Here is a 115,343-nt window from a genome sequence, read left to right as displayed (position 1 = left end):
AAAACCTATGAAGGAGAAATTAGTCAGGGTATTTCAGGAGCACAAATTTTTAGCTTTTCCGTAGAGGATAAACACAAAGAAGTAATTCGCAAACTGGAACAACTTCAGGGGAGATATGTAAAATTAAAATACAAAGAACGGTTTAGCACTTTTTCCTGGCTTGGAGATACTAAATACTTTATTATTGAAGTATCAGAAGAAGAATCTCCACACTTCCGAAATAAATAAGAAACTTTTGTCTGTACCCTTAACAATCATTTTATATATTTTCTTCTGTATGGAGATTTTCAAATTACTACTTATGATGTAATCTTTGTTATTCTTTCTTTGATCAGTATATTATTAGGGGATTCCTCCAGTGCCCACTTATAAAACTGCAAGGCTTTCTTTTTATTTCCTTTAAAAGAAAAAAGATCCCCCAGGTTTACAATTTGTAGTATACTAGGATTAAAAGACATTCCTACTTTATCTGATAATACTTTATAGCGTTCCTGTAATTTTTCTCTTGTCAACTTATAATCAGTTGACTGAAAAGAAACGTCTTCAAAAATAAACGACAATCCATCTTGCAAAGCAATCATACTGACAGAATGGTGTTCTCTGTCTTCATAAAATTTATGCTTAAAATGCAGTCCGTTTTCTTTGGAATTATCCAATAATTTTGCAAAACTTTTAATCGTTTCCTGATGCAAATTACTGGCGGGCATTGATGGAGTTCCCTGTTGGTTAGCAATTGCCAGAAACAAGCTTTTATTTGTAAACTTCTTTGAGATTAACATCTCTTTAGCATCATAAAACAACCTTCTGTTATCCCACCACAAACTAGGATCTGAAGCTATAAATGCCTGAAAAAATCCTTCTTTTTCTAAAAGTGTATACAGTGTATTAAGTCCTCCAAAAGAATGGCCCGTCAATATATTAAACCCACTGGTTCTATACATTCTATTTACCTTCTCTCCTACTTCGTTTGCTATGAATTCATAAAAGGCAAAAGCATTTCCACTCTTTTCGTATCGCTTTGTTTTTTTACCATTCGGAAAAGTCGTCGCTTTTGTAGGTGTCAAATCAAACATCCTGTTTTTTTGATGAATTGCTACGATAATTAATTCGGGAATAGCTGGTTTTACACCATTTGCTAAAAAATCATATACTCCATTAGTTACCACCTTCTTCTTTCCCCCATCAAGAACATACAGAACCCCAAAATTACTTTTTACAGCCAACGGGTGATAATAATTCTTGGGTAAAAAAACAGTTACCAGCCTATCTTCTCCTAAAACTTCAGAGGAAATAACATGTTTATAAACGTAATTTTTCTCTTTCTGTCCATATAAACTACAAAAAAAGAACAGACAACATATAATAGTATACGAATAGGATATTTTCATGTTTTCTATCAATCAAAATACCTGATAAAAGTACTGTTTTGTAACCTCCTTGATATAACGTAAAACGTACTATAATTGCCGCAAAAAGTATTATTTACATTTCAAACAAAGGTTTCTATATTTCAGAGCCTGTTTCAACGTACTAATTCTCTTTTTCGGAAAAGTTAGTCTTCCTTATAAATCCAAAACATTATTTAGAATAATTATATTTTAGACATTTTAACGTTTATTTAAAATCATAAAAACACTTGATCTTACTACTTTTATATAAGATTATCCGGTGATTACTAACTAATCACACACAATACTAAAATGATCAATTCGTTTGAAAAGTGTCTGCCACGTATACATATAGTACTATATATGTATGTTTTACAAGATCGGACATCAGACATAAATAGTTAGTTTACTGATAATCTAAAAAGGGATTTCTTATGAAATGAGTATGATTTCCCTCTTGTATTTATCAGCTAAAATAATAGATATCTTAAAAATCATTGAATCAAGATACAGGCATTAAACTACCTCCGGGCAAATCCATGAGGTATTCGTTAGAAACAAATTTTCAATTTCAAGGCAGGTCTTGGGTTAGTATACCCTTTGGCGGTGCCAATAAAACCAAGGAGCAACATGAGAACTACTTATCAGCTATTGACACTTATCTTACTATCATACTTCTTTCTCAATTGTGGAGGTAGTGATGATGCTACTCCTGTAACTGATCCTATTGATCCTGTCGAAAAAAAAACGTATGAAGCAGATGTGAAGTCTATTGTAGACACACATTGTATCAGTTGCCACAAAACCCCTCTGGCTAATGGAGCTCCTATGCCACTAGAGACTTTCCAAGAAGTTAAAAATGCCATGCAGAATCGCGATATGATAGGCAGAATATCAACTACAAATACCTTAAATATTATGCCTCCTGCAGGAAAAATGTCCGATGCAGACATCAATACAATCGTACAATGGGAAAAAAGTGGACTTCCTGAAAAATAACCCATCTAAGAATACAGACATATGTTACTCTAATGACACAATACGCTTATAACGCTTATCTGTTAACTATCAAATAAAGGGTAGTAGAAAAGTGATATATGTATTCTACTACCCCTTACAGGTGATCATCACACACATCAACTGTTCTTTTTTATTTTTTTTCGGACTACTTTTTTAGGCTTGTTGCTTTTTGATACTTTCTTTTTCTTTGTTACTGTTACTACTTTTGTTTTCTTAACCACAACTGGCTTAGGACTTCTTTTTTTGGCCACTACCACCTGTTTCTTTACACGAAACGATTTAGAAGGATAGTGAGTTACTCCCCCTGTTTTTCGTATAGTAATATGCATACGAGGTGCTGCTACAGATCTTCTTATCGTCGTTCTCCGATACACATGTTTTCTATTAATAGATACATATACATTTTTTCTATAAGACTGTATTGATACCGGACGCCAGGGATAGAAATACTTAGGGTATCTTCCCCAATAAAAAACAGATCGATACGGACGGTATAAAGGTCTCCAGAAAACCGTAAAAATAGGTGGTCTATAAACATATACCGGTTCTATAATATATGCACTCCCATATAAATACACATCTCCTACTAGTTGTACTTGTTCTATATTGTTCTTGTCTTTAAAAACCTCTACTGTAGCTACATCCTGATATAAATCAGCCCCTATCACTGCTTGTATTGCAATAAGATGTGTGTTTTTCTCTACAGTTTCTACTACTCTCAGATAATCGACCTGTTGATCGTCATTTAGGTCTAAATTAGACAATCCAGATGCCGGATCATTTAATCGCTGTTCAAAATCTTCTAAGTCTCTCGCTTCTCCAAAAACAGATGCAACCGCTTCCAGATTCAAAAGCTCTCCAGTTTCCCCATTTGTTGCTCTTACAGTTGTTATATCCTGACCACATATAGAATGAGTAATCATCAATCCCAATACCATGAGACTAATAATACTTTTATTTCTTCTTGACTTTTTCATAATATAGCTTGTTATAAATTATTCATTAATCAAACATGCATGTTTTGTATACTATTATATGACTCACTATACCTCAAATGGTTTAATAAAAAAAAAGCTTCAGTAATTAACTGAAGCTTTTTTTTTATTGAAATAAGAATATTTATTTACTCAAATACATCTTTCTTCTAGAGTATAGATCATAAAATTCATCATCTTTCAGGTCATCTATAAACAAGATACTTTCTCCTGTACTCTTCATTTCTGGTCCTAATTTTTTATTTACGTTAGGAAACTTATTAAATGAGAATACAGGTTGCTTGATTGCATACCCTTCTAATCGTGGTTTGAAATCAAAATCCGTTACCTTTTTATCTCCAAGCATTACTTTTGTCGCATAATTCACATAAGGTTCTCCATATGCTTTTGCTATAAAAGGAACTGTTCTAGAAGCTCTTGGGTTTGCCTCTATTATATATACCATGTCATCTTTGATAGCAAACTGGATATTAATTAACCCTACTGTATTCAATGCCAAAGCAATCTTTTTGGTATGATCCTTAATTTGTTGCATCACAAACTCTCCTAAGTTAAACGGAGGCAAGGTCGCATTCGAATCTCCCGAGTGAATTCCACAAGGTTCGATATGCTCCATAATACCAATGATATAGACATTTTCTCCGTCACATATAGCATCTGCTTCTGCTTCAATAGCTCCATCCAGATAATGATCTAATAATAATTTGTTATTAGGAATTTTTCGAAGCAAGTCTACTACATGCTCTTCTAATTCTTGTTTATTAATCACAATCTTCATTCCCTGTCCTCCTAATACGTACGAAGGTCTTACCAGTATAGGAAAGTTTAATCGGTCTGCTACCGCTAATGCTTCATCAGCTGTTTCTGCAGTATCAAACTCTGGATATGGAATATTATTTTCTTTCAACAATGTAGAGAAACTTCCTCTATCTTCTGCCAGATCCAATGCCTGAAAGCTAGTTCCTAAAACTTTTATTCCGTATCTATCTAATTTCTCTGCTAATTTTAAAGCAGTTTGTCCTCCTAACTGAACGATAACTCCTTCTGGTTTTTCATGTCTGATAATGTCATAAATATGCTCCCAGAAAACCGGTTCGAAATACAGCTTATCTGCCGTATCAAAATCTGTAGACACCGTCTCAGGGTTACAGTTAATCATTACAGTTTCATACCCACATTCCGCAGCTGCTAATACTCCATGTACACAACAATAATCAAATTCTATCCCTTGTCCGATACGGTTAGGTCCTGATCCCAAAACAACAATTTTCTTTCTATCAGAAACTTTACTTTCATTAGAAATCAGTGTCTCTCCTTCTTTTGTTTTAATCTCTTCTTCAAAAGTAGAGTAATAATATGGTGTAGCTGCTTTAAATTCAGCAGCACATGTATCCACGAGCTTATACACTCGTTTTACTCCCAGTTCTTCTCTTTTCTTATATACTTCGCTTTCATAGCAATTAAGCATATGTGCGATCTGTCTATCGGCAAATCCTTTTTGTTTTGCCTCTAATAGTAAGCCTTTGCTCAATGACTGCACTGTAAAGGTAGAAATCTCTTTTTCTAGATTATACAGTTCTTCATATTGTTTTAAGAACCACATATCTATTTTGGTAATCTCATGAATACGACTTAATGGAATTCCCATTTGAATTGCATCATAAATTACAAAGACACGATCCCAGCTCGCATAGGTTAATTTCTCTATAATCTGATCATAGTTCTTATATCCTTTACCATCTGCTCCTAATCCATTTCTCTTAATTTCTAGAGATTGTGTCGCTTTATGCAATGCTTCCTGGAAGGATCTTCCTATCCCCATTACTTCTCCTACAGACTTCATCTGTAATCCTAATGTTCTGTCTGAACCTTCAAACTTATCAAAATTCCAACGAGGGATCTTTACGATTACGTAATCCAATGTAGGTTCGAATAAAGCTGAGGTAGATTGTGTAATCTGATTACTCACTTCATCCAGTGTATATCCTATAGCTAATTTACTAGCAATCTTAGCAATTGGATACCCGGTTGCTTTTGATGCCAAAGCAGAAGAACGAGATACACGAGGGTTAATTTCTATCGCAATAATATCTTCTTTCTCATCAGGGCTTACTGCGAACTGTACGTTACATCCTCCAGCAAAATCTCCAATACTACGCATCATATGGATTGCCATATCACGCATTCTCTGGAATGTCTTATCACTTAATGTCATTGCCGGAGCAACCGTAATAGAGTCTCCTGTATGGATTCCCATTGGATCCATATTTTCGATTGTACAGATAATAACTACATTATCATTCTTATCTCTAAGCAACTCTAATTCATATTCCTTCCATCCCAAAAGTGCTTTATCAATCATCACTTCGTGAATTGGCGATACTTCTAGTCCTCTGGTCAATAACTTATCAAAGTCTTCTTCTTTATGAACAAAAGAAGCTCCTGCTCCTCCAAGAGTATATGAAGCTCTAATTACTAAAGGAAAGCCAAATTCCTGTGCAATTTCTTTTCCTTTTAGGTAAGAATTTGCCGTAGCTTGTGGTGCCATCGGAATTCCAATCTTGAGCATCAATTCTCTAAACTGCTCTCTATCTTCTGTAATATTAATGGCGTCGATATCAACTCCAATAAGTTCTACATCAAAATCTTCCCAAATTCCTTTTTCATTTGCTTCAATACACAAGTTTAATGCAGTTTGCCCTCCCATCGTAGGTAAAACAGCATCAATTTGTGGATGTTCTTTTAAAATCTCTACAATTGATTTGGTATTCAATGGTTTCAGATACACGTGATCTGCCATTGAAGGGTCTGTCATAATCGTTGCAGGGTTTGAATTAATCAAAATTGTTTCAATTCCATCCTCTCTAAGAGATCTCAACGCTTGCGTTCCAGAATAATCAAATTCACAGGCCTGACCGATTACAATTGGTCCTGACCCAATAATTAAAATACTCTTAAGTTTTTCGTTTTTTGGCATGTAATATAAATATGATCGACTTAAATAATTCCTCTCTAATAAATATAAAAAAAGGCGTTACCCGTAAAAGTAACACCTTTATTATTTCAATCACTAATATCCATTAGTGCTTATGTCTTAATTCTGAAGAAACAGATAGCTTTTTTCTGCCTTTCTTTCTTCTTCTAGCTAATACCTTTCTACCATTAGCTGAAGCCATACGCTCTCTGAAACCGTGTTTGTTTTTTCTCTTTCTCTTAGATGGTTGAAACGTTCTTTTCATGTTGCTATCTATTCTTTATAAATCTTCTTGATTTTATATGTTTTTCACTTCTGTAGGATGTAACTCCAAAACTGCGGGCAAATATACAAAGAGTTTTTACTTTCACAAACCGATTTTGTAAATTATTTTTATTTGTTTTTATTACCTTTGCCGCAATTCAAAAAAATAGCAGCGTTCATGTACAACAAAAATATAAAATTAGTTATCGCAATCCTTATATTCGGAGTAGCAATTTGGCAATTCATTGAAGGGTATATTGGTAATGGTATTATGTTTATCCTATTATCGCTAATCTTTGTGTTTTTGTATTTTAAGAATGAACTTATTCTAATTGCATTTCTCAGATTGAGGAAGCAAGATTTTGAAGGTGCTAAAAAATGGCTGGATAAAATCAAAAACCCTGAAGCAGCTCTGACTACTAAACAACAAGGGTATTACAACTACTTATTAGGAATTATGCTTTCTCAAAAAAATATTACCCAAGCAGAGAAGCACCTAAAAAAAGCCATCAAATTAGGATTATCCATGAATCAGGATTTAGCGGTTGCGAAATTAAACCTTGCGGGTATCGCAATGACTAAGCGTAGAAAAAGAGAAGCTCAAATGCTACTTACTGAAGCTAAAAAACTAGACAAGCACAATATGCTTTCTAAAGAAATCAGTATGATGAAACAGCAAATGAAAAAAATATAGGCATACTAATTGCTGTATTTTTAACGTTTAATCTTAAAAGCTATTAATCTGAATTGATACACCTCAGATTAGTAAGGGAAAGTTTTTATCTCAAAATACATTTTTTTAAAGACTTTATATTACATTAGCTATTGTTAATCAATCTGTAATGAAGAAATTATTAATTCTAGGCTTTCTTTTTATATACTTTACTAATACCTATGCCCAAAAAGAAGTCAAAATTCCTTTTTCTGTTGCTATCTCTGCACATATAAAAAAGTACAACCTAAAAATTAATGAAGCATACAACAATAATGATTTGGAGCATGCTCAATTTCTTTTTGATTCTCTTATTAATAATCATCTCAAAGGAACTTATCTGGATAACTTTAGTGTCAATTCACTAAAAGGAGAATCTATCTTTTTTGAAGAATACGAGAAGCCAATTTTTTTAATCACTTATGCTTCTTGGTGTGTTCCTGGCATTGGAGAAATTCCAGCCTTTAATGATCTTGTTGATAAATTTCATGATCAAATTGATTTCATTGTACTGTTTTGGGATTCAAAAGAAAAATTAAAAGACAAAGAAAAAGATTATAGCTCGCATACACATCTGGCCTATGTAAACGAGATGACAAATCAAGATTCTCATATCATCAATAAACTAAAACACTCTCTTGGTTTTCCTATGATGTATTTTATGGATCCTGACAAAAAAATTCTCGACATCAGAAAAATCGTTACACATCATTCCAGTGAATCATTGAGCAATTCATATAATATACATTTCAATTCACTATCAAAAGGAGTATCACTACTAATTGCCGATCTGGATAGTCGCCCTCCTGAAGTTGAAAAAGAAGAAGAGAAAGTCGGAAAAGATGGAAGAACCGATGAAGAAAGGAGAATTGACGAAGAATATGAACGCTATCGAAGAGAACAAGATTCCATCAAAAAAGCGGAAGATAATTAATAAAAAAGCACACTATCTAGTGTGCTTTTTTATTTTTTACCAAAATCATTTTTATGGCGACAAGAATCAGTACGCCTCGATTTTTTTTTTAAAGAGCTTGATTGATCAAAATTGCCAGCTTATCACCAATACACAAAAGCAATACCAACGATAACTGTTATATCACCAATTGATACACCTCTCTTTATAGTAATTAAACGCCCTAAAACACAGAAGAACAGACAACACTGTCTAACTAGTTCCCTGTGCTTCATGCTGGACAAAATCCTACCCATAAAACAAGTAACAGAATCATACCTACACTTCCTCCAATTCCTAAAGCCCCACTAAGAAAACCCTCTAATAAGCCTGTAAGAATTAAATATATAACATAGGTACATTCATTGAACTATTTTTTTTATCATTAAAAAGCTAGTACAATGGTATTAACCAACCTATACAAAACAAAGAAAAGTATATCCTGATTATGAAAAATATTATTGCCCCGTAGTTGTCGAATAATACCCGTCTTTCGGAATCTGAATTAAATATTCTTTCCCGGAAGCATTATTCAAATGAGGCTCACGTAACCAGGGATTATGTAGCTTAAGAATTTTGTAATTAATATTTAATTCTTTAGCAAAAGTTGCAAAGTTTTCTACTCGCTCATCCACTACGATATTGTAGGTAGGAATATGCTGATATAAATCTTTTTCTTCAAAGTTAAATCCATATTTTTTAGGATTGCTCAAAATCTCCTTAACCGCTATAATTCTAAAAACATATCTTCCTGTTTCTTCTCCTAATAACAAATCATAATACGTATCGACTTTCTGACTAGCCAATCGCTTACTCACTCCATGGTTTCCGGCATTATACGCTGCCGCTGACAATGTCCAGGAACCGAAACGTTTTTTAGATTGATTAATATACTTACAAGCAGCTATTGTTGCTTTTTCTATATGGTATCGTTCATCGACATTCTGATTCACTTCCAAACCATACTCTCTTGCCGTATTTTTCAGCAATTGCCAAAACCCTGTAGCTCTGGCAGGAGAAACAGCTTGTGTCAAACCACTTTCTATCACTGCCAAATATTTAAAATCGTCAGGAATTCCATGCTCTTTTAATATAGGTTCTATAACAGGAAAGTATTTATGAGCTCTTTTAAAAAGAAGCAACCCATTAGATTGCCAATACGTATTCACCAACAATTCTCTATCCATTCGCTCTCTGATATCAGGATTGGAAACCGGCACAAGCTCTCCTGCAAAATTCAAATTTTCCGGCATTTCAATAGCGTACACATTGTAATCACTAACCAGTTTTTCTTCTAATGCTTTTTGCGCTTCCGGTTTTTCAACTTTAATCTCTGCTAAATCTTCCTGAGTGGCATTAACTAATACTCCAAAGGTGAATACAACACCTAAAAAAACTAAAATTCTTCTAATCATCTTCATACTTTAAGTAGGTTTTATTTGGGGAAATCTACAATTATTTTTATCTAAGGTAAAAAATAAATCCGAAACGATTTAATTATTTATTATTTCTGGCAAATGCTCGTTGAACCATTTTGCTCTATTGACAATCATCACATGTGTCCCATTTTCTACCGTAATGCAATCTTTTATATTAGAAATCGGAAATACAATATCATGATCTCCATGAATATGAACCAATTCCCTTGGCGGCTCCTCCTGCTCCCAGCATATCATTTTTTCCAAAGCCCAGTCCAGATACTGCTTATCTTTAATGGATAAATACTTTTGATACATCTTAGCCCTTTTTTTCGAAAAATCTCCAAAAGCATACTTTTCCCAGTTTTCTATTTTAGAAACAATAGCCGTCGGAAAAGCCCTGTACATTTTTATTTTTTTCACAAATTTCATTCTTTTCGGAAATTCGTGTTTACTTTTTACGCTGGAGATAATTATCAACTTTTTCAGCTTTAAAAACTTACTCATTTCCTGAGCTACCACCCCTCCAAAAGAGACGCCCACAAGCACACAATTATCATGCTTAACCTCTTCACTCATACGCTTCGCATAATGCCCCATAGATTCCTTTTTATATGGAATTTTCCATGGAATTACATGAATTTTAAACGAATCTTCTGGCAACTTTATAAATTCAAAAATAGAAACATCGGCTGCCATTCCAGGGACAAAATAAATGTTGGTAACTTGCTCCTTCATAGGTTTTAACACTAAAAATTAAATTTAAAGCTCTAATTTTCTTATCTTTGCACCTCAAAATCTCTTTTTCAATACACTGAAGTGATGATTTTGAAAAGATGTAAAAATGGTAAGGGAATAATAACAGAAGCTTTTCTTTAACAAATGATCAGTTCTGTAAATCCATTTTTAATAGGGAAAACTATAGTACAAACAACGATTAAAAAGAAAAATTATTTGACCTTTAATTTCTGTATCAAAAATACAGAAAAAAAGAGACACCAACCTATATGCCCCTTGTTATTTTTTAAGTATAAATTTTAAAGCAATTTTAAACATGGAGAATATGAGCGATGTTGATTTAGAGGTGATCGATAATGAATTTTTGAGGCAGTTCGAAACCACAATCGAAGATCAAAAAGTAACAATTGAATACGCACAACAAGAGCGTAAAATTTTCCTGACTAAACTTATTATTACCGAGGAACTTCAGGAAAAAGGATATGGCGAAGAGTTCATCGTTGCCGTTTTTAATATTATCAAAGAACGAAACATACGATTAGTTCCAACCTGTCCTATTATTGCTAAATTTATGAGAAGAAACAGAAGAAAATACAAAGACCTTCTTCCTGTAGGAATTAACATTTAGCATCAGTACAAAAAGACCTAAATAAAAAGCAGCAATAGTAATTGCTGCTTTTTACTTTATAATTTATTTTATTGCTATCCCTCTCAGATAAATTCAAAACGCACCATCCCATCTTCATCTATAGTATTCAGCTTTACCCGATGCAAGGTATTAGCATATTCAGGATTCCACGGCATTTTTACCTTTACATAATTCTCTGTAAATCCATGAATATACCCTTCTTTATTTTCCGACTCGAACAACACTGTTCTGGTAGTTCCTATTTGTCCTTCATAAAATGCTCTTCTTTTCTTCACAGAAAGTCCCCTAAGCATCTTACTCCTTTTCTTTCTCACATCATGCGGCACCACTCCATCCATCTTTGCTGCTAATGTATTTTCCCTCTCTGAGTAGGTAAATACATGCAGATATGATATATCTAACTCTGCTAGAAAATTATACGTATCCAAAAAGTAATCATCTGTTTCTCCCGGAAACCCCACAATCACATCAACCCCAATACAAGCATCCGGCATTACCTCTCGTATCCGACGTACCCGATCTACATATAGACGAGTCAAGTATCGTCTTTTCATCAATTTTAAGATCGTATCACTTCCTGATTGCAAAGGAACGTGAAAATGAGGTACAAAGGTCCTGGAAGAAGCAATATAATCAATTGTTTCATTTTTAAGTAAATTAGGCTCTATAGAAGAAATTCGCAACCGCTCTATTCCATCAACCTTATCCAGCGCTTGTACCAACTCAAAAAAAGTATGCTCATGACGCTTATTCCCAAACTCTCCTTTTCCGTAATCTCCTATATTTACTCCGGTAAGAACAATCTCTTTGATTCCTTTTTCTGAAATTTCTTTCGCATTTTTCAGAACATTCTCCAGCGTATCACTTCTGGAGATTCCTCGTGCCAAAGGAATCGTGCAATATGTACACTTATAATCACACCCATCCTGCACCTTGAGAAAAGCTCTTGTTCTATCCCCTATAGAATAACTACCCACATAAAAATCTGCCTCTTCAATCTCACAAGAATGCACTTCCCCGAAATCATTCTTAGACAGGTCATTAATATAGTCTGTAATTTTAAATTTTTCGGTAGCTCCTAATACCAAATCAACACCATCAACCGCTGCTAATTCCTGTGGTTTTAATTGCGCATAGCAACCTACCGCAGCAATAAATGCTTCAGGGTTTACTTTTTGAGCCTGTTTTACAATTGTCTTAAACCTTTTATCCGCATTTTCTGTTACCGAACATGTATTTATAACATAAATATCAGCATTGTCGGAAAAATCTACCCGATCAAAATTCTCATCTGCAAAACTTCTGGCAATGGTAGAAGTCTCAGAAAAATTAAGTTTACAACCTAGTGTATAAAAAGCTACTTTCTTTCTCATGTACAATAAAAAGATTGCTACGATTCTCGGATCACAAGAATCTTATTATCTTTACTCTTTGTTTCAAAAATCATCCCTGTAAATCAGAAACATATTTTTAAGGCGTCAAAGATACCAACAAAAATTCGTTTACTAAAATTGAAAAACCAGCTTTTGAAATACCTAAAAAACTACATAACAGTATTTTACATTTTATCAACTTGCATTGCCTGTAAAAATACTTCTCAAAACAACAAAGATCATCTGGTATTCAGATATAACGAATATTCGAACATCAAATCATTAGATCCTGCTTTTGCCAGAAATCCATCAATTATATGGCCTACGAATCAGCTTTTCAATAGTCTTGTTCAACTGGACGATGCCCTTAACATTGTTCCTGATATTGCCAAAAATTGGGAAATCTCTCCGGATGGATTACACTATACATTCACCCTTAGAGATGATGTCTATTTTCACAAACACCCCCTTTTTGGAACCCCAGACAGCACCCGAACGGTTACAGCTACCGATTTTGCATATAGCTTTAACCGCCTAAAAGATCCCAAGGTAGCATCACCAGGAAACTGGGTTTTGCAAAATGTAGCCCAATACAATGCTGTCAACGATTCGACCTTTACCATCCAATTAAAACAAACATTCCCCGCTTTTCTCGGTCTTCTTAGTATGCGATACTGCTCAGTAGTACCAAAGGAAATCGTAACCTTCTACGGTTCAGAGTTCAGATCTCATCCTATTGGAACAGGACCATTCAAATTCAAACTATGGGAAGAAAATATTAAATTAGTTTTACGAAAAAATGAATTGTACTTCGAAAAAGATGCTTCCGGAAAACAACTGCCTTATCTCGAAGCTGTTGCCATCACTTTTTTACCCGATAAACAAAGTGAATTTCTTCAATTTGCAAAAGGAAATATTGATTTCCTAAATAGCTTAGATGCTTCTTATAAAGATGAATTGTTAACTCCCACGGGAGCACTACGGGACAAATACAAGGATCAAATAACCATCACAAAAGGTCCCTATCTCAACTCTGAATACCTTGGGTTTTACCTAGAAAGCGACAAAGAAGAAATCAACTCCATCTTATTGCGAAAAGCTATTAATTATGGATTTGACAGAGAAAAAATGATCACCTACCTAAAAAATGGTATCGGCACTCCTGCTATTCACGGTTTTATTCCCAAAGGAATTCCCGGTTTTTCTAAACTTCCCGGATATCCATACGATCCGGAAAAAGCACGGAAACTGATCAATCAATACAAAAAAGAAACTGGCAACAACACTCCTTCTATTCAAATCACCACTGACAGCAATTATCTGAGCATCTGTGAATTTATCCAAAGCGAACTAAATAAATTAGGGCTTAACATACAAATCAACGTACTTCCTCCATCAACCATTAGAAAACAAAAATGGAGTGGAAAACTAGACGTTTTCAGAGCTAGCTGGATTGCCGATTACCCAGATGCAGAAAATTTTCTCTCTCCATACTACAGTAAGAATTTTACTCCTAACGGTCCTAATTATACTCATTTCAAAAACACGTTATTCGATCAGTTATATGAAGAAAGTTTTAAAATCACAGATATCAAGGAACGAGAAAAACAATACGCAAAAATGGACTCTATCATTATAGCAAATGCCCCTATTGTTCCATTGTATTATGACGAAGTAGTCAGGTTTACTCAAAAAAATGTGAAAGGACTTACTCCTAACCCTCAAAATTTCTTAATCTTAAAAAAAGTATGGAAAGAAAAAGAATAATCATAAAAAAAGGAGGACTATACCTCCTTCTTCTATGATTCATATGATTTTCTCCAATGTTGAGTTTCTTCAAAAATATGCTCTAAAATCTTCTTGTCTTCTTCATCAAAATTCACCTCTCTTCTTGCCATTACAATTTTTGCCACTTCCATCGCTTTTTTAGTAACATATGTCACAAAGCCGCTATGACCTCCCCAACTAAAGCTCGGGATAAAATTTCTAGGAAACCCACTTCCAAAAATATTCGCTGATACCCCTATAACTGTTCCTGTATTAAACATTGTATTAATACCACATTTAGAATGGTCCCCCATCATCAAACCACAAAACTGCAGACCTGTTTTTGCAAAACCTTCGGTTTCATAACTCCACAATCTTACTTCGGCATAATTATTTTTTAAATTAGACACATTTGTATCTGCCCCTATATTACACCACTCTCCTAAAACTGAATTTCCCAAATACCCTTCATGCCCTTTATTAGCATATCCGAATAAAACAGAATTATTAACTTCTCCAGCAATTTTGCAATAGGGACCTACTGTAGTCCCCGAGTATATTTTTGCACCCATTTTCACAACAGAATGCTCCCCTAGCGAGAAAGGTCCCCGGATCAAACTACCCTCCATCACCTGTGCATTCTTTCCTATATACACCGGTCCTTTACTTGCATTAAGTGTTGCATATTCCATCGTTACTCCTTCTTCTACAAACACATTCTCAGCAGCTATAACATTATTGGTTTCTGATATCTTCTGGCTCTTTCTTCCTTTTGTCAGTAATGCAAAATCATCTGTTATTGCCTGCCCATTTTTAGAAAAAATATCCCATGTATTTTTTACAATCATCCCATCGGCTGAGAATGTTATTTTTTCATACATATCAAAATCAACTTCTGCTCCTTCTTTCACAAAAAAAGCCACCGGTTCTTCTTTATCAAAAACAGCCTGATGTTCTTTTAATCCTTTTATAATCGTTACCAACTCTCTGGTCGGAAGATATGATGCATTAATCATAATATTATCTTCCAATTCGACCATAGGAAATTTACCACTCAAGTAAGATTCGGTTACTGTAGAAGTCGTAAACCCCAGCCATTTCTCCCACTTTTCTCGTATGGTTAATATTCCTATTCGAATTTCTGCTACTGGCCTTGTATATGTAAAAGGTAACAACCCATTACGAGAAGCGCCATCAAAAAGAATATAATTCATTTTTTATTATCTAATGATTGTGTGTTTGTTTTTTATTCGGCTCGAAGGTAAAAAAATAGCGCGATATACCTTGCTATTCCTTGTTTAATAATATTAATTTTACATCCCCGCTACTAAACCCAAAAACAAAAAACCCTTCTTAACTAAAAGAAGGGTTCAGAAAAAATTGTTGTACGCTGTTCTTATTTCTTGAATTTAGCGTATTTATTTTTGAATTTATCAATACGTCCTGCTGTATCGATAAGTTTAGATTTACCTGTATAGAATGGATGAGAAGTTCTTGAAATTTCTAATTTCACCAACGGATACTCAACACCATCAACCTCGATAGTTTCTTTAGTATTCGCAGTAGACTTAGTTATAAAAACTTCATCATTGGACATATCTTTGAAGGCTACTAATCTATAATTTTCAGGGTGAATACCTTTTCTCATCGTATTTAATCTTTTCTTTTTTCGAGCTGCAAATTTAATCATATTCTTTAAATCGACAATAGCTAATCTTATTTTTTTACAGTTTTTTATGCTAAAATCTATTTTTGCTATACAAGCTTGTAACGTTTTAGTATCTTTGTGTACTGATTATTGGTAAATAACCAAAAAGAATAACATATGGAAAATGCAACTACCAATACCAAAAAATTCATCCTTAATTACGGAGCCATACTTGGTGTACTATCTGTGTTACTTGGTGTTATATTATACGTAACCGATAGTCATAAAGAACAGAGCTGGATTCAATCTTTAATTGGCTTTCTGATTATATTAGGAGTTATTATTTTTGGAATTAAAGCCTTTAAAACTGCTAATAATGGTTTCTTGACATTGAGTCAAGCGCTAAAAATAGGTTTGGGAATCTCTCTTGTCGGAGCTCTTATCGGAATCATCTGGCTATTTTTATTAACAATGGTAATCGAACCTGACTTCACTGCACAGTTAGCAGATATGCAGCGAGAAAAACTAATTGAGCAATATCCTGATTTTACACAAGAACAGATAGATCAGAGTGTAGAAATGGCTCAAAAATTCTCTACGCCTTATATGATGGCAGCTTTTTCTCTAATAGGAAATTTATTTTTAGGATTTATAATTTCGCTATTCGGAGGACTGATTATGCAGAAAAAACAAGACTTATATTAATATATGAATATATCTGTAGTCATTCCCTTGCTCAATGAGCAGGAGTCACTAAATGAATTATACAATTGGATTGCAAAAGTCATGCAATCCAATTCTTTTTCTTATGAAATTATCTTCATTGACGATGGTAGTTCGGACGATTCTTGGGCGACAATTCAATCTCTTTCTAAGAGTGATCCAAATGTTAAGGGAATTCGGTTTCTAAGAAATTATGGAAAGTCACAGGCACTACATGCTGGTTTTGAAGCAGCCTCCGGGGATGTTATCATTACCATGGATGCCGATCTACAAGACAATCCAGAAGAAATTCCCGAGTTATATAAAATGATTACAGAAGAGCAATACGATCTTGTTTCTGGGTGGAAAAAGAAACGTTATGATTCTGTTATTGCCAAAAACCTCCCTTCCAAACTTTTTAATGCAGCTGCCAGAAGAACATCTGGCGTAAAACTACATGACTTTAATTGCGGTCTCAAAGCCTATAAAAATAAGGTCATAAAAAACATTGATGTACACGGAGAGATGCACCGATACATCCCTGTATTGGCAAAAAATGCAGGATTTGCTAAAATCGGAGAAAAAGTAGTACTGCATCAAGCCAGAAAATACGGGAAAACAAAATTCGGAATGAGCCGTTTTATAAATGGTTTTCTCGATTTGGTAACTATCTGGTTTATGTCCAGATTCGGAAAAAGACCCATGCATTTTTTTGGTCTTATAGGCACCCTTCTTTTCCTTGTTGGCTTTTGTTTCTCTCTTTATCTGGGAATCGACAAACTTTTTATAGAAACCAAAGGGCGCTTAATCTCACAACGACCAGAATTTTATATAGCACTAACCGCTATGATCCTAGGAACTCAGTTTTTCCTGGCAGGATTTATAGGAGAGATCATGCTAACAACCAAACGAGATAAAAGAAGGTATAATGTTTCTCAAAAAATAAGCTTATAACCCATACAGAACCTACTCTTTTGGTAAAGATAATTAGTATTTTTGCCTTTAAACAACAAAATATATGCACATTACAGATTCTGATATCAATGCTAAAATTGAAGAATGGTTAACTCCAGTTTTCGACCTCTCCACACAAGAAGAAATAAAAAAATTACAAAAAGAGAATAAAACCGAAGAATTAAAAGAAAGTTTTTACAAAAACTTAGAATTCGGTACCGGAGGAATGCGTGGTGTTATGGGAGTAGGCACAAACAGAATTAATAAGTACACTCTGGGAAAAAGCACACAGGGGCTTAGCAATTACCTGCTTGAACAATTTCCTAATGAAGCTGTAAAAGTAGTCATCGCCTATGATTGCCGTCATAATAGTGATACACTGGCGCAAATTGTTGCCGATGTTTTTTCATCAAACAACATTCATGTTTATTTATTTTCGGAATTAAGACCCACTCCAGAACTATCTTTTGCGGTAAAACAACTGGAATGTCACTGCGGTATTGTACTTACAGCAAGTCACAATCCCCCTGAATATAATGGTTACAAAGTATACTGGCAAGACGGTGGACAATTAGTACCCCCACAGGATAAAGAAATCATCGCAGAAATAAATGCCCTACAATACAGCGAAATAAAATTTGACGCCAATCCTGATTTAATCCAAAAGATAGATAAAGAAATTGATACCTTATTTATAGAACAAAGTGTAAAAAACGGAAGCTTTATCGCTTCAGAAAAAGCAAAAAAAGAAACTAAAATTGTCTTCACTTCTCTACACGGTACTTCTATCACCGCTGTACCGGAAACGCTTAAGAAAGCAGGTTATGAGCAAGTGTATATTGTAAAGGAGCAAGAAGCCCCTAATGGAAATTTCCCTACTGTAAAATCTCCTAATCCCGAAGAACCTGAAGCACTAGAAATGGCTATAGCACTAGCCAACGAAATTGGTGCGGATATTGTGATAGGGACTGATCCGGATTGTGACAGACTAGGTATTGCCGTTCGTAATAATCAAGGAGAACTACAATTATTAAACGGAAACCAAACCATGGTTGTTATGACCTGGTTCCTTCTTGATTTTTATAAAAATAATCTGGGTTTACAAGGAAACGAGTTTATTGCATCTACTATAGTTTCTACTCCTATGCTAAAAAACATAGCTGATGCCTATCATACTGAATACAAAGAAGTTCTTACAGGGTTTAAATGGATCGCCAAACTAATAAAGGATTTCCCTGATAAAAAATTTATAGGTGGCGGGGAAGAAAGTTTTGGTTTTATGGTCGGTGATTTTGTAAGAGATAAAGATGCTGTTACCTCTACACTACTCGCCTGTGAGATTGTAGCGCATACCAAAGAACAAGGAGCTTCGTTTTTCTCTACGCTCATTGACCTGTATACTACTTATGGATTCTACAAAGAAAACCTAATTTCATTAGTAAAAAAAGGAATCAAAGGTGCCGAAGAGATCAAACAAATTATGATTGATCTACGAAAAAATCCTCCCTTGACTATTGCAGGAGAACAAGTAGTACTTATGGAAGATTATCAAACCGGTATTTCCAAAAACATGATTGATAATTCTGAATCAAAACTAACAATTCCGACTTCTAATGTATTAATTTTTTATACTGAAAACGGAAGCAAAATTGCTGCCAGACCCAGTGGGACTGAACCTAAGATCAAATTTTATATCAGTGTGCAGAAAACATTACCTTCTGCTTCTTTATTTAAAGAGACAGAAATGCAATTAGACACTAAAATAGCTGCTATAAAAACAGATCTTAATTTAACATAAAAACGACGATACTTATTTAATGAATCATTTTAAACAAATTTTAAAGTACGCTACCCCTTATAAAAGGTTTGCCATATTAAATATCATATCAAACATTCTGTATGCACTTTTTGGAACTTTTTCTATGGTTTCTCTCTTTCCTATGTTAAACGTTTTATTTGGTCAAACAAAACCTCTTAAAACTGCTCCTCAATGGACAGGAATTACAGACATTAAGGAATATGGGGAAAACTATTTGAACTACTTCGTAACTCAAAAGGCTAGCGAAGGAAATGAAGATGTTTTGATTTTTATGGTTTGTATCGTAATCAGCATGTTTTTCTTAAAAAACCTCTTTCGCTATCTCGCTCTTTATTTCATTACTTTCCTTCGAAATGGAGTCCTAAAAGATATTAGAGATCATCTATATGATAAAATAACAACCTTACCCCTTTCTTTTTTTTCAGAAAAAAGAAAAGGAGATACCATATCTCGAATCTCTACTGATGTATTAGAAATCCAACATTCATTCCTTTCTATATTAGAACTTATTGTCAGGGAACCTTTAATGATCCTCTTTACAATATTCACTATGTTTGTGATTAGCCCCAAGCTAACTATTTTTGTATTTATCTTTATACCGATTTCTGGATTTTTAATATCTAAAATAGGAAAATCCCTAAAAAAACATTCTGACAATGTTCAAAAAGAACAAGGACTTTTCCTTTCTATCGTCGAAGAAACATTAGGAGGACTAAAAGTGATAAAAGGATTCAATGCTGAAGATTTTTTTGGAAAAAGATTTAAAAAATCAACAGCCAGATTTTATAATTTTTCCAATACCTTATTAAACAGGCAAAATTTAGCCTCTCCCACAAGTGAATTCTTAGGCATAACGGTTATTGCTGTTTTACTTTGGTACGGAGGGCAGATGGTTTTAGTAGAAAAATCACTTGAAGCCAGTGCCTTTATTGTTTATATGGGGCTAGCCTATAACATTCTCACTCCTGCCAAAGCAATCTCAAAGGCTAGTTATAATGTAAAAAAAGGAAATGCTGCTGCCGAAAGGGTACTGGAGATCCTAAATACCACTTCTCCCCTAGAAGATCATAAAGATGCTACTTCTAAAGGTTCTTTTGATGCTGAAATTCATATAGACAATATATCTTTTAAATACGAAGATGAATATGTTCTCAAAAATTTCAGCCTAAAAGTTCCGAAAGGAAGCTCTGTTGCTCTGGTAGGACAATCCGGTAGCGGAAAATCTACTATTGCTAACTTAGTTACTCGTTTTTATGATGTAAATAAAGGAGCTATTAAAATTGATGGCACCAACATCAAGAATCTAAAAAAATCCTCATTACGACAATTAATAGGACTGGTTACCCAAGACTCTATCCTATTTAATGATACCATCAAAAATAACCTCCTAGTAGGAAATGAACAAGCAACCGATGAACAGATCATTGACGCACTTAAAATAGCTAACGCCTGGGAGTTCATAAAAGATTTACCTAATGGTATTGATACAAATATAGGAGATAGTGGAAACAAACTCAGTGGAGGGCAAAAGCAACGAATATCAATCGCGAGAGCTGTATTAAAAAATCCTCCAATCATGTTATTAGATGAAGCTACTTCTGCCCTGGATACAGAAAGCGAAAAACTAGTACAAGCTGCATTAGAAAATATGATGAAGAATCGAACCAGTATCGTAATTGCTCACCGTTTATCAACCATTCAGAAATCGGATAGCATTATCGTTATGCAAAAAGGGCAAATTGTAGAGCAAGGTACCCACCTCGAATTAATCAACAAAAATGGAGTTTATCATAAACTGGTAAATATGCAGTCTTTTGACTAAATAAAAGACACATCCCTCCTCTCTCTATTCTTCTTACAATAGAGAGAGGAATATGTTAACTTTTTCTAATAGTAATAGGAAGTAGCACTTCTGGACGTCTCTCATTCATTTAATTCAAATTTTGTTTATTTAACTTCTTTATATCAATTACTGAAGCCTTAACTTAAAGAAAATTACCATTGTTTAAACACATAAATCGGTATATCAGGAAATGAATTTAATTTGAGATAAACTTCATGGTATCCACATCCCAATCATCCTGTAAAAAGAAAAGATATATAGAGAGCTGCTATAAAACACTCTCCTTAAAAAAGTTGATTTATAGTATATTTTCTATTCTCTATAAATGAAAAAAAGAGTGCTTTCGCACTCTTTCTCTTCACACAAATCATCTTAATTTATGAGGTATACTCAAAAACTAAAACTTACTTTTATAAAATTCCTTATTTATAAAAAGGAATCATTTTATACTGCAAAGATAACATAATTTATATACGGAAAAAGCTTTTTATCTAAAAAAAAATACTTTTAACGCAATAAATAGATTTTCAATAATTTAGATGTGATCATTTTCTTTCAAAAAAATAGTACAAAAAGAAAAAAGAGTGCGGTTGCACTCTTTCTCTTCACACAAATCATCTTAATTTAGGGGCTTAATCTAAAATTAAAACTCACTTTTATTAACACTTTCATTTCAAGACAATGAAATAACTAACTCATTTTCACAATGTAAAGATAAACCTTTTTTTGATACCAAAAAACATTTTATCCAAAAAAAATGCATTTTATCGTAAAAAATATCATTTTACATATTTTTGTAGTAAAAAACCTACAATTATAGAGAAAATAGTATAAAAAGAAAAAAGAGTGCGGTTGCACTCTTTTTCTTCACACAAATCATCTTAATTTAGGGGCTTAATCTAAAATTAAAACTCACTTTTATTAACACTTTCATTTCAAGACAATGAAATAACTAACTCATTTTCACAATGTAAAGATAAACCTTTTTTTAATACAAAAAAACATTTTACCTAAAAAAAATGCATTTTATCGTAAAAAATATCATTTTACATATTTTTGTAGTAAAAAACCTACAATTATAGAGAAAATAGTATAAAAAGAAAAAAGAGTGCGGTTGCACTCTTTCTCTTCACACAAATCATCTTAATTTAGGGGCTTAATCTAAAATTAAAACTCACTTTTATTAACACTTTCATTTCAAGACAATGAAATAACTAACTCATTTTCACAGGGTAAAGATAAAACTTTTTTTAATACAAAAAACATTTTACCTAAAAAAAATGCATTTTATCGTAAAAAACATACTCTAGTAGGAATAATACTACAATTAAGTATACAAAACAATCTATAATGCATTAAAAAGAAAAAAGAGTGCAATTGCACTCTTTCTCTTCACACAAATCATCTTAATTTAGGGGCTTAATCTAAAATTAAAACTCACTTTTTATAAAAATTTCATCTTGGGGGAAATGAAACATATAATTCTTAATTATGGTGTAAAGATAGTCTTTTTTTTTATTCCACCAAACAAAAAATGTATTTTATCTAAAAAAACTACAATTAAACGTCATTTTTTAGCAAAAAACTATATAAAGTAAGAAAAATACTACTTTTTTAAATATTGAATTATTCATACATATCTCCATAGTATTGTACCAAATTCATAAATAATTCTTTTAAAAATTGTGTTTAAAGAAAAAAAAGTACTTCAATTTAAACTATTCCCTATTAAAAAAGTCTAAACTAAAAATCGTACTTTAACTTATTAAACAAATTTACTTTTGGAGTATCGTAATGAAAAACAATTATTAGAAGCATTACAAACGGATCATTCAATGCACTCCGCTTTTTCCCATTTAGTTACTTTGTACAAACAAAGGTTATATTGGCATATTAGAAATATGGTGAAGAATCACGATGATACTGATGATGTTTTACAAAATGTATTCATTAAAGTATATCACAACATTAAAAAGTTCAAAGGAGATAGTAAATTATATTCATGGTTGTATAGAATTGCTACGAATGAATCCCTTACTTTTTTAAACAAAAAGGCGAAAAAACTTAATATTTCTAATGAAGAGTTACACCTTCAATTAGCACAGAACCTAGAATCAGATGTATATTATGACGGAGACGAAATACAATTAAAATTACAAAAAGCAATTGCAACACTCCCCCAAAAGCAGCAACAAGTATTCAATATGAAATACTTTCAGGAATTAAAGTATAAAGAAATTTCCGAAATTTTGGAAACCAGTGAAGGAGCTCTAAAAGCTTCTTATCATATCGCTTCAAAAAAAATAGAAACTTTCTTACGTAATCATTAAACCTTTCTTATAATATCTTGTCTAATTTATAGTGAAAAACAAAAAACAACATACCAATACAAGTCCTTTCAAAGTTCCTAAAAACTACTTTGAAGAGTTTGACACGAAGCTTTTTGATGCTATCGAGCATCAACAGTCGAATGAAATACCAATAGATCTTTCTACCGGTTTCAAAACTCCTGAAACATACTTTGACACTTTAGAAAATAAAATTTTAAATACAGTAACAGCTACTCCAAAAAAGACGAAGGTCATATCTTTGTTCTCAAAAAGAAAAATCTTCTTATTTAGTAGTATTGCCGCTATGATAGCATTACTAATAACTATTTATACAAATCATAATACCGAAGAAACTATAAATTCATTAGATATTGCAGATATTCAAAATTATTTATTAGAAGATGTCATAGATATAAGCTACACAGATATTGCAGAGATGATTGATGATACTGATGAAATTAGTTTTATTGAAGAACTGCAAATTAATGATGAATCATTAATTGAATACCTTTCTGAGGAAGAATTAGACGATGATAACATCTATCTGGATTAGCAGAAACTTATATATTAAATTGATTAACAAAAATCTATCTGACTCCTAAAACAACCCTATAAACACATGAAAAATAATATTATACTCCTTTGTTTTTCTTTCTTTTTGACCATAGGATCTTATGCTCAAAAAGGATATAAAGAAAAAATAAAATCGATGAAAATCGCGCACATTACGCAAGCTTTAGATCTTACCACGAATGAAGCGCAAAAGTTTTGGCCTGTTTACAATGAACACGAACAATCCATGGAAAAGCTAAGACGTGAAATAAATACTATCCACAGAAAAAATCAGCAACAATCAATAGAATCTCTGGATGAGGAAACGGCAAACAACATTGTAACTAAGTATATCAGCTTAGAAGAACAAAAATTTGCTGCCAGACAGAAAATGATGAAAGAATTACGCCCCATTCTGACCAGTAAAAAAATTGTCTTATTAATTAAAGCAGAAAGGGACTTCCACAGACGATTAATGCAAGAATTAAAGCATCGAAGACGAAAACCTAGATAACATCATCAAGCACATATTTAGTCCTCTATTGTAAAGACATATGAGGCAAGTCCAATATCATCCAATGAAATTACTATAAAATAGTTAGACATCAGTGCTAATGCATTTAAACCTCACTCAACAAACAAATATGTGCTTAACAACTTTTACAAATAATATTTCTTATTCAAAGGACAGCTTAGCAATTCTCCCCTTCCCTGCTGCATATGCAATAGTATCCGTTATAAATCGAAGCGTATAAAAGGAAGCATCGCTAATTGTTTTCCAACTTTTCCCTCCATCACCAGATACCGATATTCCCTTAAAGCCTACTGCTATAACCCCTTTTCCTTCAGAGTTAGGAATATAACGCACACAACTTCTATACCCGGGACCTTCTCCATCGGCCACCAATGTCCACGTATTTCCTCCATCTTTAGTCACTACTTTATTTTTTTGATTAGTATCAGGAGTTGTGTAATCTCCTCCATATATAATTCCTGTATTCCTATCATAAAAATCTAAAGAATAGCCTCCTTTAGTTGGTATTCCCTGAGTAATTGGCGTATCAAAAACGCTCCAGTGATCCCCTTTGTCAGAAGAATGATACACTCTGGAAGCTCCTCCTCCTGAGAGGATCCATACCTGATCATCTATAATGCTGATATTTCCATTACTAGCTGCAAATGCTGCTTCTCCTTCTACAGCTTTAGGAAATACCTCGCAAGAAACTTTTCTCCAGCTTTGTCCTCCATCTCTGGTAATAATAACTGATAAACACTTATCTGTAGGGTCTCCAATAGCGATCCCCTCTTTGTCATTCCAAAAAGCCATTGCATCATAAAATGCCTTTGGATGTTCTTCCTTATAGACCAATGATGCTTCTCCTGTTTTCTTAGACAGCTTATACAATAAGGCAGGTGATTCAATACTCAAAATAAAAAAATCTTCTTTTGTTGCCGCAATGGCTCTAAAATGTAGCTTTTTCCCCTTCCAGGAAATGGATTTATGATAACTTTTTACTCTTTCTTCCTTATCAAAAGAAATAAAACCGTACTTCCCTTCTGTTCCTGCATAGATAAGCCCTCTGGAATCTGTTGTTATCGCACGAATACTAATGGAATCTTCCAATACTGTTTCTATAGAAACGGAAGAAAAAGTATGTTCCGTTTTTTTACTTTGTGCTGTTATTCCTTCAATACTAACACTACACATAATTAAAAACACTATATAATATCTCATCTCCTACGATTTTAAAAAACAACTATAATTTCAGTTATAAAGAGCGCCTTTGAATCTTTTTTTCTTTCTTTTAAACGATTCTCTATAATTTTTTCTAAATATAATATTATTTAAAACACAAAAAACTACCTTTGTCGCCCTTTAAGAAAATAACAATGAGACTACATAGAAATCTTGTTTTTGCCGTTATCGACGGATTACATGAAATATTTAATGAAGAAGAATATGCTGATAAAATAGTTCAAAAATTGCTAAAACGCGATAAGCGATGGGGAGCAAGAGATCGAAGTTTTATTGCAGAAACCGTTTATGAAATCGTTCGCTGGAAAAGATTATATGCAGAAATAGCAGAAGTAAAAGAGCCTTACTCCAGAGAAAATCTATGGCGTATTTTTGCTGTCTGGGCTACATTACGAGGAATTACACTTCCTGACTGGAAACAAATAGCTCCAACACCTACCAGAAGAATCAAAGGAAAATTTGATGAGCTGAGTAAGATCAGAAAATATCGGGAATCAATTCCTGATTGGTTAGACACCTTAGGAGAAACGGAATTAAAAGGTAAATGGGAAAAGGAAATAGCTGCCCTCAATAAACAAGCTCCTGTCGTTCTTAGAGCCAATACCTTAGTCGGTGATAAAAAGAAAGTAAGAAGTTTATTAGAAGATGAACTTATAGATACAGAGTTTATCAAAACATATCCTGATGCATTACAGCTAACAGAACGTGCAAATGTGTTTTCTACACAAGCTTTTAAAAATGGTTTTTTTGAAGTTCAGGATGCCTCTTCTCAATTAGTAGCTGCATTTCTGGATGTAAAACCAGGACAGCGAGTAGTCGATACCTGTGCTGGTGCCGGAGGAAAATCATTACATCTTGCCGCCCTCATGGAAAACAAAGGTCAGATTATTTCCATGGATATCTATGGCAATAAGCTAAAAGAATTAAAAAGGCGCGCCCGAAGAGCAAAGGCTCACAATATAGAAACAAGGGTGATCGAATCTAGTAAAGACATAAAAAAACTCATCGGTAAAGCGGATCGTGTTTTAATCGACGCCCCCTGTAGTGGATTAGGGGTACTCAGACGTAACCCTGATGCTAAGTGGAAATTACAACCTGAATTCTTAGATACCATCAGACAAACACAAAAAGAGATTCTAAGTAGTTATTCCAGAATGGTTAAACCTGGAGGAAAATTAGTCTATGCGACATGCTCTGTTTTGCCCTCAGAAAATGAAAAACAAGTCAAAAACTTTTTGCAATCCGAAGCAGGAGAACACTTCTCTTTTGTCTCTGATAAAAAAATACTTTCTCATGAATCCGGATTTGATGGATTTTATATGGCACTTCTAACCAAAAAAGAATAGACTATAGAAGATTACAACTATCGTCTTATTAAGGTGCTGTTATTTTAAATAACTACCATATACATTTGCCCCCTTTTTCAGGGGGCTTTTTTATACGGTATCAGGTGTTTTATGAAAAGTGTACTGCTCTTAATTTTGCTTCAAAATAAAAACAGTATTATGAAATCACTAAACGCACTTATCATCCTCTGGTTTGTTATTCAAACTCTATTAGCCTGTTTCTTTTATTTTTCTTCGGAGAGAGAAGCCACTTTTTTATTCTGGATAATGGTTCCTTTTATGATTATTAATTGCTTAGGGATTCTTTTTCTACAACTCAATCAAACCAAAATTGGAGCCTGGATGATACTTATTAGCAGTGCCCCATTTGTACCTGCCGGATTAATTGGAGTCTTAGGAGCTAGAAAAATATTAGATCAATTAAAAGAAGAAGAATTATTAAAATCACTATCATAAACATGAATCCTGTAAAACAATATTTTTTAAAGAAAAAACTCACAAATCAACAAGCAATCTTGGGCGTTGTAGCTCTAGTACTCGGAACTGGAATTTTTATGTTATCTGGGCAACCTTCGCTAATTGGCTTAGCAACTCTTTTTCTGGTGATGAGTTTTGCCAATAAAAGTCTAAAAGTTGTACAAGTATTTCCCAAATATATTGAATTTAAAAAAGGGCTTATCGCTTCTAAGACAATGATTCCGTATGATACTATCAAATCAGTACTAATAGAGAAAAAAGTATTCATAATCTACTATAAAACCAATAATAATAAAGAGAAAAAGTTTAAGTTTCATAAAGTATTATTAGAAGATAAAGACTTGAAAGAAGTAATCTCGTTATTACAGGAAAACATACCTCAATCTGAGAAAAATCAAATTGAAAACACTGTAAATAGTTAAATCGTTCGACCAAATACAATCCACGCTATTTTTAATTGTTAAAAATAGCGTGGATAACTCTTTTATTATCCCTGTTAATATGATATTAATTTGTTTTAAAAAGAGTAAATTTGCGGCAAATTAAACAATTCAAACATCGAGGTATGATTCATTTCTTCGGAAACTCAAAAGAAAAAGTATTTGCTGTTCAATCGGCTTCGGAAATCACTCCTGAAAATAGTACAAAATTGACCTGGTTATTTGGGAACCAGCCAAAAATATCTGCAGCGTCTATTGACGCTTTTTTTGTTGGTCCCCGTGCAGCAATGATAACTCCCTGGAGTACAAATGCTGTAGAAATAACTCAGAATATGGGAATTGATGGAATTATACGAATTGAAGAATTTCAGGCTGTAGAAAAAGATTTTGAAGACTATGATCCGATGTTGTCTCAGAAGTACAGTAACCTACATCAGGATATCTATACGATCGATATCTCACCAGAAGCAATTTTAGAAATTGATGATATTGCTGCGTATAATACACAGGAAGGGTTAGCACTAAGTGATGAAGAAATAGAATACCTGGAAGATGTCGCTAAAAAAATAGGTCGAAAATTAACCGACTCAGAAGTCTTCGGGTTTTCTCAGGTAAACTCAGAACATTGTAGACATAAAATATTCAACGGTACTTTTATTATTGATGGAGACGAAAAACCGACTTCTTTATTCAAACTGATAAAAAAGACATCTGAAACAAATCCTAATGATATTGTATCAGCTTATAAGGATAATGTAGCTTTTATAAAAGGACCCAGAGTTACTCAGTTTGCTCCAAAAAGTGCTGATAAACCTGATTATTACGAAGAAAAAGAGTTTGATAGTGTTATTTCTTTAAAAGCCGAAACACATAATTTTCCGACCACCGTAGAACCATTTAATGGGGCTGCAACTGGTTCTGGAGGAGAAATCAGGGACCGTTTAGCCGGAGGAAAAGGATCTTTACCACTAGCAGGAACTGCTGTATATATGACCTCCTATTCCCGATTAGAAGAAAACCGCCCATGGGAGCAAGCTGTAGAAGAAAGAAAATGGCTATATCAGACCCCTATGGATATTCTTATCAAAGCCTCTAATGGAGCTTCTGATTTTGGAAATAAATTCGGACAGCCCCTCATTACAGGATCTGTATTGACATTTGAGCATGAAGAGGATGCCCGCAAACTAGGATTTGATAAAGTAATCATGCAAGCGGGAGGTATCGGATATGGGAAAGCAGAACAAGCCATAAAAGAAGCACCAGAATCCGGAGATAAGATTGTAATACTCGGAGGAGAAAACTACCGTATCGGAATGGGAGGTGCCGCCGTATCCTCAGCAGATACCGGAGAGTTTAGTACTGGAATCGAATTAAACGCTATCCAGCGATCTAATCCGGAAATGCAGAAAAGAGCCGCAAATGCTATCCGAGGAATGGTAGAAAGTGATGTTAATCAAATTGTCTCCATACACGATCACGGAGCCGGAGGACACTTAAATTGTTTATCCGAACTCGTAGAAGAAACCGGAGGTAAAATTGATTTGGATAAACTGCCTGTCGGAGATCCTACACTCTCTGCAAAAGAGATCATCGGAAATGAATCTCAAGAACGTATGGGGCTGGTCATTGGTCAAAAAGATATAGATACCCTACAACGAATTGCTGACAGAGAACGCTCTCCAATGTATCAGGTAGGAGATGTAACCGGGGATCACAGATTTACATTCGAATCAGCTACAAAAGGAGACAAACCAATGGATCTGGAGCTAGATGATATGTTTGGTAGTTCTCCTAAAACCATTATGAAAGACAAAACAGTCGCTTATAACTATAAAGACATTACCTATACTAATGAGAACTTCCAGCACTATCTAGAGCAAGTTCTACAATTAGAAGCTGTCGCTTGTAAAGATTGGTTAACTAATAAAGTAGACCGTTGTGTTGGTGGAAAAGTAGCCAAACAACAATGTGTAGGACCTCTACAAATCCCTTTAAATAACTGTGGGGTAATGGCTTTGGATTACAACAGCCAAGAAGGGATTGCAACCAGTATTGGGCACTCTCCTATCTCAGGGCTTATCAATCCAAAAGCTGGAAGCAAAAACTCTATAGCAGAAGCACTGACCAATATTGTCTGGGCGCCTCTAAAAGATGGGTTACAATCTGTTTCCTTATCAGCGAACTGGATGTGGCCTTGTAAAAACGAAGGAGAGGATGCCAGACTATATGAAGCTGTAAAAGCAATTTCTGATTTTGCCATAGAACTGGGAATCAATGTTCCTACAGGAAAAGACTCCTTGTCGATGAAACAAAAATACCCGAATGAAGAAGTTATTTCTCCGGGAACTGTTATCATTTCAGCTGCTGCAAATTGTAATGATATCAATAAAGTAGTTGAACCTGTATTACAAAAAGATCAGGGAGCTATTTATTATATCAACTTATCTCAGGAATCTCATAAACTAGGAGGATCTTCTTTTGCACAAGTATTAAATAAAATTGGATCGGAAGCTCCTGGTATACAAGATGCTGCTTTTTTCAAGAATACCTTTAATACAATACAAGAATTAATAAAAGATGACAAAATTGTAGCAGGACATGATGTTGCTTCAGGAGGGTTAATCACTACATTATTAGAACTTTGTTTTGCAAATGTTAACATAGGAGCAACATTAGATTTATCAACACTTGAGGAAAAAGATACTACGAAACTTTTATTTGCTGAAAATGCAGGAATTGTTTTCCAAAGTGCTGCAGGAGAAAATATAGAAACTGTTCTTCAGAAAAAAGGCATTACATTCCATAAAATAGGAAATGTTACCTCTGAGGCATCCTTAGTCATTAAAAATCAAAAAGATGCACTCAATCTGGATATTGTCTCTCTTCGTCAAATCTGGTATAAAACCTCTCTCCTATTGGACAGAAAGCAAACTGCTAATGGGTTAGCTGAAGATCGTTTTAACAATTATTACCAACAGCCATTACAATTCGATTTCCCTGTTAGTTTTACAGGAAAAAAACCCGTAATTGCCACCAGTAAGAAAAGACCAAAAGCCGCCATTATCAGAGAAAAAGGAAGTAACTCTGAAAGAGAAATGGCCAATGCGATGTACTTAGCTGGCTTCGATGTAAAGGACGTACATATGACAGATCTTATTTCAGGAAGAGAAACTCTGGAAGACATTCAATTCATTGGAGCTGTTGGAGGATTCTCGAATAGTGATGTTCTTGGCTCTGCAAAGGGATGGGCAGGTGCTTTCTTGTATAACGAAAAAGCAAAAACAGCCTTAGATAACTTTTTCAAAAGAGAAGATACCTTATCTGTAGGAATATGTAACGGGTGTCAGCTCTTTGTAGAATTAGGATTGATCAATCCTGATCATGAAGAAAAACCGAAAATGCTTCATAATGATTCCAAAAAGCACGAAAGTGCCTTTACCTCTGTTAAGGTGCAAGAAAACAATTCTGTGATGCTATCCTCTCTGGCAGGAAGTACCCTGGGAGTATGGATATCTCACGGAGAAGGAAAGTTTCATTTCCCATTAGAAGAAAACCAATATAACATCGTTGCTAAATATGGATACGAAGGATATCCATCAAACCCTAATGGTTCTGATTACAATACAGCTATGCTAACAGATACCAGTGGGCGACATCTGGTAATGATGCCTCATATAGAACGATCAATTTTCCAGTGGAATTGGGCAAATTACCCAAAAAACAGAAAAGACGAAGTGTCTCCATGGCTCGAAGCATTTGTAAATGCCAAAGTGTGGATTGAGAAAAAGCAAGAGGAATAAACTGAGCTACAGAGGAATAAAAATAAGCTTTAAAATTATAGGATTTTCTCTGATTTTTCAGATTAAAAAATTCGAAACAAAATCGGCAATTAACCAAAGGAGTTATTAAAAAATAGCTCCTTTTTTTATATATTAGATTGTTTTTTTAAGATTTATTTATATTTTGCGAAACTATGCACGCATAATACTTTAAAACAAATTATGACTAAGATTACCAGATTATTCGATTTTCCGCATTACCAATTAGCAAAATACAACCTAAAGGAAGCTTTAGTTACAAAGTATAATGATAAATGGGTTGCTACCTCTACCCAAGAATATATAGAAAAAGCAAATCAAATAAGCAGAGGTTTATTGCGCTTAGGAGTAAAACCAAATGACAAGATTGCTATTATCTCTACTAATAACCGAACCGAATGGAATATTGTTGATATCGGTATTTTACAGATAGGAGCGCAAGATGTTCCCATTTACCCTACCATTTCTCAGGAAGATTATGAATACGTATTAAATCATTCAGAATCCAAATACTGTTTTGTTTCTGATAAAGAAGTATTCGACAAAGTAAACAATATCAAAAAGAATGTCCCCTCACTACAGGAAGTATATTCATTTACAGAAATTGAAGGTTGCTCCAATTGGGATACAGTATTAGAGCTTGGTAAAGACGATAGCAACCAGGGAGAAGTAGACGCACTTATGGCAGCCGTAAAAGAAGATGATATTGCTACCATTATATACACTTCTGGTACTACCGGAAGACCTAAAGGTGTACTATTGAGCCATAAAAACATTGTCAGTAATGCCTTAAACAGCTCCTGTAGATTTCCTATCACTGAAGGACAAGCTAAATCATTAAGTTTTCTACCTGTATGTCATATTTATGAACGCATGTTATTGTACTTATATCAATACCGTGGGGTTTCTATTTATTTTGCTGAATCTATAGAAACAATTAGTGATAACCTGAAAGAGGTACAACCAGATGTAATGACGGCAGTTCCCCGTCTTTTGGAAAAAGTCTATGATAAAATTATAGCGAAAGGAACGGATCTCACCGGAGTTAAAAAAGCTTTGTTTTTCTGGGCGGTAAACCTGGGATTACAATACAAACCTTATAAGGCTAACGGATGGTTATATGAGAAAAAGCTAGGTCTTGCTAGAAAATTGATTTTCAGTAAATGGCAAGAAGCACTTGGTGGTAACTTAAAAATCATTGCTTCTGGTAGTGCTGCATTACAACCCAGATTAGCACGTGTATTCAATGCAGCAGGTATTGCAGTAATGGAAGGATACGGGCTGACAGAAACCTCTCCGGTTATCTCTGTAAATGACCTGAGAGATAATGGATTCAAAATAGGAACCGTAGGAAAGTTAATTCCCGAAACTGAAGTTAAAATTGCAGAAGACGGAGAAATCCTGATAAAAGGACCTCAGGTAATGCAGGGATATTACAAAGACCCGGAAAAGACAAATGAAGTCTTAAAAAATGGATATTTCCATACCGGAGATATCGGAGAAGTAGATAGTGAAGGATTCCTTAGAATCACCGATCGAAAAAAGGAAATGTTCAAAACATCCGGAGGAAAATACGTTGCTCCACAAGTTATAGAAAACATGATGAAACAATCGCGTTTTATAGAGCAGGTTATGGTGATCGGAGAAGGAGAAAAAATGCCGGCAGCTTTTATTCAACCAAACTTTGAATTTCTAGAAGATTGGGCAGAACGAAAAGGACTTGATATCGGAAATTCTAAAGAAGATTTTATTACAAACCAAACTGTTATTGATCGTTATCAGGAAGAAGTAGATCACTATAATGAAAAATTTGGAAAATGGGAACGAATTAAAAGATTCGAATTAACCCCTGAAGAATGGAGTATCGATGCAGGACACCTCACTCCTACTATGAAATTAAAAAGGCGTGTCATAAAGGAAAAGTACAAGGCGTTGTACATCAAGATCTATGGTGACAATACTATCTAGTCACGAACAATATCTAGTTTATTTTTAACTATAATTTAACAAACTCCCTAATAATCAGGGAGTTTTTTTATTAAATTAGTAGTATTCACCCAATATTTTTTATTTTTCTCTTATTTTAAAAGAAATTTATTATGCATGCATAATAAATTTTAGTATATTTACCCTATAATAAAGTTATTGAATGAGAGAAAAAACAATTGACTATGTACTTCGTGCAACTTGGATGTCTGTAGCTAAAATGTATAACGAAGAAGCCAGCAAAAAAGGAAGTACAATGGCCACTGGGTTTGCATTAATCAGTATTGACCCGGAAAATGGGACTCCTTCCACCTCATTAGGTCCAAAAATGGGCATGGAAGCTACCAGTCTATCAAGAACGCTTAAAACCATGGAAGAAAAAGGGCTGATCTACCGAAAAAAAAACCCACAAGATGGTCGTGGCGTATTGATCTACCTCACTCAATTTGGTTTGGAAATGAGAGAGTTTTCCAAAGAAGTAGTTTTTGCTTTTGACAACGCTGTAAAAGAACATATAGCCCCAGAAAAATTAGAAATATTCTTGGAAGTTTTTCAATCAATTAATGATTTGATCGCTTCTAAAAAAATATACACAAAATAAAAATCGTAACATAGTAACAACTCGTAGTTAGAAATGAAAAGAACTATAAAAAAAGTAGCAGTTATCGGTTCAGGGATTATGGGATCGGGAATTGCCTGTCATTTTGCTAATATCGGAGTAGAAGTCTTATTGCTAGACATTGTACCCCGAGAATTAAATGAAAAAGAAAAGAGCAAAGGATTGTCTTTATCTGATAAAGTAGTCCGTAATCGATTAGTTAATGATGCACTTACAGCTTCATTAAAATCGAAACCCTCCCCTATTTATCACAAAAAATTTGCCAGTCGAATTACTACTGGTAATTTAGAAGACGATATCGCAAAAGTAGGAGACGTTGACTGGATTATAGAAGTAGTTGTTGAACGATTAGATATAAAAAAACAGGTTTTTGAGACCTTAGAGAAACACAGAAAGCCCGGAACCCTCATTACATCGAACACTTCAGGGATTCCTATTAAATTTATGAGTGAAGGAAGAAGCGACGACTTCCAAAAACACTTTTGTGGTACTCACTTCTTTAACCCTCCTAGATACCTGAAGCTTTTCGAAATTATTCCAGGACCTCAAACCTCAGAAGAAGTACTTTCATTTCTTAATGGATATGGAGAACAATATCTGGGAAAAACCTCAGTTGTCGCAAAAGACACGCCTGCATTTATAGGGAACAGAATTGGAATTTTCAGTATTATGAGTTTATTCCATATGGTTAAGGATATGGGACTAACCATAGAAGAAGTTGATAAATTAACCGGTCCTGTTATTGGTCGTCCAAAATCGGCTACATTTAGAACTGTAGATGTTGTAGGACTTGATACATTAGTACATGTTGCCAATGGTATTGCAGAAAACTGTCCCGATGATGAACGCCATACTCTATTTTCTCTTCCTGGTTTTATAGGAACTATGATGGAAAACAAATGGCTAGGAAGCAAAACAAAGCAAGGTTTCTATAAGAAAAGTGTAACAGAAGACGGAAAAAAAGAAATCCTTTCTCTCGACCTGGACACCTTGGAATATCGCAGCAAAAAAAGAGCCTCATTTGCTACGCTAGAGTTGACAAAAACTATTGATGCTGTTATAGATAGATTCAAAGTACTGGTTACCGGAAAAGACAAAGCAGGAGAGTTTTACAGAAAAACCTTTGCTGCACTTTTTGCATATGTATCCAATAGAATTCCTGAGATTACAGATGAGCTTTATAAGATAGATGACGCTATGAAAGCTGGATTTGGATGGGAACACGGACCATTTCAGATATGGGATGCTATCGGAGTAGAAAAAGGGTTAGACATCATGAAAGCAGAAGGATATGAAGCTGCCGGATGGATTAATGATATGATTACTTCTGGAAATACTTCTTTTTATTCCGTAAAAGAAGGAGCTACTTATTTCTATGACATCCCATCTAAAAAACAGACAAAAGTTCCTGGTCAAGATGCCTTTATCATACTTGATAATATTCGAGAATCTTCTGCTGTATTCAAAAATAGCGGAGTTGTTGTTGAAGATCTGGGAGATGGAATTCTCAATGTGGAGTTCCAGAGTAAAATGAACTCTATAGGAGGAGACGTTCTTGCCGGATTAAACAAAGCAATTGATATTGCTGAGAAAGATTTTCAAGGGTTAGTAGTAGGAAATCAGGGAGCGAATTTCTCCGTCGGAGCCAATATCGCCATGATATTTATGATGGCTGTAGAACAAGAGTACGATGAGTTAAATATGGCCGTAAAATACTTTCAGGATAGCTGCATGAGACTTAGGTATTCTTCAATTCCAACCATTGTTGCTCCTCATGGAATGACTCTCGGAGGCGGATGTGAAATGACGTTACATGCTGATAAAGTAGTTGCGGCGGCAGAAAGTTATATCGGATTGGTAGAATTCGGTGTAGGAGTTATCCCGGGAGGAGGAGGATCTAAAGAAATGGCCTTAAGAGCCGCTGATACTTTCCAGAAAAACGATGTAGAACTAAACCGCCTTCAGGAGCACTTCCTGACTATAGGAATGGCAAAAGTTTCTACCTCTGCATATGAGGCATATGATACGAATATCCTCCAACATGGGAAAGATATCGTCGTGGTCAATAAAAACCGACAGATTGCTACCGCTAAAGCATATGCCAAACTAATGGCTGAGCAGGGATATACACAGCCCGTACGAAGAAAAGATGTAAAAGTATTAGGTAAACAAGCCCTGGGAATGTTCCTTGTAGGAACTGATTCTATGGAGGCAGGAAAATACATATCAGAACACGATAAAAAGATCGCGAATAAACTTGCGTATGTGATGGCTGGAGGAGATCTGTCAGAAGCATCCCTGGTATCCGAACAATATTTATTAGACCTGGAGCGAGAAGCTTTCTTATCGCTAACGACAGAGCGTAAAACCTTAGAACGTATTGAGCATATGCTTAAGAAAGGAAAGCCGCTACGTAACTAATAAACTTTGTTTTTTTAACAACCTCTAAAATCTATTTTCAAAAATGAAAACAGCATATATAGTAAAAGCATATAGAACAGCAGTAGGGAAAGCCCCCAGAGGAGTCTTTAGATTCAAAAGACCAGATGAATTAGCTGCTGAAACTATCGAACATATGATGAAAGAATTACCAAATCTGGACAAAACCAGAATTGATGATGTCATCGTCGGAAATGCTATGCCAGAAGCAGAGCAAGGACTGAATGTCGCCCGATTAATATCACTTATGGGGCTAAAAGTAGAAGATGTTCCTGGAGTAACCGTCAACAGATACTGTGCTTCCGGGATTGAGACTATTGGAATGGCTACCGCAAAAATTCAATCAGGAATGGCAGATTGTATCATTGCCGGAGGTGCAGAAAGCATGTCTTATATTCCAATGGGAGGATATAAACCGACACCTGATTATTCGGTAGCAGCTGCCGGAAATGAAGATTACTACTGGGGTATGGGACTTACCGCAGAAGCTGTCGCAAATCAGTTCAAGGTTTCAAGAGAAGATCAGGATGAATTTGCCTACAATTCTCACATGAAAGCCTTAAAAGCCCAGGCAGAAGATCGTTTTAAAGATCAAATTGTCCCCATTACCGTAGATCAGGTATATGTTGATGAGAATGGTAAAAAGGTATCAAAATCGTATACGGTAACCAAAGACGAAGGACCCCGAGCAGGAACCAGTACAGAAGTGCTTGCCAAACTAAGACCTGTATTTGCTGCTGGAGGTAGTGTTACCGCCGGAAACTCTTCTCAGATGAGTGATGGAGCTGCTTTCGTATTAGTAATGAGCGAAGAGATGGTAAAAGAACTTAATATAGAACCAATTGCCAGGCTTGTCAATTATGCAGCTGCCGGAGTAGAACCCAGAATTATGGGGATAGGTCCTGTAAAAGCGATCCCTAAAGTATTAAAGCAGGCCGGATTACAACAAAACGATGTAGACCTGATAGAATTGAATGAAGCTTTTGCTTCTCAATCACTCGCTGTTATGAGGGAGTTAGACCTCAATCAGGAAATTGTCAATGTTAATGGAGGAGCCATCGCATTAGGACACCCACTTGGTTGTACAGGTGCAAAGTTATCTGTTCAGTTATTTGATGAAATGAGAAAAAGAAACATGCAAGGAAAGTACGGAATGGTTACTATGTGTGTAGGAACAGGTCAGGGAGCGGCTGGAGTATATGAGTTTTTGAACTAAAACAACCTCAGTCAGCCAATAATTCTATTTACAACACTTAATAGATTCTCAGGAATCTATACTAAAAAAATTAAATACCATGAGTACAACAAAAAAAGATATTCTAAGAGGAGGGCAATTCCTTGTAAAAGAAACAAATTGCGAAGACGTATTTACGCCTGAAGATTTTTCTGAAGAGCAACGAATGATGCGTGACAGTGCCAAAGAGTTTGTAGACAGAGAACTATGGGCACACTGGGAGCGTTTTGAGAAAAAAGACTACGCTTTTACTGAAGAGTGTATGCGAAAAGCCGGAGAACTAGGACTCCTTGGAGTTGCTGTTCCTGAAGCTTACGGAGGTCTAGGAATGGGATTTGTTTCAACCATGCTGGTCTGCGATTATATATCTGGTGCTACAGGATCTTTTAGTACCGCATTTGGCGCCCATACAGGTATTGGGACCATGCCAATTACTTTATATGGAAATGAAGAACAAAAAAGCAAATATGTTCCAAAATTAGCCAGTGGAGAATGGTTTGGAGCTTACTGTCTGACAGAACCGGGAGCAGGATCTGATGCCAACTCCGGAAAAACAAAGGCTGTACTTTCTGATGATGGATCTCACTATCTTATTTCTGGTCAAAAAATGTGGATCTCCAATGCAGGGTTTTGCAATCTGTTTATTGTATTTGCCAGAATAGAAGATGATAAAAATATCACCGGCTTTATTGTAGAAAATGATCCTTCTAATGGAATCTCTCTCGGAGATGAAGAAAAGAAACTGGGAATACACTCCTCCTCTACCCGACAAGTATTTTTTAGCAATACAAAAGTCCCGGTAGAAAACATGCTTTCAGAAAGAGGAAATGGTTTTAAAATTGCCATGAATGCCCTGAATGTAGGACGTATAAAACTAGCCGCTGCATGTCTTGATGCCCAACGAAGAATTATTGATGAGGCAACTAAATATGCCAACGAACGAATTCAATTCAAAACTCCAATCATGAATTTCGGTGCTATTAAGGCAAAAATTGCAGAAATGGCGACCAACGCATACGCTGATGAATCTGCATGCTATAGAGCTGCCAAAAATATCGAAGATCGTATTGCTATCAGACAAGAAGAAGGAAACTCTCATCAGGAAGCTGAATTAAAAGGAGTAGAAGAATACGCTATTGAATGTTCAATTCTCAAAGTAGCTGTATCCGAAGACGTACAAAACTGTACAGATGAAGGGATTCAGATTTTTGGAGGAATGGGGTTCTCTGCAGATACCCCTATGGAGTCTGCCTGGAGAGATGCCCGTATCTCTAGAATATATGAAGGAACTAATGAAATCAACAGAATGCTCTCTATCGGGATGCTTATAAAAAAAGCAATGAAAGGTCATGTAGATCTTTTAAATCCTGCCATGAAAGTAGCCGATGAACTAACAGGAATTCCTTCTTTTGACACCCCTGACTACAGTGCTCTTTTCTCTATGGAAAAAGAATTGATCGGGAAACTAAAGAAAGTATTCTTAATGGTTGCAGGAGCTGCAATTCAGAAATACGGTCCGCAACTAGAAGAACACCAACAGCTTCTTTTAGCAGCTTCTGATATTTTGATTGAAATATACATGGCAGAATCTACTATTTTGAGAACAGAGAAAAATGCCAAACGAAATGGAGAAGATTCTCAAAAGGTACAAATTGCCATGGCACAGTTATACCTTTATAATGCAGTAGATACGATTACTCAAAAAGCCAAAGAAGGCATCGTATCTTTTGCTGAAGGAGACGAGCAACGTATGATGCTAATGGGATTAAAACGCTTTACCAAATACCCTACACATCCTAACATTGTCGAATTACGAAAATGTATTGCAGATAGTGTAGCAAAGGAAAATGGATACCACTTTTCATAGCAGATAATCAGTTATAAAAAGCTTTTAATTCTAAATTTCGAAAGCGATCATTACTTTAATTATAAAAGTAAAGATCGCTTTTTTATTTTTGTACTACAGAAACCTTCTATTTATGCTAAAAAAAACAGCACTTATTCTCATTATTGCCAGCCTTTTTGCCTGTAAAGAAAGAACCACTCATACTACTTTTTCCCTTATTGCTCAATCAGACCAGGAAACCTACAAAAAAGTTGATCATCAACTCAGGGATATAAAAAAAGCAATTATTGCCCCGGATATAGACGGATCAAAAAATGATCCTATCTGGAACAATACCCAATGGTATGCTATTGATCAAAAATGGTCAGGAGCAGCGTATTCCTTCTCTGATTTTTTTGCCCGGTATAAAATGAGTTGGACCTCGGAAGCATTATACCTTTTGGTGGAGATCAAAGATGATACCCTCATCAATAAACACACCTATACTCCAGAGGGAAACGATTATATACAACTATTTATTGATCAGGATAATTCTGGGGGAAAATTCCCTGAACAACATAATATTTTTAATTATACCATTACCCCTGACGGCAATGTAATCGGTTTTGATCCTAAAGGGGCACTTCTTTTCTACAATCATCATGTACAATCCCAGAAAAACTCCTTTAATGATGTAACTACCTGGGAATTTAAGATTACCATATATGATCAATCTTATAAAGAAAACGGTGTCAATGATCAGGTCATATTGCAAAAAGATCAAAAATTAGGTTTTATGATCGCATATAACGATGTAGACACCTCATCGGACACTTCCAAAATTGGCTCTGTCTTTATTTATGAAGAAGAATACCAATCCTTAAAAAACAACGCAAACACCTTTGGAACTCTTGTATTAAAGGAATAACTCATTATTACCCCTATTAATAGATAGTAAGTACCTGTCAATTTATTTTATTAGGGAAGGTGGGGCTTTTTTGCATATCAATTCCCCATGATCTCTTTATGTATTTTACACATGATTTAGTATAAACTTATCTGTGACCTGTGTATTCATATGGTCTATATACAATAGAAGAAATTAATTAACGTCCTAACCTATCTTTTAATCTTGTCATTGCTTTTGTCATTTGCCCTTCTACTGTTTTTACGGAGATATTTAGTTGCTCTGCTACCTCTTTATACCTCAGTCCCTGAAATTTAGCCAACACGAAAACATGCTTACATTTTGGAGGGAGATTTTCTATTTCCGCATGTACATCTTTTATCCGTTTCTGAATGTATTCATCATCTTCTTCTATAAAGACATCCAACGCTTCCATTTTTGTTTGATCGATAAAGCTTAATTCATTCCTTCTTTTTTTATATGAATCAACAAATTCATAATAACACGACTTATATAAATAACTTTTTAAAGAAGTTTTTACCTTAAGTTTTTTCCTGTTTTTCCAGACACTCAACATCACATTCTGAACAATGTCTTCTGCCTGTGCCCGCTCTTTTGTATACCCTAGCACATACAAACATAACTCATTGTAATACAGATCATAAATATGCCTATACACAAACTCATTTCCTTTTTTTAATTCTTCTATTTGGGTATTATTTTCTATGAGTAGTATGTTTTTTTAATAGCTAAAATTTAACGCTAGATTAACAAAAAGTCACGGCAAATTTAAATAAATATTAAAATTTTTAACTAAAAAATAAGGGTATTGAAAAAATTAACAGTCTTAGCTATAAATATAGACAATTATTAACAATGGAAAAAGGGAAAGATTTAGAAATAAATCAAATAATAAAATACCTCAACGGAGAATTATCTGAGGAGGAGACAGCCCTGTTTAATACCTGGTTAAAAGAAAAAGAAAATCGAGAATTATTTAAACAATATGCCGTTACTGATCACTATGTTCAATTAGGGAAAAATGATTTTGATAAAGACAAAGCTTTTTCCAACTTCATACAAAAGAAAAATAACACCCGAGGGTTTATTTCCAGACTTGGTCAGTACACCAAATATGCTGCTGCGATTGTTGGAATTGCTTTTTGCACAACCTTCTTTACTGATAAAACAGAATTAAAGCTTGAAGATATTACTACAGAAATAAGCTTAGAGCTTAGCGATGGTAGTGTCAGTATGATCAAAGTCGAAGATACTTTTAAAGAAATCAAAGACGAAAATGGAATGACGGTAAGTGTACAAAAAGGAAGCAAACTTACCTACCAGCAGCAAAATGAACTAGAGGAAGTGATTATTAACACATTAAGAGTTCCTAAAGGCAGAAAACTACAAATTGAATTATCAGATGGAACCATTGTACATATCAATGCCGGATCGACATTGACATTCCCTTCTAGTTTTATAGCTGGTACTACCAGAAAAGTATCTCTGGAAGGAGAAGCTTATTTTAAGGTTGCCAAAAATCCTGAAGATGCATTCATTGTAGCTACTAACGGAATTAATACAGAAGTATTCGGTACGGAATTTAATGTTTCTTCATATGCGAATGATTCTTTTTCTGAAGTGGTATTAATAGAAGGAAGTGTTGGTGTGTTTAAAGACAAAGAGCGTTTTGATCAACATACAGATAAACGACTTTCTCCTAATCAAAAAGCAAGGATTAGTAGTGTTGGAAAAAAGATCAAAATCAGCCAAGTAGATGTTAGCCAATATATTGCATGGATTGATAATATCCTACTATTCAAAAATGAAAGTTTCGAAAATATCATGAAAAAACTGGAACGTTCGTATGATGTAGAGATCACTATCAATAATGAAACTATTAAAAAGGAAAAATTCACAGGGCAATTTGATACAGAAAGTATTGAAAATGTTTTAAATACTTTTAGAAGTAACACCCTGTTTAGCTACGAAATAAAGGAAAACCAGATAATAATTAACCCATAAAAAAACAAAAAAAGAAAGGATGCATGAAAAAAAATTGACATAAAAGAAAAAAATCGAGAAATGCTGCAACATTCCTCGATTTAGAAAAATTGTAATTTAATAACGGTTCAAAATCATTAAATCATATTAAAAATATGAAAAAAAATAGACAGAATTACACTAGAAGTGTAATTAAATCTAAACTCAGTTTAAAAATGAGGCTAACAGTACTACTCCTGTTTGTGTCGCTTTTAAGAATAAATGCCAGCTCTTATTCGCAAAACACCCGAATAAGCATGGATATCAACAATATAAGTGTTGAAAAAGTTTTTGACTTAATTAAGAAAAAAACAGAATTCAAAATTTTTTATAAAAATTCTGAAGTAAATCTTAAAAGAAAAATCACCTTAAAAGCCAGAAAGCAAAAAATAGGATATATTTTAGACAAAGCGCTAAAAAACACGAATATTTCTTATAAAATAGTAGATAAACAAATCGTACTATTCAAAAGCAATATTAATGATAGAGAAATACAAAATCGATTAAAAGAAATTCAAGATCTAATCGAGATCAAAGGGCAGGTAGTTGATAAAAACGGCTCCCCTATCCCAGGTACCACTGTAAGTATCGAAGGAACTTCAAAAGGGGTAGTTACTGATTTTGACGGGATGTTTGTAATAAAAGTAAACAAAGCCAATGTGTTAGTTATAGAAAACCTTGGTTTTGAAACCCAGAAGATTACAATCACCAATCAAAAGAAGTTAAAAGTTGTTTTAAAAGAATCTGTAGAGGCACTTGATGAAGTAATCATTACAGATGGTTATAAAAAAATCGACCGTCGCTTATTTACCGGAGCAGCCACTCGTTTAAAATTAGAAGATGTAAAAATAGACGGAGTGTCTGATGCTTCTAGAATGCTAGAAGGAAAAGATGCCGGAGTTGTGGTAGATAACGTTTCTGGTTCTTTTGGAGCTTCTCCAAGAATTCGAATTCGTGGTAATACTTCTATTAATGGTAATAACAATCCTATTTGGGTAGTCGATGGAGTAATCCTGGAAGACAATGTAGAACTAAGTCAGGATGATCTTTCTTCAGGAGATATCAATTCTCTTATCGGATCCTCTAGTGCTGGGATCAACCCGGATGATATTGAATCTTTCTCCATTCTAAAAGATGCTTCTGCTACCGCTTTGTACGGAGCCAGAGCTAAAAACGGGGTAATTGTAATTACCACTAAAAATGGTAAAAAAGGACAGATGAGAATCAACTACAACAGTAGTTTCTCTCATAGATTACGTCCTCGATATAACAACTTTAATGTACTAAACTCTCAGCAGGAATTATCTGTATATGCAGAACTGGTTAATAAAGGATTAATCGATCTAACCACTGCTCAGCGTGCTGAATCTTATGGAGTAATTGGGAAGTACTATAACCTGAGAGCTACGAATGAAGCCCCTGTTGGTCCTAACGGAGAATTAGACAATGATTATTTCAGAAGGTATCAAACAGCAAACACCGATTGGTTTAAAACATTATTTAATGACCTTTCTATACAACAAAATCACTCTTTAAACATTTCTGGAGGTAGTGATGATGCTGTATACTTCTTTTCTTTAAGTTACTTAAATGATGAAGGGCAGACGATCGGAGATGAGGTACAACGCTATACCGCCCGACTAAATACTAAATTTAATCTATCAGATAAACTTACATTAGGAACCTCTATTGTAGGAAGCATCAGAGATCAGAGAGCTCCGGGAACAAATGACAGAGAATTAAATTCTGTTACAGGAGAATTCGAAAGGGAATTTGACATCAACCCATTTAGCTTTTCTCTGACTAATAGTAGAAGTGTAACCCCTTATGACGCAAATGGAAATCTGGAATTCTTCAGAAAGAACTATGCACCGTTCAATATCATCCACGAACTAAGAAATAACTTCATTGATATTGATGTTACGGATATTACATTCCAGACCGATTTGAACTATCAGATAAAAGACAATCTTTCATTTAGTTCCACTTTTAACTATAGAAAGGCAATTACACAACGGGAGCATATAATTGGGGATAATTCGAATCAGGCAGAGGCTTATCGAGCAGATGACGGTGTCTTAATCAATATCAACCCGTTTTTATACCAAGATCAGGATAATCCCAGAAGACCTCGATATTCTATATTACCAGAAGGTGGATTAAATATTTATAACGAAGATATACTTGATTATGCATACCTTAGAAATGCTATTACCTGGAATCCAAAATTAAATGACAATAATATTTTCTCATTCTTATTAGGGCAAGAGGTTAAATCTACCACCAGACAAAGTAGAGAATATACAGGTTTTGGTATCTCATATGATAATGGATATATTGTAAATACCAATCCAGATGCTATTGACCAATTAACAGATAGCAGAGATCAATACTTTGGCATTAGAAATTTTAGAGATCGTTTCACTGGTTTCTTCTTCAATGCAGGATACAGCTTAAAGAACAAATATACCTTAAACGGAACGTTACGATATGATGGATCTAACTTACAAGGATCCAGTAGCAAAGCACGCTATTTAACCAACTATAACATTAGTGGAGCATGGAATATTCATAAAGAGGATTTCTTGTATGCGGATTGGATAAACAATCTTAAGTTAAAAGCTACGTATGGACTATCAGGAGGAAGAGGACCATTAACCAGTGCCTCTTTGGATCTAAGAGCTCGTGTACCATTGCGCCCACAAGACGTAGAAAGTGTAATAGGAATCAGATCCCTAGAGAACAATGATTTGACCTTTGAAAAACTAAAAGAATTTAGTACTGGTCTTGAATTTGGGTTCTTTAATAACCGAATCGCTGGTGAAATCGGATACTACAAACGTAATTCTTTTGACCTTATAGGGCTGATCAAGACCAGTGGAGTCGGAGGAGAAGCCTTTAAAACAGGAAACTATGCAGATTTAAAAGTTGATGGGTATGAATTTGCACTGTCAACGGTAAATATTAAAACGCCTAAATTCTCATGGACTACTAATTTTAATGTAGGATATAATACAGAAAAAATTACAGAACTTCGTTTTAATCCTAGGTTAGTAGATTTAATAACTTCGACAGGAGCTCCTTTTACAGGAAGAGAAATTTCTGCCCTATATTCTACCAGATTTGCCGGGTTAAATGAATTTGGAATCCCAACATTCTTTGACGCTGATAATAATCGGGTAACCAATATCAACTTACAGGATAGAGAAGATATCGAGAAAATATTAAAATATGAAGGACCAACACAACCAAGAGGAGCAGGTGGATTAACCAATACCTTTACCTTTGGAGACTTTACATTAGCTGCTAATATTTCTTTTAAATTTGATTATAAGATCAGATTGAACAGTAATTTTGACTCTAGATACACTGATTTTAACTCTTTACCTCAAGAATTAATCAACAGATGGTCACTTCCTGGCGATGAAAATACCACAAACATTCCTGCTATTCTTGATAGAAGGATTACCAGAGATATTTTAAGAAATGACAACGCATATCACCTGTATAATAACAGTGATATCAGAGTTGCTGACGGTACATATGCCAGAATGCGATCGATTGCACTAGGATATACTGTTCCTAAAAGTTATGCTCAGAAGCTAGGACTATCATCTGCGAAAGTACGTGTACAAGGAGAAAACTTATTCTTATTGTATTCTGATGATAAGCTACAAGGACAGGATCCTGAATTCTTTAATACAGGAGGTGCTGCACTACCATTAGCTAAGACGATTACAGTATCTCTAAATGTTGGATTCTAAAAAGAAAAATTATGAAAAAACATACAATATATTCATATATACTCCCTCTCTTTCTTTCTATCGCTTTTGTTAGTTGTGATAGTTATTTGGAAGAGTCTCCAGATGATCGTCTGGAATTAAACACCCTAGACAAAGCTGCCAAGGTAGTAGCAGATTCATACTCAGTAGCAAGCTTTCTCTTTACTGAAACATATACAGACCTTGCTGGTCCTACCGGAAATCCAGATGGAAATGGTATTGTACAAGATACCGGAGGAAATATAATAACAAATCAGGACCGACAATTATACAAATGGGAAGAAGTTAATGATATCTTTCAGGAAACCCCAACTTATTACTGGGATCGATCTTATGCTGCTATTGCTCAGACAAATGAAGTATTAGCAATTATTGACAACCTAGATGGAGAACAAGACAAAAAAAATGCAATTAAAGGAGAAGCTTTATTATCCAGAGCATACCATCATTTTATGTTAGTTAATATTTTTGGTTTACATTATGATCAAAATGCAGCTACAAATCTTGGGGTACCTTATATTACATCTCCTGAGACTGAATTTTTACCTTCCTATACCCGTAATACCGTAAAAGAAGTATATGATTTAGTAGAAAAAGATTTATTGGAAGGATTATCTTTAATCAACGATAAATTCTTTATCGGAACTAAAAAATATCACTTTACCAAAAAAGCGGCATTAGCATTTGCTTCCAGATTTTATTTATGGAAAAAAGATTATGCGAATTGCAAAAAATACAGCGATTTATTTTTTGATGGATCACCAGCTACTTATATCAAAGATTATACTCAAATAACAGGTGCTAACTTTCAGGAAACTGCTAATAAACATGAAGATCCTGCAGACCCTAGTAACCTATTGGTTATACAAAAGTTTAGCTTCTACACCAGAGTTAATCAAGGATTCAGATTAACTAATAATCAACTTTCTGAGGTGTATCAGAATCAATTGGGAATAGATGATATTAGAGATGATTTATCTGGAACTATAGGATCTAATGGAGTATACCTTCCTAGGGTTTGGCAATATACCTTTAGAGAAAACTTAAGCTCCAATACTTTTCAAGCATATCATATCGAAGTAGTATTAAAAGGAGAAGAAGTCTTATTTAACAGAGCGGAAGCGAATTTATTTTTAGGAAATCAGGATGCTGCCTTATCTGATATTAATATAATCGCAGAAAATAGATATAGAGGGCAAACCTATACCGATATAGCTGCCATTACCAGTTATTATGACGCTACTGATGAAACAGAAGGGATGTTACGCCTTATTTTGGATGAACGAAAAAAAGAATTTTGGTTCCATGGATTACGATGGTTCGATATAAAAAGGCATAACATACCTGTTACCCATATTCTTCCTGTTAGTGAAGGAGGGGAAACAGTAGAATTACCTGCCAATGACCCTAGAAGAGCCGTGCAAATACCAAGAGATGCTATCTCTTTTGGATTAACACCTAATCCTCGATAAAATATTGCTAATTATGAAAACACATATTATGTCATTACAAAAAATAGTATTTTTCGTTCTTTGTGTTACTGCCATTCTGGGATGTACACGAGAAGAAACAATACAACCTGTAGACCTGTTTGAAGAAATAGAATCTACGGACCCTTTAGATGTTTACTTAAAAGAAGAGTTCAGAGACCCATACGGTTCTGTAATCATTTATAAGTTTATAGACCGATATATCGATCAGCGATATAAGGCTGTCCCACCTAAAAAAGAAGTCGTTAAACCTATTGCCGAATTGATTAAACAAGCCTGGATAGAGCCTTATAATCAAGCCTCTGATCAGGGAGAAGCTTTTCTTAAAAAGTTTTTTCCAGGAGAAATTGTAATTCTGGGATCTCCCCTTTTTAATGGAGATGGAACAATTGTATTAGGAACAGCTGATTCCGGTGTACGAGTAACCCTTACTCAGGCTAATAATTACGCTCCTGGAAACAATGCCTGGATAATACAAACATTTCATACGCTCCACCATGAGTTTGCACATATTATTGATCAGAATTTTAACTTCGACATAGAAGCCTTTTATCAAATTTCTGGAGATGATTATACCTCTAATGGTACTTGGTTCTCTATAACAGAAAATGAAGCTATTACTCGTGGAATGGTTACTCCATACGGAACATCAGCTGTAGGAGAAGATTTTGCAGAATTAATTGCTACGATTATTACTACTACCCCAGAAGAGTTTGATGAGAAATACATTACTCCCGAAAATTGTACAGGACAAGGGCAGGATTGTCTGGATAGAAACAAAGGAAGAGAGCGAATCAAACAAAAGTATGATGTCGTAGTAAAATATATGAATGAAGATGTTGGAATCGATCTTATAAAGCTAAGAGACGAATTTTTGAAAAGTATTAACTAGTGAAATTTTCACGTTATAAAGTAAAAAAACAATGATAAAAAACTTTAAAACATATACACTTCTTATTATTTCACTATGCTTTTTTGCTTGTAGTGATGATAATGATGTAGCGCCACTGTTCGATTCTGATATAGATGCTCGTGTGGCAGCACAAATAGATAATTATAAAAAAGCCTTAGTCTCCTCGGAATTTGGATGGGTAGTAAAATACCAACCAAAAAACTCAGCAGGAATTTATAATGTGCATTTAGATTTTAATGATGATGATTCTGTAGAAATCACATCTGATTACAAAAATGGTGAAAGTGATTTAAAAACTAGTTATAGAGTAGATATAGGGCATTTCCCAGAATTAGTTTTTGAAAATTACACTTTTTTCCATGAATTATTTTTGGCTCAAGGTTTTATCACAGAAGCTGAGTTTGAATTTATATTTGACGATATATCTGATAATCAAATTGTTTTCAGAAGTAAAACTGATAGAGGAGAAAATCCTACCAAAATAACTTTTGAAAAAGCAACTCAAAATGATAAAAACCTAATTGACTCTTTTAAAACATTTTATAATAGTCTTGAAACAGAAAGTACTACGAATAGAATTCTTAGGAATTTTGTTGTCTTAGACGCTCAAAATAATATCTTATTAAATAGTACTTTTTCTTTTGCTGATGCTGAAAGACAAGGTGTTATTACTACTTTTGATACAGAAAAAGGAAGTATTTCATCAACTTCCCATGGAATAGAAATTCTTGAAAATGGTTTTGAATTAATTGACCCTTTTATCTTTAATGAACAAGAGATTAAGGCATTTGTCCTTAATAATGATGGAACATATACATCCACTGATGGAAATATGACATCAATCATTGGTTATAACCTAGCTCCTATAACAACTGCCTTAGTTCCTTCATTATTTTCTGAAGATGTAGATGCTTTTAGAGTTAATCACAGACGATATGTATATAATGATAAGAGCAGTAATTTCTTTTTACCTCAAACCTCTGATGATTTTCTTAACCTAGGGGTAGCAAGTTCTTTGAACCAAATTGTTATTGTATTTGATGATCCTAATGCAGGAGGACTATCATATTTTGTATTTCCTCATATAAATGGGTCTGTTTCCTTTCTTGTTTTCAATCCCGTAGTTATTTCCGGAGAAAGAATAGTTTTTCAACTTGATTTTATTAGTGGAGATATTTCTGACCATATAACTATGGCTAACCTTCTATTGGATCCCAATGGATTTTACATCAACAGAACTAATGAAACAAATGCTTCCTATTCTCTGATAAATGTTAGCATTCCTAATTTCAGGTTTTCTGTACATGGATTATAAAAAAGGGGCTTTCTTTCCCTAAGGAAAGCCCTGTTATTTAAAGCGAAACATTGATGAAAACTTATGTTGAAACTGAACTGAACACTATATCAATGATACTGATAATAAGAGTGGAATAATTGCCATAGAAATAGAATGCATATACACACATACTCAACTCTCATTTTGCTGTTTATTATAACACAAGCCCAACAAGTATATATTCTATTTAGTTAACCAATCTGTTATTACGTATACTAGCTTTAGATACCCCCAGAGTGGAGAATTCTTTTGAATTCTCCACTTTTTTATTTTTTATCATACCCTCAATAAATTCAGGAAACCTTTTATGATCTTATAAAAATGTTAACAAAACCAACATATTAATTCAATTTAATTAAATTGTGCGATTAATTATTCACAAAATGAAAACTGTATTTCTTAGTATTTTCCTGATATCGCCCCTATTGTTAACCGCTCAAACAGATAGCAGACTATATGATATTATAGATCAAGTATCCGCTAAGCGTATAGAAAGCGATATCAAAACACTCGCAGGATTTGGAACCAGAAATACCTTTAGTGATACCCTATCTGATACCAGAGGTATCGGAGCTGCCCGAAGATGGATTAAAAAAGAATTCGAAAAGACAGCTGCCTTATGCAATAACTGCCTGGAGGTTTTTTATCAAAAAGATCTGGTGACCACTGATATGGGAAAAAGAGTTCCCAAAGATGCCTGGGTGGTTAATGTTGTAGCAATTCAGAGAGGTAGCAAATACCCCAATCGCTATATTATCATGAGTGGAGATATCGACTCCAGAGCCAGTGATACGATGGACTATACCACAGATGCTCCCGGAGCCAATGACAATGCCAGTGGTATGGCTGGCACATTAGAAGCAGCCAGGGTGTTATCCAGGTATACTTTCGAGAATAGTATTATCTATGTCGGATTATCCGGAGAAGAACAAGGATTGTTTGGAGGAGCGGGCTTAGCCCGGTATGCCCAAAAGAATAACTGGGAGATTATAGGCATCCTGAACAATGATATGATCGGTAATATTAAAGGAGTCGATGGAGTCATTGACAATCGTTCCTTTAGAATTTTTTCAGAACCAACAGACCCGACAGATTCCGAGTCCAAAAGAAAAAAACGACGATTCTATGGAGGTGAAGTTGATGGAATCTCCAGGCAACTCGCCCGCTATGTACACAACAATGTCAAAACGTATATGCCGGAAATGAACCCTATGATGATCTACCGACTGGATCGATTCGGAAGAGGAGGTCACCACAGACCGTTTAATGATCTCGGGTATGCAGGAATTCGTATCATGGAAGCCCATGAGAACTATACACAACAACATCAAGACATCCGTACAGAAAACGGTATCCAATACGGCGATGTGGTCGAGCATGTCAATTTTGAATATGCTGCTAAGCTAACTGCAGTCAATGCCATCAACCTCGCCTCTTTGGCCTGGGCACCTCCGGTTCCTGAAAATGTACAAATAGGAGGGATTGTAGCCCCCGCAGCAAAATTCAAATGGACCAAAAGTACCGATCCCGCTATTGCCGGATATAAAATATACTGGAGAGATACCACCTCCCCTACCTGGGATCACCACAAATTTGTAGGAAATGTAGATCAGTATACCCTAAAGGGAATTGTTATTGATAACTATTTCTTTGGCATCGCTGCTGTTGCTAAAAATGGATTTGAAAGTCCGGTAGTATTCCCTTCAGAAACTTTTTAAATAAATAATCCCTCTCTAATAAATACGAATACATGAAAAAAGTTTTACAACTTATTTTTTTCTTTGTTTTTACCCTAACGGTAAAAGCACAAACCCACCTTTTTAATCATTCAGAGCAGCAATTCTCGCGTCAGGATACGTTAAGAGGAAGCATTACTCCCGAAAGAGCATGGTGGGATCTCACCTATTACCACCTAGCGATAGCAGTAGATCCGGATCGGAAATCAATCAAAGGAAAAAATACGATTGCTTATAAGGTGCTGGCTCCTAGCAATCGCATGCAGATTGATTTACAACCCCCTTTACACATTGAAAAAGTAACCCAGAACGAACAGGAACTCAACGTCGTATCAGAGGGAAATGCGCATTTTGTAACACTTCCTGAAAAACAAAAGAAAGGCACCCTTAATACTATCGTAGTGCATTATAGCGGCACACCGAAGGAAGCAGTCAGGGCTCCCTGGGATGGTGGAATTTCATGGAAGAAAGATGCCAATAACAACCATTTTATAGCCTCTTCCTGTCAGGGTCTTGGTGCCAGTGTCTGGTGGCCAAATAAAGATCATATGTACGATGAAGTAGATAGTCTGCTTATCAGCGTTACTGTTCCTAAAAACCTGGTAAACGTATCTAATGGAAGACTGAGAAAAGTAGAAGAACATCCCAATAAAACCAAAACCTATCATTGGTTTGTCAATAACCCGATCAATAACTACGGGGTTAATATTAACATAGGAGACTATGTCCATTTTGGCGAAAAATACGAAGGCGAGAAAGGAACCTTAGATATGGATTACTACGTATTGAGGGATCATCTCGACAAAGCAAAAAAACAGTTCAAAGACGCTCCTAAGATGATGAAAGCATTCGAACATTGGTTTGGTCCATATCCTTTTTATGAAGACAGTTTTAAGCTCGTAGAAGTTCCCTACCTGGGGATGGAACATCAAAGCTCTGTTACCTATGGAAATAAATATCAAAACGGGTATCTGGGAACTGACTTATCAGGTACCGGATGGGGGTTAAAGTTTGACTTTATCATTATCCACGAAGCTGGTCATGAATGGTTTGCCAATAACATTACCAATAAAGATATTGCAGATATGTGGGTTCATGAAAGTTTTACAGCCTATTCAGAAAATATTTTTCTGGACTATTACTATGGAAAAAAAGCCGCTTCCGAATATGTGATTGGCACCCGAAAATCCATCAGAAATGACCGTCCTATTATCGGTGCCTATAATGTCAATCACGAAGGCTCCGGTGATATGTATTACAAAGGAGCCAATATGCTGCATACACTACGACAACTGGTAGATAATGATGAACAGTGGAGAGCCATTCTTCGCAAAATAAATAAGACCTTTTATCATCAGACTGTTACCACCACCCAAATTGAAAATTTCCTGAGTAAAGAAACCAAGATCGACCTGTGTGCGTTTTTTAATCAATACCTCAGAGATACCAGAATCCCGCTGCTCGAATATAAAATTAACGAAGGACAGTTATCCTATCGATACACCCGTATTGTAGCTGATTTTGATATGCCGATACGCATTCATATCGGGGATCGTGTGAAGTGGATTCAACCTTCTGCTCAGTGGAATACCTTACCTATCAAAGAAGATCAAATACAAATAGACCCTAACTTCTATATAGACACTAAAAAAATATAATAGTAGATCAAATACACAAACTATGTTTATAAGAACCCTTTTCGCCCTTCTTTTTATTTGTTCTCTGGGAGCAAATGCGCAAAAAAAGAAAAAAGAAAGCAACCCGGATAAGTGGGATGTTGCTCATCCCGGAGAAGCTTTTAATTATCAAACACATTCTTTTAGTACGGATGAAGGAACCTGGATGAATCTCGATGTCAGCCCTGATGGAAAGACCATTGTTTTTGATATGTTGGGAGACATCTATACCATTCCTGTTTCCGGAGGAAAAGCCACTCCCCTTCGCACGGGAATTCCCTTCGAAATCCAACCTCAATTTAGCCCGGATGGGACAAAAATATCTTTTACCAGTGATGCCGGAGGGGGAGATAATATTTGGATTATGAACGCAGATGGCAGCCATGCCAAACAAATCACCAAGGAACAATTTCGCTTGTTAAACAATGCCGTATGGACCCCGGACGGGCACTACCTCATCGCCCGAAAACACTTCACTTCTCAGCGCTCTATGGGAGCTGGAGAACTGTGGCAATATCATATCACCGGGGGTAGTGGAACACAGCTAACCAAACGAAAAAATGACCAGCAAGATGTAAATGAACCTTGCATATCTCCGGATGGCAGGTATCTGTATTACAGTGAAGACATGTATCCCGGAGGATATTTTCAATATAACAAAGACCCGAATAAACAAATTTATGTGATTAAAAGGTATGATTTCAAAACCGGGAAAACAATTACCATTACAGGAGGACCCGGAGGGGCTGCACGTCCTGAGGTATCCCCCGACGGAAAAAAACTAGCTTTTACCAAACGTGTTCGTACCAAAACCGTTTTGTACATTCACGATCTGGAAACCGGAGAAGAATGGCCGGTATACGACCAATTAGATAAAGACCAGCAAGAAGCCTGGGCTATTTTTGGAGTATATCCAAATTACAGCTGGATTCCTGCCACTGAAGACCTCATCTTCTGGGCAGCAGGGAAACTACACAGAATCAATATCCGTACACAAAAAGCCACAATCATTCCGTTTCAGGTTGATGCGGCTATAAAAATAGCAGAAACCATTCATTATGATAGCCCTGTAGCCCCCAAGACTGTAGATGCCAAAGTCATTCGCAATATTACTACTGCTCCAGACGGAACATCCATTGCATTCAGTGCATTAGGTCATATCTGGATCAAAACACTACCCAAAGGCAATCCGAAACGATTGACCAACAGTGCTGACTTCGAATTCGAACCGAGTTTCTCCCCGGATGGAAAATCAGTAATCTATGTGAGCTGGAATGATGAACAACTGGGAAGCATTTACACCGTTCCTATCACCGGAGGAACTCCCACAAAACTTTCTACTGAAAAAGGAATTTTCAGAACACCAGTATTCAATGCCACACAAACAAAAATACTTTACAAAAAAGAAAGCGGTAATAATGACCAGGGACGTAGTTTTACAAAAAAAGCAGGTATCTACCTTCAATCCTTAAGCGGAGGACACCCTAAGCGAATCAGTAAAGAAGGAGAATACCCTACTTTTTCTAAAGATGAAAAGAGAATTTTCTATCAGACCGGAGGAACCTATTTCGGGAGTTTGACTAAAAAACTTCACTCTGTCAATATTGACGGGTTTGATCAAAAAACGCATATCACTTCCAAATATGCAAACAGGTTGGTTCCCAGTCCTGACAATAAGTGGATTGCTTTTACCCATCTCCATAAAGCCTATCTCGCTCCCCTGGTCTTAAATGGAAAGGAAATTAATATCGATCCTAAATCCACTGTAGTTCCTGTTACACAGATTGCAGCAGATGCCGGAATAAACCTGCACTGGTCTACCGATAGCAAAACAGTATACTGGAGTCTTGGAGACACCTATTTTTCGAATCCGGTACACAGCCGATTTACTTTCCTGAAAGGTTCTCCTGAGAAAGTAGGTCCCCCAACTCAAAAAGGAATCGATATCAAACTATCATACACCCCGGACACTCCTACCGGAAGAATTGCTTTTACCCATGCTCGGATTATTACTATGGAGAACGAAGAAGTAATAGAAGATGGAACCATTCTTATTCACGGAAATAAAATCGAAAAAATTGGTCCCACGGCAGAAGTATCCCTTCCCGAGGGAACTAAGGTATACGATAGTCAGGGAAAAACGATCATGCCGGGAATTGTAGATGCACATGCTCATGTAGGAGCCTTCAGATATGGACTGACTACCCAAAAACACTGGCAGTTATATGCCAATCTTGCATTTGGAGTAACCACAGCACACGATCCTTCTGCCAATACGGAAACCGTCTTTACCATTTCTGAATTGATCAAAAGTGGAGCCATGGTTGGTCCCCGTCTCTACTCCACCGGGTTTATACTTTATGGAGCTGATGGAGATTTCAAAGCTGTTATTAACTCTCTGGACGATGCCAGATCTTCCATACGCAGAACTGCTGCTTTTGGTGCCAAATCTGTAAAAAGCTATAACCAGCCCAGAAGAGAACAGCGACAACAAGTAATTCAGGCCGCCAGAGAACAAAAAATTAATGTTGTTCCTGAAGGAGGTTCTACTTTTTATCACAATATGACAATGATTATGGACGGACATACCGGTATTGAACACAACATTCCGGTAACCAAAGTCTATAAAGATGTAAAAGAATTGTGGAAACACAGCAAAACCGGTTATACTCCTACATTGATTGTCAACTATGGGGGAATGAACGGAGAGTATTATTTCTATCAAAAAGAGAACATCTGGGAAAATGAAAAATTATTAAAGTACACCCCAAGAGCTTTAGTAGATGCCCGTGCCAGACACCGTACTATGGTACCGGATGAAGAATACGAAAACGGTCATATTCTCGTATCAAAAACCACCACAGCATTAGCCAATGAAGGAGTGAAGGTCAACCTGGGAGCACATGGTCAATTACAGGGATTAGGAGCACATTGGGAATTGTGGATGTTGCATCAGGGAGGTATGAGCAATCATCAGGCATTACAGGCTGCGACTATTAATGGGGCTCGTTACATAGGCGCAGGAAATGACATCGGCTCTCTAAAAGAAGGTAAACTGGCAGATCTCATCGTATTGGACAAAAACCCATTGGAACATATCAGAAACACAGCCTCTGTACGATATACCATGGTCAATGGAAGACTTTATGACACAGAAACCATGCATGAAATTGGAAATCATCCCAAAGAAAGAACGCAGTTCTGGTGGGAAAATATTCGCTATAATACCGCATTCCCCTGGCACGAAGCTTCTCATAGTTTTAGCCGAGGAAATTGCGGATGCCATGTAGGACATCACTAACCATAACAGTTATTATTTGAATAATACAGAAAATTATACATCGTTGGGCTACGGTCTATTTTTATGCTAAAACCGGACAGAAAAAGAACATTTTGTTCCGGTAAATTCAAATAATAAATGGTATTAAAATCAAAGCAGGATGAAAAATAAATTAGCACTCTTACTCAGCTGTATCAGCATTTCCCTGTTTTCTCAGGAAATACATGTTCCTGTAGATACGACTGTCGTAAGTACACATACTCTGACCGTAAAAGGAACCCAGTTCCCTTACACAGCCATTACAGGATTCCAACCCGTATGGGATAAAAAAGGAACCCCTATCGCTTCCTTATTTTATACCTATTACAAACGAAGCGATATTAAAAATGATGAAAACAGACCCTTGCTCATTTCTTTTAATGGAGGACCTGGCTCTGCTTCCGTATGGATGCATATTGCCTATACCGGTCCTCAAATTTTAAAAATTGATGAAGAAGGATTTCCGGTACAACCGTATGGTATCAAGCCTAATCCTAATTCCATCTTAGATGTTGCTGATATTGTATTCGTCAATCCGGTCAATACGGGGTATTCCAGAATGCTCCCTGATCAGGAAGGAAAAATGCCCGACAACGCTTTATTTTTTGGCGTCAATGCAGATATTGAATATCTGGCGGGATGGGTCAATACGTTTGTCACCCGATATAACCGATGGAAATCACCCAAGTATCTGATAGGAGAAAGTTACGGAACCACCCGGGTATCTGGTTTGGCAGGCGCATTACAAAACAAGCACTGGATGTACCTCAACGGAGTTATTCTGGTATCCCCTACAGAAATAGGCTTTCAATTCGACGGAGCTGTAGAGACTGCCAACCGACTGCCTTATTACACTGCTGCAGCCTGGTATCACAAAGCACTCCCTCCTGCCTTACAGCAAAAAGATCTCACGGCTTTACTCCCCGAAGTAGAAAACTACACCATCAATCAATTACTTCCTGCCATCGCCAGAGGAGGATCTCTGGATCCTGCTACCAAAAAGGAGGTCATCAAAAAAATGGCGTATTACTCCGGCTTGTCGGAGCACCTTATTGAACAACACAACCTGGAGGTTCCCAAACGTTTTTTCTGGAAAGAACTACTTCGTAACCGGGAAGGGTACACTATTGGTCGGCTCGATTCCAGATACAAAGGAATGGATATCAAAGAAGCAGGAGATTCTCCGGATTACAACAGCGAGCTCACCTCCTGGCTTCATGCTTTTACGCCGGCTATTAATTACTATATCCGCGAGCAGCTCAATTTCAAAACAGACCTCAGTTATAATATGTTTGGTCCGGTACATCCCTGGGACAGAACCCGAAACAACAGTGGAAAAAGCCTTCGTGCAGCCATGGCTAAAAACCCCAACCTGCACACCCTTATCCAATCCGGATATTACGATGGAGCCACCACCTACTTTAATGCCAAATATATCATGTGGCAATTAAACATTAACGGGAAACTAACCGACCGGTTACACTTCAAAGGATATCGTAGCGGTCATATGATGTATCTGAGGAATGAAGACCTGATTCAGGCCAATGAAGACCTGAGAAATTTTATAGAAACTTCTACGACTAATATCCATATAGGATCAAAATATTAGTCATTATGAACAGTATATTAAAAATTAAACCATTAGGGTTTCCGTGGGAGACCAGCGATCCTTTTTTATTCTGTGCCTATCACGAAGACAGGTACCCAGAAGGAAATCAGGAATTAGGTCCCGCTGTCTCTCTGGAAGGACGAATTATCGGTCAGGATTTTGAAAAAAAAGATGGATGGAGAATGTATCACGGTAGTAAAGTACCGGGATTTCCGGCACATCCGCACAGAGGTTTTGAAACCGTAACTATTGTCCAGAAAGGATTGGTAGATCATTCCGATTCCTTAGGAGCTGCCGGGCGATTCGGAAATGGTGATGCCCAATGGATGACCGCAGGAAAAGGTATCTTACATGCAGAGATGTTCCCTTTACTCAATCAGGATACGGTCAATCCATTTCTGTTATTTCAGATATGGCTGAACCTGCCCAAAGCGCATAAAATGGTGACTCCGCATTTCAAGATGCTGTGGAATGAAACCATTCCTGAGCAAGTCGTAACAGATGAAAACGGGAAACAGGTATTCCTAAAAATGTATGCCGGTTCCATGCAGGAAACAGCCCCTGCTCCCCCACCACATTCCTGGGCCGCAGATGCTGATAATGAAGTGGCAATATGGACAATACACATGGAAGCTAACAGTAGCTACACATTCCCTATAGCGACTGAAGGTGTAAACAGATCTCTTTATTTTTATGAAGGAGATACACTCCATAGCGAAGGGTATGAAATTCCGGTTGACCATCGTATTATTACCAATCCGGTAAACTCATTGACCATCACGAATGGGAATACAAAAGCAAAACTATTATTGTTACAGGGAAAACCAATTGACGAACCTGTAGCCAAGCATGGTCCCTTTGTGATGAATACCATGGAAGAAATCAGACAGGCAATGGCTGATTACCAGCAAACACAATACGGAGGATGGCCCTGGGCTACTTATGAGCATGTACACGATCGAGAGAAAGGACGATTTGCACAATTTGCCGATGGTACCGTAGAAATAAAGTAACTCTTTCTAACATAATTAATATAGATACGCACTAAAAAGAAACGTTTAGTGCGTATTGTTTTTTCCCCTTTGTGTCTCCTGTCTTCGGTATATGATTTTATTCACGAACGGTAACATTTTACTCCGCTATAACATACATAATTGGCATGATACATCTATTGTGATGAAATGCTCGACTGCGATTCATCTACTCTGTATTTATTCGCATACCTGACATAACCAAAAAACATTCATTATGACGTGTTCATTCAATTACAGTATCGACGTACATTTCTTTTCCTATTTTTTGCTATGAAATCAATTTTAAAACATCTTTACGTGTTATCTTGGGGCACTTTCACGCTTTCTTTCTATTCCTGTAATAATTGTGATAACCCTTTTAATTTTGTTACAGAGCAATCAGCCAAAAAAGAGACAGAGGCATCGTATTATAAGCCTCATGATCACATGGAGTATTTCCTGATCGAAAAATTTGATACGATTAAACTATTTTATAAAAAACAACAGCTTCTGCGGGTAGTCCGAAACAAGTGGTATAATCCCAGTGAGGCATATGATAGTTTTTATGGTGCTACGGAAATAGGATATGCCATCGATGATCAAACATTTACTGTAACCGGGATAAAAGGGTTCGAGCAGGGAGGATATAACGCTTTTACGAAGGTGGACCCTATATACATCTATAAAAGATCCTATCTGCGATACCAGGATTCAGGAGAACTTGAAGTCCATTACAGAAACGGAAATTACAATGGATATGGAATGGGTTGTTTTCCTTCGCCTACTGCCTATCAGGAAGACTTACTAAAAATGGATATCCTGCTTAGTAAAGCTAATTTCCCGGTAACGGATTTTCCTGCTCCCTTACCTTTATTTACTGCTTCTCCCTATTCATATGCACTTAGACCTGTACAAGATACCTTACGGATTTACAACACGTACAACCGCAACGATTACGAGATCTTAACTCCCTATGATGATGCTCCTCGTTTTGCCTACCTACGTACGATCAAACGTATAAAAGAAGACAACCGTACCCGGTATTTAGCTCAAATTAAATTTGAAGATCAAAGCAGCATACAATACATCGACCTAAAAGAGGTTCAGAATGTAGCGTATCTTATGACACCTCCACTGCGATTTGTAACCGCCAGTACCTTGCATATACGAGACCCTTATGATAATGCTATCATCGCTAAAGTTCCGTATGGAAAGCAAGTAACCATTAAAAGTATACTCAGTCATGAAGTAAAGTACATCGACAACAAACCTGGTTTTTGGGTCTATGTGATTTATAAAAAAACACCTGACAAAACCGATTGGATATACGGGAAGGTATTTAGTGGTTACTTATCCGTTAATCAACCTCCCATACGAAAAAAAATAATGCATAAAACCTGATTTTATTTTAGAGAAATCCATTTTGTAATCTATTCGATTCGTTCTATCAATCTGCCTTTTCAAAGACCACTTACTACCAATACGATACTTTTATGAAAAATACGACTCTCATTCATTATTTACTGGTTTTCAGTGTTTTTAATATAAAAACACCTCAAAATGTAGTATCTTTATGGAAGCACCGTAACTTTTGATCATTCATATCCCAAATGATACCGCATGGCACCTAGAAAATCACTTTTCCTACCCCTCCTTATTCTCATTGCGCTATTGGGAGGTGTTGTCTCATGCTCCAAAGAACAAGTCCTTACAAAAGAAGAAGCGAACTGGCTGCACGCCAATGATTCTATAAAAATAGCACTGTTTCCGTATTATCCTCCTTATCAGTTTATCAATGACCATGGAGATGTCGAAGGAATTCTTATCGAATACCTGGAACACATAGAAGACAAACTGGGATATACTTTTGATAAAGTCCCCTATACCAGCTGGACAGCACTGATGGAAGATGTCAAAGATCAAAAAATAGAGGTGGTTCTGGAAATGCAAAAAACCAAGGGACGAATGAAATACCTTCGTTTTACCGAAGAGTTGTTTCGCTCTCCTTTTGTCCTGATTGGTCGTGACGACATTCCGGAGGGAACTACCCTGGAAGATCTGAAAGACAAGAAAATCATTGTTCCGGATGAGTTTTCCATAGAAGATCACATTCGCAGAAACTACCCATATCTCGATGTGACCACATTTCCGGATGACCTGAGCTGCCTGCGTCAGATACAGGAAGGAAACTACGACCTCTTTATTGGTCCAAAAGCAGTAGTACACTACCTGACCAAGGCTAATAATCTGGACAAAACCAAGGTGATCTCTCAGATGGATCATAGCTATGCTCCCGGAATTGCCGTCAATAAGGGGAATCCCCTGTTAAATGCAATTATATCCAAAGCTTCAAAAAGTATTAGCTATCAGGAAAAGCAAGAAATTGTAGACAACTGGCTGTATAAGATTGTAAAACCTTTCTATAAGAAGAATATCTTTTGGGTCATACTGTCCGTTGCTATTTCCAGCCTGCTTATCTCTATATTACTCATCAATTTCTATCTCAAATTCAAAATCAAGCAAAAAACCAAGGAGTTGCAACACGCCAAAGAAGTTGCCGAGGAGAGCAATCATCTCAAAACAGCCTTTATCAATAACATCTCTCATGAGGTACGCACCCCGATGAATGGAATTATCGGTTTTTCTCAGTTTCTCAGTGATCCACAGCTAACAACTGCCGAAAAAGAAAAATGCATCAAGGTGATCTCGGACTGCAGCAAGCAACTCATGAATATCATCGATGATATTCTGGAACTTTCACGCCTGGAAACCAAACAGGTCAAAATCATGAAGGAAGAAACCAATCTTTCTCATATACTCATGTCCTTATTTTCTGTTTTTAATCACAAAGCCCATCAAAAAAACATCCAACTCCTGCTGGAGAATAAATTGCGAAATGATGAGGATAAAATATTAATCGATAAGGCCAAATTGATTAAAACCCTGAATGACTTATTGGATAATGCTATCAAGTTTACAGAAGAAGGAACCATTACGATCTTTTCCAAGGTCGAAAAGGAGCAATTAATCATCAGTATTCAGGATACAGGAATTGGTGTGGAACCGGGAGATCAGGAAATTATATTTCAAAATTTTTCTCAGGTAGAAAAAGAAGTATCCAAGCGATTTGGAGGATTGGGGCTAGGGTTATCCATTGCTCAAAAAAACGTACAGCTCATGAAAGGAACAATTTCGTTCTCTTCTAAGGTAGGAGAAGGTTCCATATTTACTATTACCCTGCCACACACACCCTTACTTCCCGGAGTGAAACAATTCCATGCAGAGAATACTCATATTATTGATGCAAAACCCGACCGGCATATTATTCTCATTGCAGAAGACGGGGATATTAATTTTCTGTTACTCAAAACATTGCTCACCAAGATGAAACATTGTAATTTTTTAATACACAGAGCTAAAAACGGGAAGGAAGCTGTCGATATTTGTCGCGAAAATGACAACATCCATTTGGTATTGATGGATATTAAAATGCCGGTAATGGATGGCTATGATGCCACCAAAATGATCAAAAGAATTCGTCCTGACCTTCCTATCATCGCCCAGACTGCCTATTCTACAGTAGAAGATATCCAAAGAGCCATGGAAGCCGGCTGTGACGATTTCGTATCCAAACCCATCGATCATAAGATTCTAAAGCCAATCATTCGAAAATATTTTTAGTAGTTTTGATGGCTAACCATGGATATAATGCTTCAACACTACTTTAGGGATTTTCTGTCCAGCCCTTGTTTATTCACCAAAGAGGTTCCCTTTGATTTTGCATTATTTGACTTTTCCCCTTTACCTGCTACCTACCCTCCACCTACTGCGACTACGTTGGTAATTCCCCCTAATGAAGTACTAGGAAAGCGGGTAGAACAGCTCTTCGAATATTATATCAGCTGCCACCCCCATTATACCCTCATTGCCAAAAACATACAGGTATTTCGTCAAAAAATTACCATTGGAGAACTCGACTTTCTCCTCCTGGATACACATACAGATACGGTTCTTCATGTAGAATTGGTCTATAAATTCTATATTTATGATACGACTGTCAGGCATTCGCATCCCTTAGCCAACTGGATCGGTCCCAACAGAAAAGATGCCTTGTTAGAAAAAACAGAAAAACTGCTACAGAAACAATTACCCTTGCTATACAAAGAAGAAACCAGGAATCACTTCATTTCCCTGGGGATTGACCCTTCCATGATCCGGCAACAAGTTTGTTATTTTGCACAGCTATTCCCTCCCTTATCTGCTCCTTCTTATTCTTCTCCTTATATACACCCTGATGCTATTCAGGGACATTGGATTTCCTATCCCACATTTCTATCAGCAGCCTATCACCATGCTAGCTATTATATTCCCTCAAAAAAAGACTGGATCTGTCAGCCCACTGCCCAGACCCCTTGGTATTCCTATCAAATCGCTAAGGAGTTGATACAAGCCCAGATAGACCAACAAAAAGCACCTATGGTCTGGATCAAAAGACCCAACACCCCTCCTGCCAAACTATTTATTGTATGGTGGCTCCCTCACTAACCTGTTAAAAATAAATCAATTAACTCAATAAAATTATTAATTTTTAATACATTTTTAACATAAAAAAACAAGAAAACAGCAAGAATCCTTTGTAATTTTGTATATCCCTACTTTTACGATTCGTATACATAATAGCATTATTATGACTGTTCTGGTCAATATTAACCGATTATCCTCTAAGGAATAATCACAATGCTATAACCTATGAAAACGTACCTACTCCCATTACTATTGGCTACCAGCCTATTAACTCCAACAATTACTGCCATCGCTGTTCCCTCTGACACCAGTGCTTTTACTGTTATTCAGGAAGAAAGAAAACTTTCTCCCGAAGAAGAAAAAGCCCGTGGATTGGATGTAATGGCGAATCAGATCGTAGAAAATATCGAAGAGATAGACCTGAGAAAGGTAGCCCGCTCTCCTATATTCGAAACCAGTTATGGATTCCGGTGGAAAATGTTTAATGTAAAAACCGGACATTTTTATACCATTAAAGTCAACAAGAACTTTGCGCTTATTTCAGTCAGAGATAGTAAAAACAACCCGCTTTAGGAAGATAGTTTTTTGAGGACTTCTTCATAACCGTCTAAGTATTCCCAATAAATAATGCGGTCATATGCATACTTAATCAGGATAAAACGCTCGCTAACAGATAAGATACGATCAACAGCGACCAGTTTCTTTGAAGGGGTTTCTACCGTTACCGCTTCGGTAATCTCTTGATTTCTGGCATCAAATCCGTGTAGAATGGTGTGATTTTGTAACGTGAGTTCTATAAATTTCATATATAATTACTTTTTGAAAACTACTTCGGGATCAATGCCTGAAGTCATATCGAATATACGCATTCAGGGGAAACTCCAAGTGCTTAGATGCATAAAAAATATACTCTGCAAGACGAATCATACGATACTAAGATTGCATACGTCTGTATGACGCTCCATCAAGCTAATCATTAGTAATCGGAAGATGAATTCTTCCTCATCGCTCTAAGCAAGGAGTCTCTGCAATAATGATATACTTCCCTTCCCGTACATCTTAATCCTGTTCCTTAGAATTCTTATGAAGATCAAAAAGCATCCTGACAATTACCCCAGGAGATAAACATATATTTATCAGACTGTTCAGGGATTATTTCTCCCCTGTCACTTTCATTAACATCAGTTTAAGAATATTTCATTTTCAATTTAGTTACTTTATGCTATATATCAATTATCATTTAGTACTTATCGATGAAAAACATACGCTTTTTATTACTATTGTTTTGTACAACTTCCTTAGTTTCTCAGGAATTCTCTATGGACGTTTTACGGGAAATGACTCCCAGAAATATTGGTCCCGGAGGAATGAGTGGACGGGTAACTGCCATAGATGTTGTAACAACAAATCCCGATATTATCTATGCGGGTACTGCATCCGGGGGATTGTGGAAATCCACCTCGGGAGGAACTACCTGGGTTCCTATTTTTGAAAAAGAAGCCACGGCATCCATTGGAGCTGTAGCTATCCAGCAATCCAACCCTTCGGTCATCTGGGTAGGTACCGGAGAAGGAAACCCCAGAAACAGCCTGAATGGGGGATATGGAATCTATCGTTCTTTAGACGGGGGAAAACACTGGAAACTTATGGGGTTGGAGAAAACACGACACATTCATCGGGTTATTATAGACCCGACCAATCCGGATGTGGTTTATGTCGCTGCTATCGGATCTCCCTGGGGGGCGCATGAAGAACGCGGCGTTTATAAGACGACTGACGGAGGAGCCACCTGGAAGAAAATTCTATCCGGAAACCTAAAAACCGGAGCTGCTGATTTGGTAATGGACCCCAGTAATCCCAATAAATTAATCGCTGCCTTGTGGGAACACAAGCGAGATCCCTGGTTTTTTAAATCAGGAGGAGCAGGTTCCGGATTGTTTATTACACATGACGGAGGAGCTACCTGGCAAGAAAAAACAGCAACGGACGGCTTACCCGAAGGACCTCTGGGAAGAATCGGGATCGCCATTGCTCCCAGTAATCCGGAAATCATCTATGCCTTGATAGAAGCCAAAAAGAATGCCTTATATAAATCAACAGACGGGGGATTTCACTGGACAAAAGTCAATGATAAAAACGGTATAGGAAATCGCCCTTTCTATTATTCGGAGATCTACGTAGATCCACAAAATGAAAACAGATTATATACCATATTCACCTATGTAAATGTCTCGGAAGACGGCGGAAAAAACTTTGAGCAACTCATGCCTGCTTACGGAGTATCTAACGGGGTACACCCGGATCACCATGCCTGGTGGATCCATCCTGATGACGGGAGTTTTATGATCGATGGGAACGACGGAGGTCTAAACATAACCCGGGATCGCGGAAAAAGCTGGCGTTTTATCGGCAATCTCCCGGTGGCTCAGTTTTATCACATTAATGTAGATAATGAATTTCCCTATAATGTTTATGGAGGTATGCAGGACAACGGAAGCTGGAGAGGTCCTGCATATGTATGGAAAGCACAGGGAATCCGCAATTCTTACTGGCAGGAAATCTCATTCGGAGACGGTTTTGATGTCATTCCGGATAAAGATGATTCCCGATATGGGTGGTCGATGAGTCAGCAAGGATTCGTCAGCCGTTATGACTGGCAAACCGGAAACAACTATACTGTTCGCCCTACGCACCCTGATCCGACGGTAGTATTGCGATTCAACTGGAATGCGGCTATTAATATCGATCCTTTTGATAATAGTACCATTTATTTTGGTAGCCAGTTCGTACATAAAAGTACCGACAAAGGACTTACCTGGACCCTGATTTCTCCGGATCTTACCACCAATAATCCGGAAAAACAAAAACAATCCGAAAGCGGAGGGCTTACCATGGATGCTACCGGAGCAGAAAACCATTGTACTATTTTAGTGATCGAGCCCTCTCCTATCGAAAAAAATCTCTTATGGGTCGGTACGGATGACGGTCGGGTACACCTGAGTCAGGATGGAGGTACACACTGGAATGATGTCTCTAAAAACATTAAAGGACTCCCTGAAGGAAGCTGGATTGCTCAGATCAAAGCCTCTAATAAAAATAAAGGAGAAGCCTTGCTGGTGGCTAATGACTACCGCAGATTTAATTATACTCCTTATGCCTACAGAACCACGGATTTTGGAAAAAGCTGGCAGCGCATTGTCGCGACAGGAGATACACAAAGCTATGCCCTGAGCATCGTAGAAGACCCTGTCGAAAGCAACTTATTGTTTCTCGGTACGGACGATGGCTTATACATCTCTCTGGATGCCGGAAATTCCTGGACCAAATGGACCCGGGGGTTCCCAACTGTATCGGTAAAAGATTTGGTGATTCACCCCAGAGAGCACGATTTAATTATCGGAACTTTTGGTAGAGCTGCCTGGGTACTAGACAATATTCGCCCGCTACGTGCTATTGCCAAAAACAATCGGGTACTGGCACAAAAAATCCATGCATTCCAACCCGCTACTTCCTACCTGGCTGCTTATCAGCAACCCACAGGAAGCCGATTCGGAGGAGATGCCCTTTATAACGGAACCAACAGAGCCAGAGGGGCTCATATCCCCTACTACCTTCAGGTACAAAAGAAAGAGAAAAAAACAGCCAAAAAGGAAACTGAAGCTGCGGCAGAAAGCGAAGCAGCTGAAAAAAATAAAATTACCTGGGACAGTCTTACTGTACAGTTCTATGATCAGGATCGACTTATCCGGACGCTGAAACAAAAAACACCGGATTCTTCAGGAATTCATCAAATAACTTGGTATCTCAATGAAAAGGGAGTGGATCGCCCTTCCCGAAAAATCAGAAAAAACAAACGAGAGCCCGGAGGGGTAACGGTGAAACCCGGTACCTACAAGGTGGTACTGACCTATGGAGATCAGCAATCAACAACACAGATCACCGTCAAAAATGACCCCAGAATTCCCAACTCGGCAGCACATACAGCAGCAGTATATACCGCTGCAAAGGAAGTCGAGCAATTGACACAACTGGCAGCAGACGCTGTGAGACAACTTGTGGAGAGCAAAGAAATTGCCACTACGTTTCAGCAAAAGCTTCAAAAAGAAGATAAAACGAAGTACAAGGAGCAGATCAAAACTGCCCAGGAAACCAGTAAAGCCATTGATTCCCTCATTGCTTTATATATCGGAAAAGAAGATAAACGTCAGGGAATCACCCGGAACCCGGAGGTTTCCGTCATGCAGCGTATCGGAACTGCCAGCTGGTATACCGGCAGTAGAAAAAGTGGTATCACTGCTACAGAACGACAGCTGATACAACAAGCCAAAGATGCCTTATCAACTGCATTGACGAAGACCAATACCTTCTTTACAGACAGCTGGGAACCTTATCAAAAAAGTATGGAAGCAATAACACTCTCTCCTTTTAAAGAAATTAAATCATTCCAACTCAAATAACAATTCATATGAAAACGCACGTTTTATATAGTCTGTGTTTCCTCGCGCTGGCATCCTGTAAACAGGAAGCCGAAAAAAAAGCAGAAAGCACTCCTGAACCTGTCAAAATTGCTCAGTATTCCATCGAGCAGTTTATGGACAATGAAAATGCCTTTGCCAATGGATTTTCCAAGGACAAATCCAAGGTATTAATGACCAGTAACCGATCTGGTATTTATAATATGTACACCACGGCCGCCAGCGGAGGGGAATTTACACCAGTCACCCAATCGGACAGTGCCTCTGTTTTCGGGATTTCCTATTTCCCGAATGACGACAGAATCTTATTCCGTATGGATGGAAATGGGGATGAAATCTTCAAGCTGTTTGTCAAAGACAGTGCGGGGATCAAGCGACTGACCCCCGAAAAAAATGTCAGAGCACTTTTTAGAGGTTGGGCAAAAGACGGAAAGAGTTTTTTCTACGGCAGTAATGAAAGGGATGCTAAATTCATGGACCACTATGAGATGCAGGTATCGGATTTCTCCTCTAAAATGATCTATAAGAATGAAGACGGGATGGATTTCTCGGGGATGTCCGACGATCGTCGCTATGTCGTTCTCAGAAAAGCCATCAATACCAATGACAATGACTTGTATGTAGTGGATACACAAACCAATAAAAAGGTACAGATCAATGATACGCTAAGTGCCAACGGGGCACAGGATTTCTCTCCCGACGGGAAGTATTTCTACTATACCACGGATCACGATGCTGAATTCAAATACCTGATGAAATACGAACTGGCTACAGGAAAAAAAGAAAAAGTACTGGCTAAGGATTGGGATATTACGGCTTTTTATTTTACCCGAAACGGAAAATACCAGGTATTGTTTACCAATGAAGATGCCAAAACCCATATGGAAGTAATCGAAGTGAGTAGCAACCAGCCAATCGAGTTTCCGGCGATTAAGAATAAGAGCATTAATTCTGCGCGTTTCTCCCGGGATGAATCCATGGCACTACTCAATATTTCCGGCTCTAATACCCCTACCAATGTATACAGCTATGACATCGCTGCCAAAAAGCACCATCAGCTTACAGATGTGTTAAACAAAGACATCAATGCAGACGACCTGGTTGCTTCTCAGGTGGTTCGTTTTCCATCTTTCGACGGGTTGGAAATCCCTGCAATTTACTACCTGCCCAAGCAGGCATCTGCTACACAAAAGGTTCCTGCACTGGTATGGGTACACGGAGGTCCCGGAGGGCAATCCAGACAAGGGTTCAGATCTGCAATCCAGTACCTGGTCAATCACGGCTATGCCATCTTAGCGGTGAACAACCGGGGAAGCAGCGGTTATGGAAAGAGCTTTTTTAAAATGGATGACAGAAACCATGGCGACAAAGATCTGAAAGACTGCATCGCCGGAAAAAACTGGCTGGCACAGCAAGCACAAATCGATGCCGGTAAGATTGGAATCATCGGAGGGTCCTATGGAGGATATATGACCATGGCAGCGCTGACCTATGCCCCTGATGAGTTCGAAGTGGGAGTTAATATTTACGGGGTAACCAATTGGCTACGCACCTTAAAAAGTATTCCTCCCTGGTGGGAATCTTTTAAACAGGCATTATATACAGAAATGGGAGATCCCAATACGGCAGATTCTGTTCGTCTCAAAAAGATTTCCCCTTTATTCCATACACAGCATGTAAAGAAACCATTAATGGTATTACAGGGAGCCAAAGACCCGAGAGTACTTAAGATCGAATCCGATGAAATTGTCGAAGGAGTAAAGAAAAATGGCATTCCGGTAGAATATGTATTATTCGAAGATGAAGGACATGGGTTTGTCAAAAAAGAAAACCAGATCAAGGCTTATAAACGTATTAAAACGTTTCTGGATACCTATCTAAAGGCTACGCCAGATACAACGGCTCAGCATACTGAAGCAAGTAGGTAATACCACAGAATTAATTCTCCTAAAAACGGGCGGTAGTATAAATGCTACCGCCTGTTTTTTTATTATTCTCTCATAGCACCCCCTCTCTAAACGCTGTTATCCCCTCTTTTCTAATAAGCATGGCGATGCTATACAGCATGTGATAAAACATCGTATGTATCGCTCCGTCGAACTTCTTTATGAGGGGCTCCTCTATCGTATTTAACAAATATTTATGATCCCCTACAGCTGTTTGGAACGTTTTGTTTCCTAATTAATTTGAAAGAGCCTCAGGTAGCAAAAATTGTTAGAAGGGCTAGTGCAAAGTCCGGTATCTTACGAAAAATAACCCCGCAAATGTTAAGGCATTCTTTTGCCACTCATCTTTTAGAAGACGGAACAGATATTAGATACATTCAAACTCTGTTGGGACATAGTAGCACAAAAACAACCAAAATTCACACACAAGTTGCCCTAAATAATTTTAAATCAATTAGAAATCCGTTAGATTTGGGAAAAATATAATGGAAATATGTGTACCGGTACACATATCCAATTGTTGTAAACCATTGCTAAATCAAGTTCTAAAATGTGGATAATAGAAGAAAATAATAAAACGGAACAATTTCTCGTAATAGAACCTTCCTTTTATGATGTCTTGAATCCTTGTGACGATTTTACATTAAAATGCTTAGAAGTGTTAAGAAGAAAGTTACCGATACACTTCAAGGAATTTCCTAATGGAACAAAATTCGGAATTATAAGATATGGAGATTTTTTAGGAAATAAATATCCCGCAATTGGAATTCAATGTGAATTGGATACTGATTATGAAAAGATTCCTGATTTTATTGACTTATTTGACGAAGTTGAAATTCTAATTAATAAAATTGGGCTTGAGAACATTAAAAAAGAAGCAGAATTAATTGACGCAATAAAGTGGAATGAGTTAAACGCAATTGGCTGGTATTTTGAAAAGTAAACGGTTTACAACAAGGTATATAGCAAATAGGGAGTTCGGTGATTTACGAAAGTTCAGTGCTTTTTACCAACACCGCCAAATCGTTGATTTGGCTTTTAAGAATGAATAAATTAAAAACAAAATACAACGTTTTGGCTCAGTGCAAACTTGAAAGTTTATCGCTTTCTACTGCCCTACTTGCCATATACTAATCGTTAGCAAAAATTGAGATATCGATAATTTTAGAGTAAAAATAGAAGGTCCAGATTTTGAATATTCCACTAACGATGTCGACTTAATTGAACATTGGAAAGATGCTAGTAAAATATTTGAAGAGTATCGATTTGAATATCAAAAAGCAAAATTAATTATACATTCGGATTTCAGTGATATTTTCATACAAGCTAAAAAACATAATGCTTTTTGGGGAGGTTTTATTGAAATGAAAATTACCTATGAAAATGCTAATGAAATAGATAACAAAGAAAATATAGAGAATTTTACAATTATAAGTTTTGTTGATGTTTTATTTCTTTGTTTAAACTTATCCTTTCCTGGCTCTATGTCAATAAGAACCTCAGTTACATTTCATAAAGAATTTAAAGATGAAATTAATCTACACTCTGGATATTTAGAAAGTTCTTTTCAAGTCTGTGATAAACTCGGTGGTTGGCCAGAAATTAGAATAATACCTTTAAAATATGTTGTAGAATGGTACAATTCATTAAATATAGGTCTGAAAATCAAAGCTGAAAATGACATAGAGAGAACTCTTTTTTCATTACTATATTTTTGCAATGATAATCATTCAGGATTTAATCCAACATTAACAGTTTGGATTATCCAAAGCCTAGAGTCATTTTTTGGAATTAAATCAAACGATTCAATTATAAAAACTTTAAAAAGTAGACTTTTTCTTCATCTAGGAACAACTCTTCAGCCTAAAATAGTAAATAAAAAAATCAATGATTTTTATAACTATAGAAGTAAATTTGTTCACGGAGATATGGAAATATTAAAATATGGTACTGATAAATTTTTGAGAGATGATTTAATTGATGAGTATTACTTAAGACTTATTGAACTATGCGATTTCGGAGCAACTTTGATAATTTCTTGTTTACAAAAAATGATTATTAATGATTCAAAAAAAATCGAATTTAGAGAAACGATTGAATATAAATAACTTTTGCTAACACGGTGTATAAAACATAGCTAATAAGAGCTAAACTGAAAGGTTTCTATATATTTATAAAGTCCGCCAAATTTTTAATTTGGCTCTGCGTTAATCCGAAAACTTAGTGTCTTTTTACACGTTGCGTTTCATACACAAAACCGTTGTGCTTAATATTGAAAAACACTATGTCAGGAAATCTAGTTAAACGACAACATTTTGTTCCAAGAACTTACCTAAAACATTTTGGAGTTCAAGATGGACAGGAATATCTTATTCACGTTCTTCCTGAAAGTGCGACAGAAAAAGAAGCTATCTTTCAATCAAATATTAAGAATGTTGCTTTAGAAAAGCATCTTTACACACTACCCGGAGAAACAGCTGAACAAAAAATGGCTGTTGAAAAATTTTACTCTGAAGAACTTGAACAACATTATGATTCCATATATCAGATTTTAACAGACCCAGATAAAACAGAACTCACAAACGAAGAAAGAGAATTAATTATTTCTACTGTAGTTACGATGTACTACCGAACAACTAAGTGGGTTAATGCAAGTAGGGATTTAATGGGTAGAGCATTTAAGCAAGTTTTTGCTATGTGTGAACAGACAGGTAAAGATTATTTCACTTTTGGAGACGAAAAAATATCGATTGCTGGTAAAACTCTTGAAGAATTTACTAAAGAGTATAATAAAGAAAGACAACCTGGAATGATATTAACGCAACTGGAAGTTGCAATTAACTTGATTAAAATAAGAATTCAGAATGACTCAATTTGCGTAATAAAAATTGATGATACTGATTTAGAATTAGTAACAAGCGATAATCCTGTAATTGCATCAAATAATAAACCTGAAAGATTTGCACCATTTGACCCAACAAATTTATTGAAACTTCCTTTGGATTCTCAACACATTCTAATGCTAATGCCTGAATGCGCAGAAGGTCTAGAGAATAGAATATGGAGACGATTAAGTAGAAGACCATTTTCTGAAATAGAAAAATTAACAGCTAACTATTCACAAATGCAGAATTCTGAAAGATTTATGTTTGGCTCAAAAAGTGCTCTAGAATCTTATTTGACAACAAAACAAGAATCTGAACGACCTCTGGAAGAAGGAGAATCAACAGCAGAGGTTTTTGCTAAATTAAAAGAATTAGGATTATAAAAATACTAAGCACAACAATGGCTATAAGTAATTGCTTGTTCTCGCCTACTTCTGAAAATCCTCGCGGATTTTCAGTTTGGTGTGTACTTACAAAGTTAACAGCTAAACCACGCAACTACTCATAGCCGAGACCGTTGGGCACAATTAGATAATAATGAAAAAATATGACCTTCATAAAGATGATTTCACAAAACTCCATTTTGAGTTAAAAGCACTAGCGCCCTATTTTCAACGTAATAAAGAGAAAGCTTCAAAGCCACATCGACACAGTTTTTTTCAAATACTATGGTTTAAAAACAGTGGGAATCATTATATCGATTATGAAGTGGTGAAACACCCTGCAAATACATTGTTTTTAATCAATCGAAATCAGGTACATTATTTCTGTCCCGATTCTAACAATGAAGGTTACCTCTTCCATTTCAACGATTCTTTCATCTCTAACCTTAGCTTAGAATTGCTTTCAAGGTTTACCATTTCAATTTTTAACGAAATCGGAGATCCTCACATTTTTTTAGGAGAAACAGATACGAAGATTATTGAAAGTATATCTTGTGATTTGCTTCAAGAACTTGAAGAAGAAAAAGCAAACTACCAACAAATAGCTATTCATCAATTCATAAGTCTTCTCTACCATATTGAGCGAATCAAAAAGAACTCTCTTTCGTTTAATGTAGATACAAATTCTGACTTTTCAAAGGTTGTTAAATTCAAACAACTCATCATTGAAAATGTAGACCAAAACCTGGGGATTCAAGATTACTCAGATCGCCTAGGTATATCTTCAAAGCATTTAACCAAACTAACAAAACAGTATACCTCATTAACCCCCGCAAACCTTATTAAGGAACTAAAAATATTGGAAGCAAAGCGAATGCTCTCCAGTCAAAACATTTCTATAAAAGAGGTTGCTTATAGTTTAGGATTCGACCAACCTACTTACTTTACCAAATTTTTCAAAAAAGAAGTAAGTGTCACACCAAAGCAGTTTCAAAAGGGGTTACTCTAGATTACCATTCTTAGGCTCTAAATTGCCATCTATAGCCACTTATCGCATATACTTTTGTTTCATAATTAATAATCAAAAAATAAAATATTATGAACAAACAAGCAATTATAGTAGGTGGTACCACTGGTATGGGTAAAGCTACTGCAGAATTATTATTAAAAGACGGTATTGAAGTTACCATTATTGGTAGGTCAGACAAAAATTTAAAGACAACCGAAGAAGAGCTATCAAAAATCGGTACTGTTAAAACAGTAGGTTTAGACCTCTTTGATTCTAAGCAATTACAAATCTTTATTAATAACCTTAACAGCACTACCCCTAACTTAAAGTATTTGGTAAATGCGGCAGGGTATTTTAGTCCAAAATTATTCATAGAGCACACTTCTGACGACTATGACCTTTATCACAATTTTAATAAAGCCTTCTTTTTTATTACTCAACAGACAGCAAAAATTATGAAAGATAATGGTGGTGGATCTATTGTAAACATAGGTTCTATGTGGGCAAAACAAGCCATTAAGGCAACACCTTCATCGGCATATTCTATGGCAAAAGCTGGATTACATAGTTTAACACAACACTTAGCAATGGAATTAGCGGAACACAACATTAGAGTAAATGCAGTTTCTCCAGCAGTGGTAGTAACACCTATTTACGGAGCATTCATTGAGGAAGACAAAATTGAAGAAGCACTACAAGGATTCAATGATTTCCATCCAATTGGCAGAGTGGGAAGACCTGAAGACATCGCCAAAACAATCCACTTTTTACTCACAGACCAAAGCTCATGGGTAACTGGTGCTATTTGGGACATAGATGGTGGAGTTATGGCAGGAAGAAATTAAAAGACAAATCATTAAAACATTAACAATTAAAATTTAGTAAAATGAAAAATTTAGTAAAAACAACAGCCTTATTAACATTCCTATTTTTTGTAGGAATAGTAGCTAATGCACAAAATACTTCTTTCAAAATCAACAAACAAAAAAGAGTATTATTAATCATGTCATCTTATGATGATATGGGGATTAGTGGAAAACAAACAGGAACTTGGTTTCAGGAGTTAGCTGCACCATATTACATTCTAACAGAAGCTGGTTATGAAGTCGTATTTGCATCACCAGATGGAGGCGAAACACCAATAGACTGGCTAAGTATGAAAGCACCATTTACTACGGACTATACCGATAAGTTTTTAAATGATCCTGTTGCTATGTACGCTGCTAAGAGAACAAGAAAACTTAGAAACATAGACTACAATACCTTTGACGCGATTTTTGTGCCGGGAGGCTATGGTTTGTTAAATGATTTAGCTTCCGACCAATACCTGATTAAACTTATTCGCGACTTCTATGAATCTGACCGCTCAATTGCTATGGTTTGTCACGCACCAGCCATTTTAAGGGATGTTAAATTAACCAATGGGAAGTATTTGGTAGAAGGTGTTGATCTAACAGGATTTAAAGATGCTGAGGATGCTGAAATAGAATTGGACAGACACCTGCTATTCTCATTAGAGCAAGAGTTAAAAAGAAGAGGCGCGAACTATAAAAGTGTAAAAAACTGGGCTCCCAATGTGGTCGTTAGTGGTCCGTTAATGACTGGACAAAGTCCTGCATCTGCAGCACCTCTTGCTGAAGCATTAAGAGATAGATTGAAAAAATAATTGACTCTAGATAAAGGTGAAGGCAAACCTTCACCTTTATTTCTAATTTAAGTTTTAGCAATACAAATTCTTTGATTAGAATGATCATTGAAAGGTTGGAGAAGTGCTAAATCAAACGTTAAAAATTTCAAACCATGTTAAACGGAATAAATTTGAAAGGTCTTCAAGAATATACAGACCTTATTGGAAAAGAAGAAAAAGAAGCCTACTCTAGTTATGGCGTTACTGCTCAATGGCAAGGAGGCGTGAATACAAAAATTACGACTCACAATCAAAAAGTGGGAAGCAACGAAATACAAAAGGACTTTAGTTTTGAGATTGGTGAACCTAATGAACTTTTGGGCGACAACTCAAGACCAACACCACAAGACTATTTATTAGGAGGCCTGGCAGGTTGTATGATGGTTGGTTTTGTTGCCGGAGCTTCAGGTAAAGGAATTAAACTCAACAAGGTTAAACTTCATATTACAGGAACTTTGGACTTAAGAGGCTTTTTAAATGTAAACCCCGAAAGTCCTATTGGTTTTGACACCATTGAATTTTCCTTTGATGTTGACGGTGATGGAACTCAAGAACAGTACAACGACATCATTAACAATGTACGTCAATTTTCACCTAATTATAGAACCATTACTGACAAGGTCAATATGAAGCTCAAAAGCTGAAGAAAACATCAGGGAACTAAGTTGTTATAGCTTAGTTCCCTTTCACAATTAAAATACTTAAAAAATGAAACAACATGTTAGCCTTGTACGGTCTAAGATTCAAAACAAATACTATACAGAATCGAAAGTATCAGGATTTTCTGTACAATCAGACGAACCAATAGCTTTAGGGGGAACAAATAAAGCTCCAAGTCCTATTGACCTTATGAATAGTGCATTGGCAAGCTGCACAGCCATGTATTTACTAAACAAAGCTGAGAAAGAAAATATAAATGTTGGGGAAATAAAAATCAAAATTATAGTAAATAAAAATGAGGATCAATCATTTAGGTTTGAGCGAACCCTTAGTTTTGAACACAAAGTATCAGAAAACGAGCAACAAAAATTACTTGTGTTTGCAAACAAGACACCAGTAACAAAGGCTTTAATAAAAGGCAATCAAGTTATTACTATAATCAAATAAATACACTTTTTTCAGCATGCACTCGAATGTACTTATTATTGGGGCAGGACTATCCGGCTTACTTCTTGGTTACCGCTTAAAGTTAGCAGGAACTCCTTTTAAAATTATTGAATCTCGACATAGAATTGGAGGTCGCATTCATACACTGTTGAGTGCTAACGATACTCCGGTAGAAATGGGTGCCACTTGGTTTGGAGACCAACATACTAACTTAAAACAATTGTTACATGAACTCAGTATTCCTCATTTCGAGCAATATATGGAAGGTACTTCTTTTTTTCAGCCCTTCTCTACTTCTCCAGCAAGCGCCATACCTATTCCCAGCCAACCACCAAGCTATAGAATAGCTGGAGGAACATCTTCCTTAATATATGCTTTGGCAAAAGCAGTTGGAAATGATGTTATAGCATTAAATGAACATGTTAAGGGCATTGATTTTTCTGAAAACAACGTAACTGTTTATACCAAAGATAAATCATTTGAAGGTTCTAAAATAATCTTGGCAATCCCGCCCAAATTATGGAGCAATACCATTGACTTTTCGCCATCATTACCAAATGAACTTAAAGATATCGCGACCAAAACGCACACATGGATGGAAGACAGTATAAAGGTTGCTATCACTTTCAATGAACCATTTTGGAGACAACAGAAGCAATCTGGAACTTTATTCAGCAACACAGGTCCAATAACAGAGCTATACGATCATTGTAACTACGAGGAAAACAAATATGCTTTATGCGGTTTTGTAAATTCCGGTTTTAAAAGGTTAACAGTTGAGGAACGTAAAAAAATAATTTTAGAACAATTAAATAGTGTTTTTGGAAATAGTATTAATAGTTACACAGATTATAATGAACAGATATGGAGTCTGGAGAAGCAAACATTTTTTGAAAATCAGGTTCCTTTGTTTCCCCATCAGAATAATGGTAATCCACTATTTCAAACCAGCTATTTCAATGGCAAATTATTCATCTCTTCAGCAGAAGCCGCTCCTATATATCCCGGCTATATGGAAGGTGCTGTTGTGTCCGCAATGCTATTAACTGAAAAAATAATTAATAAAACTATGCCCAACAATGTGTCCTATGAAAAGCACTAGCTGAGTTCTTCAAAGTTAATATTTTATTTTTTAATTATCTCGTAATATTTATTTTGGAGTGTTTAAATGTTGGTAATTCGCTCCTATTTGCTGATTGATTGTCAACATTTAAATACTTTATAACTTGCTCAGCATCCTATTTGTGATACAGCTCTTTTAGCGGTCACCAGCATCTGTATGATTATAAGCTATAATAAACCTGTCCACTTGCTATAAATATGTGATGCCAAGTTAATGGGCTCACCCATGTTGTTTTGTGATACAGACTTTGCTACTTCTTTGTGAGCTTTGTTATCTTTTTTTTATGCTAGAACTCCTTTTTGGTATGGAGTCTCTGTTTTAATTACTGCCAAAGTTCTATTCAACAATTTGCGAGCTACCTTGATGATAATTGTCTTTGAGTTCTTTCCTATATGCTTACGATAATAGGCTTGCATTACTGAACTAGGAGATAAGTCAGAAACCAAAGCTAATTCACTAGCTGTATAAGCTCTGCCATCTAATAAATTCCATACTATTTTCGCTCTTGATGGCTCACATAATAATGATGCTACAGTAATAAAATTATTTTCATCCATTATTCATTCTCAAATGAAATGTAAATGTAATAAATCAATTTACTTTGCTAAACATTAAAATCGTAATAAATGAAAGACATAGAAATTTTATTTGAAAACAAGCTCGGACAACTGGCTCTAATGGGAGAAACTCTAGGAAAAAACAAAATTAGCTTAGAAGGCGGAGGAGTTTTTCAAAATGGAGATTTATCAATAGCTCACTTTTTGGTTGAAGAGGCCGACAAAGCAAAAGTAGAATTAGAAAAAGTCGGAATAAAGGTTATTAATATAAGTGACGTGATAATTCAGAAACTTAGACAAGATGTCCCTGGACAACTAGGAGCATTTTGTAAAAAATTAGCTGATGCTAAAGTTAATATCTTGACGCAATATAGTGACCATTCTAATCAATTGATAGTAGTTGTTGATAATTACGAAAAGGCTAAAGTTGTATCTGACAAATGGATGAAAAGGTGGTGGAGTAATGAAGATTATGTAATATGATGAAAGAACATAATTATAAAGCCACTGTAAAATGGACTGGTAATAAAGGAAAAGGAACATCCAATTACAAAGAGTTTGAGAGATGTCATACTATATCTATTGAAAAAAAACCTGATATTTTATGTTCATCTGACCCAGCTTTTCGTGGAGATAAGACGAAATACAATCCGGAGGAACTTTTACTTTCATCATTATCAGCCTGTCATATGCTTTGGTATTTGCATTTATGCTCTGAATCCAACGTAATTATAACTGAATATTCAGACCAAGCGACTGGAATTATGTATGAAACATGCAATGGCAGTGGACATTTTTCAGAAGTCAATTTAAATCCAAAAACTAAAGTCACAGAAACTTCAATGATAAAAAAAGCCATTGAGTTACATAAAAAAGCTAATGAACTTTGCTTTATTGCAAATTCAGTAAACTTTAAAGTAAATCACAACCCGATTTGTTTGGTTGATTAAAAACAACGAACCGCCAACACTGTATATAAAAAATAGCAGTTAAGAGTTAAACTTTAAGTTTATTTCTTTTCTGCTATCTTTCTTAAACCTAAAAGACTTACGTATATAACCCTGCTACTTTTCATATACTAAATCGTTAGCAGTAATTAAACCTTTACAAGAAAACATTGTCTAAGAAAAAAAATCAATTAATGTACGCAGCATGAATAAAGTAGCTTATTTAACAGTTCTCACAGTATTATTGTTTACTGCTTGCAGTAAAAACGAATCTATTACACCTGATAATGGAACACCTGTAATTCAGGCTGAATCCTCTTACACAGTTTTAAAAGATGAAAATATTACATATGCTGAAGGGCTGAGTCATAATATGACAAGCACTTCCTCTTTTGCAACACCTCTAAAATTAGACGTTTACTATCCTGATAATAATTCCACAAATAGACCTATCTATATGTTCATTCATGGAGGAGGATTTACAGGTGGGACAAAAACTAAGCCTGAAATTGTAGATATGGCTAATTTTTATGCATCTAGAGGGTGGGTATTTGCATCTATAGATTATAGAACAGTAGAAGAACTTGGTACAATACAAGGAATGACTCCAGAACAGTTATATACGTATTATAGTGGAATTGCGCCTCAAGAATGGATTGAAAATGCTTTGCAAGGATCGCAGAGTGCGGATGAAGTTCAACAAGCTACTGCTATGTATCTCGCCCAAAGGGATGCAAAAGCAGCTCTTCGTTGGATTGTGGCAAACGCAAGCACCTATAGCATAAATAAAGATTTTATTACAGTTGGTGGAGCGTCAGCAGGAGCAATTACTACAATTGCTTTAGGAATTTCAAATCAAGAAGACTTTAGAAATGAGATTACCATTAGCGATGACCCAACACTATCTACTACAAACTTAAACGAATCTTATATAGTGAGAAGTATGGTTTATTTCTGGGGTTCAAACATAAAATTAGATGTTTTTGAAGCAGTTTATAACTTAGAACAATATGACAGATATGATGCTAGTGATCCAGAATTATTTATGGGGCATGGCACAGCACAGGATCTTGTCACTCCTTATGAAGAAGCACTTGAACTGCAAAGTATCTATAACTCATTGGGTATTTACAACAAACTGGCGACCTTAACACTACCGAATGGTAACCCTGCTGGACATGGAGCTTGGAATGGAGTGGTAAATGGAAAAGGCTTATCGGAATTAACTTTTGATTTTCTAGTTGAAAGACAAAATTTGAATGTCGAATAAATAACTACTGCCAACACGGTGTCCTATGAAAAGTACTAGCCGAATTCTTCGAAGTTAATATTTTATTTTTTAATTATCTCATAATATTTATTTTGGAGTGTTTAAATGTTGGCAATTCGCTCCTATTTGCTGATTGATTGTCAACATTTAAATACTTTATAACTTGCTCAGCATCCTATTTGTGATCCAGCTCTTTTAGCGGTCACCAGCATCTGCATGATTATAAGCTATAATAAACCCGTCCACTTGCTATAAATATGTGATGCCAAGTTAATGGGCTCACCCACGTTGTTTTGTGATACAGACTTTGCTACTTCTTTGTGAGCTTTGTTATCTTTTTTTTTATGCTAGAACTCCTTTTTGGTATAGAGTCTCTGTTTTAATTACTGCCAAAGTTCTACTCAACAATTTGCGAGCTACCTTGATGATAATTGTCTTTGAGTTCTTTCCTATATGCTTACGATAATAGGCTTGCATTACTGGGTCTGTGCGTATCGCCTGCCAAGAAGCTTCTATAAAATAACTGCGCATTAATCGATGTGCTCGCATGGTAATACCCTCTACTCTTTTGACTATCAACGCTCTGATGAATTCCTGGAGCTAAACCAACATAACCTGATAAATGTTCTAATACCAATATATGACTTTGGTAAAAGCAGTAATTTGAGTAATCATGTCTTTATTTTTTTAGTATACCTTAAAGATACTTGACTTACTGCTTTTTCATGGATGCTATAGTATAGCTCATCGCTGCTGAATTCCTAATCGGAATTCATTGCAATTTGCTATCTTTCGGTCATGGCGGAAAATCATAGCTGATTTTCCGCAACGAGCCATACACAAAATCGTTAGCAACAAGCGAAAACTTGAAATGTAAAATGAAGTTTAGAAAAGCAACAGAAAATGATGTTTCAGTAATAGTGGAAATGATTGCTGATGATGAACTTGGAAAGAAAAGGGAAAATTTTCAAATTCCATTGCCTTCTGAATACTTAAAGGCTTTTGAGAAAATAAACTCTGATGAAAATCAAGAATTAATTGTTCTTGAAAATGAAGATCTGGAAATAATAGGCACTCTTCAACTATCATTTATACAATACTTGACCTATCGTGGTGGAATTAGAGCACAAATTGAAGCAGTAAGAATTAGAAAGGATAAAAGAGGACTCGGAATTGGAAAAATTATGTTTGAATGGGCTATTAATAGAGCCAAAGCACGAAAAGCACATTTAATTCAATTAACGACAGACAAAAAACGACCTAAAGCGATTAAGTTTTATGAGGAATTGGGATTTAAAAAATCACACGAAGGAATGAAAATGCATTTTAACTGAAAATAGCTAGTTGCTCTAAATTGCATTAAAACGTAGTTTAGCCAAACCGTTAGGCATAATTAATGAATATGGACGTAAGATTATTAATAGAACAATATAGAAGCTTTGCTTTAACCATAATTAGTCCTACTCTATTTGAATTGACTGATGATAAATCAATGCTATATTTCCATGATGAAGAAAGAGCCGATTTATTTTTTATACGCTTAAATGAATTTATAAATACCTCTTTTGAATTGCCTCTTAACTCAAGTAAAAGGGTTTCCTTATTTAATTTAATGGAGGATTTTTGTATTCAATATAAAGACAATGATGATTTTAATAAATTTCTTCAAGTAATAAAGGAAACTAAAGAGTTCTTTTTTAAGAAGAGGTTTTATAAATATTACATCTCGCCATATGACATTGACTTTGAAATCTCATTTGCAGAATTAATAAATTTTCAATCGAATTACTCAAAACATAGTTATTATCATCTAACAATAATTAAAAACAAACTAAAAAAACATTTTAAGAAAAATAACATTCCAAATTTTGATAAAGAAGACTATAATGAACATTTAGCTTACTTTAAAGAAGCTGTACTTGATGATAGATTAAATTTTAATCAAACCCATATGGTAGAAAAGCTAGGGGATTTATTCCTTTCTTTTTGGGAACTTCTTAATTCTGACCATCAAAATCGTATTCAAGGTTTAATAAACGATTTTATAGAAAAAAATGGACGATTAGTACAATGGAAAATCGATAAGCCCAATGATTTAACAGATATAGAAGAATTCTTTTGGACAATTAAAGGACTTCATAAATTTGACAGAAATAGACTTTCTGATTTCATTCCTAAAACTTGGAATCCATTAATTGAGAAAGAAACGAGCATTAATAATATGATTGAAAAGCACAGATAATCACTATGTCTAACAATGGCTATAATTAATATGGTTTTTGGTACTTAACCCAAAATTTAGAGCTTTAAACTAAGTCCGCCAAATCGTTGATTTGGCTTTTAAAATTGATAAGTTAAAAATAAAAATTTTGGCTAAGTACTTAACTAAAAGCTTACTATTTTTAATTCCTGTACTAACCATAGCCAAACCGTTACCGCCAACTAAAAAGAAAAAAATGAACAACCAACAAGCATTCATAATAAGATGTGCACCAAGTGGAATAAATCGGCTTGATGAATTATTGGTGAAAAATCAAATTGTAATTGGGTGGTCTTATACAAAAGATGAATTGTTCAATACTTCTTTAAATCGAGATGAATTCAAACAACGATTAAAGGAAATTTATCATCCTAACTATGAAAATAATCCATACTCATTAGGACAAGCAACGGGCTATATGTGGAGATTCATTAGAGAAATGAAAGTTGGAGATTTGGCAATTGTTCCAATACCAAGAGCATTTTATTTAGGTGAAATAACAAGTTCAACAATATATCTTGAAAATAAGGTTGAAGCAGATACCGCAATCAGAAGAAATGTGAAATGGATGAATAACGGAAAACCAATTCAAAGAGATTATTGTGGTGCAGGACTAATTTCAAGATTGAAATATCAAGGAACTTGTGTTAGTGCGACGGATTTGATTGAAGATATAAAATTGGCTCTCGAATCTTCAAAAAAGAAAAGTAAACCAAACTTCAAAAGAGGCGTATTTAGATGACCGAAAATTTGAAAAACTCGTGCAACAACTAATGTTAGGTCTTGGAGCAACAACAAGCGAAATACCCACAAAAAACAAATACAAAAATTCAATTGCTGATGTTGATATTTTAGCAAATTTCGTTCATTTAGGATTACAAATATATGTTCAAGTAAAAAAGCATAAAGAAAGTTCTGATGAACATGCTGTAAATCAAATAGTCGAAGCAATAAAAATTGATAATGAAGATAACTCTAAACCAATTTTTGGTTGGGTGGTTACTTCAGGGAAATTTACAGAAAAGGCGCAAAATATGGCAAATGATAATGGAATCAGAGTAATAAATGGAGATGACTTAGCCGAAATGATTGTTACTGTTGGATTAGATAAATTTAAATAAATGAAAAAGAAAGCAGTCGGCAACAACGTGTATAGCAAATTGCAATGAATTCCTAATCGGAATTCATTGCAATTTGCTATCTTTCGGCTACGGCGGAAAAGTCCGGTGGACATTTTCCGCAACGAGTCATACACAAACCGTTGGCATTAATTATGAAAATCAAGTCAGTGCATAAACTAATAATCTACCTTCCTATTTATGAGTGCTGATTTACTGCTTCATTACACAAATATTCTATTAATTTTTACTTCGTTATTTTTTGCTTTCTTTTTATTCTACGTGAAATCAAAGAATAGAATAGGTAATTTTTTTTTAGCTGTTTTTTTAATTATTAGAACTGTAGATATACTTCCATTTACTTTTAATTTAGAATTAACACCAATTATTGATATTTTAAGAATGGATATTGGTGCGTTTTTTCAAGCACCATTACTTTTCTTATTTACACTATCAACAATATATTCCGATTTTAAAATCTCATCAAAACATCTTTTGTTATTAACTCCATTTATTGCTAACACCATATTATTACTTCCAAATTTTTATTTGGCAAATGAAAGTGAACAGCTTTTATTCTATCATAATTACACACATACATTAGAAGGTAAATTATCCTATATCTTAGCACATCTTCAAAATTTATTTTACATCGTAGTCACTTTTGTTTTACTTACTAGATATAAAAAACTTTTATTTGAAAACTATTCTAAAAGTACAGGCATAAATTATAAATGGTTATTTCAAATGAATATGATTTGTTTGCTCTTATTCATTTTTGCACTTGTAAAAAACATTTACCGCTTTGGGAGTCATTTTGGTTTTATCTCTATTTTAAGATTCTCTACTTCTTTAATAATGCTAGGCTTTACTTGTTGGCTAATTCTTAAAGCATTAAATGCCCCTAAATTATTTAGAGGAATTTCTTCAAACTTACAATTAGCATCTATATTAAAAGCAGAAAAAACTACTCCTGAAACAGACCTCTGGGATAGCCAAAAAGCAAAACTTAAAAAATTTATGTCTGAAGAAGAGCCTTATTTAGATTCAGATTTAACCATTAAGGGTTTAGCCGATCAAATGCAAATGGAAGAAAGAAATCTTTCGATTTTAATAAATACACAATTGAATTTGAACTTTTACGAATTTATAAATAAACATAGAATCAATAAAGCAAAAGAAATATTAGAAGATACATCACAATCAAAACTTACAATACTCGAAATTTTATACCAAGTAGGATATAACTCTAAATCTTCATTTAATACGGCTTTTAAAAAAGCAACAGGAGTTACACCAACCATATACAGAAAAAAGTTTCAAAAAAAAGAGTTCGAATAAATTATTCGGTCGTATAACTCTGTTTTATAGTTGTTTTTAGCAATAAAAATATTTTTACAATTATGAAACCTAATAAATTAATTACATTAATTACGTTATGCTTTTTTTCGTTAACCTGCTGTTCTCAAAACAAAAAGTTTAAAAAAAAACAAAACCAAAAAATTAAAATAAATGGTAAAAAAATTGCCGAGATTTTATCATTTTTTCCGACGGATGAACCAGGAGGAACTTTTCTTGTGACACAAAATGGAAAACATATCGCTTCGGCAGCACTTGGGAAAAGTAATCTTGAATTAGACATAGATATGCAATTAGATAATGTCTTTAACATTGCTTCTGTTACGAAACCATTCACCGCAGTAGCAATCTTCACATTAATAGAAAAAGGAAAAATCTCTTTACAAGATAAAATCTCAAAATTTGTTCCCAACTTTCCAAAAGAAGGGAAAAATATTACAATTGGGCATTTATTATCTCATAGTTCAGGTATGGAATACAAGAACGATGAAAAGCAACGTAATGACTTTAAAAGAGCAATTAGAAATAGAAATGAAAATGACTCTGATTTTATTCTTGAATATTTTACAAAAGAAAAGTTTGATACAGAACCGGGAAATAAATATGATTATAACAATGTAGCCTATCAATTACTGGGATACATTATTGAACTTGTTAGCGATAAAACCTATGAAACATATTTAAAAGAGGTTTTCTTTACTCCTCTAAAAATGAATAATACTTTTTTAGAAAACTCTGCCAAAGTTATTGAGAATAGAGCAATTGGATACGATTCGTTTAACGAAAATGACTATCAAATTAGAAAAATAGACAGTGATGATTCTTATTTTTACTCTGCAGGTGGACTAATGTCTACAGTTAACGATTTATCAATTTGGTATGACGCACTAATGAATTATAAAATAATAAATAAACCTAATGTAGAAAAGCTTATTATGCCAGTAAAATACAACAATGGTAGCTATGCAGGAAATGGATATGGCGTATTTACTGGGAACTTAAATGGACATAATTATATACTACATGATGGTTTAGGTTGGGGGTATGGCTCTGTAGTATTATATTTTCCAAAATCAAAACTTTTTATAGCACATTTAAGAAATTGTGGATATTGTAAATTTGATCTTGGATTATCATATAGTGCACCAATTAGAATTGCATCAATGTTACTTAATTCCGAATATTCTAATACGAAATACCCAAACAAAATACTCTTAAGAGAATATGCTGGGGCATATCACTCGTCGCTATCTAAAGAGCTTAAAACCATAGTAGAAAAAGAAAGCAAACTATACCTAGAGAGTAAAAGATTCGGATTATTATCATTAATGCAAATTAACGAGAATACATTTTTCTCTGAAAGAAATAATGAAACCATAACTTTTAAAAAAATAACAAAGAATGAGTTTGAAATGACTTCTAACAGAGGTATCCCAATCATATTTAAAAAACTAACGAAAAATAACTAATGCCAACACGAGGGTATAGTTCATTGCGGTTCTATTTTTTTTAAAATAATTGCTTAACCAAAGTTTGAGCTTTATTTGCTAACTTAGGGTCAAAATACACAACTAACCATACACAAACCGTTAGGCAACATTCGAATAAATTATGAGTAAATGTATTTTTTGTGATATCGTTAATGGAAAAGCTCCTGCATTCAAAATTTGGGAAAGTGAAGAACATATAGCATTTCTCTCAATTTTTCCTAATACAGAAGGCTTTACAGTTGTGGCAACTAAAAAACACTTAAGCAGTTATTGCTTTGATTTGACAGATGAAGAATTATCAAAATTGACCGTCGCTGCAAAACAAGTGGGAAAATTATTAGATAAAAAATTAGATGATGTTGGTAGAACTGGACTGATGATGGAAGGCTTTGGCGTGGATCATGCCCATGTTAAACTCTTTCCTATGCATGGTACTTCGGACTTGAAAACTTGGAAGCCATTTTTGTCAAAACAGGCGAAATACTTTGAAAAGTATGAAGGTTATATCTCCTCCCATGATTGCAATAGAGCAAATGATGATAAATTACGGAAAATTGCTAATAAAATAATAAATTAAAAACGTTGCCCAACAATGTATAACCGCAATTTCAGGTGGATTCGGACGTAGTCGAATCCACCTGAAATTGCTAACGTCTGTACCAAACCTAAAATTAACGTATATTAACCCGTAACTGACGGTTATACAAGCCCCTTGTAGGTAATTAAAATGACACATAAACAGATTTTAGAAAAAATTGGGTTCGAGCAACTCGCTAAAGCAGTAGAGGAAGATCTAGCCAGGGTAATTAATATTGCTATGTCCTTCAAAAAAGGAGGAAGTATTAATGATGTTTCTGCGTATGCCATACCTCTTCTCCTAACAAGATGGAATTGTGTTTTATTCGCAGATAAAGGGGTTTCTCAATACTATAAGGAAAAGGTTGCTTTGACATTAGCCATCTTATTTCACAAATATGGATTGTCTGATAAATCAATAACTGATGAAGCAATTAAAGCAATAGATAAATTGAATGATGATGTAGTTTTAAGTGATGATTTTTTTAACAAATCTGGTCGGATAAAAGACTTTTTGAAAACAAAACCTTCTGAATTAAAGAGGAAACCAAGAAAACCAGATAATCTTACTTTCTTCAGAGCGAATGATATTGTTTCAATAAAATTAGATGTTAAATATTATGTCGCTTACATCCATAAACTGACTGGAGTTAATGAAGCTCCAATTCTTGAATTTTATGATGGAGTATTTGAAACAATACCTGAAATGGGAGAATTAAACAAACTAAGAGCCAAAGGTCAGAAATTTAATGATGGAAAAATGCGCATTGCTAATTTCGCCATTTACGGAATGAAATATCAACCTGATTTGGCAGGACAAATTCACCTAATAGGTTCTGATGAAAATATAGAGCTAAAACCAAATAACAGTAATTTGGAGGAATCAATTGGGCTTTTTACAGTAAGTAATTTATTTTTCATACAGGAGACGATAAAAAAGATGTTTTACGAATAAGAAGTACCTACAACAACACCTAAACTGCGTTTTAATGCAGTTGAGCCGAACCGTTGTGCTTCATTATAAAGAACCATAAAAAAAACCGAATAATTGAATGAAAAATAATAGAACATCAAGCATTACAAAAAACCTAATACTTAAATATTTTGGTCAAGTAATTCTCATTGTTTTTAGTGTAGTATTAGGGCTGTATCTAAGCGAAAGAATTGAGGATAAAAAAAATGAACGAAATGCTCAGGAATTGTTTTTGAAAATAAATTCAGAGCTAATAACTAATAAAAAGCTTTTGGATTATTGGGTTCCTTACCATAAGGAAATAGTTAATAGAATAGATAGTCTTTCTAGTGATAAAAATTTTATTGAGGCATTCATAAAAGACAAGTCTACAATTTACAAAGCATTCAGCAAAGGAACTATTATGAGTGATTTTCCTTCCAGCGATGCTTGGGATATTGCAAAGTCTCACCCTTTAATTGTGAATATGAACTATGATAAATTATTTATACTATCAAAAATTTATAATCAACAGAAATTCACATATGAATCTGTTCCAAAACTTATTGACTTAATGCTATCAACTGAATTTAATTCTGTGGAGCAGGCAAACAAAAACTTACAATTATTTAGAGATAGGTTAGATGAAATCTACGTAAGAGAATTACAACTAATTGATTATTATAAACTAGCTGAAAAATTTCAAAATGATAAAGTCTAATTCGAAACTTTAATTAAAATAAGGAAATACTATTAATAAAGAAAAAATGAAATAACGTAAGTACAACAATGGCTATAAGTAATTGCTGGTTCTCGCCTATTTCTGAAAAGTTAAGCACTAACTCTCGCAACTACTTATAAAAAATGTCGTTAGCAAACATTAGGTCAAGTGCCGTAACAGAATATGTTTTGAATCGTCTTACTCCTAAAGAATAAGAAAATATGAATGAAAAGAAATTACAAAAAACGGGGGGAGTTTGTGCAATTCTTGAGGGACTTATATATATCGTTGCCTTCATTATTTACGGAGCAATACTAGTTTATCCAGATACCAATGCGAGTGCAAATGAAAGGCTTGATTTCTTAGCAGAAAATCATCTGATTTTTTCACTATTGACTTTTACAAGTTATATTTTATTTGGGATATTATTAGTGGTATTGGTTGTTGCAATTCATCACCGATTAAAAACTTACTCGGCAATTCGTTCACAAATAATATCAACTTTTGGAATAATTTGGGCTGGGTTAGTAATTGCAAGTGGAATGATCGACAATATAAGTCTCAACACTGTTATTGAAATGGGAAGTAAAGAGCCCGAAAATGCAATGTTAGTCTTTTCCGCAACTAATATCATTACAGAAGGTCTCGGAGGAGGGAATGAAATAGTTGGAGGAATTTGGGTCTTATTATTAAGCCTAACTGCCTTAAAGGGGGATTTGTTTTCCAAACCACTAAATTTTTTGGGTATTCTAGTGGGAGTGGCGGGAATACTAACTGCCTATCCATTGGATATTTTTACAGAAATTTTTGGAATAGGTCAAATAGTCTGGTTTTTATGGATTGGAGTATTCATGATACGTAAACCAATGATAGGAAGTACTAATTAAACTGTTTGCTAACACGGTGTATAAGCAAGTTGAACAGGATACAATCAACAAAAATGAACAACGAAGAAATAGCTAAAAAAATTATTCAACTGAAGAATGCAGACTTGGAGTTTCGTGACAAACTTATTCAAAACGGACAACTTGACGAAGGGTATAACGAAGAAATGGCGAATCTGCACAGCAGAAATGCAAAAATATTAGATGAAATAATTGACACAATCGGCTATCCAACAGTTGACAAAGTAGGTAAAGAAGCGAGTGAAGCAGCTTGGTTAATTATTCAACATTCTATCGGACAACCTTACTTTATGAAAAAATTCGCAGAATTATTGAAAATAGCTGTTAACGAAAGTAAAGCCGATCCTAAAGGTTTAGCATATTTGACCGACCGAATAGCTGTTTTTGAAGGAAAACCACAACTCTACGGAACTCAATTTGATTGGGACGAAAATGGAGAAATGAACCCTAATCAATATGATAACATAGCAAAGGTCAATCAAAGAAGAAAAGCTCTTGGTCTTAATTTACTTGAAGAACAAACGGAAATTATGAAAGAAAGGGTAAAAAACGAAAATAGACAACCACCAACTGATTTTGAAAAAAGAAAACAGGAAATCCTGGAATGGAAAAAAAAGGTAGGTTGGATAAGTTAAAATCAGCCTATAACAATTTATAAGCGTAATGCGGAAATAAGTACTCTAAATCAGATGGGGGAAATGTAATTCTGAATGGTTAGCTGAAAGTCAAACTCCTGAAGTAAAAAATATTGATAAAAGCGTGTGGTAACACTATATTAGTGATCATCCCAGCTATGTAATCAATTGACTTGGTTTGTGTATATTTATAAAGGTGCAATGCTTGCAAAAAGTTAATGTTAGCAATCAATGCGTAGAAAAACTCAACGCAGAGGTAACATTTTGCCCTGCTACGCTACTTATATAAAATGTTGTGCTTCATTATCAGAAACCGCTAATTAATGATAAAATTCTTTAGAAATATTAGACAAAACTCGCTTTCAGAAGGAAAAACTGTAAAATATTTAAAATATGCAATTGGTGAAATCATACTTGTCGTCATTGGGATTTTAATTGCACTCCAAATAAATAATTGGAATCAAAATGAACAATTAAAAAAAGATGAACTAAAGATTTTAAAAAGCATACAAGAGTCTATAAAAATCAATATTGTAGAGTTTAACCAGATTCTCACTGCTCAAATTCAAAGAAATGGAAGCTTACAAGAAGTTATCTTCATTAAGGTTTCAGACCTACAACTTAGTTACCTTGATTCTTTAATAACAACAAATGTCAGGAATCACACATTCGACCCTTCTACTGGTATTTACAACTCCATGATTAATTCGGGTAAAATAGAGTTAATATCAAATGATTCTCTAAAAAATAAAATATCCAAACTTTATGATAAAGTAAAAGATTATCAGGAAAGTGAAGATGAAATAACAGAATACACAAAGGAACATTTGGAAAAATATTTTATCAATAATTATAATATCAACCCAGAGGTTTTAGCTAGACTTAGAGAAAGAACTTATGAGGAAGAAAATAGAGATAGAATTTCATATACTAAAAATTTTAATTCACAAGAAGTTAGGAATATGTACATACTACTTCTTAACAAGATGAGTGATGTAATTACAAAAGGTAAGAGCTTAAAATCAGAATATCATAGTTTAGTTACGGATTTGGAGAATGAAATAGAAAACAAAAAATAACGAAAGTGCAACAGTGTATATGAAATCATAGCCGCCTATCAGCAATCAAAAAAAATTAAAAAAAATGTCCAATTGAATAGATTTCAATCGTCAGGTATATGATAATTATTTATGTTAACAATAAAAAAGATTAAAATGAAAGATTTTATGATGCTATTTCATAGCGAACCTACCCCTGACCTTACTCCAACTCCTGAACAAATTCAAGCTGAAGTAAAAGCATGGCAAGATTGGATGAAATCCATTGATGCACAAGGCAAACTCAAAAACCCTGGAGAGGCATTAGGTTTCGAAGGAAAGATAATGCACTCCGATGGGGCAATTACAGATGGACCTTATGCAGAAGTCAAAGAAATTGTTGGAGGCTTTATTATCGTATGTTCTGAAACGATACAAGATGCAATTAAACTTGCAGAAGGTTGTCCTGCCTTAGAAAATGGCGGAAAAGTAGAAGTAAGAGATATTATGAATTTTGAAGGCATGTAATCTTACAAGAAGGGTATAATGATAGACGATACTCAACTAATAGAAATTTTTAAGACAGAGTACAGTAAACTAATTGCTGTACTTTGTCAATATTATGGGGTAACTGAAGTGCAATTAGCGGAAGACATTGTATCAGAAACATTTTTAAAAGCAATGAAAACGTGGGCTCATAAAGGAGTTCCTGATAAGCCTACTGCCTGGTTAAGAAAGGTGGCTGTTAACAACTTAAAAGATTACTATAAAAGAAGTAAAATCTATAAGGAGAAAATTCTTGTCAATTTAGAATCAAAAACAAATTCTATCCAGCCTGAAGAAATTTCTAATGACATAGTTGAAGATAGCCAACTTAAAATGATTTTCGTAGTTTGCAATCTAAGAATACGTGATAAAGCAAAAATATGTTTGGCATTAAGAATCTTATGTGGATTTAATATTAATGAAATTGCAAAAGCACTTTTATCAAATGATGAAGCAATTAATAAGATTCTGTATAGAGCAAAAAAGAAAATCAGCGAAAATGGAATACTAAATACAAATCTCAAATTAGAAAACTACAATCAAGGATACGATACTGTTCTACGAATCATTTATCTTCTGTTTAATGAGGGGTATTATAGCAGTATAAGAGAACATAATGTACGTGAGGAAATTTGTTGGGAAGCACTAAGGTTGGCTTTGCTTTTGTCTAAAATACAAGTCGAACAACAAACTGCTGCCTATGCATTAATCGCATTGATATCCTTTCATTCTTCAAGAATTCATGCAAGAATGAACAGCTCAAACGAAGATTTACTTTTCAATGAACAAGACAGAGCTAAATGGAATAAACCTTTAATTGAGAAAGGTAAAAAATATTTGAACTTAGCATCCCATGGAAGCGTTATCTCCAAGTATCATTTAGAAGCGGCAATAGCGTTCTGGCATACAACGGATAACCCCAAAAAATGGGACAACATTCTTCAACTTTACGACAGATTGTTAACTATTGAGTATTCGCCAATTGTTGCATTAAACAGAGCTTATGTTTTATCTAAGACGAACTCTGTACATGAAGCTATTAAGGAAGCAAATAAATTAGAGTTAGATGGGAACAACCATTATTACTGTTTATTGGCAGAATTACATAAAATCAATGGTAACAATCAAATGGAAAGAAAGTATTTACGTGAAGCTTTAAAGTGTACGATCAAAAAAAGTGAACAGAATCTTATTAATAAAAAATTGGAAATAGCCAGCCGATTGCAATAGGTGATGACAGCATATATGTGATCATAGCAACTAAGTGATCAATCGATTGGTTGTTGTATATTTATGAAGGTTCAATGCTTGCCGAAAGTTAACGTTAGTAATTAATCCGTAGAAAAAACTCAACACAAAGGTAACATTTTGCCCAGCTACGCCACTTATAGTAAACGTTATGGAGAATTAAAATGAAAAAGGGCATACTTCTATATGTGTTAATAATTATTTGTTTTGGGTGTCATCGGACTACTAATACTGATGAAAAGAAAGACATCAACCTGCAGAATAACGCTCTAAATATTGATACCAGTCTTGAGGATACCCCTGAAGTTAAAGGAGATTTCACAATCTATGAGCATGATTTATCGATGTACAATGAGAAATACTTTATGAGCATTACCCCTCGTATAGATTCTGCCAAAAATAAATATGAAACTAACATTCTCTTAACCCAAAAAATTGACACCATTTTTAATAAGGTAATCAATATAGATTCACTTGGTAAAACAATATTGAAACATAAAATATTCGAGGACAGTACCGAACACTTCAAAATAGCTACGGAATATGAATTAAGAAAAGTTGTTTATCACGGAGTGAGAACAAATGACTTATACTTTGAAGCTGATATCGCATCTGAGACAAGACAAAAAAATCTAAAAATACTTTTTCAAATCTCATATCTAAACAAAGGAGAAACAGGGAAACTATTTGTGAATGGATTTAATGAAAAAGGCTTCGGTCCAAATGCGGGTGAAATAGAAAATGAAAGGAATAGAAAAGTTAAAAAAGCCACTAACACTATATAAAATTGCATTAAAACGCTTTTTAGAACTAAACCTTACAAACAATTAAAACATAAATATTGAATGAAAGTTATTACTAAAACTGGGATTTTATCATTTATTTTAATCTTAATTATGTCTTGCTCATCTAACGATGAAAGTATTACAGATGAACCAGTTACTCCAGAAAAAGCAACTATAAATTCCTATTCTGAAAATTATGGTTACAGTGGAGAAAACATTATTATTCGAGGAACTAATTTCACGAATAAAGTAGACAAAGTGAAAGTATTATTTGATAATACAGAAGCTGAAATTAATTCTGTAAACAATTTAGAAATAGATGTTAAACTACCTATTATCTCTAATACAATACCTGTTTTAAAAATAGAAATTGAAAACAGAATAATTATCAATAATGTTGATAATAAATATAATGGTAATATTGGAATACTTCCAAATTCCATAAATCAATGGCATAGTATCGATTTTAATATTTCAGATGACAGAATTTGGAGAACTCAAACTATTAATAGAAATAAAGCATATTTCTCATTAAATGATAATGGCGGCGGCGGTCAAGTCTATAGAACAATAGACGGAGGTCTATCCTGGGAAAGATGGGCTCCTGTTGGTTTTAATGGTACTTTTCATGCTACTTCAAATGATGAAGGGTGGAGTGATTTTTCTAATTTAAATAGAATTCCAGTAGGAGGTTCTGATAATTTAAATTTCATATTTGATAATCCTGATGACATAAATTCTGGAATTATTGCTACTTATGTGAACGATAATATGCAAAACGGAACAATAATAACTTCTGATAAAGTTGTATATCAGACAATAGATGGAATTAATTTTAATGAAACTTATAATAACTCTAGTGGTAATATTGAATTGTCACATTTTTTTGCTATCGATAATAATCACATATGGGCTGGCGGAAGGTCTTCTGATTCAAATAAACCACTATTACTTTTTTTGGATGATGGTATATGGACAGAAGTTGAAATAAATCTTCCTGGAGATAATGTTAAAGTAACTCAAATTCAATTTATATCTCAATCAATAGGTTTTATACAAATTTTCAGCCCAACCACTGGAAATAAACTATGTAAAACTATAGATGGGGGTAATACATGGCAAATTATTTCAGATGATTTTGAATATGGGGCATTTTCTTTCAAAAACGAAACTAGAGGATGGTGTATTAAAGATAAAGAAATATTCAGTACCACAGATGGTGGCACAACTTGGACATTAGAATATACCAACACTTCAAACTTTAAGAATATTTCTTATAACGATAATGTAGTTTGGGCTATTTCGCAGAATAAAGTCTTAAAATACTTTACAGAATAACTGTTTGTAACAATGGTTATAAGTAATTACTTGTTCTCGCCTACTTCTGAAAATCCTTGCGGATTTTCAGTTGGGTGTGTACTTGCTAAGTTAAATACTAACTCTCGCAACTACTCATAGCCGAGACCGTTGTGATGCATTAAACTGAATGAGAATATATAAAACACTAAATATTGGAGAATTTCACACAAATCATTGTGAGGATTTCTTAGTTGAGGAGCAAATTGGGACTAACGAAAAGTTGATTGCTGTATTGGATGGCTGTACAATGGGAACAGAATCAGTTTTTGCTTCTATTCTTTTCGGGAAAATTTTGCGAAATATTGCTAAAAAGAAATTTTACGAAGAATTTGTAGCTAATAACTCAATAGAATTAAAAGATAAACTAAAGGACGTTGTTAAAATATTGATTGATGAGACTAAACTACTCAAAAATCAACTCGGACTTGAAACGAATGAATTGCTCTCAACTTTAATAATTGGAATTATCGAAACTAAAGAATCAAAAGCTGAATTTCTGACTATCGGGGACGGATTGATTTGCAAAGATGGAGAATTATTCGAATATGAGCAAAATGATAAACCTGACTATCTCGGGTATCATTTAGCAGATGATTTTGAGAATTGGTTTGTTAATCAAGAACAAAAACTAACTATTTCTAACTTTAAGGATTTATCAATCTGTACAGATGGAATCTTTACATTTAAAAATCTTGAGAATAAATCTAAACAAAAATCAGAAAATGAAATTATCGAATATTTATTAATAGATAGTGAAGGTGCTGAATTTGATAATTTTCTTGATAGAAAAATTAGAACTCTAAAAGATAAATGGAATCATTTGGTGACGGATGATTTAGCTATAATTAGAATTAAAAACGACATTCATAATATGAATAACAATACATAGCTGCCCTTTGGGTCAGAAACGTTTGTTATATTTAACGTTGTACATAATTTGAGGAAAACTAAACGAAATTGACTGAAAAATTTGAACTTATTGCAGTTTTAGAAAATCCAAATTTCATGATGAATATCGGAAATGTAATAAGGAATATAAATGGACTTGGAGTTGACAAATTGTTTGTGATTGATGGACAAAAAAGACTTGAAGATAATCTTGAAGAGTTAAGACAAAGAAAATCATTGTTAAAGTATTCAAACGGTGCTGTAAAGTGGACTGATATAAAGGTATTTACAGAAACTAAAACTTGTTTTGATTTCCTAAATGAAAATGGTTTCATTTCAGTTGGAACTTCACCACATAACATTTGTAAAAGACAAGTTAAACTGACTGAATCTAAATTGGTTGAACCTAAACTCGCTATTTGGTTTGGTGAAGAATCGAAAGGGTTGAGTAAAATAGCAGCCGAATTATGTGAATACTGTTTGACAATAGATATAAAAGGAAAAGTTGAGAGTTTTAATCTATCTACAACAACCGGAATTGTAATGTATGAAGCAACTAAACAAAGAGAAAAAACTATACCCAGCAAAGTATAACAGCAATTACGGCAGATTCGACTACGTCCGAATCCACTCGGAATTGCCCGCGTCAGTGTGTAACCGAAAATTAGTATCTTAAAATCCGTAACCGACGGTTATACGAAACCATTAACAGTAATAACACAACAAATACTAAAAATGAGTTTAACTGAGAGACAAATTGAATATGGATTTAATTATTATTTCCCTGATGAAGCCAATAAGATTAAAAGTGTTGTTGAGTTAAACGAATTTAATGGAGAAAGAAAATTATCAATCAACTGTACTCAACTCGATTATTGGATTGAAAAAAATGGTAAAAAAGCTAAGGATAAAAAAAGAATTTTAGCTGAATGGTGCAGTTTCCTGCAAGAGAACCCAAATGCTTTTGACGAATTATATTTTGGCACCAGAATGCCTCAAGAATTGTTTGAAGCTGTTTGTCATCAGAGAGGTTTAAAAAGATTAGAGATTAAATGGGGAGTGTACGATTCATTGAAAAGTATCTCAAAATTAACCGAAATCGAATTTCTAGATATAGGTGCTGGATCGGCTGTTCAAAGTATTGAACCTTTGACTGAATTAAAAAAACTAAAAGGGCTTCAAGTTGAAAATTTTCAAAAAATATCTAATTACGAAGCTTTTTCAAAACTCATCTCGTTAGAGAGCCTTTTTATCGATGGAGATAGAACTTCACCAAAAAATATCCGAATTGAGAGTATTGATTTTTTAAGAAAAATGCCTCAATTAAAGTGCTACAGAATGCTTGCCGCAATTTTAGTAACTAAAGATTATTCCCCTATACTAGAGTTAAATAACCTAGAGTACTTAGCATTACGAGGACGTAGAGAAGTGAAGAAAATGTATGGTGATTTTGCAAAACTACCCAAATTAAAATGGGGATGGGGATGGAGAGAAAGGTAGATAACAGGGAATTCCGCTAACACTATACAAAAATGTCTTAAAACACATTTTACTCAAAACGTCGGTAATAATTTTAACCTAATTTTACGCAATGACAAAATTGAATTTGATATTAAGCTTATTATTTCTATTAACCGGATGTAGCTCAGATGACAATGGAAATGGAAATAATGAAAGGAATGGAACTCTTATTTTTGGTTGGTTTGCTGATGTTAACTGTTCTGGAGATTGTTCTACAATTTATAAAATAGATACTGAAGCTCTTTATAAAGACATCGATTTTGTTTATCCTGAAAACACATTTTTTAAAGGTAATTTTCAACTTATGAACAATGCAAATTATCAGGATTTTGAACCATTAAAAACTGAATTGCCTACTGAAATATTTAATGAACCGAATGGATATTTAGATTGCTCTGACTGTACCAATGAAAATGGTGGGTTTTATATAGAATATCAAGATGATACTGGTTTTCATAAATCCTGGCGTTTTAAAAATGCGGTATATCCAGATTATATAGAAAACTATAGAAATCTATTGCTTGACAAATTAGCGGAATTGAATAGTCTGTAGAAGTAATTTGCTGAAATAAAAAGTTATTCCCAACACCGTATAAAATTAATTGCTAGCTTTAATACTGAAAATACACAACTAATCTCATACAAATTCCTTAGATAGAATTAAAAGCTCAACTGAATAAACAGAAAATGAACAAAGTGCTACATAGTCTTTTTAAGAATGACAAGAAACTGAATCTCGAAAACCTTGATTATCTTATTTTTGGAAGATTCCATAGTGACAATTATGGAGCTTATAATATTTACAAATTGACTCATTCCGCATTATTTGTTGACAGAAGAGAAATATGGCACAATAAAAGGCATACTCAGGCTGGTTATACCTTTAAGGGAGAAATAATGTCTGAGGAGCAATTTCAAATTGCCAAAAATTTGATAAACCAGGTACCTAATAACATCCTAGATGAATCGTTAAAAGGATTTTACACCATTGGAAACAAAAATGAAGATAAATTAATATTAGAAGTATCTGATGGAAAACTAAAAAAGGAAATCACAATTGATGAGTATGAAATTGACACAGAAGAACTACCTATTGAGTTGAAAAAGTTCAGACGTTTAATAGAAAACAAGGTGAAACAGCTCGACCGAAAAAACGACACTTAATACAGTGTATAAAACATAGCTAATAAATACTAATTCCAAAGGTAAATGCTTATTTTCTAACACCGGTAAATTTTTAATTTGTTTTTAAAAAAGAGAAAAATTATATACAATTATGAAAACATTTTCAATTGTACTTTTTTTACTTATTGCTCAACTAAATTTCGGACAGACTGCCAAGGATTATTTTAATGATGAAGTCAAAAATGCACAGCGTAAAACTGCTCGGTCGATCATGACTGCTTTGGAAAAAGGAGCAACTGAATTAGCAATGAACTATTTTGACAACTCAATAAACGAGTTAAAGAGTAATCTTAGTTCTGTTTCATCCGAAATTTCAAAAGTAAAAGCTAAATCCAAGCTGTCTATAATTATTGTTTTTAATCAAGGGTATAACATTTATAGATGTAGATACTATAATGAAAGCGGAGAGCTATATCAAGTTGACTTATTCATGTCCGAGGGACAACCAAATTCTAAGGTTAGAAAGCTTAAAACAAAAAACTCTAAAGTGTTGAAAGCGGAACAGAAAAAACGAATAAAAAGCAATGATGCTCCACCTCCACCAAATTAAAAGAAATTAAAAACTATCTACAACATGATATATATGATCATAGCAGCTGAGTGGTAATTCAAAAAACTTATGGTAGAAAAAAAAGATGTCGAGAAGTTGATAATTCAGAATAAAAAAAGTAATCTGAAAAATCATTGGAAAGATGCCTTTTCTTATAATACCACTAAGTATAGTGGAGAAATAAAGCAAAATGAAATCTTAATTTGGAGATCTTCTATTTTTTTGAGATCAGCTTATCCAGTTTATCGTTTGACATTCGACCAACAAGCAAAACTAAGTGGAATAAAAACGGAGAAAAATCCTTATCACAAATTTCTGAATAAAATTACAATCGGATTTATAGTATTATTGATTTTAGGCTTAATATTAATAGCCAATTTTAAGGGGATTATCATTGGTGTAATAGTTATCCCTGTAATAGGAACATTATTATATCTATTTTCAGTTAAAGTCAGAAAATATGAGACATCTCTATTGACAGAAGAACTAAAAGAAACTATAGAAAATATTGAAAGATCTAATTATCCACAAATCGATACTAAACTAAAACAGAACGTTAATAGAAAGAAAGATAAAGAGTGGACTTTTGCTAAAATTATTACACGACTTCTCCTCTATCCTTTTTGCTTAGTAATTATTTATTTTTCGATAGTCGGATTAATAAAAGACGGACAATTAATTCGAGGAATATTCGCAATAGCTATCGCTTTGGCGTATCCAATTGCTGACATTCTGTTGATATTCAGAAAAAACAAAAACAGCTGACAATTTGTATATTGCATCTGTAGTCTTTGACAGGTAAACACAACATACAAAAGTCGTTATTTACAATTAGAGTGAACATTAGAAAATATCAGAAAAAGGACCATGCAGCTTGTATGGAAATAATTAAGAGTAATACCCCTGATTTTTTTGCAATCGAGGAGATTGCTCTTTTTAAAGAGTGGTTAATAGCACAAGAAAACGGATTATTAGCTTACACTGTTTCTGAAAAAGAATACTATTTCATACTAGAAAATAACAACGATATTCTAGGTTGTGCAGGATACTTACTTGTAGAGAATTCGAACGAAATATACCTTTCCTGGGGAATGGTCAAGCGTCAATTTCAAAAATTGGGATATGGTAAAAAGTTACTTGAATATAGAATCAAATCTATTTCCCAGAACTTCCCAGACAAGAAGATATGTTTGGCGACAACACAAGATATTGCGCCTTTTTTCGAAAAATACGGATTCAAAGTAATCAACATAAAACCCAAATTCTATTCCGAATCTTTAGATCGATATGAAATGGAGAAATCATAAACTGCATTAAAACCCAGCTTAACCAAAACGTTGGGCAACAGTTTGAGTTATCTCGAAATGTATGCGATTTGCGATAATACTTCTCTTTTAGTCAAATAGCATAAAAAACTAGTTATTTATCGTTTTTTTTCCTTCTAAGTAGATAAAAAAACAATCTTGAGCAAAAAATCAAAAAACTCGAATATTTAAAATCACCTTATTTATGAAAAAAATATTTCTATTTGTTTTGGCATTTGCTCACTCTTATAGCTACACTCAAAATCAAAATTTAGATAGCTTATTATCTAATTACGAAAAAGAAAATAATACAATGGGCGCTGTTTCCATTTTAAAAGATGGCAAGGAGTTCTTTAGTAAGGCTATTGGATATTCTAGTATCGAATTAGACAAAAAAAATAATGCTGAAACCAAATTTAGAATTGGTTCTATCAGTAAAACTTTTACAGCGACCATTATTTTACAATTAGTCGATGAAGGGAAATTGTCACTCGATAATTCCCTAAATAAATACTTTTCAGAAATTCCAAATTCAGAAAGAATTACCATTGCTGATATGTTATATCACAGAAGCGGAATTTATAATATTACTACTGAAAAAAACTTTGAAGTCTGGATTAGTAAACCTCGAAATAGAAAAGAAATACTAACTAAAATCAAAGAATACAAAAGTTCATTTGACCCTAATTCTAAAACACAGTATTCAAATTCTAATTATGTTTTATTGGCTTACATAGCTGAAGATATAGACAAACAGACTTTTGGAGAAATTATACAAAAAAGAATTGTTAATAAGCTAAATTTAAAAAACACTTCCTTTGGTAAGGATATCGATCTTTCTAAAAATGAAGCGATGTGTTATTATCTAGAAAATAGTATCTGGTACCCCATTGCGTTTCACACAAATTTAACAGGAACTATGGGTGCAGGTGGAATTATATCAAATGCAACAGATGTAAGTATTTTTTACAATGCACTTTTTACAGGAAAGTTACTTTCTGATGAAAGCTTGCAATTAATGACAACGCCCAAAGAAGGAATGGGAATGGGAATTTCTGTAGATAACTTTAATGGAATAACCGTTTATGGACACGATGGTGCCATTGATGGTTTTCGTTCAATGGCTGTTTACATTCCAAAATTCAAATCAACTATTGCTTTAACTTTAAATGCTTCTTATGGTCCTACAGGTAAAAAACTAATACCGATAGTTCAATTATATTTGAAAACTATAAATCAAAAATAAATAACACTTATCATTAGTTATAAGATTAAAAAAATAATACCTGCACAAAACACAACCAATAAACCTAGCAAAACACCATATATAATTTACTATTAGTTTAGGTCCTCTTAAGAAAATTCTCACGGATTTTCTATTAGATTTGTATTTACTAAATTAGATGTTCGAAATACGTAACAAATTAGATACAAGACCATTGCCATTTATTGCAAAGCGAACTCAAAAATAAAAACCCGAATACGATTTTAACTAAACAGCCCTATAATACTTATCAATAAATAAGCACTATAATTTATAGTTGTTAATTTGACTTACCATGAATTTTTCAATGTTAGCAATAACCACAATATTTATACTTTTCATTTCCCTTTTATTGGCACTATTCCTTTTAACAGTCAAAACTTCTAATAAAAAAGCGAATATGTTTTTAAGTGTTTATTTTTTAATTTTTGCAGTTCACATTAGTGTTTTTTTCTATTCTGAATATATCACTTTACCAGCTGTTTTAGAAATGCTTCGTGACCATATTGCTTTTTTCACAAGTCCCTTGTTATTTTTATATGTAGTATCTTCCATATATTCAGATTTTAAGTTACAACCTAAACATCTATTGCATGTACTTCCATTTGTAATTCAGGTATTCATTTTTTCTCCAAGGTTTTATTTCGCAAATACGAGTACAAAAAACTTCTTACTGGAAAATTTAAATGATACACCTGAAGGAAAATTATCTATAATTTTTGGCTTATCCATTTCTTTTTTTTATTTAATCGCGATGTTTCTAGAGTTAAGCAAATACAAACAATTATTGTTAGAAAATTATTCAAACAAATCTGTTTTTAATTTTAAATGGCTATATCAATTATTTATCTTGTTAAGTATTATTTTTTGTTTTTCATTTTTCAAACAGGTTTATAAATTATTCGGCACAGATGTAGAAATTTTAAACATTTCAAGATTAATACTTACTCTGATTTTAGTTGGCTTTTTTACTTGGATCGTTTTAAAAAGTATGTATCACCCTCAATTATTTAGAAATATTAATACAGATCATTTACTAATAAATAGTAATTCTGACCACAAACATATAAATAAAAGCACCAAAGATGATATTCATAAATTACTATCATTTATGGAAGATGAAGAACCCTATTTAGATGCCTCATTAACACTAAAAAATCTCTCTGAACAATTAGAGTTATCAAGTCATGAAATCTCAACACTAATCAACCGTAATTTAAATCAACATTTTTTTGATTTTGTTAATCAATATAGAATTAAGAAAGCAGAAAAAATGTTAGTTAATTCGAAAGAAGGCAAATTAACAATTCAGCAAATTATGTATGCTGTAGGATTTAATTCTAAATCCTCTTTCTATTCAGCTTTTAAAAAGCAAACAGGTGTAACACCTTCGGAATATAGAAAAGCAAGATAACTCCGCTTAAAGACTCTATAATATGATTAAAAAAGGTTCGACTATATAAAGTCGAACCTTTTTTAAGAACCATATGCTTTCATTTGTTTATCGAATAAAAACCATAACAATATGAAAAAAACATTTTTAATACTTCTATCTCTGTTTTCTATATGTTCAAGTTGTAAATCTCAAAACAAAAAAGAAAACAGAGTAATCATAAACAATAATAAATCTATTGAAATTTATAGTGATGGAATTGGTAAAGAGATAAAACAAATCATAGATAGAAATGCGAAAGAAACTTTAAAAGATTCTTTAATAAATTCCTTGTCAATTGGACTACACATAAACAATGTATCTTTTTGTTTTAATTATGGTGAATTAACAAAAGGAAAAGGAGATATACCAGCACATAACACTATATATGAAATTGCTTCAATAACAAAAACATTTGTAGGTTCTCTAGCCGCAAAAGCCGTTTTAGAAGGAAAATTAAGTTTAGAAGATGACATAAGAACATATTTACCCAGACCATATCCGAATTTAGAACATAACGGAAACCCTATTAAAATAAAGCATTTATTAACGCATACAAGCGGATTACCTAATGGAGTTTTAGGCACGAAAAATGAAATACGTCTTACCAAACAAAACGAAATTGAATATGCAACAATGCATTTAAGTCTTGAGGATAAACAAACAAAACCTAAATTCTTAACAGAGTTATCAAAACTTAAAATAACTGAAAAACCTGGTAAAACATTTAATTATTCGAATTCTGGAACCAACCTGATGGGATATATTTTAGAATTAGTTTACAACAGACCTTTTCAAGAATTGATATTGAGTGAAATAATATCAAAAGCAAAAATGAACGACACTCATTTTAATGTATCAAAAAACAAACAGAATAGACTCGCAAATGGTTATTTACTTAGTAAGCCTATGCCTAAGTCTAATCTTGCTAACACTCTCTGGGGCGCTGAAGGTGCCTTAAAGTCTACGACGTCTGATATGCTGAAATACATTCATTATCAATTTACAAACAATGAAATTGTTAATGAGTCTCATAAAAAAATATTTGAAATAGATACTGATTATTGGATAGGTTACTATTGGTGGATAATTAGTAATCAAAATTACGATTTACATTTTAGGCACGATGGCGGTATTTCCCGAGCAAAAAGTGTGCTTGTTATCTTTCCAAAAAAGAAAATTGGAATTATAGTTTTTACTAATCAGTCCTCAATAAGAGTAAATCAAAAACTTAATGACTTAACTTATAAAATATATAATGACCTCAATGATCATAAGTAGTATTTACTTTTAAAACTTAGATAATATTGAATTTGGAAAAGCAACAAAATGGTAATCGAGTAGACGGTTCTTTCCATAATTGAGAAGAGTATGCCTCACCCCCGTACGTACGGGTCTCGTATACGGTGGTTCATCAAGTCGAAGTTTGTTTCTTAATTAAGTAGTCAATCATGGGGACATAATCTTTCCTTTAAAGTCTGAATATGGTAATCATAACAAACAGTTCGAGTTTTAATAAAATGGTCTTTATATTTTTGGTACGACGTAACGCTTGCTGAGCGTAAAGTAAGCAACCAATGTGTAGATATGTCCCCAGTCAGGTAACATTTTAAGTTCCTATAACACATACAGTAAACGCTGCAGTCCATTACAAAATGAAATTATGAAAAAAAACGTATTCACTTTAAATTTTATAATCTGCCTGATTAGCTTTTCTTTTTATGGGCAAACGAAAAAAGATTCTATAGCAATTAGGCAAGTAGCATTAGATTATATTGAATCCCAACATAATGTAAAACCTGAGCAATTTGAACGAGCTGCTCATCCAAGAATGGTGAAAAGAACTTTTTGGATGAATAAAAAAACAAGAAAGGAATACTTAAGGGAAACTTTTACTGATGCAATGATACTACTAGCAGAAACTTATAATCAGGACAAAGACAAGTTTCCTGAGAACCCTAAAAAGGAAGTTATTATTCTTGATGTTTATGATAAGGTAGCTTCTGTCAAACTAGTAGCAGATGATTGGATTGATTATATGCACATTGTAAAATTAAATGAAAAATGGCAACTCGTAAATGTATTGTGGCAGTTTAATAATTCTGAAAAACATTAACAACAAAGCACTTATACCACAATTACATATAGCAAACGTTGTCTGTAATTTAACACAAAAAAAGTTTAAAATTAAAATAGTAACATGAAAAAACTATTATTCATTATTACTCTATTTTTTATAGTCTCTGGCTGTAAAGAGAAAAAAAAGGAAAATAAAGAAGAACAAACTATGGTAGTTGACAATAAAGAATTATATAATATTTATTACGAAGATAAAACAAGTTGGGATTCAGGCATTATAGATTCTGACTTAGACAGTATCCGAAGGATGAGGGTAAATCAACTGTTAGATTCTAATAAAATAAAAACAGCCAATGATTTTGAACGTGCAGCCATTGTTTTTGAACACGGAAAGGACTCCACTAATCTCAAAAAAGCCCTTAATCTGATAAAAATAGCTGTAGAAATGGATTCTACAATCAATAAAAAAACATACGCTACAATAACTGACCAATATTTATTAAGCATAGGTAAACCTCAGATATACGGAACAATATTTACAACCATGGATAATTATCTAATTAAACATGCTGAAATTGACACAACCCAAGTAACAGATAAAGAACGTATTTCATATGGAGTAGAAACATTAGCTGAACAGAAGGCTTCTATAAAAAAAGCAAATGATATAAGAGCTGAAGTAGTCAAGAGAGCAAATGAAAAATAAAAAACTAATAGTAATCGGTTTTTAATAACATCTTCGAAGGACTCTTTGTATTTTTTTGATTCTGGAAAAGAAGAACTTAAAAAGGGAAAAACAATTTTTAAATACAAAAAACTTATTCGATATATCATAACTGAAATAAATGGTTTCTATTTTTTAAATATGACCTCTTACTACTATGGAATCGAGATGTGTCCAATAGTAAATGTTACTAAAAAAGGACTGGAGATATTGAATTTTGGAAGTGAAAAGCATAGAATAATATTAAAAAAATCAAAAAATAACGGGTGGTATCAACACCTATAATTCATTACTGTGTAATTTCTTAACCGTACATTCTTATCTTGCAATAAAGGTCTGGTATTTTCTCGGAGTAGTACTCTCGAATGATCGTACAATGAAATCATCCCCCAATGTGTTTACATAATTTCTGATACAACAACAAACAATCATTTATAAAGACAATTTTGACAGATAACCTTAGTACATACTTTAGTTCTTTACATAATTTGAAAATATCAAATGAGCCTGTATTTGAATTAGAAAAGGGACTTTATTTAACAATAGACAATCATATAAAACAGCAGGTTTTAGGAAAAAATTCCGTTGGTGTTTTAGGTTTTCTAGAATATAAATCAATTTTTGATATTCCCGTATTAGCATTTGCTATTTCTGATAAAAAATTAAATCCAAAAACAGAAAAAAACGCGCTAGAAACATTCATTTTTAAATTACATATGTTTAACCATTGCCTATGGTTAGTAAAAGATAATAGTGTTTACAAACAAATATCGTTTCTTAAATATGGAAGAAACAATGATTGTTTCCACAGTAATTATATTGCACATATAAACTCAACAAGTAACGGAATTGGTCAGGTAATTCATTTTAATACTATTGAACTCGAAAAGGCCAAAAGTTTCTTCCCCAGATTATTAGAAATACAGACTAATGACAGTACACATCTAAATACCGAATTAACCGAAAAAAGCACGCGTATTTCAAGAGCTTTTTATTATTTGCAGGGAGCTCGAATGAATAAAGAAATTGGAATTAAAATTACGCTATATTGTACAGCTTTAGAATCATTATTTATTGATAATGGTAAACGCATTTATCAAAACCTGATTAACCGAGTAGCTGAATTCTTGACTGCTAATACGGAAGATTACAATTTTATTCGTTCCAAGGTTGCTAGAGCTTATGATGTAAGGTCTAAAACAATTCACGGAAACATCTTAGATTCAGAAGAATACAACCGACAAACAGAAAAAATCATTAACACTTCAAAAGATATTGATCATATTGTTAGAGAAGTGCTACTCAAAATTTTAGAATCAAATTCACTTACAGAAAAGTTTAATTCTAATAAGACCTATGCTAATTAAATAAATTAAAACAGCATATAACAGATGGGATAATTAATATAGGAGAGAGTATTAAAAGTTTAGTGTATTTTTATAAAGCCTACCAAATCTTTTTAGATTCCTCGTTAGGGAAATATGAAAAGAAGTTGGTTTTATGAATAAAAAAGATAAAACAAAATAAAAAGTTTTGACCAAGTGCTTCATCAAAAGTTAACTGCTTTTAATGCCAGTGCTAGCCACAGTCAAGACGCTACTACCTTATAAATAAACATTTTGAATGACAACAAAAAACAAGCTTTATCTTTTATTGACCGCTCTATTATTTGGAGCCATTTCCTGTAAAGAAATCAAGAAAGAAAAGATTGAAGAAACAGAATTATCTAAAGAAGTATTGCCTAAAGAAGGTAATATCTTCTCTACCCTGATTTCTAAAAGTGGAACAATTGTCTTTCAAGAATATTATAATGGAAAAACGGAAGATAGCCTTTGTGATGTTCAATCTCTGACAAAAGGTATTATGAGTATTCTTATTGGTATAGCAATTGACAAAGAGTACATTAAAAATGTAGATGAGCCTATCGCACAGTACTTCCCGAACGAGTTTAAAAATGTAACAGCCAAAAAAAAGAACCTGATTACAATTAGGCACATTTTAAACCAAACATCAGGTCTATCTTGGAAAGGATATTTAGAACACGAAAAATGGCTGAACAGCAAAGATCCCATTTCTTTTGTACTAGACAAAGATTTAGAATATGAACCTGGCAAAAATTATAATTACAATTCTGGTGCTACACATTTATTATCAGTAATTATAAGTAAAACCACAGGAAAAACAGCTTTAGAATTCGGAAATAAAGTGCTGTTCCACCCTCTGGATATAAATCTGATTAATTGGCAAAAAAGGAATAAAGGCTATTATGATGGAAGTGGACTTGGTCTTAAAATGAAACCAATTGATTTAATTAAAATAGGTCAATTATTAGAAAAAAATGGGATCTGGAATGGAGAGCAAATAATATCAAAAAAATGGATCCAAAAACTATTTGATGAAAATGAAAAGTCTAAAACAAAATGGGGGTTAAGAAATTCCAAACACGGATTTTGTTGGTACCATTCTGAATTTAGAGGAAATAAAGTTGATTACGGAATGGGATACGGTGGGCAATTCATAATTATGATTCCTGATATGGAACTAATTATTGTTACTACCCACAATCATGACACGCCAAACGGAATTGAACAACAAATGAAGTTTTTGAATGAAAAATTACCAAAACTGATAGAAAAATATGGTAATTAACAATAATAACCGTTGTACAACTATCCTTTTTGGTATTACTTTAAAATCCCGAACAAAACCACAAACACTTTACTACTAAAAATCGATTAGTTCTGTTTGCGCAGAAAATAACATAAGGATAATTCTAAAAAAAATTAAGTTAAGTAACAACTACACCATATATATGACCATAACAAACAGTTCGAGTTTTAATAAAATGGGGGTTCTATTTTTGATAAGATGCAATACTCCCTGGGTGTAAAAGTTAGCGATCTACGCAGAACAAAGTCAATGATTTGGTAACATTTTGCCTTGCCACGACATATATAGTAACCATTCGTAATAATTACTGAAAAAATGAAAGTACAAATTAAACTTATTTTAAATATTATAATTGTCCTAACATTTTTAGGATGCTCAAGTGATAATGATAGCAATAACACGATTGACGAAAATAATTCTGAGCCTGTCGAAACTTTAACAATAACTAGTTCTAAGAGCATATCGAACACCCCTTTTTCTATGCCTAGAGAAGCAATTATTTTTGATGATGACCTATATGTGGTTAATGAAATGAATACATATAAATATGATTTCAGTTCTAATAATTGGGAAACAGTTAATACAAATAGTGTTGGAGTCGCTCTCTTCCCGTATTTTGACTATAATGTTAGCTTTATTAGAGAAGGAAAATGGAACATTATCAATGAAAATGCTTTATGGACTTTTGATTTCTCGACTAATAACTGGGAAAAAATAAAAGAATTTACTGATAACGCTTTAATATCCTTAATTGGAATATATCACAATAATTCACTTTTTTTATTTTCAGACATATTCGACAAAGTATACAAATATGATTTTGAGAACAATACCCTGATTGAACACAGTACATTTGACCAAAGAAAAAATTATGGACAGTTAGTCAAGTCTGTTTTTAAAATAGGAGAAACTTATTATTTCACAAAACTATCTAACTATAACAAAATTTCAATATACAAATGGACTGATAACTTTACAAAGTTCCAATTACTCAATGAATATCAATCAGAATACATAGCTCAAGGAGCCGGTTTTGTTTACAATGATAATATTATTTTTGGATTAGGAGGAGAAGCTGCCGTTGGCAATAATGATAAATTCTATTATTACAATATTACTACCAACGAGTTTAAGGAAGTTAAAAATAATTTTTATGAAGGTCGATATGTTTCTATCCCTGTAAAACACAACAACAAGTTTTATTTAATTGGAGGGCAAACAATTACAAACAACGAATCTATTTCCAGAGAGACATTAGATCAAGTTGTTTTTGAATTTATAGAGGAATAATAACTGTTCCTGACAATACCTAAACTACACTTGACCAGATCGCTGTAAAACATATTGAAGACAACAATGAAATTAATGTTAAAAACCTTAAAGTGGATTGGTAAAATTTTAGGCGGACTTATAATGTTGATATTACTATCAGGAGTATGCTTTCGGTTATTTAGTTCAAACCCCACTCCTCCAGGAAAATTAGTGGATGTTGATGGAACCAAACTTCATATAAGAGCCGAAGGCCCAAAAAATAATCTACCAACCCTTGTTCTAGAATCAGGAGCAGGAAATGATACAGATGTGTTTCATTGGGTTGCAGAAGGATTAAAAGAAGAATTGAGAGTTGTCCGTTATGATAGAGAAGGAAAATGGTTTAGTGAACCTAGTAATGACAGTATTACATCAGAATTTTATGCTCACCAATTACATAAATTACTAGAAAAAAATGGTGAAAAACCACCTTATATATTAGTAGGTCACTCTATGGGCGGTCCTTATAACCGCATATTCAGAGACTTATATCCAGATGAAGTAAAAGGGCTTGTTTTTCTGGATTCGAGTCATCCCGAACAATGGAAACGATTAGCAGAGAATGGATTGTTTGAAAAAAATCAAATGAAAACTATAAAATACCTTGCAATCCTGTCCGATATAGGAATTATGGGAGTTTATAATGTAATAAGCACTCCAAAAATTATAGATGATAATTTGCCAAAAGATTGCCAGAATCGCAAACTGAGCCTTACTGCTTATTCCGGGGATGTCTACCGCAGGTATCTAAAGGAAAATGAAATAAATGAAAATATACTTTCGCGAGCAGGTCAAGCAAGTAAATTAGATTCATTACCCGTTTTGGTTTTTACCGCAAATGAACAGTATGGAGAATCTCAAATATGGTTTGAAATGCAAAAAGAGTTAAAAGAACTATCCACTAAAGGAAAACAGTTTTATATGGATGCAACTCATGGTTCTATAATTACAAAAAAAGAGAATGCTGAAAAAATTAACAAAGAAATACTTTTAATGGCTAAAACAATTAATTAGAAAAGTCAAAAGCATATGCTTTATAACAACGGTAACGGTTACACAACTATTTTTTTGATATTAAATTAAAATACTGAGCAAAACCGTAAACATTTTATCACTAACAATAACTAAGGATGACTCTTAAAATATTTTGGGTCGGGCAACAATCACAATCAACATATGAGTAAATTTTTAAAAATCATAAAATGGGTAGTAATTATAACATTTTCATTCATAATTTTATCCATTTTATATCTTCGTTTTTCAAGGTTTTCTGATAAAATGATTTATCAAATGAATGGAACCGATTATGCAGAATTTAGAACCGACTTGAATCATGAAGAATTTTATTTTGATGTAGATGATGATGTGAAATTACACGGAGTACTTTTTAAACCTGATTCAATTGCTTCGGTAGGAACAATTTTTCATTACTCTGGAAAAGGAATGCATTTAATGTCTTCTATTCAAGAATCATACAAACCCCTTTTGAAAAAAGGATTTCAAATTTTTTGTTTTGAACGTAGAAATTTTGGAAAATCAAATGGCGATGCTACTAATTCTTTAACTTTAAAGAAAGATGCTTTATTCATTTTTGATGAAATTATAAAATTGGATAATGTTGTAAACAAACCAATTCTAATATGGGGACAATCATTAGGTGGAGCATTTGCCTCTATGAATGCTAGTGAAAGACAAGAAAAAATAAAGGGTTTGGTATTAGAAGGAACTTTTAGTTCATTTCCTGATATCGGAAAAGTTTATGCAAACGCACTGAATTTAGAAAATTTTAAATGGATAGTTCCTTTGATAATGAATAATGATTTCCCTACGGAAGAAAATATAAAAAAATTAACGATCCCAACTGTGATTTTACATAGCAAATCCGACAAGCAGGTTCCATATGAATTGGGAAAAAAGATATTTGAAAAAGCAAATAAAAACAATACTAGATTCTGGGATATTGATAGTAAACATATTATGGGAATTTATGATTATGAGGAAAAATATGTCGGAGAGTTTATAAAAATGATAGAAAAATAACGACTACAAACAATGGTAACCGTTTCGCAACTATCTTTTTGATACTATGCTAAAACACTTAATAAAAAAATAAATCATGTAACAGTCACAAAGTATAAACTGCTAGCAAATAGTAAAGAATAACAAATTGAAGTTTACATTCCTTATCGTAATAGCCTGATTAATCTGTTTAGATATCTGCCAATTTCACTAACAAATTTTAAATACATTTGATCATGCAAAAATTACTTTTTCCTGATATAAAAAAAACGCCCAATATAACACTAAGTGATAAGGCTAGTTGTTACGAAATGATCTGGGAAGATGGTGGTCATATCGATCAAAATATTTATGATTTATCCAACTTAGAGTTCATCTGTGAAGGTCCTCCCCCTAAAAAAAAGATTGACTTATTGATAAGTGATATAGGATGCCCATTAGTATCAGAACGTCTAAAGGATAAACTACAGGAAGAAAAAATTGAAAATATTCATTTTTATCCAGCTCAAGTTCTTAATTCTTATAATAAAGATCATTATTCAAATTTTTATGCTTTAAACATTTCAAAATTAGAATCATGCATAGACACAGAACAATCTGAATTCAAGGGAAGAATAATAAATGGAAAACTTAGAGGGATTAGAAGAATCAATAAACTCATTTTACAGCCTACAACTTCTGCTATTTGCAGAGTAACCTTTTTTAGGAGATTGATTGTTGTTTCCGATCTAGCCTTGACTGTTTTCAATGACAGCTCGTTTTCCGGTATTAAATTAATTGAACCTAGAAGATGGGATGGGTTTAGAGGAGAAAAACAATAACCTAAGTCATTTGCCAACACTGTGCAAAAATGTATTAAATTAACATCCTTCTTTTTTACTGGCATTAGACTTTTAATAATTAAACAGGGAATAAAAATTCACAGAGAAATTGATTGATTCAACTTTGTTTGCTTTTCTCCTATTCATATATTTAGCATTGTAACCAATTAAATGAACATAGCATGTCAATAACAAAAGAATCTGAATTAGTTGGAATGAAAAGAGTGAGTGAGGTAGTCGCAACCACACTAAAACTGATGAGAGTATATGCTAAAGTCGGAATGTCTACCAAAGAACTGGACGAATATGGGGGTGAAATTTTAAAAAGCTATGGAGCAACATCAGCCCCTAATATAACCTATGATTTTCCCGGATTCACTTGTATCAGTGTAAATGAAGAAGCTGCTCACGGAATACCATCCGAAAAAAAAATATTGAAAGAAGGTGATCTGATTAATATTGATGTATCTGCCGAATTAAATGGTTTTTGGTCTGACAACGGAGGCTCCTTTGTCCTGGGAAAAGACATCCATAATCACCAACCGCTGGTAAATGCCTCTAAAAATATTTTACGCAAAGCAATAAACAATATCAAAGGAGGAGTAAGAATTTCTGACATTGGATATTTAATAGAAACCGAAGCTAAAAAATCAGGTTTTAAAGTAATTAAAAACTTAGCGGGTCATGGTGTTGGGAGAAGTTTACACGAAGCCCCGGAAAATATTTTAAACTATAGGGTTAAAACAAATCGAGAAAGGTTTAGAAAGAATACTACCGTTGCAATAGAAACTTTTATAGCAACAAAGTCT

102 protein-coding genes (2 of these 102 only partly in view) are annotated in these 115,343 nt (G+C 34.4%); 88 read left to right on the top strand and 14 right to left on the bottom strand.

The genetic code is table 11. The annotated features are described in order from the left end of the window. Positions 1–228, top strand: partial view of a 6-phosphogluconate dehydrogenase gene (locus tag HN014_RS15580; protein ID WP_176029775.1) — the 3' portion only. It extends 141 nt beyond the left edge of the window; the window shows 228 of its 369 coding nt (coding positions 142–369); its start codon lies off the left edge, out of view; the stop codon is at positions 226–228. Positions 229–299: 71 nt separating this feature from the next. On the opposite strand, the gene HN014_RS15575 is transcribed toward HN014_RS15580, so the two are convergent. After that, positions 300–1,388 (bottom strand): alpha/beta hydrolase, encoded by a 1,089-nt coding sequence (locus tag HN014_RS15575; protein ID WP_176029774.1) that lies wholly within the window; start codon positions 1,386–1,388, stop codon positions 300–302. A gap of 630 nt (positions 1,389–2,018) precedes the next feature. On the opposite strand from HN014_RS15575, the gene HN014_RS15570 reads away from it, so the two are divergent. Further along, positions 2,019–2,387, top strand: coding sequence for a c-type cytochrome (locus HN014_RS15570; protein WP_176029773.1), 369 nt, complete (start codon positions 2,019–2,021; stop codon positions 2,385–2,387). A 137-nt stretch (positions 2,388–2,524) separates the two neighbouring features. Here HN014_RS15570 and HN014_RS15565 read toward each other — a convergent pair whose 3' ends face one another. The 3 genes from HN014_RS15565 to rpmH form a co-directional block, all read right to left on the bottom strand. Further along, positions 2,525–3,385: a hypothetical protein gene (locus HN014_RS15565; protein WP_176029772.1), complete on the bottom strand. Its 861-nt coding sequence runs from the start codon at positions 3,383–3,385 to the stop codon at positions 2,525–2,527. Between the two features lie 142 nt (positions 3,386–3,527). After that, on the bottom strand, positions 3,528–6,380 hold the full coding sequence (carB, locus tag HN014_RS15560) for a carbamoyl-phosphate synthase large subunit (RefSeq protein ID WP_176029771.1): 2,853 nt from the start codon (positions 6,378–6,380) through the stop codon (positions 3,528–3,530). Between the two features lie 103 nt (positions 6,381–6,483). After that, complete coding sequence (gene rpmH, locus HN014_RS15555; RefSeq protein WP_176029770.1) at positions 6,484–6,642, bottom strand: 50S ribosomal protein L34; 159 nt, start codon at positions 6,640–6,642, stop codon at positions 6,484–6,486. Positions 6,643–6,819: 177 nt separating this feature from the next. On the opposite strand from rpmH, the gene HN014_RS15550 reads away from it, so the two are divergent. Both HN014_RS15550 and HN014_RS15545 read left to right on the top strand, forming a co-directional pair. After that, positions 6,820–7,335, top strand: a complete 516-nt coding sequence (locus tag HN014_RS15550) for a lipopolysaccharide assembly protein LapB (protein WP_176029769.1) — start codon at positions 6,820–6,822, stop codon at positions 7,333–7,335. Positions 7,336–7,483: 148 nt separating this feature from the next. Then, positions 7,484–8,287, top strand: a complete 804-nt coding sequence (locus HN014_RS15545; protein WP_176029768.1) for a redoxin domain-containing protein — start codon at positions 7,484–7,486, stop codon at positions 8,285–8,287. Between the two features lie 476 nt (positions 8,288–8,763). On the opposite strand, the gene HN014_RS15540 is transcribed toward HN014_RS15545, so the two are convergent. Together HN014_RS15540 and HN014_RS15535 are read right to left on the bottom strand one after the other, a co-directional pair. Beyond that, on the bottom strand, positions 8,764–9,726 hold the full coding sequence (locus tag HN014_RS15540) for a lytic transglycosylase domain-containing protein (protein WP_176029767.1): 963 nt from the start codon (positions 9,724–9,726) through the stop codon (positions 8,764–8,766). A gap of 72 nt (positions 9,727–9,798) precedes the next feature. After that, positions 9,799–10,461: an alpha/beta fold hydrolase gene (locus HN014_RS15535; RefSeq protein ID WP_176029766.1), complete on the bottom strand. Its 663-nt coding sequence runs from the start codon at positions 10,459–10,461 to the stop codon at positions 9,799–9,801. A 325-nt stretch (positions 10,462–10,786) separates the two neighbouring features. Here HN014_RS15535 and HN014_RS15530 point away from each other — a divergent pair, with 325 nt between their 5' ends. Continuing rightward, entirely contained in the window at positions 10,787–11,089 is a 303-nt protein-coding gene (locus HN014_RS15530; protein WP_176029765.1) for a GNAT family N-acetyltransferase, read from the top strand. Positions 11,090–11,172: 83 nt separating this feature from the next. Here the strand turns inward: HN014_RS15530 and mtaB are convergent, their stop codons facing one another. Continuing rightward, positions 11,173–12,483: a tRNA (N(6)-L-threonylcarbamoyladenosine(37)-C(2))-methylthiotransferase MtaB gene (mtaB, locus tag HN014_RS15525; RefSeq protein WP_176029764.1), complete on the bottom strand. Its 1,311-nt coding sequence runs from the start codon at positions 12,481–12,483 to the stop codon at positions 11,173–11,175. A 153-nt stretch (positions 12,484–12,636) separates the two neighbouring features. On the opposite strand from mtaB, the gene HN014_RS15520 reads away from it, so the two are divergent. Further along, positions 12,637–14,250 (top strand): ABC transporter substrate-binding protein, encoded by a 1,614-nt coding sequence (locus tag HN014_RS15520; RefSeq protein WP_254884020.1) that lies wholly within the window; start codon positions 12,637–12,639, stop codon positions 14,248–14,250. Positions 14,251–14,282: 32 nt separating this feature from the next. Here HN014_RS15520 and HN014_RS15515 read toward each other — a convergent pair whose 3' ends face one another. Together HN014_RS15515 and HN014_RS15510 are read right to left on the bottom strand one after the other, a co-directional pair. Next, entirely contained in the window at positions 14,283–15,464 is a 1,182-nt protein-coding gene (locus tag HN014_RS15515; protein WP_176029762.1) for a GlmU family protein, read from the bottom strand. A gap of 182 nt (positions 15,465–15,646) precedes the next feature. Continuing rightward, complete coding sequence (locus HN014_RS15510; protein ID WP_176031136.1) at positions 15,647–15,898, bottom strand: type B 50S ribosomal protein L31; 252 nt, start codon at positions 15,896–15,898, stop codon at positions 15,647–15,649. Between the two features lie 177 nt (positions 15,899–16,075). Between HN014_RS15510 and HN014_RS15505 the strand changes: the two genes are divergently transcribed. The 7 genes from HN014_RS15505 (at position 16,076) to HN014_RS15475 (ending at position 24,612) form a co-directional block, all read left to right on the top strand. After that, positions 16,076–16,603 (top strand): DUF4199 domain-containing protein, encoded by a 528-nt coding sequence (locus HN014_RS15505; protein ID WP_176029761.1) that lies wholly within the window; start codon positions 16,076–16,078, stop codon positions 16,601–16,603. A 3-nt stretch (positions 16,604–16,606) separates the two neighbouring features. Beyond that, entirely contained in the window at positions 16,607–17,554 is a 948-nt protein-coding gene (locus HN014_RS15500; RefSeq protein WP_176029760.1) for a glycosyltransferase family 2 protein, read from the top strand. Positions 17,555–17,618: 64 nt separating this feature from the next. Beyond that, on the top strand, positions 17,619–19,352 hold the full coding sequence (locus tag HN014_RS15495) for a phospho-sugar mutase (protein WP_176029759.1): 1,734 nt from the start codon (positions 17,619–17,621) through the stop codon (positions 19,350–19,352). A gap of 19 nt (positions 19,353–19,371) precedes the next feature. After that, complete coding sequence (locus HN014_RS15490; protein ID WP_176029758.1) at positions 19,372–21,195, top strand: ABC transporter ATP-binding protein; 1,824 nt, start codon at positions 19,372–19,374, stop codon at positions 21,193–21,195. A 1,856-nt stretch (positions 21,196–23,051) separates the two neighbouring features. Further along, on the top strand, positions 23,052–23,546 hold the full coding sequence (locus tag HN014_RS15485; protein WP_176031135.1) for an RNA polymerase sigma factor: 495 nt from the start codon (positions 23,052–23,054) through the stop codon (positions 23,544–23,546). A gap of 31 nt (positions 23,547–23,577) precedes the next feature. Next, positions 23,578–24,099: a hypothetical protein gene (locus HN014_RS15480; RefSeq protein WP_176029757.1), complete on the top strand. Its 522-nt coding sequence runs from the start codon at positions 23,578–23,580 to the stop codon at positions 24,097–24,099. A gap of 66 nt (positions 24,100–24,165) precedes the next feature. After that, positions 24,166–24,612: a Spy/CpxP family protein refolding chaperone gene (locus HN014_RS15475; protein ID WP_176029756.1), complete on the top strand. Its 447-nt coding sequence runs from the start codon at positions 24,166–24,168 to the stop codon at positions 24,610–24,612. 162 nt (positions 24,613–24,774) lie between these two features. Here the strand turns inward: HN014_RS15475 and HN014_RS15470 are convergent, their stop codons facing one another. Beyond that, a complete protein-coding gene (locus HN014_RS15470; protein ID WP_176029755.1) occupies positions 24,775–25,833 on the bottom strand; it encodes an oxidoreductase in 1,059 nt (352 codons plus the stop codon). A 155-nt stretch (positions 25,834–25,988) separates the two neighbouring features. Between HN014_RS15470 and HN014_RS15465 the strand changes: the two genes are divergently transcribed. The 10 genes from HN014_RS15465 to HN014_RS15420 all read left to right on the top strand — a co-directional run bounded on the left by HN014_RS15465 (position 25,989) and on the right by HN014_RS15420 (position 40,966). After that, positions 25,989–27,200, top strand: coding sequence for an RsmB/NOP family class I SAM-dependent RNA methyltransferase (locus tag HN014_RS15465; protein ID WP_176029754.1), 1,212 nt, complete (start codon positions 25,989–25,991; stop codon positions 27,198–27,200). A 159-nt stretch (positions 27,201–27,359) separates the two neighbouring features. Continuing rightward, positions 27,360–27,656, top strand: coding sequence for a hypothetical protein (locus tag HN014_RS15460; RefSeq protein ID WP_176029753.1), 297 nt, complete (start codon positions 27,360–27,362; stop codon positions 27,654–27,656). Positions 27,657–27,658: 2 nt separating this feature from the next. Beyond that, positions 27,659–28,099, top strand: a complete 441-nt coding sequence (locus HN014_RS15455; protein WP_176029752.1) for a hypothetical protein — start codon at positions 27,659–27,661, stop codon at positions 28,097–28,099. 119 nt (positions 28,100–28,218) lie between these two features. Beyond that, positions 28,219–31,917 carry a phosphoribosylformylglycinamidine synthase gene (gene purL, locus HN014_RS15450; protein ID WP_303246397.1) on the top strand — a complete coding sequence of 1,233 codons (3,699 nt, stop codon included), beginning with the start codon at positions 28,219–28,221 and terminating at the stop codon, positions 31,915–31,917. Between the two features lie 201 nt (positions 31,918–32,118). Further along, positions 32,119–33,903 (top strand): long-chain fatty acid--CoA ligase, encoded by a 1,785-nt coding sequence (locus HN014_RS15445; protein WP_176029750.1) that lies wholly within the window; start codon positions 32,119–32,121, stop codon positions 33,901–33,903. A 181-nt stretch (positions 33,904–34,084) separates the two neighbouring features. Continuing rightward, a complete protein-coding gene (locus HN014_RS15440; RefSeq protein WP_176029749.1) occupies positions 34,085–34,522 on the top strand; it encodes a MarR family winged helix-turn-helix transcriptional regulator in 438 nt (145 codons plus the stop codon). A gap of 33 nt (positions 34,523–34,555) precedes the next feature. Next, positions 34,556–36,961 carry a 3-hydroxyacyl-CoA dehydrogenase/enoyl-CoA hydratase family protein gene (locus HN014_RS15435; protein WP_176029748.1) on the top strand — a complete coding sequence of 802 codons (2,406 nt, stop codon included), beginning with the start codon at positions 34,556–34,558 and terminating at the stop codon, positions 36,959–36,961. Positions 36,962–37,004: 43 nt separating this feature from the next. Further along, entirely contained in the window at positions 37,005–38,195 is a 1,191-nt protein-coding gene (locus tag HN014_RS15430; protein ID WP_176029747.1) for an acetyl-CoA C-acyltransferase, read from the top strand. A gap of 79 nt (positions 38,196–38,274) precedes the next feature. Beyond that, positions 38,275–40,080 carry an acyl-CoA dehydrogenase family protein gene (locus HN014_RS15425; protein ID WP_176029746.1) on the top strand — a complete coding sequence of 602 codons (1,806 nt, stop codon included), beginning with the start codon at positions 38,275–38,277 and terminating at the stop codon, positions 40,078–40,080. A 112-nt stretch (positions 40,081–40,192) separates the two neighbouring features. Continuing rightward, a complete protein-coding gene (locus HN014_RS15420; RefSeq protein ID WP_176029745.1) occupies positions 40,193–40,966 on the top strand; it encodes a sugar-binding protein in 774 nt (257 codons plus the stop codon). A gap of 178 nt (positions 40,967–41,144) precedes the next feature. On the opposite strand, the gene HN014_RS15415 is transcribed toward HN014_RS15420, so the two are convergent. Beyond that, on the bottom strand, positions 41,145–41,624 hold the full coding sequence (locus HN014_RS15415) for an RNA polymerase sigma factor (RefSeq protein WP_176029744.1): 480 nt from the start codon (positions 41,622–41,624) through the stop codon (positions 41,145–41,147). Positions 41,625–41,821: 197 nt separating this feature from the next. Here HN014_RS15415 and HN014_RS15410 point away from each other — a divergent pair, with 197 nt between their 5' ends. The 14 genes from HN014_RS15410 to HN014_RS15345 all read left to right on the top strand — a co-directional run bounded on the left by HN014_RS15410 (position 41,822) and on the right by HN014_RS15345 (position 64,959). Continuing rightward, positions 41,822–42,970 carry a FecR family protein gene (locus HN014_RS15410; RefSeq protein ID WP_176029743.1) on the top strand — a complete coding sequence of 383 codons (1,149 nt, stop codon included), beginning with the start codon at positions 41,822–41,824 and terminating at the stop codon, positions 42,968–42,970. A 194-nt stretch (positions 42,971–43,164) separates the two neighbouring features. Further along, positions 43,165–46,752 carry a SusC/RagA family TonB-linked outer membrane protein gene (locus HN014_RS15405; RefSeq protein ID WP_217704338.1) on the top strand — a complete coding sequence of 1,196 codons (3,588 nt, stop codon included), beginning with the start codon at positions 43,165–43,167 and terminating at the stop codon, positions 46,750–46,752. A gap of 11 nt (positions 46,753–46,763) precedes the next feature. Next, the gene (locus HN014_RS15400) at positions 46,764–48,242 is read left to right on the top strand and encodes a RagB/SusD family nutrient uptake outer membrane protein (protein ID WP_176029741.1); all 1,479 of its coding nucleotides are present in this window, start codon (positions 46,764–46,766) and stop codon (positions 48,240–48,242) included. A 13-nt stretch (positions 48,243–48,255) separates the two neighbouring features. Continuing rightward, the gene (locus HN014_RS15395; RefSeq protein WP_176029740.1) at positions 48,256–49,152 is read left to right on the top strand and encodes a substrate import-associated zinc metallohydrolase lipoprotein; all 897 of its coding nucleotides are present in this window, start codon (positions 48,256–48,258) and stop codon (positions 49,150–49,152) included. 31 nt (positions 49,153–49,183) lie between these two features. Further along, complete coding sequence (locus tag HN014_RS15390; RefSeq protein WP_176029739.1) at positions 49,184–50,488, top strand: DUF4302 domain-containing protein; 1,305 nt, start codon at positions 49,184–49,186, stop codon at positions 50,486–50,488. A gap of 404 nt (positions 50,489–50,892) precedes the next feature. After that, positions 50,893–52,227, top strand: coding sequence for a M28 family peptidase (locus HN014_RS15385; RefSeq protein WP_176029738.1), 1,335 nt, complete (start codon positions 50,893–50,895; stop codon positions 52,225–52,227). Between the two features lie 32 nt (positions 52,228–52,259). Further along, on the top strand, positions 52,260–53,903 hold the full coding sequence (locus HN014_RS15380; RefSeq protein WP_176029737.1) for a M1 family metallopeptidase: 1,644 nt from the start codon (positions 52,260–52,262) through the stop codon (positions 53,901–53,903). Positions 53,904–53,925: 22 nt separating this feature from the next. Next, positions 53,926–57,222, top strand: a complete 3,297-nt coding sequence (locus tag HN014_RS15375) for an amidohydrolase family protein (RefSeq protein WP_176029736.1) — start codon at positions 53,926–53,928, stop codon at positions 57,220–57,222. Between the two features lie 139 nt (positions 57,223–57,361). Further along, the gene (locus tag HN014_RS15370) at positions 57,362–58,849 is read left to right on the top strand and encodes a S10 family peptidase (protein WP_176029735.1); all 1,488 of its coding nucleotides are present in this window, start codon (positions 57,362–57,364) and stop codon (positions 58,847–58,849) included. A 5-nt stretch (positions 58,850–58,854) separates the two neighbouring features. Further along, the gene (locus HN014_RS15365) at positions 58,855–59,862 is read left to right on the top strand and encodes a pirin family protein (RefSeq protein ID WP_176029734.1); all 1,008 of its coding nucleotides are present in this window, start codon (positions 58,855–58,857) and stop codon (positions 59,860–59,862) included. Positions 59,863–60,180: 318 nt separating this feature from the next. Then, positions 60,181–61,263 carry a hypothetical protein gene (locus HN014_RS15360; protein ID WP_176029733.1) on the top strand — a complete coding sequence of 361 codons (1,083 nt, stop codon included), beginning with the start codon at positions 60,181–60,183 and terminating at the stop codon, positions 61,261–61,263. Between the two features lie 219 nt (positions 61,264–61,482). Beyond that, on the top strand, positions 61,483–63,543 hold the full coding sequence (locus HN014_RS15355; protein ID WP_176029732.1) for a transporter substrate-binding domain-containing protein: 2,061 nt from the start codon (positions 61,483–61,485) through the stop codon (positions 63,541–63,543). 27 nt (positions 63,544–63,570) lie between these two features. Continuing rightward, complete coding sequence (locus tag HN014_RS15350) at positions 63,571–64,407, top strand: DUF1853 family protein (protein ID WP_176029731.1); 837 nt, start codon at positions 63,571–63,573, stop codon at positions 64,405–64,407. A 204-nt stretch (positions 64,408–64,611) separates the two neighbouring features. Continuing rightward, positions 64,612–64,959 (top strand): hypothetical protein, encoded by a 348-nt coding sequence (locus tag HN014_RS15345; RefSeq protein WP_176029730.1) that lies wholly within the window; start codon positions 64,612–64,614, stop codon positions 64,957–64,959. Here HN014_RS15345 and HN014_RS15340 read toward each other — a convergent pair. After that, complete coding sequence (locus HN014_RS15340) at positions 64,956–65,192, bottom strand: hypothetical protein (RefSeq protein WP_176029729.1); 237 nt, start codon at positions 65,190–65,192, stop codon at positions 64,956–64,958. The genes HN014_RS15345 and HN014_RS15340 overlap by 4 nt on opposite strands. Before the next feature lie 447 nt (positions 65,193–65,639). Here HN014_RS15340 and HN014_RS15335 point away from each other — a divergent pair, with 447 nt between their 5' ends. The 12 genes from HN014_RS15335 to HN014_RS15280 all read left to right on the top strand — a co-directional run bounded on the left by HN014_RS15335 (position 65,640) and on the right by HN014_RS15280 (position 78,980). Next, a complete protein-coding gene (locus HN014_RS15335) occupies positions 65,640–68,843 on the top strand; it encodes a hypothetical protein (protein ID WP_176029728.1) in 3,204 nt (1,067 codons plus the stop codon). A gap of 8 nt (positions 68,844–68,851) precedes the next feature. Next, positions 68,852–70,789, top strand: coding sequence for an alpha/beta fold hydrolase (locus HN014_RS15330; protein ID WP_176029727.1), 1,938 nt, complete (start codon positions 68,852–68,854; stop codon positions 70,787–70,789). A gap of 210 nt (positions 70,790–70,999) precedes the next feature. Then, complete coding sequence (locus tag HN014_RS15325) at positions 71,000–71,293, top strand: tyrosine-type recombinase/integrase (RefSeq protein WP_176031134.1); 294 nt, start codon at positions 71,000–71,002, stop codon at positions 71,291–71,293. Positions 71,294–71,357: 64 nt separating this feature from the next. Continuing rightward, complete coding sequence (locus tag HN014_RS15320) at positions 71,358–71,750, top strand: hypothetical protein (protein WP_176029726.1); 393 nt, start codon at positions 71,358–71,360, stop codon at positions 71,748–71,750. A gap of 421 nt (positions 71,751–72,171) precedes the next feature. Beyond that, positions 72,172–72,915, top strand: coding sequence for a hypothetical protein (locus HN014_RS15315; RefSeq protein WP_176029725.1), 744 nt, complete (start codon positions 72,172–72,174; stop codon positions 72,913–72,915). 176 nt (positions 72,916–73,091) lie between these two features. Beyond that, positions 73,092–74,075 carry a DUF4238 domain-containing protein gene (locus tag HN014_RS15310; protein ID WP_176029724.1) on the top strand — a complete coding sequence of 328 codons (984 nt, stop codon included), beginning with the start codon at positions 73,092–73,094 and terminating at the stop codon, positions 74,073–74,075. A gap of 154 nt (positions 74,076–74,229) precedes the next feature. After that, entirely contained in the window at positions 74,230–75,084 is an 855-nt protein-coding gene (locus HN014_RS15305) for an AraC family transcriptional regulator (RefSeq protein WP_176029723.1), read from the top strand. Between the two features lie 89 nt (positions 75,085–75,173). Beyond that, on the top strand, positions 75,174–75,929 hold the full coding sequence (locus HN014_RS15300) for an SDR family NAD(P)-dependent oxidoreductase (protein WP_176029722.1): 756 nt from the start codon (positions 75,174–75,176) through the stop codon (positions 75,927–75,929). 41 nt (positions 75,930–75,970) lie between these two features. Continuing rightward, positions 75,971–76,750: a type 1 glutamine amidotransferase domain-containing protein gene (locus HN014_RS15295; RefSeq protein WP_176029721.1), complete on the top strand. Its 780-nt coding sequence runs from the start codon at positions 75,971–75,973 to the stop codon at positions 76,748–76,750. A 134-nt stretch (positions 76,751–76,884) separates the two neighbouring features. After that, positions 76,885–77,415: an OsmC family protein gene (locus HN014_RS15290; RefSeq protein WP_176029720.1), complete on the top strand. Its 531-nt coding sequence runs from the start codon at positions 76,885–76,887 to the stop codon at positions 77,413–77,415. 64 nt (positions 77,416–77,479) lie between these two features. After that, on the top strand, positions 77,480–77,878 hold the full coding sequence (locus HN014_RS15285) for an OsmC family protein (protein ID WP_176029719.1): 399 nt from the start codon (positions 77,480–77,482) through the stop codon (positions 77,876–77,878). A gap of 16 nt (positions 77,879–77,894) precedes the next feature. Then, positions 77,895–78,980 carry an FAD-dependent oxidoreductase gene (locus tag HN014_RS15280; protein ID WP_176029718.1) on the top strand — a complete coding sequence of 362 codons (1,086 nt, stop codon included), beginning with the start codon at positions 77,895–77,897 and terminating at the stop codon, positions 78,978–78,980. 302 nt (positions 78,981–79,282) lie between these two features. Here HN014_RS15280 and HN014_RS15275 read toward each other — a convergent pair whose 3' ends face one another. Further along, positions 79,283–79,558 (bottom strand): helix-turn-helix transcriptional regulator, encoded by a 276-nt coding sequence (locus HN014_RS15275; RefSeq protein ID WP_176029717.1) that lies wholly within the window; start codon positions 79,556–79,558, stop codon positions 79,283–79,285. Positions 79,559–79,627: 69 nt separating this feature from the next. On the opposite strand from HN014_RS15275, the gene HN014_RS15270 reads away from it, so the two are divergent. From HN014_RS15270 to HN014_RS15260, 3 genes are all read left to right on the top strand, one after another. Beyond that, the gene (locus HN014_RS15270) at positions 79,628–80,041 is read left to right on the top strand and encodes an amino acid-binding ACT domain-containing protein (protein WP_176029716.1); all 414 of its coding nucleotides are present in this window, start codon (positions 79,628–79,630) and stop codon (positions 80,039–80,041) included. Beyond that, positions 80,041–80,508 (top strand): OsmC family protein, encoded by a 468-nt coding sequence (locus tag HN014_RS15265; protein WP_176031133.1) that lies wholly within the window; start codon positions 80,041–80,043, stop codon positions 80,506–80,508. The genes HN014_RS15270 and HN014_RS15265 overlap by 1 nt, the downstream gene beginning before the upstream one ends. 241 nt (positions 80,509–80,749) lie before the next feature. Further along, positions 80,750–81,775 (top strand): carboxylesterase family protein, encoded by a 1,026-nt coding sequence (locus tag HN014_RS15260; protein WP_254884019.1) that lies wholly within the window; start codon positions 80,750–80,752, stop codon positions 81,773–81,775. A gap of 342 nt (positions 81,776–82,117) precedes the next feature. On the opposite strand, the gene HN014_RS15255 is transcribed toward HN014_RS15260, so the two are convergent. Next, positions 82,118–82,324 carry a hypothetical protein gene (locus HN014_RS15255; RefSeq protein ID WP_176029715.1) on the bottom strand — a complete coding sequence of 69 codons (207 nt, stop codon included), beginning with the start codon at positions 82,322–82,324 and terminating at the stop codon, positions 82,118–82,120. A gap of 329 nt (positions 82,325–82,653) precedes the next feature. On the opposite strand from HN014_RS15255, the gene HN014_RS15250 reads away from it, so the two are divergent. The 36 genes from HN014_RS15250 to map form a co-directional block, all read left to right on the top strand. Further along, positions 82,654–83,109: a GNAT family N-acetyltransferase gene (locus tag HN014_RS15250; protein ID WP_176029714.1), complete on the top strand. Its 456-nt coding sequence runs from the start codon at positions 82,654–82,656 to the stop codon at positions 83,107–83,109. 68 nt (positions 83,110–83,177) lie between these two features. Continuing rightward, complete coding sequence (locus HN014_RS15245) at positions 83,178–84,017, top strand: hypothetical protein (protein WP_217704337.1); 840 nt, start codon at positions 83,178–83,180, stop codon at positions 84,015–84,017. A gap of 91 nt (positions 84,018–84,108) precedes the next feature. Further along, positions 84,109–84,777, top strand: a complete 669-nt coding sequence (locus HN014_RS15240) for a hypothetical protein (protein ID WP_176029712.1) — start codon at positions 84,109–84,111, stop codon at positions 84,775–84,777. 19 nt (positions 84,778–84,796) lie between these two features. Next, positions 84,797–85,156 carry a restriction endonuclease gene (locus HN014_RS15235; RefSeq protein WP_176029711.1) on the top strand — a complete coding sequence of 120 codons (360 nt, stop codon included), beginning with the start codon at positions 84,797–84,799 and terminating at the stop codon, positions 85,154–85,156. Between the two features lie 198 nt (positions 85,157–85,354). Beyond that, positions 85,355–86,494: an AraC family transcriptional regulator gene (locus HN014_RS15230; RefSeq protein WP_176029710.1), complete on the top strand. Its 1,140-nt coding sequence runs from the start codon at positions 85,355–85,357 to the stop codon at positions 86,492–86,494. A 62-nt stretch (positions 86,495–86,556) separates the two neighbouring features. Then, complete coding sequence (locus tag HN014_RS15225) at positions 86,557–87,981, top strand: serine hydrolase (RefSeq protein WP_176029709.1); 1,425 nt, start codon at positions 86,557–86,559, stop codon at positions 87,979–87,981. Between the two features lie 142 nt (positions 87,982–88,123). Further along, entirely contained in the window at positions 88,124–88,579 is a 456-nt protein-coding gene (locus HN014_RS15220; protein WP_176029708.1) for an HIT family protein, read from the top strand. A gap of 150 nt (positions 88,580–88,729) precedes the next feature. Continuing rightward, positions 88,730–89,533, top strand: a complete 804-nt coding sequence (locus HN014_RS15215) for a hypothetical protein (RefSeq protein ID WP_176029707.1) — start codon at positions 88,730–88,732, stop codon at positions 89,531–89,533. Between the two features lie 97 nt (positions 89,534–89,630). Then, the gene (locus HN014_RS15210) at positions 89,631–90,251 is read left to right on the top strand and encodes a hypothetical protein (RefSeq protein WP_176029706.1); all 621 of its coding nucleotides are present in this window, start codon (positions 89,631–89,633) and stop codon (positions 90,249–90,251) included. Between the two features lie 221 nt (positions 90,252–90,472). After that, positions 90,473–91,138 carry a DUF4386 family protein gene (locus tag HN014_RS15205; RefSeq protein WP_176029705.1) on the top strand — a complete coding sequence of 222 codons (666 nt, stop codon included), beginning with the start codon at positions 90,473–90,475 and terminating at the stop codon, positions 91,136–91,138. Positions 91,139–91,191: 53 nt separating this feature from the next. After that, a complete protein-coding gene (locus HN014_RS15200; RefSeq protein ID WP_176029704.1) occupies positions 91,192–91,791 on the top strand; it encodes a DUF6624 domain-containing protein in 600 nt (199 codons plus the stop codon). Positions 91,792–92,114: 323 nt separating this feature from the next. After that, positions 92,115–92,870: a DUF6090 family protein gene (locus HN014_RS15195; RefSeq protein ID WP_176029703.1), complete on the top strand. Its 756-nt coding sequence runs from the start codon at positions 92,115–92,117 to the stop codon at positions 92,868–92,870. A 135-nt stretch (positions 92,871–93,005) separates the two neighbouring features. After that, positions 93,006–93,356: a YciI family protein gene (locus tag HN014_RS15190; RefSeq protein ID WP_176029702.1), complete on the top strand. Its 351-nt coding sequence runs from the start codon at positions 93,006–93,008 to the stop codon at positions 93,354–93,356. An 18-nt stretch (positions 93,357–93,374) separates the two neighbouring features. Beyond that, positions 93,375–94,604 (top strand): RNA polymerase sigma factor, encoded by a 1,230-nt coding sequence (locus tag HN014_RS15185; RefSeq protein WP_176029701.1) that lies wholly within the window; start codon positions 93,375–93,377, stop codon positions 94,602–94,604. A 182-nt stretch (positions 94,605–94,786) separates the two neighbouring features. Then, positions 94,787–95,407 (top strand): hypothetical protein, encoded by a 621-nt coding sequence (locus HN014_RS15180; protein WP_176029700.1) that lies wholly within the window; start codon positions 94,787–94,789, stop codon positions 95,405–95,407. A gap of 60 nt (positions 95,408–95,467) precedes the next feature. After that, positions 95,468–96,745 (top strand): IPT/TIG domain-containing protein, encoded by a 1,278-nt coding sequence (locus HN014_RS15175; protein WP_176029699.1) that lies wholly within the window; start codon positions 95,468–95,470, stop codon positions 96,743–96,745. Positions 96,746–96,893: 148 nt separating this feature from the next. Then, positions 96,894–97,655, top strand: coding sequence for a protein phosphatase 2C domain-containing protein (locus HN014_RS15170; RefSeq protein WP_176029698.1), 762 nt, complete (start codon positions 96,894–96,896; stop codon positions 97,653–97,655). A 68-nt stretch (positions 97,656–97,723) separates the two neighbouring features. Next, complete coding sequence (locus tag HN014_RS15165; RefSeq protein ID WP_176029697.1) at positions 97,724–98,248, top strand: TrmH family RNA methyltransferase; 525 nt, start codon at positions 97,724–97,726, stop codon at positions 98,246–98,248. Positions 98,249–98,389: 141 nt separating this feature from the next. Next, positions 98,390–99,154 carry a leucine-rich repeat domain-containing protein gene (locus HN014_RS15160; protein WP_176029696.1) on the top strand — a complete coding sequence of 255 codons (765 nt, stop codon included), beginning with the start codon at positions 98,390–98,392 and terminating at the stop codon, positions 99,152–99,154. A 91-nt stretch (positions 99,155–99,245) separates the two neighbouring features. Then, the gene (locus tag HN014_RS15155) at positions 99,246–99,728 is read left to right on the top strand and encodes a hypothetical protein (protein ID WP_176029695.1); all 483 of its coding nucleotides are present in this window, start codon (positions 99,246–99,248) and stop codon (positions 99,726–99,728) included. A gap of 134 nt (positions 99,729–99,862) precedes the next feature. Beyond that, on the top strand, positions 99,863–100,339 hold the full coding sequence (locus HN014_RS15150; RefSeq protein ID WP_176029694.1) for a hypothetical protein: 477 nt from the start codon (positions 99,863–99,865) through the stop codon (positions 100,337–100,339). 112 nt (positions 100,340–100,451) lie between these two features. After that, the gene (locus HN014_RS15145) at positions 100,452–100,910 is read left to right on the top strand and encodes a hypothetical protein (protein WP_176029693.1); all 459 of its coding nucleotides are present in this window, start codon (positions 100,452–100,454) and stop codon (positions 100,908–100,910) included. Positions 100,911–100,979: 69 nt separating this feature from the next. Beyond that, positions 100,980–101,675, top strand: coding sequence for a hypothetical protein (locus HN014_RS15140; protein WP_176029692.1), 696 nt, complete (start codon positions 100,980–100,982; stop codon positions 101,673–101,675). 113 nt (positions 101,676–101,788) lie between these two features. Beyond that, the gene (locus HN014_RS15135; RefSeq protein ID WP_176029691.1) at positions 101,789–102,217 is read left to right on the top strand and encodes a GNAT family N-acetyltransferase; all 429 of its coding nucleotides are present in this window, start codon (positions 101,789–101,791) and stop codon (positions 102,215–102,217) included. 202 nt (positions 102,218–102,419) lie between these two features. Then, entirely contained in the window at positions 102,420–103,460 is a 1,041-nt protein-coding gene (locus HN014_RS15130) for a serine hydrolase (RefSeq protein ID WP_176029690.1), read from the top strand. 325 nt (positions 103,461–103,785) lie between these two features. Beyond that, entirely contained in the window at positions 103,786–104,892 is a 1,107-nt protein-coding gene (locus HN014_RS15125; protein WP_176029689.1) for an AraC family transcriptional regulator, read from the top strand. A 111-nt stretch (positions 104,893–105,003) separates the two neighbouring features. Beyond that, positions 105,004–106,191 carry a serine hydrolase gene (locus HN014_RS15120; RefSeq protein ID WP_176029688.1) on the top strand — a complete coding sequence of 396 codons (1,188 nt, stop codon included), beginning with the start codon at positions 105,004–105,006 and terminating at the stop codon, positions 106,189–106,191. A gap of 382 nt (positions 106,192–106,573) precedes the next feature. Then, the gene (locus HN014_RS15115) at positions 106,574–107,026 is read left to right on the top strand and encodes a nuclear transport factor 2 family protein (protein WP_176029687.1); all 453 of its coding nucleotides are present in this window, start codon (positions 106,574–106,576) and stop codon (positions 107,024–107,026) included. An 84-nt stretch (positions 107,027–107,110) separates the two neighbouring features. Further along, positions 107,111–107,695 carry a DUF6624 domain-containing protein gene (locus HN014_RS15110; RefSeq protein ID WP_176029686.1) on the top strand — a complete coding sequence of 195 codons (585 nt, stop codon included), beginning with the start codon at positions 107,111–107,113 and terminating at the stop codon, positions 107,693–107,695. Positions 107,696–108,159: 464 nt separating this feature from the next. Next, positions 108,160–109,080, top strand: coding sequence for a HEPN domain-containing protein (locus HN014_RS15105; RefSeq protein WP_176029685.1), 921 nt, complete (start codon positions 108,160–108,162; stop codon positions 109,078–109,080). Positions 109,081–109,336: 256 nt separating this feature from the next. Further along, positions 109,337–110,362 carry a serine hydrolase gene (locus HN014_RS15100; RefSeq protein ID WP_176029684.1) on the top strand — a complete coding sequence of 342 codons (1,026 nt, stop codon included), beginning with the start codon at positions 109,337–109,339 and terminating at the stop codon, positions 110,360–110,362. A 336-nt stretch (positions 110,363–110,698) separates the two neighbouring features. Beyond that, positions 110,699–111,673 carry a hypothetical protein gene (locus HN014_RS15095; protein ID WP_176029683.1) on the top strand — a complete coding sequence of 325 codons (975 nt, stop codon included), beginning with the start codon at positions 110,699–110,701 and terminating at the stop codon, positions 111,671–111,673. A 66-nt stretch (positions 111,674–111,739) separates the two neighbouring features. Next, positions 111,740–112,708 carry an alpha/beta fold hydrolase gene (locus HN014_RS15090; RefSeq protein ID WP_176029682.1) on the top strand — a complete coding sequence of 323 codons (969 nt, stop codon included), beginning with the start codon at positions 111,740–111,742 and terminating at the stop codon, positions 112,706–112,708. A 276-nt stretch (positions 112,709–112,984) separates the two neighbouring features. Further along, entirely contained in the window at positions 112,985–113,734 is a 750-nt protein-coding gene (locus HN014_RS15085) for an alpha/beta hydrolase (RefSeq protein WP_176029681.1), read from the top strand. A 215-nt stretch (positions 113,735–113,949) separates the two neighbouring features. Next, complete coding sequence (locus HN014_RS15080) at positions 113,950–114,534, top strand: DUF1629 domain-containing protein (protein ID WP_176029680.1); 585 nt, start codon at positions 113,950–113,952, stop codon at positions 114,532–114,534. Between the two features lie 182 nt (positions 114,535–114,716). Continuing rightward, a protein-coding gene (gene map / locus HN014_RS15075) for a type I methionyl aminopeptidase (RefSeq protein WP_176029679.1) crosses the window boundary here: on the top strand, positions 114,717–115,343 show its 5' portion. Its footprint extends 138 nt past the window's final position; 627 of the gene's 765 nt are visible here — the first part of the coding sequence; its start codon is at positions 114,717–114,719; the stop codon falls past the right edge of the window.

The sequence above is a fragment of the Aquimarina sp. TRL1 genome, from assembly GCF_013365535.1.
Taxonomy (GTDB): domain Bacteria; phylum Bacteroidota; class Bacteroidia; order Flavobacteriales; family Flavobacteriaceae; genus Aquimarina; species Aquimarina hainanensis.
Note: the sequence above shows the minus strand (reverse complement) of the source record. Positions and strands in the feature narration are given on the sequence as shown.

Coding starts and splice junctions, on each gene's coding strand:
- HN014_RS15575 (WP_176029774.1), bottom strand. CDS start 1,388: ATGAAAATATCCTATTCGTATACTATTATATGTTGTCTGTTCTTTTTT.
- HN014_RS15315 (WP_176029725.1), top strand. CDS start 72,172: ATGAAAATTACCTATGAAAATGCTAATGAAATAGATAACAAAGAAAAT.
- HN014_RS15230 (WP_176029710.1), top strand. CDS start 85,355: ATGAGTGCTGATTTACTGCTTCATTACACAAATATTCTATTAATTTTT.
- HN014_RS15130 (WP_176029690.1), top strand. CDS start 102,420: ATGAAAAAAATATTTCTATTTGTTTTGGCATTTGCTCACTCTTATAGC.
- HN014_RS15345 (WP_176029730.1), top strand. CDS start 64,612: ATGAAAACGTACCTACTCCCATTACTATTGGCTACCAGCCTATTAACT.
- HN014_RS15190 (WP_176029702.1), top strand. CDS start 93,006: ATGAAAGATTTTATGATGCTATTTCATAGCGAACCTACCCCTGACCTT.
- HN014_RS15170 (WP_176029698.1), top strand. CDS start 96,894: ATGAGAATATATAAAACACTAAATATTGGAGAATTTCACACAAATCAT.
- HN014_RS15280 (WP_176029718.1), top strand. CDS start 77,895: ATGCACTCGAATGTACTTATTATTGGGGCAGGACTATCCGGCTTACTT.
- HN014_RS15090 (WP_176029682.1), top strand. CDS start 111,740: ATGAAATTAATGTTAAAAACCTTAAAGTGGATTGGTAAAATTTTAGGC.
- HN014_RS15290 (WP_176029720.1), top strand. CDS start 76,885: ATGTTAAACGGAATAAATTTGAAAGGTCTTCAAGAATATACAGACCTT.
- HN014_RS15370 (WP_176029735.1), top strand. CDS start 57,362: ATGAAAAATAAATTAGCACTCTTACTCAGCTGTATCAGCATTTCCCTG.
- HN014_RS15085 (WP_176029681.1), top strand. CDS start 112,985: ATGAATGGAACCGATTATGCAGAATTTAGAACCGACTTGAATCATGAA.
- HN014_RS15500 (WP_176029760.1), top strand. CDS start 16,607: ATGAATATATCTGTAGTCATTCCCTTGCTCAATGAGCAGGAGTCACTA.
- HN014_RS15255 (WP_176029715.1), bottom strand. CDS start 82,324: ATGCGAGCACATCGATTAATGCGCAGTTATTTTATAGAAGCTTCTTGG.
- HN014_RS15465 (WP_176029754.1), top strand. CDS start 25,989: ATGAGACTACATAGAAATCTTGTTTTTGCCGTTATCGACGGATTACAT.
- HN014_RS15485 (WP_176031135.1), top strand. CDS start 23,052: ATGCACTCCGCTTTTTCCCATTTAGTTACTTTGTACAAACAAAGGTTA.
- HN014_RS15570 (WP_176029773.1), top strand. CDS start 2,019: ATGAGAACTACTTATCAGCTATTGACACTTATCTTACTATCATACTTC.
- HN014_RS15185 (WP_176029701.1), top strand. CDS start 93,375: ATGATAGACGATACTCAACTAATAGAAATTTTTAAGACAGAGTACAGT.
- HN014_RS15435 (WP_176029748.1), top strand. CDS start 34,556: ATGAAAAGAACTATAAAAAAAGTAGCAGTTATCGGTTCAGGGATTATG.
- HN014_RS15490 (WP_176029758.1), top strand. CDS start 19,372: ATGAATCATTTTAAACAAATTTTAAAGTACGCTACCCCTTATAAAAGG.
- HN014_RS15425 (WP_176029746.1), top strand. CDS start 38,275: ATGAGTACAACAAAAAAAGATATTCTAAGAGGAGGGCAATTCCTTGTA.
- HN014_RS15215 (WP_176029707.1), top strand. CDS start 88,730: ATGACACATAAACAGATTTTAGAAAAAATTGGGTTCGAGCAACTCGCT.
- rpmH (WP_176029770.1), bottom strand. CDS start 6,642: ATGAAAAGAACGTTTCAACCATCTAAGAGAAAGAGAAAAAACAAACAC.
- HN014_RS15150 (WP_176029694.1), top strand. CDS start 99,863: ATGAACAAAGTGCTACATAGTCTTTTTAAGAATGACAAGAAACTGAAT.
- HN014_RS15125 (WP_176029689.1), top strand. CDS start 103,786: ATGTTAGCAATAACCACAATATTTATACTTTTCATTTCCCTTTTATTG.
- HN014_RS15350 (WP_176029731.1), top strand. CDS start 63,571: ATGCTTCAACACTACTTTAGGGATTTTCTGTCCAGCCCTTGTTTATTC.
- HN014_RS15460 (WP_176029753.1), top strand. CDS start 27,360: ATGAAATCACTAAACGCACTTATCATCCTCTGGTTTGTTATTCAAACT.
- HN014_RS15285 (WP_176029719.1), top strand. CDS start 77,480: ATGAAACAACATGTTAGCCTTGTACGGTCTAAGATTCAAAACAAATAC.
- HN014_RS15550 (WP_176029769.1), top strand. CDS start 6,820: ATGTACAACAAAAATATAAAATTAGTTATCGCAATCCTTATATTCGGA.
- HN014_RS15355 (WP_176029732.1), top strand. CDS start 61,483: ATGGCACCTAGAAAATCACTTTTCCTACCCCTCCTTATTCTCATTGCG.
- HN014_RS15330 (WP_176029727.1), top strand. CDS start 68,852: ATGAAAACGCACGTTTTATATAGTCTGTGTTTCCTCGCGCTGGCATCC.
- HN014_RS15120 (WP_176029688.1), top strand. CDS start 105,004: ATGAAAAAAACATTTTTAATACTTCTATCTCTGTTTTCTATATGTTCA.
- HN014_RS15375 (WP_176029736.1), top strand. CDS start 53,926: ATGTTTATAAGAACCCTTTTCGCCCTTCTTTTTATTTGTTCTCTGGGA.
- HN014_RS15495 (WP_176029759.1), top strand. CDS start 17,619: ATGCACATTACAGATTCTGATATCAATGCTAAAATTGAAGAATGGTTA.
- HN014_RS15245 (WP_217704337.1), top strand. CDS start 83,178: ATGGACGTAAGATTATTAATAGAACAATATAGAAGCTTTGCTTTAACC.
- HN014_RS15300 (WP_176029722.1), top strand. CDS start 75,174: ATGAACAAACAAGCAATTATAGTAGGTGGTACCACTGGTATGGGTAAA.
- HN014_RS15430 (WP_176029747.1), top strand. CDS start 37,005: ATGAAAACAGCATATATAGTAAAAGCATATAGAACAGCAGTAGGGAAA.
- HN014_RS15410 (WP_176029743.1), top strand. CDS start 41,822: ATGGAAAAAGGGAAAGATTTAGAAATAAATCAAATAATAAAATACCTC.
- HN014_RS15335 (WP_176029728.1), top strand. CDS start 65,640: ATGAAAAACATACGCTTTTTATTACTATTGTTTTGTACAACTTCCTTA.
- HN014_RS15395 (WP_176029740.1), top strand. CDS start 48,256: ATGAAAACACATATTATGTCATTACAAAAAATAGTATTTTTCGTTCTT.
- HN014_RS15155 (WP_176029695.1), top strand. CDS start 99,246: ATGACAAAATTGAATTTGATATTAAGCTTATTATTTCTATTAACCGGA.
- HN014_RS15080 (WP_176029680.1), top strand. CDS start 113,950: ATGCAAAAATTACTTTTTCCTGATATAAAAAAAACGCCCAATATAACA.
- HN014_RS15515 (WP_176029762.1), bottom strand. CDS start 15,464: ATGAATTATATTCTTTTTGATGGCGCTTCTCGTAATGGGTTGTTACCT.
- HN014_RS15145 (WP_176029693.1), top strand. CDS start 100,452: ATGAAAACATTTTCAATTGTACTTTTTTTACTTATTGCTCAACTAAAT.
- HN014_RS15135 (WP_176029691.1), top strand. CDS start 101,789: ATGGAAATAATTAAGAGTAATACCCCTGATTTTTTTGCAATCGAGGAG.
- HN014_RS15250 (WP_176029714.1), top strand. CDS start 82,654: ATGAAGTTTAGAAAAGCAACAGAAAATGATGTTTCAGTAATAGTGGAA.
- HN014_RS15445 (WP_176029750.1), top strand. CDS start 32,119: ATGACTAAGATTACCAGATTATTCGATTTTCCGCATTACCAATTAGCA.
- HN014_RS15265 (WP_176031133.1), top strand. CDS start 80,041: ATGAAAGAACATAATTATAAAGCCACTGTAAAATGGACTGGTAATAAA.
- HN014_RS15440 (WP_176029749.1), top strand. CDS start 34,085: ATGAGAGAAAAAACAATTGACTATGTACTTCGTGCAACTTGGATGTCT.
- HN014_RS15140 (WP_176029692.1), top strand. CDS start 100,980: ATGGTAGAAAAAAAAGATGTCGAGAAGTTGATAATTCAGAATAAAAAA.
- HN014_RS15505 (WP_176029761.1), top strand. CDS start 16,076: ATGGAAAATGCAACTACCAATACCAAAAAATTCATCCTTAATTACGGA.
- HN014_RS15400 (WP_176029741.1), top strand. CDS start 46,764: ATGAAAAAACATACAATATATTCATATATACTCCCTCTCTTTCTTTCT.
- HN014_RS15115 (WP_176029687.1), top strand. CDS start 106,574: ATGAAAAAAAACGTATTCACTTTAAATTTTATAATCTGCCTGATTAGC.
- HN014_RS15210 (WP_176029706.1), top strand. CDS start 89,631: ATGAAAAATAATAGAACATCAAGCATTACAAAAAACCTAATACTTAAA.
- HN014_RS15195 (WP_176029703.1), top strand. CDS start 92,115: ATGATAAAATTCTTTAGAAATATTAGACAAAACTCGCTTTCAGAAGGA.
- HN014_RS15200 (WP_176029704.1), top strand. CDS start 91,192: ATGAACAACGAAGAAATAGCTAAAAAAATTATTCAACTGAAGAATGCA.
- HN014_RS15340 (WP_176029729.1), bottom strand. CDS start 65,192: ATGAAATTTATAGAACTCACGTTACAAAATCACACCATTCTACACGGA.
- HN014_RS15530 (WP_176029765.1), top strand. CDS start 10,787: ATGAGCGATGTTGATTTAGAGGTGATCGATAATGAATTTTTGAGGCAG.
- HN014_RS15565 (WP_176029772.1), bottom strand. CDS start 3,385: ATGAAAAAGTCAAGAAGAAATAAAAGTATTATTAGTCTCATGGTATTG.
- HN014_RS15475 (WP_176029756.1), top strand. CDS start 24,166: ATGAAAAATAATATTATACTCCTTTGTTTTTCTTTCTTTTTGACCATA.
- HN014_RS15205 (WP_176029705.1), top strand. CDS start 90,473: ATGAATGAAAAGAAATTACAAAAAACGGGGGGAGTTTGTGCAATTCTT.
- mtaB (WP_176029764.1), bottom strand. CDS start 12,483: ATGAGAAAGAAAGTAGCTTTTTATACACTAGGTTGTAAACTTAATTTT.
- HN014_RS15110 (WP_176029686.1), top strand. CDS start 107,111: ATGAAAAAACTATTATTCATTATTACTCTATTTTTTATAGTCTCTGGC.
- HN014_RS15295 (WP_176029721.1), top strand. CDS start 75,971: ATGAAAAATTTAGTAAAAACAACAGCCTTATTAACATTCCTATTTTTT.
- HN014_RS15540 (WP_176029767.1), bottom strand. CDS start 9,726: ATGAAGATGATTAGAAGAATTTTAGTTTTTTTAGGTGTTGTATTCACC.
- HN014_RS15365 (WP_176029734.1), top strand. CDS start 58,855: ATGAACAGTATATTAAAAATTAAACCATTAGGGTTTCCGTGGGAGACC.
- HN014_RS15310 (WP_176029724.1), top strand. CDS start 73,092: ATGTCAGGAAATCTAGTTAAACGACAACATTTTGTTCCAAGAACTTAC.
- HN014_RS15160 (WP_176029696.1), top strand. CDS start 98,390: ATGAGTTTAACTGAGAGACAAATTGAATATGGATTTAATTATTATTTC.
- HN014_RS15270 (WP_176029716.1), top strand. CDS start 79,628: ATGAAAGACATAGAAATTTTATTTGAAAACAAGCTCGGACAACTGGCT.
- HN014_RS15470 (WP_176029755.1), bottom strand. CDS start 25,833: ATGAGATATTATATAGTGTTTTTAATTATGTGTAGTGTTAGTATTGAA.
- HN014_RS15305 (WP_176029723.1), top strand. CDS start 74,230: ATGAAAAAATATGACCTTCATAAAGATGATTTCACAAAACTCCATTTT.
- HN014_RS15535 (WP_176029766.1), bottom strand. CDS start 10,461: ATGAAGGAGCAAGTTACCAACATTTATTTTGTCCCTGGAATGGCAGCC.
- HN014_RS15405 (WP_217704338.1), top strand. CDS start 43,165: ATGAGGCTAACAGTACTACTCCTGTTTGTGTCGCTTTTAAGAATAAAT.
- HN014_RS15095 (WP_176029683.1), top strand. CDS start 110,699: ATGAAAGTACAAATTAAACTTATTTTAAATATTATAATTGTCCTAACA.
- HN014_RS15455 (WP_176029752.1), top strand. CDS start 27,659: ATGAATCCTGTAAAACAATATTTTTTAAAGAAAAAACTCACAAATCAA.
- HN014_RS15220 (WP_176029708.1), top strand. CDS start 88,124: ATGAGTAAATGTATTTTTTGTGATATCGTTAATGGAAAAGCTCCTGCA.
- carB (WP_176029771.1), bottom strand. CDS start 6,380: ATGCCAAAAAACGAAAAACTTAAGAGTATTTTAATTATTGGGTCAGGA.
- HN014_RS15545 (WP_176029768.1), top strand. CDS start 7,484: ATGAAGAAATTATTAATTCTAGGCTTTCTTTTTATATACTTTACTAAT.
- HN014_RS15175 (WP_176029699.1), top strand. CDS start 95,468: ATGAAAGTTATTACTAAAACTGGGATTTTATCATTTATTTTAATCTTA.
- HN014_RS15510 (WP_176031136.1), bottom strand. CDS start 15,898: ATGAGAAAAGGTATTCACCCTGAAAATTATAGATTAGTAGCCTTCAAA.
- HN014_RS15380 (WP_176029737.1), top strand. CDS start 52,260: ATGAAAAAAGTTTTACAACTTATTTTTTTCTTTGTTTTTACCCTAACG.
- HN014_RS15225 (WP_176029709.1), top strand. CDS start 86,557: ATGAAACCTAATAAATTAATTACATTAATTACGTTATGCTTTTTTTCG.
- HN014_RS15275 (WP_176029717.1), bottom strand. CDS start 79,558: ATGGATGAAAATAATTTTATTACTGTAGCATCATTATTATGTGAGCCA.
- HN014_RS15390 (WP_176029739.1), top strand. CDS start 49,184: ATGATAAAAAACTTTAAAACATATACACTTCTTATTATTTCACTATGC.
- HN014_RS15180 (WP_176029700.1), top strand. CDS start 94,787: ATGAAAAAGGGCATACTTCTATATGTGTTAATAATTATTTGTTTTGGG.
- HN014_RS15320 (WP_176029726.1), top strand. CDS start 71,358: ATGTGGATAATAGAAGAAAATAATAAAACGGAACAATTTCTCGTAATA.
- HN014_RS15100 (WP_176029684.1), top strand. CDS start 109,337: ATGACAACAAAAAACAAGCTTTATCTTTTATTGACCGCTCTATTATTT.
- HN014_RS15420 (WP_176029745.1), top strand. CDS start 40,193: ATGCTAAAAAAAACAGCACTTATTCTCATTATTGCCAGCCTTTTTGCC.
- HN014_RS15385 (WP_176029738.1), top strand. CDS start 50,893: ATGAAAACTGTATTTCTTAGTATTTTCCTGATATCGCCCCTATTGTTA.